Here is a 115,343-nt window from a genome sequence, read left to right as displayed (position 1 = left end):
TTCACGATCCCAAGAAGGGGTAGAATGGATGACAATGTCTTGAAGCCACAGCCATGCCTCCTCCTCTTCTTCTTTTTCATTCCATACATCTACAAGGTTGCGGACAGCTTCTTCCTTCATTTCATCTCCTTCTAAATGTCCTTCGATCTTCATTTTGAAAATCATAGGACCGTACACCTGGCGATTCTCATCCTTCCATTTATCTACCTCATCATGAAATTCACCTAATGTTTGAATATGGCTTACGTCAAATGTTGTTTGCTGAAAGAGAACAGAATGCGTTGGCAAAAACGTAAGAGTGGTATTTGTTTCTGCTAGATCAACGAGATAACACCCTTTAGCCCCCTCCTCTTTATGGTGTCGACCTTGAATGTTCCCTGGATAAACAATAGGTGGTTCTTCTTGTAAAACCTGGCGCTTGTGAATATGACCAAGTGCCCAATAGTCGTGTCCTACTTCGTTCAACTGTGACACTCGAAAAGGAGCATATACATCATGATCAGTATTCGTTGCTATACTCCCGTGGAGAAGCCCAATGTGATAAACATCCTCACTAGTCCGCTCATACTCGATTACTTTCTCTTCATAGACAGCACGCCTTGAGTAACTAAACCCTTGGATATTAGCCACATGTTGGCCATTTTTGTAGAAAGGAATGGTAGAGACCGCTTCTTCTTTAAAAATTGTAACGTTATCAGGGAAGTGCACAGGATAGAAGCTCCCACCAGTATGGTCGTGGTTTCCATGCGAAAGAAACACTCTAATACCTGCTTTATGTAATGTGTCAAATCCTTTCTTAAGGCGGATTTGCGCCTTTAAACTCCTACCATCTTGATCAAATAAATCTCCAACCATTACGACAAAATCAACTTTATTATCTAAAGCGTGTGAAATAATGCGTTCGAACGCTTGAAATGTACTCTCAATTACATCTTTCGAGAGACGAGATGAAAGCCCTGAACCAATCCCTTTAAAAGGGCTGTCTAAATGAAGATCGGCACAATGGATAAAACGCAGTGTTGGCAACATACCCCAAACTCCCTTCATATGCTAATGGTTGTATTTTATCAAAGGTGACCATCGAATGCACGTTCGCCTCATAATTCGACAGTTTTCTGGGGAAGATAACCGAGGAGGTGACTTAAATGGCTAAACGAAAAAAGAATCCATCAGAACGCGCGAAAAGCGCAGCTAGCGTAAAAGGATCTCCAAATAGCGGTCCAGTCGAGCGCTTCCGTGATGATCCTGACCACCAAACAACAAATATGCAATATAAAAAAGAAAACACAGCTGGGGAGTAATCCCAGCCGTGTTTTTCTACGATTCTTTCTTCGATAATTGGAAAGCACGTTTGAAACTTTTCATCATATTTCCTTTTCCATACATTAACACACCACCACGATAAATCCGGCCTCCAACAACAGCAAGAAGAAGAATCGTGCCAATGAGTAAACCGATTGATATCCCTACTTCCCACCACGGAATATCTAACATTCCTACGCGAAGAAACATTAACATAGGTGCAAAGAAAGGAATAAATGAGGTGACGGTGACTAACGTAGTCTCAGGAGCGTTTAACCCATACATTGCAATCATAAATGCAGCCACAATAAGTAAAATCATCGGAGTGACTACTTGTTGAGCATCTTCTGTACGACTCACCAGCGACCCTAGCATTGCAGCGAGGGTTGCGTATAGTAGATATCCTAGTAAGAAGAAGACACCTGCAAAGATTAGCGTTGAGGTATTGGCATCCCCAAGCCCAAAGTAGGTGAATATGCCACCTTGTAGGTTATCCATATTAGCTGTTACAGACTGAACCCCAACAAGTAAGATCAACCCAAATTGAGTGACCCCTAACAAAGCAATTCCAATAATCTTCCCAAACATTTGCGTAACAGGTGACACACTTGAAATTAATATTTCCATCACACGCGAAGACTTTTCTTGCGCTACTTCTTGAGCAATCATATTCCCATACATGATAACCCCCATATATAGTAGAAATAGCATTACGTATACAAGACCACGAGCTTCACTTAATTCTTCCTCCGTTTTTGCCTCTTTATCAAGGGCAACTTTCTCAAATGTTACAGGAGCAAATATTCCGTTCACCGTCTGTTGATCAATACCCGCCTTTTCAGTAGCCACAGTCACCTTTACTTGCTGTAACGCCTGCTGAAGACGACCACTAATGCTGTTCTCAGCAATTTGTTTCGTATAATAGGTACCGGATGGAATTCCATCTCCACTCGTTTGAAGCGTCAGAACCCCTCTATATTCCCCCTCTTGGACAGCTCTCTTCGCTTCTTCCTCACCATCGGAGTAGGACTCGAGTTCTAACTCAGCTTGCTGGGCACTTAGTTGTTCTTTTAAAGGAGTAATAAACTGTCCAGTGTCATCAACAACCGCAACTTTCGGAGCCCGAGCACCTTCCTCATCACCACTTCCAACCGAATCCATAATACTTTGGAAGTTTGTTAGCGCAACAATGAGCAATAAAATAATACCTGTTGTAATCAGAAACGTCTTAGACTTTAGACGACTGAAATAAGTGTGGCTCATAACAATCCAAAACTTATTCATAAGAAGCGCCCACTTTCTCTATAAAGATATCGTTTAAAGATGGCTCTTCAAGGTCGAATGTGCGAACAAAGCCTTTCCCTTGCAATGCTTCAAACACACGCTCTGCCACCTCTTCTGCTTCCACCTGCAGCTCACAACCTTCCCCAACAGCCCTGTACGATACAACCCCCGGGATATCACGTAAGTAGGATAAATTGAAGTCCGCATGCACAACGAGATTTTTCTTTCCGAATGAGCGTTTAATCTCTTTTAATCCTCCATGAACTACGGGTTTCCCTTTATGTAAAATACATAAGTGCTCACAAAGTTCCTCAACGTGTTCCATACGATGTGACGAGAACACGATCGATGTTCCATTTTCTTTCAAGTTCACTACAGCTTGCTTTAATTGTTCAACATTTACAGGATCTAGTCCTGAGAAAGGTTCATCTAATATTAGTAATTTCGGCTTATGAATGACTGCAGAGATAAATTGAATTTTTTGCTGATTTCCTTTTGATAACTCTTCAATTTTTTTATTCTTGTATTCCGGTACTCGAAAGCGTTCTAACCAATGATCTAACTCGCTTATAACCTCTTGCTTCGACATACCTCTTAGTTTTCCAAGGTAAATTAATTGATCTTTAACAGTTAATTTCGGATATAAGCCTCGTTCTTCGGGTAAATAGCCAATAAGATGGCTTTTACTGTAATCAATTGCCTCATTGTTCCATTGGATCGATCCTTCACTCGTATCCATTAACCCTAGAATCATTCGGAACGTAGTGGTTTTCCCAGCTCCATTTGCGCCTAAAAAGCCAAAGATCTGACTCTCTGGTATCGATAAAGACAAATGATCAACAGCTGTATGAGCCCCGAAATGCTTTGTTACTTGATTTAATGATAATGTCATATCTGTACTCCCCCTTCTCAATATTAATACGTGCAGATGAATGATAAGTTTCATTATTTAGGAAGAAGGAGAAAAAGAAACCACTTCCGAATATGTAAGGAAGATAGGAGGAATGAATTATGGAAGCTTACATTTTAACGGTCTTCGCTCCAGATGGGACTCAATTATTAGAAGAGTCCTTTGAAGCACAAGACGATCACGACGCTAAGAAAATTGGCCAGAATCTTCTTGAAGACAACGGATATAGTGAACATACTCACCGCTGTGTATCCCCAGATGGTCGTATGGTTTTATTCCATCGTTAAACCTAAAAGCGCCTGCTTGGACCTTTCCAGACAGGCGCTTCATTGTTACTCCCCTTTAAAAACAGGAGAACGATGCTCCATAAATGCGGCTACCGCTTCTTTATGATCGTCTGTATGACGTAATTCAAACTGATGAAGTCGTTCCTGATCCATCAATTGCTTCAAGCGTTGAACAGACTGACCATGGTACACACGCTTCGAGCGAATCATAGCTTGTAGTGGTCTACGACTCCAATAAGCAGCAAGGTTCTGAGCAGCATCTTCTACTTCACCTTCACACACCTCATCAACTAACCCTTGTGTAAGAGCTTCTTCTCCGGACAAAGCCTTTCCTTCCCATGCAAACAATTTGGCTCTCTGAGTACCTAACCGCTCTTGAAGCCAAAAATGTCCTCCTCCATCAGGCAAAAGACCAACACCTATAAAATTCATAGATAAACTCGCTTCTTTATGAGCCATTACATAATCACAAGCTAACGCTAAACTAAGACCCAATCCAACAGCAGGCCCATGGACAGCAGATATAACAAGTTTCTTCATTAGAAACAAGCGCATCATGACTTCTTCTATGTCATCCATTACTTCCTCATAAGCTTGTTTATCCCGTGTCCCTTGCATCATGGCCAAGTCCCCACCAGCACAGAACCCTTTTCCAGTTCCAGAAAGGATAACAATGGAGTCCTGGTTATCTTCAATACTTTGAAGTTGATGTTTCAGTTCCCTCAGGCTATCCTGATTCAGTGCATTCATCTTATCCGGCCGATTTAATTTCAAATGTGTAACCCCGTCTAAGCGGTCTACCGTAAAATAACTCATAAAACTCCCCCATTCGTTTAATAAAGTCATATACTGCTACAATCTATCAACAACATTCGAGGAACTTCCTGAAAAATCCTGCTTCCCTCACCAATGCAAACAAAAAAGAGTCTCTTTTTTTATACAAGGATCTGTTAAAGTGTCATGTTATTATGTTTGTTCCACAGGATTGCTGAAGCTTCGAAGCTGAGACTTTAAGGAAGGGATGGCCGTTACCCTTTGGGGCTAGGGATCCAAGTAAACAAAATCGTTATACTTAACCGATTTAAAATTCATTTAACTTTTCACGTCTAATTACCAACACGAACAAAACCTTACACAAAAAAACCGCAACCTAAAGGTTGCGGGTTTTTATTAGTCTTATTGTTGTTCGCCTTCTCCAGCGCCGTATAGGTCTTCAAGAGGCTTCGTGATGATGCGACTAACATCATTAATCACTTGGTTTAAGTGTTGCTCTTGTTCCATAAGTTTAGAAATTTGAGGGTGTTGTTGTACTGTCTCAACTACTTTACGAGCTTGCTCAACTTCTTCCTCAGAGATCTCTTGACCTTGCATTTGTTTCTGCTGAAGTTCAATTTGAGTGTTGCGGAAGTTATCGAACATTTGCTTCGCAGCTTCGTCAGCCATTACTGCGTTGTATGCTTCTTGTAATTGTGTGAATTCTTCACTGTTGCGTAGAGCTGTTTCTAGCTCATAAGCGTGATCATAGATATTAGCCATGAATAAGCCTCCTACAATTGTTTTTCTTCTCATTCCTTTCCACTATAACAAACGAGACTAGCTGTGTATAGCAATTCCCATTATTCATCCTAGTAAAAGAATAATTCCAGCCTGAATGATACCGATTAATCCTCCGAGCAACGCTCCAAGGTACGTAATCATCTTAAATTCACGCTTGGAAATTCCTAATACAATATCTTCTAGACGCTCTACTGGGAAAGCTTGCACTTCTTTACGAACAACTTCTGATAGATGTAAGGTTTCCATTATTGAAGGAAGACGGGATGAGAGGGATCCCCCTATCTTACCAACGAGTTGAGGCACTAGGGTCTCAACAATATAAGGCTGAAGGTTCTTTGTATGTTCTGCGATCGAACGCTCGAGCCATACATCTGTTGGAATGGATGATACGATTTGCTCGCTGATTTTATTAGGAATTCCTTCTAAACCAAGTTTCTCTTCATATACCGAGAAAGGTTTTTCCATCCACTTATCCCACTCTGTATGAAGCACTTCTTTCAACCAGTAATGCGCATCTTCTGAGTTTAAGAAATCAGAAACAGCAGGCTGCACTTTATCAGCTAGGCCTTGATTTCCCATGAAGGACGAGATCATATTGCCAAGAAACCCTTGTCCCTCTAAGTAATCTTCAATAATCGCACCGATCTTAGCTCTTCCCTCTTCACTGGAGATGAATTCATCAATCTGCTTTAAAATGTATTCACTCGCTTTACCCACTTGTGCTTTCCCTTTATAAAAAGCATTGTCACCAATTAATTCCCGAACTGATTTAGCTCTGGCATCTTTCATGTAGGCGTTGACTTGGTCTTCTGTAAAGTCTTTTAGTTTACTCTCAATCACCTGCTGATTTACAGGAATCTGAAAGTCATTCAATACATGCTGCAAGGACCGCTCACTAGATAAAAACGATGTGACCTCTTTCTGTGCGTACTCTACAACTTGCTGCTGAAATGTATCATCATCCAGTTTTCGTTGTATTCCTTCTGGTGTTAACAAATGGTCCGTTACCATTTTCCCCAATTGCTCCGCCAATTCATCATGGCGCTTTGGAATCAAACCAGGTGTAAAAGGAACTCGTTTGTTAAAGATATATTTCGCTTTAAACGGGCGAAATAACATACGAATCGCAAGGGAGTTTGTCATACCACCAATTAAGGCTCCAATTGCGACCATCATCAGGATTAATAAAAATGTATTCATGAGATCTACCTTTCTTCTTCCATCTTTTCACTAAAAGTATAGTATACCCAAATCAAAAAGGTAAGAAAAGCCTTCGCATGAAATGTTTTCTCTCCTCATAAAATGATAGGGAATCGGTGATCTAGGAGGCCAGAAAGCCATGGAATCATATTATTTTTATGCTAAAACGTATACAAGTCAAAAGATGAGAATCATTGTGCCTAAAGAAGTGTACCCTGCCTTTCATAAAGTCCAAACCATATGGTGCGGGGTTAGATCAAACGAGATAGAAGTTATGACACACCAAAAAGATGAAGACACCATTTATTTGTCGTCTCAATTAAAAGACGAGTTAAAGTTACCTGACCTTTCTACCCTCTCTTGTTCTGTAGAAGAGGCAAATGTATGGGTTCAGCCTCTACTTGGAATATTTACAGCAGGTTTCACAGAAAATCGAGATACCCCCATCGGTGACCGGACAGCTATCTTTGAAGCCATGTCAATAACCGGACAATCTTATGGGTTTGAAACGATTGTATTTGGCTATCAGCATGTGAACTTGGAAGATGAAACGATCAATGGCTATGTGTTTCATAATGGCATATGGGAACGAAAAACCTATCCTTTCCCGTATGTTATCTATGATCGAATCCCAAACCGTAAGATTGAACATCATCCCCTCGTCATCCGTATAAGAAAACAATTACAAAGCAGAACGATTTGGTTCAACTCAGGTTTCTTTAATAAGTGGAAAGTTTATGATCGATTGAAGCGCACATATCAGGTCTCTCACTTCCTCCCTCAAACAACATTACACCCATCACCAGAACGTGTGCTTGAAATGCTCCAACAAGAGAAAAAGCTTTATATTAAACCCATTCATGGAAGTAAGGGGACAGGAATTAAACGGTGTCGCTTAAGAGAGGAAACTGGGGAAATTGAATGTCAGTACTATGAAGGTGAAAAGCTCGTCCATCAACGCTACCAAGATGGTCAAAATATGATTAATCAGCAGTTCCCAAACGGTCTGTATGGATATATTGTACAACCAGAAATAGAACTCAAAACAAAACGCTCTACCCCTATGGACTACAGAGTTCATACAAATAAAAACGAAAAAAATGAATGGGTAGTTACGGCAATCTGTACGAAATTTGCTGGCAAAGGCAGTTTAACAACTCATGTACGACGAGGGGGCTCCCTCCATACGTTAGAGGAATTATTCGACGACCGCGAGAGTCAACAAGTCTATACGAAGCTTGAACGGTCGGCTTTAGAAATAAGTAAGGTGTTAGATCGAACCCTAAAAGGACCTCTTGGAGAAATTGGTTTTGACTTTGGAATCGATCAGGAAGGTCAAGTCTGGATGTTTGAGGCCAACTCGAAGCCTGGATATGTCCTTTACGATCACCCTACTTTCAAGCGCGAGCAAAATGTAATTCTCTCCTATCCTTACCGTTACGCCAAATACCTTTATCAACAACGCATCACACAAACATAAAAAAGGCCTCTAAAGAGCGACTCTTTAATAAGCTAAAGGGGTAAAGCGTGCCAGACACGCTTCACCCCTCTAGTGTACTATAGGTTCCTCCATTTAACGCAGACGCCCATATATGGTGGAGAAGCGCGTAGCGTGTTCCATTTCATCTGTCATGGCTATAAATAAAGGTTCATAAGCATATTGAACCGGCATGTGAAGAAGCATATTCCTATACAATTCATAAGTTTCCAATTCATCTTTAAGAGCTTCAACCACTCCATCTTCAAAAGACTCAAACTCCATACGCTTCATTGGATGTTCGTAATATCGACCCGTCAGCTGATAATACAATCTCTGAAAGCTATGGTAATGCTTCTCTTCATCCTGTTCACCATGCTGTATAAATTCTTTAAATAATGGATTCGGTGTTTCCTCTTTTAATCGTTTATAGAAGTCATTAGCTGTCCACTCCGCTTCAATGGCAGCTTCTAAATTTTTGATAAAATCGGATTGATTCAACGCAGGTCACCTCTCCTTCTACTTCTAAATGTATGACAGAACAAATAGGCTATGCATAGCCCTTCTCCTACGACGGAAAACTACATACAGAAAGGAGATGATGAAAGAATGGCACACCCAAAAAATGAAAAAGAACGAGACAGCCGTGAAAACTATGAGGTTGATGTCGATCGTATGATTAATGAAGGAATGGCTGGTGGAACTGTTAACTCCAGATATAACCACGCTCAAATTGAAGAAGCTCGTGAGTTACCAAAACAAAACGAAGCCTTCTCGAATAAAACCCAACACCAAAAACATTAAAACCAAAACGCAAGTTACGCTTAGCATTGTATAGACTGGGCTAAAACAAAAAGGCGATCCGATATCGGATCGCCTTTTTCCTATATTAACGACTCTTTACAATCATTTGCACGGCTTCTTGAATAAGTTCATCTGCTGGTTCTCCATTTTCCTGAGACTCCCGCAGGCACGTCTCTAAATTCTTTGCTACAATATAGCCAATAGAACGATCAATCGCGGAGCGGGCAGCAGATAATTGCGTAATAACGTCTTTACATTCTTTATCTTCTTCCATCATTTTCAATACACCGCGAACTTGTCCCTCTATACGCTTTAAGCGATTTTTCATATCTTGCGTATATTGGTTCATGTCTTGTACTTCTTGGTCTGCCATGGTCAAGTACCCCCTTTTCGAAAATCTATCTATAATAAGTCTGTAAGATTAGTACCCTTATAAGTATTATACAATACCATCGCTTGGAAAAAAAGCGATAGCCTGTCACCTTATTAATCCAATTGGTATAATAGGGTTATACATATTAAGCTCACCACCTACTTACTACAAGAAAGAGGGATTCAAATGTTTGAACAAATCCAAGCGATCTTCCCACAAGCTATTTTACTAAGCCAGTCAAACGACGACTGGGATCGGTACCATTGGTATAAAACCTCTGATGATGAAATTATTGGGATACCCAAAAATACAATAACTAATAAAGAACAAGAACTATTAAATACGTTTCTTACACCTTTTGTGGAACAGCACCCAACCCTTACAACCAGAGAAAAACTTTGGCAGGGATGGATTCTGGGTAGCGAAATCCCCAATGAAAACACTCTTTTTCCTTCCTCATTTCGATTTGTCTATTTCTCTTTAACAAATCTAGACATTGACCCAGACGTTTTCCACGAAGCCATCCAAGGGCTCTTCCCTCACCAAATGCCTATTATCTGGCACAATCAGCACGAGGGAATTATCATTGAAGAACAATTTCAGAAAGAAAAAGAATACATCGAATACGAGCAAATGATTGACGTATTAATGAGTGACTTCTATACAAAACTATCACTGTATATTACACCGTATTATGATTCAAAAAATGACATCCACCATGCGTATTCCTGGGGGGTGACCCTTTTCAAAAAGATGCTACGTTATCATCCTAAGCCTGTCATTACGTATCAAGATGCTATTACATATATGTATTTAGATGGGTTGAGCAAAGAGCATGCAGCCAACATCACTTACACATTGCTCCACCCGGTCATCGATGACTCTGATCTTTTACACACCATACAAGTGTTTCTTGAAGCGAACTCAAACACTACTCTTGCCGCTAAAAATTTATACATGCATCGAAACAGCCTACAGTATCGTGTAGATAAGTTTATTGAGAAGACAGGTATTGATGTAAAGCAGTTCCAAGGAGCACTCATCACCTACTTAGCCATTCTTAACCTCCAGCATAAGGACTAGCCTTTCGGTAAAGTGCACAAACGATTAGACGATCTTTGTGCACTTATTCCATTTACCATTTTCCCAAAATTATCTACACTAAAGTTAGTAAATAAAACGCTTTCATAAACAGGGGGAAGAAAAATGGCTGAATTAAAATTAGATAGTATTCAAAAGGTTTATGACAATAAAGTCACAGCAGTAGACAACTTCAATCTCGATATTAAAGATAAAGAGTTTATTGTATTCGTTGGTCCTTCTGGTTGCGGTAAGTCAACTACACTTCGTATGATTGCTGGACTTGAAGAAATTTCAGGTGGCGATTTTATGATTGACGATAAAAGAATGAACGATGTAGCACCCAAAGATCGTGATATCGCGATGGTATTCCAGAACTACGCTCTTTACCCTCATATGAACGTATACGATAACATGGCATTTGGCCTAAAGCTTCGTAAATTTAAAAAAGATGAAATCGACCGTCGTGTTCAAGATGCCGCGAAGATTCTAGGGTTAGAAGGATACTTAGACCGTAAACCAAAAGCGTTATCAGGTGGTCAGCGCCAGCGTGTTGCATTAGGACGTGCAATCGTTCGTGATGCAAAAGTATTCCTAATGGACGAACCTTTATCAAACCTTGATGCAAAACTTCGTGTTCAGATGCGTGCTGAGATTCAAAAACTTCACCAGCGCCTACAAACAACTACGATTTACGTTACACACGACCAAACAGAAGCTATGACGATGGCTACACGTCTTGTTGTTATGAAAGACGGATTCATCCAGCAAGTCGGCCGTCCAAAAGATGTATATGATGAGCCTGAAAATGTATTCGTAGGAGGATTCATCGGTTCTCCAGCAATGAACTTCTTCCACGGAACACTAAAAGACGGTGACTTCTATATTGAAGACTATCGTATTAAAGTACCTGAAGGCAAAATGAAAATCCTTCGCGAACGTGGATATGTGAATCAAGAAGTTATTCTTGGAATCCGTCCAGAAGACATCCACGATGAGCCTGTTTTCATCGAATCCAGCCAAGATACAAAAATCAATGCAACGATTGACGTAGCCGAACTTATGGGTTCTGAATCCTATCTATACTCTTCCGTTAAAGGTCAAGAATTCATTGCCCGCGTCGACTCTCGTTCTGACATTACTGGCGGACAAAAGATTGACCTAGCTCTAGATATGAACAAAGCACACTTCTTCGACAAAGACAATGAAAGCCGTATTCGATAATCATATTGAAGGCTGCCCCCTTTTGGGAGGCAGCCTTTTTGTTTTTGCTTGATAAGGGTGTTTAGACGCTTTGGGCGGGCGTCTCGTCACTTTGGGCGCGCGTTCCGTCACTTCGGGCGCGCTTCTCGACGCTTCGGGCGCGCTTCTCGTCACTTTGGGCGCGCTTCTCGACGCTTCGGGCGCGCTTCTCGTCACTTTGGGCGCGCGTCCTGTCACTTTGGGCAGGCTTCTCGTCACTTCGGGCGCGCGTCCTGTCACATCGGGCGGGCTTCTCGTCACTTCGGGCGCACGTCACGACGCTCCCTCACAAAAAAGGGAGCTATTATAAAGCCCACTCCTCTAATCTACCCTTATTGATTTTCTTCTTGTACGGTGTACTCATTTATTGTCTGGCACCCGGAGCAATAAAGTACATGAAGGCAGGTATGCTCATCTGTTGAATGCTTTAAACCATCTACTAATTTTAACCCTTCATCATCTAGATAGGGGCTGTATTCATCTAAGTAATCAACCAACCTCCCTCGATCTTTCATTTCTCCCTCACACTCAGGACAAGAAAAAGAAAGAATTTCAAATCCATTACAAGCTGGACAAATGAACATGTTTTCACCTTCTTTAATTCATAATAAGAAAGAAGTGCGAGCTTACCATAAAAAGAGGGATGGTTTCCCATCCCTCTTCAGCCATAGTATGAAGTTGTTATTGTTGTTGAGATCCACCATACTGCTGTTCAGCCATTTGAACTAAGCGTTTAGTGATCTCTCCTCCAACAGATCCATTCTGACGGGAAGTGGAGTCTGGACCAAGTTGAACGCCAAATTCTTGAGCAATTTCAGTTTTCATTTGGTCTAATGCTTGTTGTACACCTGGTACTACTAATTCATTTGAGTTGTTGTAAGCCATGATGTTTTCACCTCCTGTGATAACTATTGTGACCCTACTCGAGAGAAACTATGAACAAAATGATATGGTAATTTCCACTAAAAACTATGGAGATAATTACCTCTCATAAGAAGATTAGATTTTCACACAATAGGATTACACAGAAACACAAACCTCAACTTCCAAACAGGGGCCATCATGGTAAACATCCCAGAAGAGCCCACCAATACATGATGATAAGAGGTGAACAAACATGGCTTATAACAACTCTAACGAACTTGTAGTACCTGGTGTACAGCAAGCACTTGACCAAATGAAAACTGAGATTGCTCAGGAGTTCGGAGTTCAACTTGGTCCAGACTCTACAGCACGTCAAAACGGTTCAGTAGGCGGAGAGATCACTAAACGTCTTGTACAAATGGCTGAACAACAGTACGGCGGAAAATAATTGAATATGTATGGAAAAGAGCCCCCGAGTCATCTCGGAGGGCTCCTTCGTGTATTTATTGGGTAGGCTGTGTCATCGCTTTTGGATTAATATACTCTTCTACTTGTTCTGCTGTAAGAATGCCTGTATCTACTGCCGCTTCCTTCAACGTTTGATCATGTTTGAACGCATGCTTCGCAATGGTAGCCGCTTTCTCATAACCAATGTGTGGATTTAAAGCCGTAACGAGCATAAGAGAATCTTTTAGATACTGGTCAATCTTCTCTTGGTTAGGTTCTAATCCTTCAACACAACGCTCGTTAAACGACTCCATACTGTCTGCTAATAGCTGACATGATTGGAGGAAGTTATAAGCAATTACTGGTTTGAAGACATTTAGTTCAAAGTTCCCTTGGCTCGCAGCAATGCCGATTGTTGCATCATTCCCCATAACTTGAGTTGCCACCATTGTGACGGCTTCACTTTGAGTGGGGTTCACTTTCCCTGGCATAATGGAGCTTCCCGGTTCATTTGCTGGAATCGTGATTTCACCAATACCGCAACGAGGGCCACTAGCTAACCAACGTACATCATTGGCAATCTTCATCATATCCGCTGCTAACGCTTTCAAAGCTCCGTGGGTGTGGACGAGCTCATCATGGCTTGTTAGCGCATGAAACTTATTGGATGCTGAAACAAAGTTTTCTGAAGTAAATTCACTAATGGCTTTGCAAACTTTGTCTGAAAAGTCCACATGAGCGTTCAGCCCTGTACCGACTGCCGTTCCGCCAATCGCTAATTCACGTACATAGGTCAAACTATCTTCAATCATCTTCTCCGTTTTTTCAAGCATACGGTGCCAACCGGAAATTTCTTGGCCGAGTGTTAAAGGTGTGGCATCTTGTAGATGCGTGCGGCCAATCTTTACGATTTCGTTATACGCTTCCATTTTTTCTTTCAATGTTTTCTTTAATGTTGCCAACGCAGGTAATACCGCTTCTTTTACTTTAAGTACGGAAGCAACGTGCATAGCTGTTGGATATGTATCGTTTGAGCTTTGCGATTTATTCACGTCATCATTAGGATGGAGGCGTGCTTCATAGCCATGTTCTTGCAGCCATTCATTCCCTACATACGCCATTACTTCATTAACGTTCATGTTGGACTGAGTACCGCTACCGGTTTGCCATACAACAAGAGGAAAATGCTCTTCAAGCTCTTCATTTGTAATACGATCCGCTGCATGAGCGATTGCTTCTGCCTTTTCTTTTTCGAGAAGCCCTAGTTCGTAATTAGCCTTTGCCGTGCTCTTCTTCAGGATAGCAAACGCATGAACGACCTCTTTCGGCATTCTTTCGTTTCCAATCGGGAAGTTTTGTTTACTTCGCTGTGTTTGGGCTCCCCAATATTTATCAGATGGTACTTTAATTTCGCCTAACGTATCCTTCTCAATACGATAATCCATCAAGATCCTCCCTTTCTCACACTCCATGTTATTACCACAGATGTCCATGATTAAAACTTGTTTTTATAGAGAAATACTCTATCCCTTACCTATTCTCCATAAGGTGTGAAATTCCTTCCTTTGTTCAAACAATCAAGAGACAGGGTTAAAGGGATGGCTTATAATGGAAGTAACTAGTAAAGGGGGGATCTTCATGCCCAATATATGGACACACATCTTGTTCGCTGAAGATATTATGGATGGAATAAATGCTCCGGCAGAGTATCAAGCAACAGGAAACTACTTGAACCTTGGAGCTCAGGGTCCAGATCCATTCTTCTATCATAATTTTTGGCCTTGGAAAAAAGACGAATCCATTAATGAAATCGGGAACGTACTTCATCACGAAGCTTGTGGCCCTTTTCTTATAGACCTGATTGCTGGATCCAAAGATTTAAATAAATATGCCAAGGCTTATGTAATGGGGTTTGTAACTCACCATATATTAGATCGTAATACACACCCATTCGTTCATTACTTTTCAGGATACGAGAAAAATAAACATCAAGAATTTGAAGTCATTGTTGATACGATTATGATGGAACGTTATCGGAATTTAAAGACATGGAAAACACCTGTTTATCAAGAAATCGATGTTGGGCCTTTCCTCGACGTGGAAGTGTCATCATTATTAACGAAAAACATTATATCTTTCTTCCCTTCGATGGTCAGCAAGATTCCTCTGAATTTCGTCAATGCAGCTTATAAAGATATGAAAAGAGCTTTTCACGTCTTATATGATCCATACGGATGGAAAAACGCGCTTCTCGGTAGCCATGTTTCTCCTTTCTCTCATCAGCCTCTGAAGACCAACAAGGATTACTTAAACTTGGAACATAACATCTGGTATCACTCAGCTACGAACGAGCCTCACCAAGAAAGCTTCCTTGACCTATATGAGGAAGCAAGACGTGAGGGACTCGAAATCTGCTCTGAAATGCTCCTTTACTGGGAGAACCCAACGGATGAGGCGCTTAATAAAATTGCCTCACTCCTTGATAATATTTCGTACGATACCGGCAAACATTTAGACGAGCAAGCGGTCAACAAGTTTAGCAACCCTGTTGTCTAATCCAGATAGAAATGGAGCATTCAGCAAATAAAATCGCGGGACAACATTCAGTCCGTTGTCCCGCCTCTATTAGAGGTGCACATCTACTTTGTCATTTGATACAGTTTTCTTTTTCGCATCTTCCATCCCTTTTGTAATATCAACCTTTTGAAGTAAGATTAATCCAACCACGAAGAAGATCACCAGGCTGAAAATACCAAGCTTGCTAGACCCTGTCATACTGCCTACAAATCCAAATAAAGCAGGGCCAACGATCGCTGAGAATTTAGCCGAAATACCATAAAACCCAAAGAATTCTGCGTGCCGATCATCAGGAACCATTCGACCGAAAATAGAACGACTTAGTGACTGAGCTCCACCCTGCACGACCCCGACGCATATCGCTAATGCATAAAAGTGAGCAGCTGAATTCATGAAATACCCTAGAATGACAATCCCTATATATACGAACAGCGTGATGGTTAAAGCCCGCTTTGCAGTAATTTTAGTCGCCAGCCAGCCAAAGAAAAACGTACAAGGAATCCCCACAAATTGAGTGATTAAAAGAGCTGCGATTAAATGGCTTGAACCTATCCCTATTTCACTCCCATAAATCGTTGCCATTTTAATAATGGTAGAAATTCCATCGTTGTATAACCAAAAAGCAAGTAGAAAAACCAGGAGTTGTTTGTACTGATTAATCTCACGAAACGTATTGGCCACACGAGAAAAGCCTATCCGTGCATAAGATTTATTCTTTTTAACTTCCCCAGCCTTCTTCTCTTCCTTTACATTTTTAAAGAGTGGTATTGAAAAGACAAACCACCATATCCCAACCGAAACAAAGGCTAGTTTAGTCCCCATCTCTGCTGAGGAAAAACCGAACCACTCATATTTTTGAATCATAAGCAGGTTCAGAGCTAAGAGCAGTCCCCCTCCAATGTATCCAAAGGCAAACCCTCTAGAAGATACTTGGTCCATGTCCGTGCCCTTTGAGATTTCAGGTAGGAATGCGTCATAAAAGATGTTTGCCCCGGAAAAACCGATTGTACCTATGATTAAAAGGAACGAGGCGAATAAATACTCGCCACTATCCACAAAGGCTAGCATAACGCTTACGATCATACCCATATAAGCGAAGAAGCGTAAGAATTTCTTCTTAGAAGCAGAATAGTCACTGATGGCTCCTAGGATAGGAGCTAATATGGCCACGATTAAAACCGCAATGGACTGGGAATAACCCCAATAGCTTGTAGCTTGATTACCCGTTAAATTAGAAGCAGCTACCTGTTGATAAAAGATAGGCAAAACAGCAGCCATAATCGTTGTAGCAAATGCCGAATTCGCCCAATCATAGAGAGCCCAGCTTCGGATTAATTTACGATTCATCTTCGCCCCCACGCTTTCGTCATAGTTTTAAATTAGCTTAGCAGAAACAGCTTCAAGAAAACGCTTTATTTTCTAAATTTTAACACAACATTAACAAACATGAGGTGATTGTTTTGAAAATTGCAGTATTCGGAGGCACCGGACGTGTAGGGAGCTCATTTATTCGGATGGCTTTAGATCAGGGACACACGATTCAAGCACTCGTTCGTGACCAGGATAAGGCTCATAACCTAATCACTGAGGCAACCCATATAATCGGTGATGTTACACAGGAAGAGGATATTAGAGCTACAGTTAATGGATGCGATGTGGTCTTTTCTAGTTTAGGAACGGACAAGACAACCACGCTATCTAAAAGCATGCCACTCATTCGAAAAGTGATGGAAAAGCAAGGGATAAACCGGGTTGTGACGATTGGCACAGCAGGGATTCTTAACAGTCGCTATCAAGAAGGAAAATACCGTTTCCAATCCTCAGAATCAAAACGAACCAAGACATTTGCAGCTGAGGAACACCTCAAAGCTTATTTAGAGCTTCAGTCTTCATCTTTAGACTGGACCATCGTCTGCCCTACTTATTTACCAGATGAAGAAGAAATGGGTGGGGTTCGATACGAAGTTGACTTCCTTCCTAAAGAGGGGAAGAAGATATCCACAAAGGATACAGCTCGCTTTGCCTTTGAGATTCTTGATCCTCCCTCTTTCTCCAAGAAAAGAGTAGGGATCTGCTACTAGTTTGAAGGTATAAAAAAAGCCAGTCATTCTGTTTGAATGACTGGTTTTTCATTTTACGGAACCAAGTTATAAAATTCTTCAAGCGTAGCATCTTGATTATACACCTTCGTCGCTACGTCTTTACCAACATAGCGTAAATGCCATGGCTCATATTCATACCCTGTAATATCAGTCTTTCCTTCTGGATAACGTATAACAAAACCATAGTTGTGGGCATTCTCCGCCAGCCATTCCCCTTCTTTCATATCTCCGAGGTCTTGGCTCAACTTAAATGACAACTTAGCAACAGTTACGTCCATTGCAAGGCCTGTTTGGTGTTCACTGTGCCCTGGAACAGCTGAGAACTGTCTGGCATGTTCTTCCCCATGCTTCTCTACATTGCTTGCAAAAATGGCTTCTTGCCTTTCGTATGCCCTGTATCCAGAAGCAGCAACTAAATCAATACCTGCTTGTTCTGCACCTTCAAATAATTCTTCAAGAGCACTCGCTGCGACTTCACGCATTTGCTTTTTCTGATGGAAATCTTCGAAATAAAACGGCACTTGTGGAACAGTTAAATCAGGTGGTGTGTACCCATCAGGAAGCTTTCGTTGCTTGTTCACAACGACCTCTATACTTGTAGGGTTATCGACAACCTTGGCAGATGATTCACTGGATTCTTCTTGATTTGAATCTTCCTGGTTCGTCGATTGTTCTTCAGAGTCAGAATCTTCATTCTGTTCCGATTCATTGTTTTCACTTATTTCTTCATTCGATTCGTTTTCTTTTGAGGTTTGATCTTGGTCCTCATCTGGGTTTTCTTGATCTTGCTTTGAATCCTCTTCAGAACGGTTTTCCTTTTTCGTTACAGCCGTATTTTTTGATGCATTGTCTTTTGCTTGTTGGGTTTCATCTGTACTGGATTGACACGCGGCCAGAGCTAACATACTAACGAACCCGATCAGAAATATTCTCCTCATGATGTGTTTCCTTTCTGTATCAAGTTACTTTACAATATAACACGTTTTAGAAAAAGATGACAAAAGAATAAAGGCCTTCTATCCTCCCTCAACACCCGTTATATCTTCCATACAAACATAATGAAAACGTTAACAAAAGCGACACAAATACCTCGTTGCTTAAAATGAAACGGTGGTATAATAAAGGTGTAAAGAAAAACAATACAGCTAAACAATTTAAGCGACTCAACCATCGCGAGTTCGTTTCCAAGCGAACAAAAGATATGGCCTGAAAAGGGAACACGCCTCCTGTGAAAAGGGTAAAATGAATGCCCCAAATAGCCATGTTGAAGCAATTGAGTATTAGAGTGTGCGCCTCACTTTCTTAGACGATGACCCATAAGGAAACGTTACACCTACTCCTTATTCGGTAGCCTAACAATCGTTTCACTCTAAAACGATTAAACGTTCACTTTTGTAAAACAGCGACGCCAATTTTACAAATCGAACGAACATTTAGGTCGGAGGAAACGGATTCATGAAGAATAATCCTTCCAAGCACGGCGCTAATGACCGGAAGCAATAAGTAGGATCGAGGATGATTCTTACTATGGTTGAGTCCCCTAAGTTGTTTAGCACTTACGAACACCCAAAATTGGTGTTCGTTTTTTATTTTTCCCTGTTAAAAAAGCGTTCTCCTCTAAGGAGAACGCTTCCTTTTATGACTTTTTCTTTGCTTTGCCTTGAGCTTGAGGCAAGGAATATACGGCTTCCTCTAATTTATCAAGCTTTTTATCAAACTTTACTAGTAAAAACATTGTCACTGCAATGGGAAAACCAAAGTTCCCAAGAAGCTGAATAAAAACCAAATAATCCATCATCATCTTCCTTTCTATTACGGTTGTATCCTTGTAGATTTAGCAAGATTATAAAAACGTTGAACCCCTCAACTAAATTCTTCTTTAAAACTGCGCGTACAGCTGACCAATGTTTTTATTTTCTTAAGAAGACTCATTGTATTGATTCCTTCGCTCATTCAAATCCACTAATCCCGGGACTTCATCTAACGAATAGCTCCTAACGTAGTGGATGACGCAAAGCTTCAATTCTTGCTCAAGGTCCTCTCTGTTATCTGGCTTTGTTAGTCGTAGTGATTTTCTAATTTTTGGTGTGAATGTATCAATAACCTTCTCCACTGTCTCATATCCACTTTGAGCTTCTTTAACCCAATCGTATAAAACGACCATAAGCTCCCCCCTTTTATTCATTCGATAATAAACTCCGCAATTTCTTTAAAGCTTTTTTCCGGGATTTAGAAACAGCTTGTTGAGATGTATCCATTCTCTTAGCGATTTCTGTATCCTTAAGTTCATAGAGATACGCCATATCAAGAACTTCCCTTTGCTTGTCCGTTAGCGAAAAATAAGCTTCTAGTAACAGATCATCCTCTATACAATCTTTCAATGAAGTAGGAGCTTCCATATATAAAATCTCCCCTTCGCTCACAAGCTGATCCTTAAAAGTAATTCCGTCCTCATCCCCCACTGACTGATCTAGAGTTAGCGTGTTATGTTCAGCAAATCGCCTCATCCTCTTGTCATAATTCACGCTTTGAAAATATAATGATTTATTTAAATAAGAAGTGAAACGAAGTCCGAAGTAATACACCTTAAAAGCTTTGTCTAGATGATCTTTACGAGTTTGATTTGGTGAGTCAACGTATTCTTTTAACAATTCTTGGTGTTCCGGCTTTCGCAAAAATGCCTCTACAGCCCGATTTCCTTTTAAATTCGGAAACTCCTTATAAAACTTCTCTTCTACCTCTCTCATTTTCACCACCCCCAAAACAAGAACGTATGTTCGGTTTTCATTTAAAAAAAGAAGCAAAAGGAGAACAAACTCCACTTTTGCTTGATCTATTACTCTATAAAGAAAGAGTGACCTATAAAATTACAACCTAACCTTTTTAAATCGTTCATTTGTACTATATATTACACCATAGCTGCTACTGGAAAATAAAGAGGTTATAGACCTAATTTTTCTAGATTACACATAGCTAATCAGTTTTACAATTGGTGATTGTTTGTGTAACTAAAGGTATTATATAGGTACATTTCCGGATATCGCAGTGGCTAAGATTCTATTATAATACGTGTGAACAATGATTTGGTTTATTTTTCCTACATTACTTAAGAGAGGATTATCATCATGAAATGGATATCACGCGTTACATTTGTACTCCCCCTAATTCTTTCTATTCTTTTCACTCCTATTCTTTCGGAAGCAAAGGAAAAGAATGCCTATTTACAATCAACTTGTAAAGAATTTGGATGGCTCCTTTCAAATTGGACTCCCTTTTGTTATTTACTACATGCGTCTTCTGAAACGAAGAATCCCATCACCCTTACATTCGGAGGGGATGTATTAATGGAGTACTCCCTTGTGACCACTATGGAAAATTCAGGTCCGGATTACCCTTTTCAATATGTGGCCCCTTTATTTAAAAAGAGTGATTATACCGTAGTCAATTTAGAAACACCTATTACAAGTGCGACTACTCCATTCCCAAAGCAATACAACTTCAAAGCTTCCCCTCTTCTGTTAGAAGGGTTATCAAGTGCAGGGGTGGACCTAGTCAGTCTTGCGAACAATCATACATTGGATTATAACGTACAAGGACTTTTAGATACCTTCAGAGCGCTAGATCATAAAAGCATTGATTATATAGGGGCTGGTCGTAATCAACAGGAAGCCTATAAAGAAAAACGAATCTCTATAAAAAATCAAACAGTTGCTGTATTAGCCTTTTCTGAGGTATTACCTGATTTGAGCTGGTATGCGGGTGTGAATACACCCGGTGTTGCAAGCGGGTATCAACTTGATCGAGTGCTCTCGATTATAGATAAAGTGAAAGAAGAAGTCGATTATGTGGTTGTATATTACCATTGGGGTGATGAGAAGGTTAATTTACCGAACGAAGACCAAACCCGTATTGCTCACACATTGGTCGACCATGGAGTTGATGCGGTAATTGGGTCTCATCCTCACGTATTACAAGGTTTTGAAGTGTATAATGGAAAACCTATCGCCTACTCACTAGGTAATTTCTTGTTCCCAAACTATGTAACCGGGAAAACAGCAGAAACAGGGGTACTTGAAGTCACCCTTATAGAGGAACGTGTATCCATGACTTTTCATCCTTTTGAAATCAAGAACGATCAAATTATCCCACTTACAAAACAAGAAGAGAAAGCTCAATATAACTACTTGAACTCCATTTCTTTCAAAGCTGCTCTAGATCAAGATGGGAACCTCTATTCTCGGTAAAGGTATATATTCGAAAAAAAAGTGCTTAGAGTTTGAACTCTAAGCACTTTTTGCATGTATACATGATTATTCATATGTGTATGGTCTGTAAATTTCACTCAATTCAACTAGACGTTCATGATCCCCTCGATCAATTGCATCGTTAATCTGGGATTCCAGGTTTGATTTGTTCCACTTGTAGCAAAGCTCATCTAATGCTAAAGTGCTTGCTAATTTAATCTCGTAAGGCACATCACGTTTGGCACTAATCACATCTCGATCTTTCATCGGGAACCAAGTTAGGGCGTACGACACTTTTTCCTTTCTCATGGAACTCTCCCCCTTTTAAGTAGTATATGATAGATCTTTATAAATTGAAACAATTTTCTGATAAAATAACTATTAATTCTATTTTCCCCATGATTTTCTCTATTAAACCTTTGAAATACCTATGTTTTCACTCTAATTTGTTCCCTATTTCAGTAACGTGAATAAGATAATGTTAACCAGTTTTCAAGTCATTCTAATCTGGAGAACAGGGGGACAATAGATGAGTTTCTCTCCTTACAAGCTCTACACTCAATACCGCCCTGATATTGCCCACTTCACACCTTTTTCTGAACGAACCTACACACTCACTCACTCTGACCAAACAGGTGATTTATTTCTAACGGTTTCAAAAGAGTTTGCCGTTGACCAGACAAACGAGATGCGTGACGAGGTGTTTGGATGGTGGTCATTACTACCAGATACCTCTGTTCAATTTCAAGGAAGTGTATTAGTAGGGACCGAAGAAATGCCTGAAGCCCAACAAGAAATTCGTTACCAAATTTTTATGAGAGAAATGGGTACGGCTCTTAAAGGGATCTTTTACGGAGAACGCTGGTTAGTGGAGATGAATCCACTTCTCTCTGAATCTCCTGTATGGATCGGATTTAAAAGTAATCTGTCCAAATACAGAGGAAATATATACTTTGGAAGAGTAAAAGATTATATGTAAAAAGGCCATCCACGTGGGATGGCCTACCATTCTATTATTTACTATGAATACGGCTTGCAATATCAACCGTACGCTTCGCTTGGTGTTTTACTGCCGCTTCTACATCTTCTTGCATGTTTCCATCCTGATCAACTGTCACGGACGTCCCATAAGGGTTTCCGCCACCAGAGAAGACGGACTGATCTGAGTAACCTGGTGCAGCTACAATAGCTCCCCAGTGAAACATGGTTGTGTAAAGGTTTGTGATCGTTTGCTCCTGACCACCATGAGGATTTTGAGCGGAAGACATTGCACTTACTACTTTGTTCACAAGTTTCCCGTTAAACCATAGACCACCCGTTGCATCTAAAAATGATTTTATTTGAGCTGGAACGTTACCAAAACGAGTTGGTACACTAAAGATAAAACCATCAGCCCATTCAAGATCATCATTTGAAGCGACTGGTACATCCTTCGTTTCTTCTAAATGTTGCTTCCAGGCAGGGTTTTGAGCGATTGCTTCCTCAGGCGCTGTCTCTGCCACGCGAACAAGCTTCACCTCAGCACCAGCTTCCTTAGCTGCCTCTTCTGCCCACTTAGCTAATTTGTAATTCGTACCGGTTGAACTGTAGTAAATCACTGCAATGTTTGTCAAACTTATCTCTCCTTTTATCCAATCAGTATAGTCCACCCATCATTTCCACATCATGAAATAAATGGGATACCTATAGTATATACCCACCATGCACTTACTTCAAAACAAAGAGTTTCAATATCAAGATATTTTTTGGCTAGATATTCTAGTATGATTCGGCCGTTACCTTATGTGGAGGATAGGGCAGGATTGGGGACAACTCGCTTTCCTGCGGGTGAGCTGGAAAGCGAGTGGATTCCAGGCCCGCCTTACGCTCCATTTAAGCGAACGGAAACGTTCATCTAACTATTGCAATTGAAGGATCAAAAATTAGCGTGAGTAAAAAAGAAGCATAAGTAAAGGCAACCCTGAGAGGGTTGCCTTTACTGTATAATGTATTATATGACGAGTTCGTAATATTGCGGGAACGTCCAGTATGAATTTGTCCAACCGCGTTGCACGGCTAGTTCTTCGAAAGATTGGGCATGACTGTTAAAGAATTTAATAATAGCCTCTTCTATGTTCTCCTCAGAAGGGTTGTATTGCAACAACACAGGCTTTGAGAACTTCATTCCACGTACAGAGCCTTCAATGATTACGGTTTCCTTAACCAATAGCCTCACTCCTTTGTCATTGAAATTTCCAAAAGCCAACGGCCGTCTACCGATCTTGTTTCTGCTATCTAAAACATATAAATAATATCTTAATAAGCAGATACCCTTTCGGGAGTAGATTAATCCCCTATTCGACATTTTGATTACAAATATGACAAAATACAGGTCTTTATACCTATTGTTTACTTCAGGATATATTATTGGATTAAGGAAACATTATTTTATGGTGACAATAGAAGTGAAGATAGCAACGTTTTTTTCTCTAGACTCATATGAACCCCTTTTGGTAAGCTATATAAGGTTTATTGATAGGGAACGGAGGATCAATATATGAATGAATATGAGAACCTAAAAAAAGGTGAGCAAGGTGCATGGATTAGCATATGTGCTTATCTCATATTGTCTGCTACTAAATTAATTATTGCTTCTGTCGGTCAATCAGAAGCATTACGCGCAGATGGATTGAACAACGTTACAGATGTCATCGCATCTTTAGCCGTCTTGATCGGGTTACGGATCTCCAGAAAGCCACCTGACAGAGACCACCACTATGGACATTTCCGCGCCGAAACGATCGGCTCACTCATAGCCGCTTTCATAATGATGACAGTTGGCTTACAAGTTATATATGAAACCATTCAACAAATATTTGCCGGTCACGACGAACAACCCAGTTTACTTACCGCTTGGACTGCAGCTGGTGCAGCTGTGGTGATGTACGGTGTCTATCGCTATAATTTACGCTTATCTAAACGGATTAATAGTCATTCGCTTTACGCAGCCGCTCAAGACAACCGATCCGATGCCCTTGTAAGTATTGGTGCTTTCATCGGTATTATTGGTGCACAATTTGGAGCCTATTGGCTGGATCCAGTAGCTGGTTTCATCGTAGGACTCATTATTTGTAAAACCGCCTATGAAATATTCCGTGATGCTTCCCATACGTTAACAGACGGTGTTGACGAAGAACTTCTTGATCAAGTAAAAGATACGCTCAAGCAAGATACGGACGTGAAAGTCGTAGAGGATGTGAAAGCACGCTTACATGGAAATCAAGTCCTTGTTGACGCAACGATCTTAGTCGATCCACAGCTAAGTGTGCAAGAAGGCCATGATATAACAGATCGCCTTGAAAATTCACTAGCTGATGAACATGGTATTCATTATGCACATATACACATTGAGCCATATCACGAAGAAGAATAGACATTCGGTTTACAAAAACTTAAACCGCTTCAATGAATTTGAAATTCCCTTTGAACGCTTGTCATTATTCTTTTATAAATATAAAAAAGGAGCTTGGGATATCCCAAGCTCCTTTTTCGTGCACATGAATATAAACCACGTTTGCCACGCGCTTTGAACCTTTTACGATGAAGCTGGTAATGTCTCAAGCAGGTGGTCAAGGTGTTTCCATCCGTATGCTGTTTCTTCGTAAGTACCTTTCCCTATGGTTATATTTTCTGCTTCTACCGCAATAGCCCCGTACCGTTCATAAAAGCGTTTATTCGGATTACGTGTTAATACCCAAACTAATATAGAGCCATACCCTTTTTGAGCCATATCACTTGTGAAGGCTTTTAATAATCCTGTACCTAGACCTTTCATCCTTACTTCATCTAGTAAATATATAGCGTAGATCTCTCCGTCATATCCGTAAACCTTTGTGCGTTCTTTTCCACCAGATATAAACCCTACCACCCGGTCCGTTTCATCGGTGGCCACAAAGATGGTCTGGTTGTTAATAGGCGTTTTTAAGATTGTTTCCCATAACGTTATGCGATTTTCAAGTGTTAAACTCTGAATATCCTCTTCCTCAATAAGCGGTTTATAGGTCGTTCTCCAACTTTCCACATGAACATAAGCAATTGCTCTAGCGTCTTCCTGGGTCGCTCTTCGAATTGTATACAACTGCTTCCCCTCCCCCTGATCTAACTTTTGCAAGCGCTTACTTCAATTGTATTCGGTATTTGTGATTATGTATAGAAAAACGCCACCTTTCGATGACGTTTTTATTTTATGAGCAAGAAAACGAAGCAATACGATCCGTATCAATGACGAAATATACCCAGCGGTTTTGTCTTGAACGCCAGCGATAACCCCCAACAGACGTTCTACCGATGAACGTTGGGTAGTACCAGAACCTTCTCCCATTATTTAAACGAACACGTGTATAGCGGTACAAACATCCATAAAACGAACCTGGGTCTACTGCAAAAACGCTCGGCTGACCGCCGTAACCATTAAACTGCCCCTGACCTGGTGGTGGGCCGAATGGCGGCTGGCCGCCTCCTCCTTGCCCAGGAGGTGGGCCGAACGGTGGCTGACCTCCCCCACCTTGACCAGGAGGTGGACCAAATGGTGGCTGTTGTTGAGGATATCCCCCGCCAAAACCACCGCCGAAACCGCCTTGACCTGGAAATAATTGACCCACAAGCCAACTTAACCCATCATTCTGTCTATAATCCATGCTGTCTGGCTCCTTCCGTTATAAGCTCACTATACTATATGCAATGACCCATACAGCGTGACAGAAGCCTTTTATATAATAGTTAGGATATATACCGTTCCAATCGCAACCAACACGGTAACAATCGTGTGTGCTCTTAAGAATGCAAACAGAACAGCTACCCCACCTGCTAGGAGACCAATGTGTGGTTCTCCATCAATAACAGTTGTAATACCAGGGAAAATAAGAGCTCCTAGGGCAGCGTATGGGATCGCATTCAGCCAACGGGAAACCCAAAGAGGGAATGTCCATCGATCTACGACAAACGCAGGCAAGAAACGAGGGAACATGGTAACGATCGCCATACCAATGATAACCAAAATCATGCTTCTTCCTCCTTTAACAATCCAATACCACTAGCTCCACCGACAAGCGTAGCTACAACGATCGCCCATCCATCACTAATCCCTAGAGCTGATAATAGATAATTAACAACCATACTAATGATCGCAATGATACCAATCTTCCATTCTCTCCTGATCGACGGTACTAACAGAGCGATAAACATCGCATATAATGCCACTACCATACTTTGACTGAGAGCAGCTGGAATCACTTCTCCAAGAACCCCTCCTAGAAAAGAACCGCCAACCCATGAAGAATAGGATACTAGAATCATAGAGGCGTAAAACCAACCTCCATAAGGATCCTTAGATTCTTTCTTATGCAGGGAACCAACAGCAAAGGTCTCATCCGTTAATCCTAATGAGAGAGGGACTTTCCATTTAAGCGCAAACGAACGAATTTGATTCATAAACGAAAAGCTCATCACAAAATGACGGAAGTTGAGAACAAAGGTGGCTAGTATAATTTCCATTGCACTTACACTAGTTAAAATCATATTGGTTGCTACAAACTGGCTTGCCCCAGCAAAAACCATCACACTCATCATCGTGATCTCAAAAAGACTTAAACCTGCCTCACTTGCTAACACACCATATGTAATCGCAATAGGAAGATACCCAAACATAATCGGCAGACCAGCCATTGCCCCTCTTTTCAAAGAATCGCCAACCCCCGCACTAGACCTTTCTACAATTTCTGAATTTGCCTGCACCTTGCATCCCTCTCCACCATTCAAATTTAAACCATTATAATCCAGATTCATTTACATGAGAAGTGGCTCTAGAGAAAACACCTCAATTGAAAAAACAATCCCATTTGAATTTGTTCAGGGGTGCCTTAGAAAAATAAGCATAATAGAACCCGCCTAATAGGCAGGTTCTTTCATTACAGGTTATTTTTGATACTCTAAATTCTTTTTGAGGAGTTTGAAGGAATCTTAGCAGTATTCACACGATTCATTTCACATGATTTTCAATATAGCAACGTCTATAATCGTTCAATAATAGCCGCAGTCGCCATACCATGACCAATGCAAATCGTTAAGAGTCCGAAACGTCCGTTTCTTCGTTCTAACTCATGAAGAAGAGTGGTCATAAGCTTTGCACCGGTGGCACCAAGAGGATGCCCTAAAGCGATCGCTCCTCCGTTGACGTTTACCTTTTGTAAATCTGCTTGCAACTCTTTTTGCCATGCAAGAACAACTGGCGCAAAAGCCTCATTAATTTCCACCAGATCGATATCATCAATCGTTAAACCAGCTTGAAGGAGAACTTTCTTGGTAGCAGGAATGACCCCATCTAACATCATTGTCGGATCAGATCCTACTACAACCCGCTTCACAATCCGAGCTCTTGCTTTTAAACCTAGCTCATTGGCCTTGTCTTTATTCATCAATAGTACAGCTGCTGCTCCGTCACTCATCTGGCTCGCATTTCCTGCTGTAATCACTCCATCTTCCTTAAAAACTGGCTGAAGCTTCTGAAGCTTTGAAAGTGATGTACCTCTACGGGGGCCCTCATCCTGCTTGACTAGTATAGAGTCCCCTTCCTTTGATAACCCCTCCAAAGGAACGATCTCCCTTTCGAAAGTGCCAGAGTCGATCGCATGGATCGCGCGCCGATGGCTTTCATAAGCGTACTCATCTAACTGCTCTCTTGTAAAACCATACTTGAGAGCGATTCGTTCCGCTGAAAGACCTTGATGAATAAATTCATACTTATCATGTAGCGAGTCAGGAATCGTTCGCTCATCTCCATCACTTAAGATAGGAACTTTCGACATATTTTCAACGCCTGCTCCTATCGCAATCTGCATATCACCAGCCAAAATTTCTTGGGCTGCAAAATGGATCGCTTGCTGACCTGAGCCACACATTCGATTTAATTGCACAGCTGGTACTTCAACAGGGAAGCCTGCTTCTAGTCCAGCAAGCCGACCAATGTTGTATCCCTGCTCCCCAACAGGTGAAACACACCCCATCACAATATCCTCGACATGCTCCTTATTAATGCCTGCTCGTTGAACAAGTTCATGTAATACGGTACTTGCCATATGAACAGGATGGACATCTCGGAAAACACCTCTTCTTTTTCCTACTGCTGTCCTGACAGCTTCGACAATGACAACTTCTTGCCCCATTCTCCCACTCCCTCTCCCATGCCCTATTTAAAAAATATCTTCTAACGACTTACCAATAGCTTCAACAACGGATCTTCTTCATCCGGCGCTGGATACACTTCTGGATGAAGAAGATACGCTAATTTCTGCATTCCCCATAACAAACGAGGGGACGGGCGACAGTATAAGGATTCTTGTAGCACAAAGATTTGATTCGTTTTTACAGCTTGCACCTCTTCCCATCCTTGCCGCTTACGAATAGCTTCTGGCTTCATCTTATCCTCTTTTACTCCGACCCACGCCATACATATAACGTCAGGATTAAGTTCTCTCACATCTTCCCACGATCGCTTAACACTTGCTTCCCTTTCCTTTGAGAACACATTTTGCCCACCGGCTAATTCACTGATCTTTGTTAACCAATTTGGCCCCCCAGGTGAGAAAATTGGCTTCGGCCACCACTCCCAATATAATGATGGCTTCCCCTTAACGGTGTCTGCCAATTGTTGATACTGTGCAATGAATGAACGATAAGCATGAACCACCTCTTTAGCCTTTTGTTCCGTTTGCGTATAAGCCCCAATCTTAATTAAATCCTCTGCTATTTCTTCAAGAGAATTTGGATTAAGAGTGATATAAGGCACGTTCCGCCTTTCTAACTCTTCAATATTTCGCTCCATACCCGGCACACTTAAAGAAGCAAGAACCAAATCAGGCTCAAGGCGTTCTACATGATCCATATCAATCGATAAATCAGGACCAAGCTGCGGCAGATCCTTTACTTCCTCAGGCCAATCAGAATATTGATCCACACCGACTAATTGATCGGTCATGCCAAGGTAAGCAAGAAGTTCTGTATTACTTGGACAGATCGACACTAACCTCATATTTGTTCTCCTTTCTAGAAGAATTAAAAAATATAACTTGCACTAGATAGGGAATTTCATATAGTATTTTTCTTAATATTATAACATTTTAGATAGCTAACACGAACTAAGAAGAGGAGGAATGTAACATGAATATTATTGCAATGGGCGGTGGGGGATTTTCTGCAGAGGATAATAACCCTCTACTCGATCGTTATATTTTAAATCAATCTGAACAACTTCGTCCGAAAATTTGCTTTCTAGCAACAGCGAGCGGTGATGATGAAGCCTATATCCAAAAGTTTTATGATTTCTTTAATCAAGAAGCGTGCGAGCCGACTCATTTATCTTTACTTAAACCAGCAGTAACGGACATTGAAACGTTTCTTCTATCACAAGATATCATCTATGTAGGTGGTGGGAATACACGCAACTTGCTTGCCCTATGGAAGGAATGGGAGCTCGATCGAATCTTAAAGAAAGCTTGGAAAGAGGACATTATACTTGCAGGACTGAGCGCAGGGGCTATGTGTTGGTTTAACGAAGGGCTTTCAGGCTCCACACCAGGTGGAATGAGAACAATTAAAGGCCTCGATTTTTTACCCGGAAGTCTATGCCCTCATTATAACGGAGATCCTAAATGGAAAGAAAACTATCTTGATTTCATTCAAGAAAAGCAGATTTTAACAGGATTTGCGTTAGATGATGGGGCAGCCATCCATTTTGTTGGAAGAGATATCCATGTTGCCATTTCATCACGACCAGAAGCAGCTGCTTACCGAGTCACCCCCGGAGACCAAGAAGCAATAGTAGACACACTAGAAATAGTGGAGCTCTCTCTAGAACAATGATCTAACCTTTAAATAGTAGCCCGTCTCTTTATCTGCTATCATGTATAACGAAACGTTTTCTTCACTCATTCGTAAGAACGAATACTAGCTTATTAAAGGTGGGCCTTTATGATTGAAATAAATCATGTTACCAAAAAATACGATGAAAATAAAGCTGCTGTAAGTCAACTTGATCTTTCCATCCCAGACGGTAAAATCATTGGTTTTCTAGGACCTAATGGAGCAGGAAAATCAACAACAATCAAGATGATTACAGGCATCCTTCCGATTGATGAAGGATCCATTACAATTAATGGACACAACATTTCAGAAAATCCAATTGAAGCGAAGCGTTCCTTCGGCTACGTACCAGATTCTCCGGACCAATTCTTGCGGTTAAAAGGGGTTGAGTACCTTCATTTCATTGCCGATCTGTATGAAGTTCCAAAAGATATACGCCAAGAGAAAATTGATCGTATCACTAAAACCTTTGGCATCTATAACGTCTTAAATGATACCATTCAAACGTATTCACATGGCATGCGCCAAAAAATTGTTATCACCGGGGTGCTCCTTCATGATCCTGATGTATGGATTTTAGATGAACCTCTTACAGGACTCGATCCTAAATCGTCTTATGCTGTAAAGGAAATGATGCGTGAGCATGCTGCGAAAGGCAAAACGGTCTTCTTTTCTACTCATGTCCTTGAAGTTGTCGAACAGCTGTGTGATGAAGTTGCAATTATTCAGGAAGGTACGCTCCAGTTTTACGGAACAATGGATGCCATGCGTGAGAAATACCAATCAGACGAAACACTTGAACACATCTTCCTGGAGCTGACTGAACATGAATAAGACGATTCTACTTAGTAAAGTAATGATGAAAATGTATTTCTCGTGGTCTGCCAAAAGTGGAGGCCAAAAGGCGAATACTGCTATTGTAGGAGTCTTAATGATTCCACTGTTCGTTATATGGTTTTGGTTTTTAGATAGCATTATTGGCGGGCTTTACCAAGTTCTCGCACCAGTGGGCTTATCACCTATGATTTTAGCTTTAGCGTTATTACTTGTGAGCATTTTCCTCCTGTTCACGAGTCTTTCTTCAATATTAACATCGTTTTATTTCTCTGAAGATATTGAGACCTATATTCCACTCCCGTTGCACCCTTACCAAATTATATTCGGGAAATCAATTGGTCCTCTCATTACGGTATATGCCTTCACATTGTTTGGACTTGCCCCTGTTTTCCTTTTGTATGGGTTGTACTCGAGTGCTTCGATCGGTTTCTACTTAACCGCCATAATCATGTTGCTTTTATTTCCGATTATCCCATTTATCCTATCAGGCCTGCTCATGATGATTGTGATGCGATACGCTAATATCTTTAAGAATAAAGACCGCACTAAAGTATTAGCTGGAGTTTTTTCTTTCCTTATTATTATTGGCGTTAACGTCATCATTCGCCTTAATCAAGATACAGAAACGGTTTCCCAGGATGTCGGTCAGTGGCTAGCGGAACAAGAACATATATTGTGGAATACAACTAAATTCCTTCCTAACGTCTTCTTAGCTACTGAATCTCTAAATGCACAGCTGCCGATGTGGCAATCTCTGCTTTCTCTAATTGGCTTTATTGCGTTTACATTCGTTAGCGTGACAATCTTCTTACTAGCCGGACAGAAGTTATACTACCATGGTGTCAGAGGTCTATCTGGAGGAAGTAAAGGCAAGAAATCTATTGATATTGATTCTAAGAGCCGCACGCCATTTTGGAGCTATACCTGGAAAGAAATCAAGCTTGTTTTCCGTACACCTTCTTTCTTTATTAATTGCGTGGTGCAAAATTTATTCGCACCGATCTTTTTAGCCATTATCCTTTTTCTTGATAATGGCATTGGGGAACTCACAGCTGATATCGGTTCAGTTGATGGAAAATATATTTTAATAGGTATGCTTGGGTTCACTCTGTTCGTACTTGGAACAAATCCAACCGCTACCACCGCCATCTCTCGGGAAGGCCGCAGTTGGTTTACGAACTTATACATGCCAGTTCATCCGAAGACTATCCTTTTCAGCAAGGCATTTTCTGCTTTCCTTATTCAAGGGATCTCACTCACCATCCTATTTCCGGTATTCGCCTTTGTCATAAATATCCCTTGGATTTATATGACCCTTTGGCTACTTTTAGCTTTAGGAACGAGTTGGTTCTCTAACCTCTTCGGTGTATACCTAGACGCCAAACAACCTAAGCTTGACTGGAGCGATGAACAACAAGTATTCAAATCAAGATTCGTGCCCCTACAAAGTATGCTTATACAAGCATTCGGCTTTGGAATCTATTTGTTTATCTTATGGCAACTGCCTTTTAAAAACGTAGCCGTTACAATGGCATTGCTTTTATTAGGAATCTGCGCTGCAATTTACCTAACCCAAAGATTGTTACACTCTATCGCTAAAAATGATTTTCACCGTATACATTAAGCATCTGGCACTAGCCAGGTGCTATTTTCTTTTTAAAATCGATACAGTTCCCTCACCCCAAGCACTCAACAAACGTAACGGCCCTATCTACACAATTAGTATTTCGCCACTCGAATAAAAACAGTATAATAAGATCAACTGCTATTCATCAGGAGGTATGGTATGGACATTAAACGACTCGGTTCAATTGACGCCGAAAATTATTGGAATCTACGCCTTGAATCTCTACTCACAAACCCAGAAGCATTTATCACCACATACGATGAAGCTAAACAAAGGGCAAATCCTGTAGAACGTACTGCTGACCAGTTAAGTAACCAAAGTACACACACGTACGGAGCTTTTATAGATGGCCATCTTCGTGGAGTCGTCACCCTTCACCCAGAAACCCACACAAAATTCAAGCATAAAGGACACATCCTAGCCATGTATGTATCCCCTCAAACAAGAGGTCTTGGTGTCGGTACTGCCTTATTGGATTCCTGCACGACCCAAGCCCGGTCTCTACATATCGAACAACTTCATCTAAGCGTTGTCGCCACGAACCAACCAGCGATCGACCTATACCGTAAATACGGTTTTACCAAATACGGACACGAACCACGCGCCATAAAGCTTAAAGAAGGTCATTATCTAGATGAAGAGTTGATGTACAAAGATATTTAGGAGTAGCACGCAGTTCAGAACTGCGTGCTTTTTTGTATTAAGTGGATAATCTCCTGCTTGCATTTAGTAAGTTCATACTAGTTTTCGTAAATACTCCTCCCTCTTTAGGAACTCCCAACTTTCTTTTCGTAAATTCTCGGTGTTTTTTCGTAACTTCATGCTGATTTTAGGAACGTTAATAATGCTTTAGTAACTGTGTCCTGATTTTAAGCAATTCAGTTCGTTTTTAGTCAATTCTCTTTAGCTTTTGGTCACTTCTCCTCACTCTTACGACATTCCGATAGCCTTTTCGCCAATCTGATTAATCTATACCTACAAAAAAAGCCAGAACCCGCTATGGATTCTGGCTTTTTGATACCAACTTTCTTCCTTATATATTACTTCACAATCATAACCGGACATTTAGCTCCAAGTGTCACTTTGTGCGAAACACTACCTAAAACAACTTCCTGGAGAGCATTAAGACCGCGGCTTCCCATGATTACAACATCGTACTCCTCTTCATTAGCTACGTGAGTGAGTTCAATTCCAGGGTCACCTTTAAGCAGTTTAAAATCATAACTTACTTCTTTGCGATCAAATAAACCTTCTATGGGTTTAACGCGTTCATGCCTTTTTTGTTCTAGGAGACTCATACTGCTTCCTTCTGTAAGGACATCGTGCTTCGAGGCGGCTGGATCGACCACATAGGCAATGGTTACCCTTGCGCATGCTTCAATCTTAGCAAGATGTGCAGCTTTATGAGCAGCCCTCATAGCAGATTCAGATCCATCTGTGGCTAGAAGAATTCGTTGATACATAACAAAACTCCCCCCTAATATATGGCTATACTTCTTATCATACCACGGTTTGGACTCTTAAAGGACACTTAAATATTCAGACAAAAAAATGTCATTTTTATGGTTCAGGGGTCTCTGAATAAGGATAAGAGAGATATTTAAAGAAAAAACCTTAATTAAGCGTTTACATGGGGTTATTTGTTTTACGGTCTTCGTGTTATAATCACTCTCGTTGCAATCGGATTTGCTTTCGGCGCGGTCGAAAGCCAACATTAAAAACTGAAGAAAGAGGTGTCGATTTGAACGTACAATCTCTAAAACAACAATGGTTTGGTAACGTTAAAGGTGACGTTATGGCTGGTATTGTCGTTGCTCTTGCTCTGATTCCTGAAGCAATTGCCTTCTCTATCATTGCAGGCGTAGACCCGAAAGTCGGCTTATATGCATCGTTCTGTATTGCGGTTGTCATTGCTTTTACCGGCGGTCGATCTGGTATGATTTCAGCGGCCACAGGTGCTATGGCGCTCTTGATGGTGACACTGGTTAAAGATCATGGCTTAGAATATCTATTAGCGGCTACGGTTTTAACCGGGATTTTACAGTATTTATTTGGTGTCTTGAAAGTCGCCAAATTTATGAAGTTCATCCCCCGCTCTGTTATGATCGGGTTCGTGAACGCCTTAGGGATTCTGATTTTTACAGCTCAGCTTCCCCACTTTGAAGGTGAAGGAATGGCGATGTACCTAATGGTTGCAGGTTCTCTTGCAATTATTTATATCCTACCTCGCTTTACAACTGCGATTCCTGCTCCTCTTGTTGCGATTATTGTAATGACAGTAATTGCATTAACAACAAGTGTAGGCGTACGCACAGTTGGAGATATGGGTACATTACCAAGTGAACTACCAATGTTCCTAATTCCTGATATTCCACTGAATTTCGAAACGCTTCAAATCATTTTCCCATATGCATTCGCATTATCCATTGTGGGACTACTTGAATCGTTACTAACAGCTCAAATTGTAGACGACATGACGGACACGCCGAGTGACAAGAACAAAGAAGCTCGTGGTCAAGGTATTTCTAACGTCGTTACTGGATTTTTTGGCGGCATGGCCGGCTGTGCGATGATTGGCCAATCTGTCATTAATGTAAAATCCGGTGGACGTGGAAGACTTTCCACTTTAATAGCAGGTCTGTTCTTATTATTCCTTATCCTTGTCTTACAAGATGTTCTAGTTCAAATTCCAATGGCAGCCCTTGTGGGTGTTATGATTATGGTATCGATTGGCACATTTGATTGGTCTTCTTTAACGAAGCTCCATCGTATGCCAGTTACTGATGCAGCTGTTATGATTGTAACCGTAGGAACAGTTGTTTACACACACAACCTATCCCTTGGAGTATTTGCAGGTATTATTTTAAGTGCGATCTTCTTCGTTGCGAAGATCTCTAATATTCATGTTGAGAAAACATTAGATGCTGAGCATAGTAAGCGTATGTACCGTGTAACAGGTCAAATGTTCTTCGCATCGATTTCCGAATTCGCGGATTACTTTGATTATAAAGAAGAAGTGGACACAGTCGTGATTGACTTTAGTGCCACACACGTATGGGACGATTCAGCGGTTGGAGCGATTGATAAAGTCGTGATGAAATTCCAAGAACAAGGTACCAACGTAGAAATTATGGGACTTAATGACGCAAGCTCTACTCTAGTAAACAAACTTGCTGTCCATGATAAACCAAATGCGAAAGCATCTGGTCATTAAAAAAGTAAGATCCCCTGACGCTTAGCGTCAGGGGATCTTTTTTATGCTATCATTTTAGGGGGTAACGATTACTGTGTAGATTTACATGAAATAATGTTGTACAAGAAGTGCGAGTGATGTAAGGACAAGTGTTCCATAGTTAAACAAGAAGTTATTCTCTTTCGAAAACTGTTGCTCTCTTCCCGTGAGTGATACCATGGCTTGTTTACGCAATTTGGTCTCTTCCATCAGATCTGATCACCACTTTTGTAAACGTTTTCATATTGTGAACCAATCATAACACACCCCGAAGTTATCTGACAAGTCAGATAATTTAGTTTCTTGTTTAATATGTTTTTTTAAAACATCCCACCTCACGCTTTACTATAGCTGGTGGAAACGCTACTCCATCTATGGAAAACACACAAAAAAAAAGATATGGCTCCCCATATCTTTTCCGCTTTAACCTTATTTATACGATTACAGATACCGCTACATAGGCTAGAACTGTAAGAATTACAACAAGCCACGCTGGGCGCTTCCAGAAATACAATAGCGCAAATGAACCTAAGCTCACAGCTACGTCTTTAGGTGCTTGGATCGCACTTGTCCAAATCGGATCGTAAAATGCTGCAATTAACAGACCAACCACAGCTGCATTTACACCAAGTAAGGCCGCACGGACTCGTTTTACCTTGCGGAGTGAGTTCCAAAACGGCAGAACGCCAATTAACAGCAAGAATGATGGTAGAAACATCGCTAGCGATGCCACAATACCGCCGGGAATCCCTTTTACTACAGTCCCAATATAACTTGAGAACGTGAACATTGGACCAGGTACAGCTTGTGTTGCCCCGTACCCTGCTAAGAATAGATCTTTAGAAATAAGTGCCGGCACAACTTCAGCTTCTAACATAGGCAGAACGACATGACCTCCACCAAATACGATCGAGCCAACTCGATAGAAGATATCAAAAATCGTCACGTAAATGGAAGAGCTAGCATTCGCCACAATAGGGATAAATGCAAGCAAAGCCGCAAAGATCGTTAGGGAGATGATTCCTGTTCGTTTTTTAAACCGGAGCCCTACATCCTGTCCTTCAGGTAATTCAGCATTACGATAAAGAATCATACCAATCATTGCACCAGCTAGAATCACAACAATCTGGAATAAAGCAGTTTGATAGAACAGCAATGCGATCGCTGCTAGAATAGCAATCGTAATACGAGGACGATCCGGTGTTAACTTCTTGCCCATATTCATGATCGCATGAGCCACTACCGCTACAGCGACAACTTTTAATCCTTTCACCCAAGAAGCATCTTGGATTCCTAAAGAATGAACTGTGAGCGCGAATAGGATCAGGGCTACAATAGACGGAAGGGTAAACCCAATCCACGCACAAATCCCCCCTAAGATTCCACCACGAACCATACCAATAGAGATTCCTACCTGACTACTAGCAGGACCAGGTAAAAATTGGCACAATGCAATAAGGTCTGCATAACTTTTATCATCAAGCCATTTTCGTCTTTTCACATACTCATCTTGGAAGTACGCCAAGTGAGCAACAGGGCCTCCGAACGAAGTCAAGCCCAATCGAAAAGCGACAAGCAAGATTTCTATATATGTCTTCACAAATTTGCCTCCTTAACTAAACATCTCCCTCATTTTATAGGGAACCCTCGGAGGAGGCAATAGCATGAATGACAAATTTACATTTCATCAATAGAGAACATTAAATAGTCTTTTCTCTTTCAAGTGTTGAAGTCTCATCAAGTAAACGCTTCTCGAGAGTCGACTCAATACCTGCATGTTTATACTTCCGAGAAACAGCCATTTCGACGTATTCAAAACAATCATAAACATCATTTTCTACCTTATATTCTTCTCCAATACGATCTATATCAGACCGATTTACTTCTTTCTTAACACAATGATAACCATAAGCATAGCCGACGACCTCACCCTTACACAAAGCAATCCAACCTTTATGTCCTTCTTCATCAGCATCATTTATAATCTGCGCGCGAATAGCATCGCTTGTTCGTCCTTCTCTGCACAATTCATGGGAAAGGGATACTACATTTTCTATATAACTGCTCGTTCCATCAAACGGTACGTAAGATATCAACATTTCAGTTCACTCCTTATTCTTACCAGACCATTCCCCTTTTCGGTCCAAATCTAACCTTTTTTTGTTCTATATTTATAAGCTTTGTTAAATGTTGTTAATCTTATAACAAGTTCATTGAGGAACAGGGCAGGTCTTTGGGACCACTTGCTTCCCTGCGGAATCTCGCAGTCCTCAAGCCGCCCTGACGTTAATTAGGTGAACGGACCCGATTAAAACAATTCTATCTCAGTTCAATTCTTATGAAGCAAATAAAAAGGCACTGTTCTTAAAGAACAGTGCCTTTTTATCATTCTATGTTAACCATTCTTTAACTTCTTCTAATGCAACGGAACAGTCTTTCCCCTCGCATCGAATCAATAGAATATCTCCATTTTTTAGCCTTAAGTTTATTAAACCAAGGAAGCTCTTTAAATTTACTTCTACCAAGCTTCCTTCTACATTTTTCTCCAGATAGATTTCTGAGTCAAAACGCTGAATTTTATTACTCAATTCAATGATCGTCTGCGTTTCATCTATGCTTACTCGAATCGATTCGGATACCTGATTCATCATAAGTCCCCCTTTTATTTTCTAAGAGATAAACGTTAACAATGTTGAAATTGTTACGATACTAGCTAATGTTGTCACCAGAGTTATACTCGAGACTAGTTCTGGCCTGGCATTAAATTCGACTGCATACATCGTCGTGGTTGCCGCTGAAGGCATAGCTGCAGAAACAATTAGAACTTTTGCAAGCAGAGGATCTACCGGCATAACCCATACTAGGAGTAGGGCAATAAGAGGTGAAACCAGAAGCCTTAGGCTTGATGCATAGCTTACTTTCCCCCACTCCATCGATTTCACTGAGATATCAGCCAACTGCATCCCTAAGACAATCATAACTCCAGGAATCGCAGCGTCTGCAATAAGATGAATAGCTGAGAATAGATTCTCTGGCATCGGGATTTTTAATACATTCATCAACAAAGCAATGATAACAGCATATGTAGCAGGCATTTTCATAACCGATTGGGCAGCCAACCTCATACCAGACTGCCCTCTTGCCGCGTAATACACGCCAAAGAAATTCATGATAATGGCTTGTAAGACAAGAAAGGATACAGAATAGGCAAAGCCTTCCTCACCAAAAGCAAACAAGACAATCGGAGCCCCGTAATTCCCTGAATTCATAAATGCGGTAGATAAAATCATACCGCTCTCAACAGATTGATCATATCCCTTGATGACTTTTGTGATCTTATTAATGATTATAATAGCCGTAAGTAAACAAGCTGAAAAGGCTACAATAATGACATATTCACCGTTTAGCTTCGCATCATAAAATGTCTCAAACACTAAGCACGGCGTTAAGATATAAATCGCAACTGTTGATACTGATTTAATATCTAGCTGCTTCCACTTCTGAATACCAAACCCGCACAAAAACACAAGAAGCACAGGGAAAACGACCTGGATAAAGACACTCACTTGCAATCCCTTCTTTCATTCACAATTGCTTTTCCTTCAAATAACGTTTTGCTTCTTATTCTCCAAGCGATTGAACTCTCCATAAACATAACGAGGATTCTTTACATATTGTAAAGAATCCTGTTAAGTGCTTATCCTCCCAAATTAGCTAACCACAAGGATAGTTGTGGAATAAAGATAATCAGGCCAAGCGAGATTAACATAGCTATAAAGAACGGTAGAATCGCTTTTGAAAGTTCTTCAATTGAGAGCCCAGATATTCCCGAACCTACGAATAGATTAACCCCTAGAGGAGGTGTAATAAATCCAATCGCTAAGTTTACAACCATTAAGATACCAAAGTGGATCGGGTCGTAACCTAAGTTCGTAGCAATTGGCAGTAAAATCGGTGTAAGAATAATAATGGCAGCTAATGTATCCATGAAGCAACCTACAATTAGAAGAAGGATGGTAATCATTAAGATAATAACAATATTACTATCACTTACAGATAACATAAAGCTGGCCACTTGTTCCGGAATTCGTTCAATTGTAAGCAATCGCCCGAATGCTGTTGCGGTACCTACAATAATTAAGATTGTTGCAGTAGTTAGTGAAGAATCAATTAATAATTTCGGAATATGCTTCACTTTCAATTCCCCGTACAAGAATAAACCTGCAATCAGGCTGTATACTACGGCAATTACAGCTGCCTCAGTAGGTGTGAAGAAACCGCCGTAAATACCACCTAGTATAATGACAGGGATAATAAGGGCCCATTTGGCTTCCCAGAAAGAAGTAAACACGTTTTTAAGTGTCATTTTCTCTCCTGTTCCACCATAATTGTGTTTCTTGGAATAAATATAAGCCCAGATCATTAGTGCAACTCCAACTAAGATGCCAGGAATAATTCCTGCCATAAACATTTTACCAACTGAAGCACCACCAACTACACCGTAAATAACCATTGGAATACTTGGCGGGATAATGACTCCAATTGAACCCGCTGCAGCAACTACAGCTGTAGCGAACTGCTTATCGTATCCTTTACGAACCATGGCTGGAATCATGATTCCCCCAATGGCGGCAACTGTTGCAGGTCCAGAACCCGAGATAGCCGCAAAGAACATACAAGTAACAATGGTAGCCATAGCAAAGCCACCTGTTTTGTTACCAACCAAGGCGTTTGCAAAATCAAAGAGGCGTTCTGATATGCCACCTTTCCCCATGATCTCACCTGCTAGAATAAAGAAAGGTACTGCCATGATTGGGAAGGAGTCTACCGCTGTCACGAGTTCCTTCATAAGAAAATCTAGTGGAAGAGCTCCTGTATAAAGGATAGTCGCAAGCGATGATAACCCTAGCGCTATTCCAATAGGAACACTTAATAAGAGAAACAGAGTGAAACTTCCAAATAAAACACCCGCTGTCATGCTTCGACTCCTCCCTTCTCTTCTTGCAATCTTTCGCGGTCACCAGATACATTCATTTCTTCTTTTCCAATCAGCATCTTAAATTGCTTGTAGATATTTTGAAGCAGTCGGATTGCTGCTAAGCCCATCCCAATTGGCGCTGATAAATAAACAAGACCCATCGGTATATGTAACGCTGGAGATTGTTGACCAAACGATAAAAGCTTCATCGCAATAGCTGATCCGTACTTCATCACAATAATAGCAAAAACCAAAAACAGCAGATTAGACAAGATAGATAGAATTAGCTTTCCTTTATCTTTTAACACCAAAAGCATTACGTCGACTTTTAAATGGCGTTGTTTCTTAACACCATAGCTGATCCCGATGTAGACAAGCCATATGAAGCAATATCGACCCAACTCTTCAGACCAGGAAAGTGAATTCCCCGCTAACCTCATCACTACTTGCAGAAAGATTACGGATACCATGACTGAAGAAAATACAACTAACAAAGCTTCTTCTAATCGTTGATCAATTAATTTTAGTAATCTCATCGTTTTCACCTCAGATCATGCTTGTCAATTACATTAGCAGAAAAAAGGGCACCTGGATAAGGTGTGGTCTAGAGCCAGGAAACCCTTGTATTCGTCTTTATTTTGAAGCTTCTTCAACGGCTTTATAGACTTCGTCTACAATGTCTTCGCCAATTTTACTCTTATACTCGTCTACAACTGGCTGTACTTTCTTCTTCATTTCTTCACGTGCTTCGTCTGTAATCTCTGTGAATTCCATACCCTCTTCTTGTAACTTCTTAAGGTATTTTTCGTTCGCTTCACGGTTAAGTTTACGCTCATACTCCCCTGCTTCTTCTGCTGCTTCTTTGACAATCTTCTGATTCTCTTCAGATAAGTTATCAAAGAATGTTTTACTCATTAAGAATACAAATGGGCTATAGATATGGTGCGTATTTGAAACGTGGTCTTGAACTTCATAGAATTTCTGTAAATAGATCGTTGCGTATGGATTCTCTTGTCCATCTACAGTTCCTTGTTGCATTGCTGTAAATAGTTCAGTGAATGCCATTGGTGTAGGGTTCGCGCCTAATGCTTTAAACGCATCTAAATGCAAGTCGTTTTCCATTGTACGAATCTTAAGACCATCGAAATCTTCTACAGAAGAAACGGCACGCTTCGAGTTAGTCAGGTCACGGAAACCATTTTCCCAATAAGCTAAGCCTTTTAAATCTTGTCCTTCTAGTTTATCTAGAATTTTCTTTCCTGTTTCTCCATCTAATACCTGATCAGCTACATCTTCACTTGGGAATAGGAATGGAATATCAAATACGCTAAATTCAGGAACAAAGTTCGCCATTGGTGCTGTAGATGGAATAACCACCTGCTGGCTATTAATTTGTAAGTTCTCAATCATCGTACGATCATCGCCAAGCTGGCCGCTGTGGAACGTTTCAACTTTAATAGAACCATCCGTCTTTTCTTCAACGATTTCTTTAAACTTTAACAAGCCTTTATACTGAGGGTGTTTGTCGTTTAGCCCGATACCTGCACGAATCACTTTCTCTTCTCCAGAATCACTTCCATCACCATTGGAGCTACTATTGCCTTCAGACTCTTTTCCTCCACAAGCCGCTAATACTAGAATAAGCATTGCAGTTAGAGCTACAGTTAATAAACGTTTCATGCTCAGTCTCCCCTTTGTCTTATGATTAGTTATTTAGTTCTTCACGACCGCGTGTCCGCCGAATTCGTTACGTAAGGCAGCAACTACTTTTCCTGTGAAAGTATCGTCTTCTTGGGAACGATAGCGCATCATTAAGGATAACGCGATTACCGGTGCAGCAGTTTGTAAGTCTAGTGCCGATTCAACCGTCCATTTTCCTTCACCGGAAGAATTCATTACCCCACGAATGTCATCTAATTTTGCATCTTTACTAAATGCACTCTCAGTTAATTCCATTAACCATGAACGAATAACTGATCCGTGGTTCCAAACATTCGCCACTTGCTCATAGTCGTAATCGAACGGGCTTTTTTCCAAAATGTCAAAGCCTTCACCAATGGCTTGCATCATGCCGTATTCTATTCCGTTATGTACCATCTTCAAGAAGTGACCACTGCCTGTACGTCCCGCAAAATGGTAACCGCTTTCAATTGCTGTATCTTGAAAAATGGCTTCAATCTTTCTAAATTCTGTTTCATTTCCGCCAATCATGTAGCAAGCCCCGTTACGAGCACCTTCTGTTCCGCCACTTGTTCCAACATCAAAGTAATGAATTCCGTATGCGTCCATTTCTTCAGAGCGGCGCAGTGTATCTTTATAGTTCGAATTTCCACCGTCAATCACGCGATCGCCTTCGGATAAAAGCGGTTTCAATTCGGATAATACTTGTTCTGTAATCTCTCCCGCCGGAACCATCATCCAAATCGTTCTCGGTGCTTCTAATTTGTTAACAAGTTCTACAATGGATTGCGCCGGAGTCGCGCCATCTTTTGCAATATTTTCTACCTGGCTGCTGTTTACATCTGTTGCTACAACCTCATGTTGATTGTCTAAAAGATTTAAGGCTAAGTTATACCCCATCTTTCCTAGTCCAATTAATCCTAGTTTCATAGAATGACCCCTCTCTGTATGCAAACAACTATATTCATAGTGTTTTCGCGAAATATTTTTTCGTTAATTCCAATTATACATAAAATTTTTTTCGTAGCAAGCGTTTTCATGAAATTTTTTTTCGTAATTAATCTTCATTTCTTTTTTGATATCGTTTACACTTAATGTATTAAATTCTTAGAAAAATGAGGGATTCGTATGCAAGAGACAGCATCGATGCACGTGATTCAGCGAACTCGCGCTATATATAATCAATTAAGTGAAAAAGAAAAACTTATCGCAGATTATATGATGAAAGATCCTCAAAGGATTCTTCATTCTACTATTAATCAAATTGCGGATGACCTAACAATTGCAGATGCAACGGTGTTTCGTTTTTGTAAGCGCTTAGGCTTCAAGGGATATCAAGCTATGAAAATCGCTTTAGCATCTGAATTGGTTAACCCCATCCAAGACATTCATGAAACGATTACTGAAGAAGATTCTGAATATGACATCACTCAAAAAGTATTTAAAGCGAATATGAATGCACTAGAACAATCCAAAGAGTTACAGGATAAACAAATCATGAAATCTGTTGTTGATGTTATTTCGAATGCCCGCTCGATAAGCTTTTTCGGGTCAGGAGGATCAGGGATTGTAGCGATGGATGGCCAGCACAAGTTTATACGCACAGGAATACCATCACACGCTTACAGTGAATCACACCTACAAGTCATGGCTGCTTCACAGATGAGTTCAGAAGACGTGGCTATTCTAATCTCTCATTCAGGGTCTAATAAAGACATAATGGATGTTGTTGATGTGGTACAGCAACGAGGAGTTACTACCATCGCCATCACAAACTTAGCTAAATCTGCTTTGGCGAAACGGGTTGACTATTGCTTGTACACCACTGCTCAAGAGACAGAATATCGATCAGAAGCTCTTGCTTCAAGAATTGCTGAGTTAACCATTATTGATGCCCTTTATGTTAACTACTGTATGAAGAATCAAGACCAATCCAAAGAAGCCATCAAGAAAATGAGAGAAGCCATTTCGTTAAAAAGAATGTAGAAAGGATTTTTCAACCATGAGATACATTATTGGACTTGATATCGGTACCACGAGCACGAAGACTGTTATTTTTAATAAAAAGGGGCATGTCCTATCAGAACACGAGGAAGGATATGACCTTCTTCACTCAGCACCCGAATACGCCGAACAAGATGGAGACGCTATTACCAGAGCGGCTATGGACTCTGTTCGATCAGCAATGGATAAAGGTTCAATCAAAAAAGAGGATGTTATAGGAGTGGGCTTGTCCTCAGCTATGCACTCGCTTCTCTGTGTGGACGAACAAGGGCAAGCGATCTCTCCTTCTATTACATGGGCAGACCGAAGAAGTGTAAATGAATCAGAATACCTCAAAGATAACCATTCAATGATCTATTTGCGCACAGGTACCCCGCTACACCCAATGTCCCCTCTATCAAAACTCATCTGGATGAAGAACCACCATTACGAGCCTTATCAAAAGGCCTATAAGTATGTATCAATAAAAGAATATTTACTTTACAAATGGTTCGGGGAGTTTGTCGTGGATTATTCTGTTGCAGCCTCTTCTGGTATGTATGATATCCATAAGCAGGATTGGGACGAAACCTCCCTTACACTTGCTGGCATCTCAAGAGATCAACTTTCAAAAATAGTTCCTGCTACGCATGAAATGAAAGGGCTTTCTAAAGAGTCTTCAGAACATATGGGACTTTCCTCTAGTACTCCTTTCATTATCGGGGGAAGTGATGGTCCTTTGGCCAATTTAGGCATCGGAGCTATTGAACCAGGAGAAACAGCCGTTACCATTGGGACAAGCGGAGCGATTCGCCAATTTGCTTCGGCTCCAGCTGTTGACGAAAAGCAGGACGTCTTCTGTTACAGTTTCACAGAGGATTTGTGGATTACAGGAGGTCCTACAAATAATGGCGGGATCGTGCTTAATTGGTTGAAAGATCTATTCTCAAATGAAGGATACGCCCTTTCATTTGACCAACTCAACCATATGGCTGAAAGAGTGAACCCAGGTAGTGATGGATTACTTTTCCTTCCTTATTTAAATGGAGAACGCGCTCCATTCTGGGATGCAAGTGCAAAAGCCAACTTCATAGGTTTACGTTCTACTCATGGAAAAGAACATATGGTAAGGGCTGGAATGGAAGGTGTAATCTTTAGCATCTACCATATCGCTCACGAACTAGAACGATTAGGACACTCGCACGACTCCTTGTACGCAAGTGGAGGATTTGCAAGAAGTCCTTTATGGACCCAAATGCTATCCGATGTATTCGGGAAACCAGTACAGATCCCCAAAAGTCATCAAAGTTCAGCATGGGGAGCTGCCTGGACTGCACTTTATAGCTTAGGGGAAGTTCCATCCCTTCATAGTATTAAAACGTCTATCCCTATGAATGAAACGATTGAACCAAACCAGAAACACCATCAAACCTACCAACAAATGTTTCAAGTTTACAAAGAACTTTACCCTGCTATAATGAACCAATTGAAACAACTTCAGAGCATATAAAAACCCGATTCCTCTCTACTCGAGAGAATCGGGTTTTCCTTTTGACCACACCAGCAAACCTTTGTCGAATTTTTGAACATTCGGACTAGCATATTTTCTAACTTTACAACTATGATAAAGTTAGAAACACGAAGATTGATGATATGGAGGAAATGTTTATGAATTCTATAAGTCTATTGTTACTACGATTCGCGGGCCTATTCGGTTTAATCGGAGCCTTCATCGGTTCACATATGGCCGGTTCACAAGGAGGAGCCTATGCCCTTCGCCCTATTCACGCTCACATCTTAGTCGTAGGGTGGTTATCTCTATTTGCCTGGTCCGCCTTTTATCAACTTTTCGAAACCCGATTTATAAAACTAGCAAAAACACACGCCTGGACCGCCATCATCGGCACCACTGGCCTAACACTTGGTATGTGGCTGTACATGGTAAACCCGTTAGAACTTGCTAAAGGCTTCACAACCGTCTTCTACATCGTAGGAGGAACGCTTGTACTAGTAAGCTTTGCTTTGTTTTTTGTACTAACGTTTTTAGTACAACCATCACGAAAGAAGTAACACTCCAAAAATAGTTCAAGCCTTTACCACTTCGCTTCAAGAACGACCTTTGCTTAAACTGTTTTTTGTGCAATTTATCAGGGGAAAGGCTGTAATCTTGAGTAATCGAAGTTGAGAGAATGTTGCCGTTAGCGTTATTGAAGAGAAAGGTGGTCCTGGAAATCACTCGCTTTCCTGTGGACGAACTCCCGAGCTTCCTCGTTCGCTTCGCTCTCTGCGGGATCTCGGAATCCCCTTTTCCACGGGAGTCTCGCAATTTCCAGGACCACCTTTGACGTAGAAAAGAGAACGGAAACATGCCTGAAGGGGAGTGTAGGGATCCATGATTCTCTCCGAAGGTCCGTTCACCTACTTTCAAGCAGGGCTGGATGGAGGACTGCGAGACTCCCGCGGGGTAAGGAGCCTATCCAGTTCCGGAGTGGAGGACCTAGCGAGATAAGCCATCTTTTTTACAAAGGCTAATCGCCTTTTCCAAAAAGCTGACTTATCCGTACGGTCCTAGGCACCACTCCTGCACTTTAAATCTAGGGGAGACCCCACAGAGAGCGATAGCGAACGATGAGGCTTCCCAGCTCCCCGCAGGAAAGCGAGTTGTCCTCCATCCAGCCCACGCACTTTTGTCGTAACGGACAGGTAAGATCTACATAAAAGAGCATCACATTGCTGCTTGCAATGTGATGCTCTTTTCTCTATAGCAGAGGTGCGAAGAGTCGGGCGAAGGCTTCTTTCCACTTCTCTGAAGTCTTTCGCTTTGCAAATTCATTGTAAATTACTTCACTAGACTCTTCTAAGTCTTTATAGTAATTATCAATCAACTTATCGACAGGCTCTCCTCCATATAAGATCATATTTACCTCAAAGTTTAGATAAAAACTTCGTAAGTCCATATTAGCCGTACCGATTGATGCTGTTTCATCATCGATAATCATAATTTTATGGTGCATAAAGTCTTTCTCATATAAATAGATCTGAATTCCGTCTTCAAGAAGCTCAGGGAAATACGAATGGCCAGCATAATAGGTTAGCCAGTTATCAGAGGGTTTTGGAATGAGTAATTTAACATCTAAACCTTGCTGTGCTGCTATTCGAAGGGCAGTGTGAATTTCCCTTGAGGGTACAAAGTATGGTGTGGCAATCTTAACAGACTTCTTGGCACTGTGAATTAGTGTCGTATACACATCTCTCATAATTTGATGTTCATTATGAGGACCACTTGGAACCACTTGAGTATTTGTATTAGATTGTTCTGGTTCTGGTATGGCTTCTGTACTATATTGTTCGACCAAGTTCTCATCCGTGATATACCACCAATCAACAAGAAAGATCAGGTGTAGGTCCTTGATGGCAGCACCACGTAAGACCATGTGTGTGTCACGCCAGTCTGGAAATTCTTCGCTAATTCCGTGGTATTCATCCCCTACGTTCATTCCTCCGACAAATCCAATTTCATTATCAATGACAATAATCTTTCGATGGTTTCGGAAGTTAAATGTTTGTGTTGCAAGTCCACTAGCAATTGGCAAGAATACATGCACTTCAACACCTGCTTGCTGCATATCTTTCACGTCTTTTTTCTTCAGCTTCAAACTACCTGCAGAATCATAGAGAAGACGAACAGTAACTCCTTCTTGAGCCTTCTGTTTCAAAATTTCTTTCATTTCACGGCCTGTTTCATCACTGTTAAATAAGTAATATTCCATATGAATAAATGATTTCGCTTGTTTTAGCTTTTCCATTATTTCAGGGAAAGCTTCTTGACCGTTTGTTAAAATCTTGACGTGATTATCATTACGGAGAGGCGTTTGTGCATAGGATTCTACTATTTTACGAATGCGCTCTTGCGGGCCATTTAATGGCTGAATATCCTTTTTTTCTGTTTCCGGCTCTTCTTCATCAAACACTTCTTGAGCTTTCTTTCTCTTATCCTGGAATAGAATCCCTTGTCGTGAAAGCTGCCCTGAATAAATGTAAAAGAAATAACCTACTATTGGAAGAAGGAGAATCAAAAGGATCCACACTAGCGTATTTGTCGATGACCTACGCTCCAAAATAATATAAAAAGATATGACTAAAATAGCTCCTATGTAAAAAAGAGCGAAGATTAGTTGAAACATAAAGCTAAGCGGAAGTAAAAATACACCCAAAAAAGCGATGCCTAGTAAAACGAGTAAAGTAAGTTGTATTTGAGGTTTCATAATGATCTCCTTTTCAAGAGATTTTCTTCTGACTAAGAACGTTTTCCCTGAGGATCATCTCCTCAAACGAATCTCTCTTAGGAAGATTAAAAAGCCGCATGCTTAGCGGCCTTTTATTTTTGTTCCATTTTAAGCTTATGTTTAGAATCGTCTATAACGTATTTCGTATAGGTTAGCAATCCTTCAATATCGTGGGGTGGTAAGGAAATAAAGCCGATTTCCTCTAAACTCCTCTTAAGATGTGACGGCATCGTTTTGAAGTAATCTTCAAATTCCTTATCCTGAGACGTTTCAAGTAAGAGGGCGAATGCTTTGTTGTAGGCATGCCATAATACATTTGCTTCGTCTCCTTCTTCCGCTTTTCTTTTAGCCTTTCTTGACCAGAGATCATCTTCAAGTTCTGATAAACCACCTACATGATTAAATCCAGATTTACGAAGATATGCGCGAAGCTTGGTCATCACTTGAGCTACTTCCTCAAAGGTAACTCTTGAAGCAGGGGAAAATGGCAATACATCCATAATTTCAGACGATCGATCAAGCTTTCGTAAGTGCGTGACAATATGACCTAAACTTACATTATTCTCGTATATAAATTGATGTAATAGCATGGCCTCTGTGAATGCTGCAAGAGCGGCATGCGTCGCCCCAAATGCTCGTCCTGCCCCGACTTGGTCTTCTGCGTATTTTATACGCCCTTCAATTAACCTTTCAACATCCTGGATGGATCCTTTTTCCCCTTTGATGGAGGAAAAATAAGACTTGGCCCAGTTCTGTAATTTACTTAATTCTGCATTTGTATCCTTTAAAATAATAGACTCACTTAGGAAGCGATAGTGCCATGGGTTGTACGCCAACAACTCTTTATTTGGAAATTCCAAAATCGATTTCGTGTGAAGTTGAATATACTCTCCTCTATAAAAAATGACGCGATCTCCCAAATATTGCTCCCTGCCTGTATAGCAAATAATGTTGATGTCACTGTACTTATCAGCTTCTCCTCTAGCTACAGAGCCAACTAAAATGGCGTAAGTGCTATATACAAGCTCCTGTTGAACAAATTCCTTAGCCAGTTCTAAAAACCGATAATTTCGAGGATACATCCCTTTTTCCCCCTCATTCAAAATAGTTTCGTGCAACTGACAATCTCCGCATACCGTATGATCGTTATCTTTATATGTGAGTACAAAATCAATTCAAAGACCCTATAATGAAAAATCATTCTCTCTATCTAAACAAAAGGCTCATTGGGTATAATAGGGATAATCTATACATTTGAGTTCATTTTTTACTGATTTTGCTTTATCCTTAGTACAGTAAGCATCATCAATTGCTCATACTGATACGTATACCCTTTCCACAGACGTTTCAAAAGGCGAATCTGAAAAAAGGAGATTCAACATGTCTAAACTTTCCGAAATGTATCACAATTACCTAGGTTCGAAACAAAAATGGTTACAATTTTCCCTTTATTTATTCGGTATTGTAATCTCTAGCCTAGGATTAGCACTTCTTGTTATCTCAACTGTAGGCGTAGCTCCAGGGGATAGTGTAGCGCTTGGATTATCTAAGCGATTTGATATCAAAATTGGTTACTTACTTATAATTGGATTCATAGTCCTTGTCCTTGTAAATGCCAAGATTGAAGGGAAACGACCTCGTTTTGAATCATTATTACCCATCCTTTTAAGAGGATGGACATTAAACCTGTGGTTGTATAACGTGTTAAACAATACACGTATTGACGTGCTTTGGGCTCAATGGGGTGTATTTGTTATTGGCGTCGTGTTTATGGGGCTTGGAATCGGAATGTATTTACGTGCTCCATTCCCTCATATTCCTGTTGATCACTTCATGATGATCGTAAATGAGAAGACAAACCAATCTAAACGAGTAGTAAGAATCCTCTTTGAATTTGCCCTTGCTGGCCTAGGTCTTTATCTTGGCGGTTGGGATGTGGTTGGATTAGGAACAGTCATTACCGCCTTGTTCCTCGGACCTATTATTCAATACTTCTATGAGATCACAGGCTTTGTAGAGCGACTCAGTCACTCTAAAGCTTCAAAAAAACAAGATTCGGTATTAGAGTGAACGCTTTCTATTAGCGTTCACTTTTTTTATAATCAAATAGATAATAGCCAAACCGATTAAGATTCCGTTTACTAAAGAAAAGATATCTCCATAGTAACTCCTGTCCCAGTATGATACGGGTCCCCTTATAATTACGTCACTAACTGGATAAAAAATGGGTATCGCATCATTAACATGTGTAAGTAAATCAATAACAACGTGACCAAGCCAACCATACATAAAGCCTGTCCATTTATTCATCTTCCATCCTTTGTAATAAACAACCAAAGCAAAAGCAATTCCCCAAATAAAGATTGAATGCCCTGCCTGCCTTAACACCTCAACTACAGGATGAGCGAATAAAGCATGTGCTAAATCGTGAACCACACCACCCCAACCTAACTCTTGTATCGCAGTAGCGGTGAAAATATCTCCAAAAATTAAGATATAAAAGAACATAATATAGTATATAAAATCAGGAAAAACACTTCCCACAATCGCATAAGGAACGGCTTCTTTCTCCTTGCGCAGTGCGATATACGTCCAAAGTCCATGATGTAATGTATTCAATTTGGAACAGACTCCTTTCTCGAGGCTGAGAGAATGTTTCCGTTTGCTTTCATTGAGTGTAAGGTGGGCCTGGAAACCACTCGCTTTCCTGTGGGGAGCTGGTGAGCCTCCTCACCCGGCAAAGCCGGGCTCCGGGGTCTCACCTAGGCTCTTCTGCCCACGGGAGTCTCGCAGTTTCCAGGCCCACCTTTTCGATATTTGGATGAACGGAAACAAGCAATATGAGAGAAATAGGGTCACCTAATGCAATCGAGGGACCGTTAACCTGTTTAAGCCGGGGCTTGCTCGGGGACTGCGAGACTCCAGCGGGGTAAGGAGCCTAGGGAAGACCCCACAGAGAGCGACAGCGAACGAGGAGGCTTCCGAGCTCCCCGCAGGAAAGCGAGTTGTCCCCGAGCAAGCCCCACCACTCATCAAACGTAACGGCCCTTTCCTGCTAAAATATCTCACCTTCAAGCCTTCCACATAAGATATGTAAAAAAATAACTAAACATCAACAGAGCCTAATAAAAAAGGTGCTCTGCAACGTTCGCTAGAGCACCTCTCACTAGATTAGCACCAACCTAAGTCGCAATCATGAACGAATTGAGTGACTGGCTCGCCTGCTTCTTCCACTTTATATATGCGGTGTCCTTCCGCCACAAACCCGGACTGAAGCACGTACTCTTTCTTGTTATTTCGAAACGTTATTTCACCAATACGGTCCTTGTTAAGGAACAGTTCGAAACCATCTCCATTCACTTTCCCTACCACACGCTCAGTGATCTCGACTTTTCTCATCCTTTTCCTCCCTCATTGGTTACTCATAACTCAGGGCAAAAGACAAAGGCCTGTAACCTAAACTAGAAAAGATGTAATATAGCCTCTATTCCCCTCCTTTATATTCTCTTACTCTATAAATATAAAGAAGAAGCGACAAAAAGAACGAATATTCAGACTTTTATTGACGGAAATGTAAACCTTTATTACGTCTCATCTTTAGAGGTTATAACTCCCAATAAAGCATCTACGTTCTCCCTCCTCTTACCTATATAACTTCTCTATTACTACCAGGGAATCCTACCCACAAAACAAAAGAGGGCAGCCGAAGTACTACTCCAGCTCCCCCTTATCCATCTTATTTTTCAAATTGATTCAAGAACTCACCGTAACCCCTTTCCTTCATCTCCTCTTTTGGAATGAATTCAAGTGCTGCGGAGTTCATACAATAGCGAAGACCAGTTGGTTCAGGACCATCTTCAAATACGTGCCCTAAGTGAGAGTCCGCCTTTTTGCTTCGAACTTCAGTCCGTGTTCCAAATAATCCTGGATCAGGTTTCGTTACAACGTTCTCTTCCACTAGCGGCTTTGTGAAACTCGGCCAACCTGTGCCTGATTTATATTTATCTTTAGAGCTGAACAAGGGCTCTCCAGAAACAATATCTACATAAATGCCTTCTTCTTTATTGTCCCAATAGGCATTATCAAACGCAGGCTCTGTGCCGTCTTCCTGAGTCACTTTATACTGCATATCTGTAAGCATCTTTTTTAACTCTTCATCTGAATAATTACCTGGGAGATCAACCTTTAAGTCGTCTCCCCAAGTATCTTCTAAATATTGATCCCGTCCTGAATTACTGCGGTAAATCTTATAGCGAACTGAATTTTCCTTATAATAATCCTGGTGATAATCTTCTGCTTTATAAAACGTTTTCGCTTCACGGATTGGAGTCACGATTTCTTTATCAAATCGATCTGACTCCGCTAACTCTTCTTTAGAAGCTTCGGCAGCTTTCTTTTGTTCTTCACTGTGATAGAAGATCGCCGTCGTGTATTGATACCCGCGATCTACGAACTGACCTCCATCATCGGTTGGGTCGATTTGTCTCCAAAAGACTTGAAGAAGAGTTTCGTAACTGATGACATCCGGGTCATAATGCACTTGCACCGACTCAATATGCTCGGTAGAACCTGATGATACATCGTTGTAGGATGGATTCTCCATATCTCCACCTGTATAACCGGATAGGACCTCGCTTACTCCATTTAACTTCTCAAAAGGAGGCTCCATACACCAGAAACAACCACCTGCGAATGTGGCTACCGCTTCATATTCATCAGCATTTACAGCTTCACTTCCTGTTGATCGTTCAAACACATATTTATAACCCATCGGAATGAAAATTATCCCCAATATGATGACAACAACGGCAGAAAGAATCCACTTTAGTTTCATTTTGTTGTTTCCTCCTTCATGTTGAATGGTAGTGTAAACCAAAATACGGTCCCTTCATTGAGCTGACTTTTCACACCAATTTCCCCTCCGTGGCGCTCAACGATTTCTTTACAAATCGCCAGTCCTAAACCTGAACCACCGTAACTTTTGTTTCTCGATTTCTCTACCCGATAAAACCTTTCAAATATATGTTGCTGATCGGCTTCTTCAATTCCAGGACCTGTATCCTCTAGTGTAAAACGTGTTTCAAACATGTCTTGCGAGATATGCAACGTGATTTTATCTCCATCTTGCGTATAACGAATGGAATTTTCAACCAAATTGCTCAGTACACGCTTTAGCTGATTAGGCATGGCTTGAACAGGTTTCAATCCATCATCTAACTTCACATCAAGTTGCAAAGATTTATCTCGTAAAAGAATGTCAAACTCCTGCAAGGTTTCAATAACTACTTGGTCGAGATGAATGAACTCCGTCTTTAAAGCTCCTTCATTCCTCTCTAACTGAGAGAGTTCTAATAACTCTTGTATGAGTTGAGAAACACGCTTTGTTTCAGTATGAATCGTAGCTAAATAAGCACTTCTTGTTTCTTTATCTTCTATAACATCATCCTGGAGAGCTTCTACATACGAATTAATAGAAGCAATAGGTGTTTTGAGATCGTGGGACATATTAGCGATTAAGTCTTGCTTAAATGCTTCTGACTCTTTTACTTTTTGAAACATTTGATTCAAGTCATCTGCCATACGATTATAACTTGCAGCTAGTTCCTTAAACTCTTTAGGCCCTGACTCTTCAATATGAGTATTAAACTCACCCTCTGCTAGCTTCTTGGATGTCTCAGACAGTTCTCTCACCCCTTTTAATAAGGGATGCGTAACAATCAAGTGTGAAACAATCGAGACTAGGCCGGCTCCAATTGTAATCAGTGACAATAGTAAGATGACATCTGTTGAAAGGAACATATGCACATAGCTAATGAGCAAGAAAATGATAATGATTGAGATTGATAACAAGTTTGAAAAGATTAATATGGTTCTAAGTTTCATGAAGTTTGCCTCTCAAACTTATAGCCAATACCCCAAACCGTTTTAATGTAGACAGGTTTAGCTGGATCCTCTTCTACTTTTTCTCTGAGTTTTCGAATGTGCACGTTAATGGTGTTGGGATCTCCTTCATAATCAAACCCCCATAACCTCTCTAAAAGATGCGACCTCGAGAAGACTTGGGCTTCGTGTTGAACAAGAAACCAGAGCAAATCAAATTCCTTAGCCGTTGTTTCAATCAGTTGATCAGATTTCCAAACCGCTCTTTTTGTAGCATCAATTGTTACGGAACCAAATTGCTGGATCTGATCCTTCCCGTGAAAATCATAACGTCGCATGACATTTTTAAGCCTCAAAACGAGTTCACGAGGACTAAATGGTTTTGTTATATAATCATCAACACCAATGGACAAACCAGCAAGGCGATCTTTCTCTTGGCCTAGGGCTGTTAATAGAATAACCGGGGTTTCTTCCTCGAATCGGATTTCTTCTGCTAAATCAAGCCCACTTTTGATTGGCATCATAATGTCTAAAATGATAGCATCCGGTTTCGATTCCTTCCATTTGTTTGTCGCTTCTTGACCGTCTCTAGCGACAATGACGGAATACGTTTCCTTTTCTAAATACCGTCTACATACATCAATAATATTCTCATCGTCCTCTGCTAAAAGAATTGTATAACTCATCACATCACCCGTCTCTATTCAACATCTTTATACCACTTACATACGTTATCTTTCTACGCGCTTCATCAGTATCTTAACGAAAACTTATTTACAATATATAACTAAAAGATTAAATTTCTATAAACTTCTGACCTTTCTTTCAACCTTATTCTTCACTTATTGCTCCTCTTTTTCTACTTGTTTCATATTGAGTATTATCATACCAACAATTAGAGATAAAAACACAAAGCCACTATAATGCACAAATAACAAAGCGATTAACGTGCATCACGTTAATCGCTTTGTTTCATTTCTAAACGCTTCTTAGATTATTCATAGTTGGAACTTAATAAATACCCTACTAATGCAATACAACCAACAACGATGGACAGAATAAACAATACCCCATATCCCCCACTATAAAGATTTGGATTGTAGTTATGATAGGGGGTTAATAGTAATGCACTAAAGATACTAAGTACGATCACAGTAAAATAACTTTTATTGTAAATCGCCTTCGTGCGAGAATCCTTCCCTTTAATCAGGCTGTACATAACGGAAATACTAAGAGCACTCCCGAATGCAATAATAATAAACAAATTCAAAGAAAGCCTCCTAGCTGCTTAATATCCTTAAACCCTTCATTATTGATCATTCGACAAATATGGCTAGTTTCCTCTTATCATAAGGCTCGAAAATGAGAGACTCTGGTTTGAATCAGACCTATACGCGCGCAAGAAGTAGTCCTTCTGTTATTTTTTTCTGTCTGCGTAATGTGCCATGGCTTCTTTCATAAAAGCAGCTAAGCCTTCTCCGTATTGATCAATGTTCTGAGTGAATCGCTCATCGTCTATATACAATTGCCCTAGCCCTCTGAAAGCTTCCGGAGAATACTCGCCAATACGGTTTAGAAAATGATACCACTCTCCGATTGTACCTTGCGCTTCATCAGAATCAGGAGCGTCATACCGTAACTTGGCAAGTTTCGTAAAAATAATACCCGTTTCTTCTTTAATCTTCTCTGGATTCATTTTGACGATGTTTTGTTTAGATTCCTCTACCGCTTGATCCCCATACTTTTCCCGTGCTTCTTGTTCATAAGGATTTTGACTAAAATCAAACCCTTCAAACTTTTCTTTATTCGTCATTGTCATCTCCCCTTTTGCGTGCTGAATGGTTTTATCCACCGTTTTAACCATTTGATCCAACCGATTTCTCTTTTCAATCAAAAGATTGCGATGCAGCTCTAGCGCTTCGATACGGTCAAAGTCAGAAGAATGGATAACTTCTTTAATTTTCTTTAAAGAGAACCCCATTTCTTTAAAGAAAAGGATTTGCTGAAGCATTTCAAGGTCAGTATTCGAGTAGATTCGATAACTCGCATCTGTCGTCTCACTAGGGCACAGTAGACCAATCTCATCGTAATAATGGAGCGTCCGCACACTAATCCCTGTTAAATCAGCAACCTCTTTTACTTTCAACATGGTGTGAGCCTCCTTCCTAATAAAAACTATAAGCTATCACGTAACGTGAGAGTCAATAACAATTACAATAGCTTCTTTTTTCAATATTAGAAAGACTCCCTTGTTTTACGTTATACATTCTTTTGATCTAGCATTATCATTTAATTCTCCACTATAGAATGTAAGTTTGTTACTATAGACAAGTATGTGCAAAAATAAATAAAGGTAGTGTGAAAGTAGCCATCATGAGTCAAACTATAAAAAAGTCAAAGAGAGACCCTTACATTGACAACGCTCGTTTTATATTGGTTCTTTTAGTCGTTTTAGGCCACATCATTAGTCCGTTTAAGAATGACAGCAACATCATTTATTTTATGAATAATTTCTTAACCTCTTTTAGGATGCCTGCCCTCATTTTATTAACAGGTTTCTTCTCTAAAAAGTTTTTAGAAACGGGATATATAGAGAAAATCACGATTCGTCTTTTTGTACCATTTTTGATCTTTCAAGTCTTGTACAATTTGGACCATTGGCATAGTATCAACTGGTTATTACCAAGTTTCGGGCTGTGGTTCCTACTAAGCTTATACTGGTGGAATTTGCTTTTGTTTATATTCACCAAACTGCATAATCCTGTCATCACTGCCATTGTAGCCGGTATCGGGATTGGATTAGTTGAAGGAGCCGGACATGAATTTAGCCTATCGCGAACATTTGTATTCTTTCCCTTCTTCCTACTCGGTTATTACTTAGACAAAAGGGCCTTTGAAAAATTCAAAGGAATCCAAGCAAAAAAATGGTCGATCCTTTCTGTCGCGTCATCCTTCATCATGTTAAGCCTTCTTCCTCTTGATTTATCCAGGGATTTTCTTTTAGGAAGAAGCTCTTTTCACACAATGGATGTTGGGGCAATCAATGGTATTGGGTTAAGAGTGATCTTTTACATTATTATGGGCCTCGGGGTCGTTGCTTTTCTTCCTTGGATCCCGAAAACAAACAAACCATTTACAATAGGGGGAAGAAGAACAGCATTCATTTATATTTTACATTTACCTCTTGTGGAATGGATGAGGGATAGCGGTTGGGGGGATGAGTTCTCGTACTGGCTTATACTTTTATCCTTACCATTAGCATACATGATAGCTAAACTGCTCTCTCAACGATTTATTATTTCTATAGCCAAATATGTTGTGGTAGGAGAAGGCATCATCGCTTTTAAAAAGCTATTGAAGAGCCTCCCTATATACTTGAAGAATCTCAAAGAGAAAAGAAAAACGATCCAGACGAATTACAGCTAATTCCGGAACCTTTCTCATACAAGAACCCCCCTAGTATTTAAACTAGGGGGTTCCTATTCTTAATATTCACCAGCAGAGTACGTTAACTCGTAGCTGTGCGTATAGATTTCAAAGACGTTGCCGAATGGGTCTTCAACATATACCATTTTATACGGCTTGTCATCTGGGTAGTATTCACGAATGGGCATGCGCTGCTTACCGCCATAAGATTTAATCGTTTCAACGATCTCTTCAATATTCGGGTCTTGGATACAGAAGTGGAAAATTCCTGTTTTCCAATATTCGAAATTGTCTTCTGGTGTTTCATTGTTCCCGAATTCGAATAGCTCAATCCCAATGCGGTCTCCTGTAGATAAATGGGCAATACGGAATTCCTCCCAGTCATTGCCGAAAACATCACGGCACATTTGACCTACTGGTGTATCATCATTGTAAACCGGAGACGGTTCCATAATGACGTACCACCCAAATACCTCTGTATAAAACTTAACCGCTTCTTCAAGGTCAGGTACTGATAGACCAATGTGTGAGAAGTTTCTTGGATATGGTTGCATGTCTTTTCCCTCCTGTTTTTCTTTTGACAATTGTTATTGTATATACGTATAGTTCAGTATGTAAGTATGCACTTTTATGTTAGAGACTAACCTAAAAGTAAGAAAAGGAGGGCACAGAAGGTGGACGAGACTCTCTTAACAGATGAGCACGGAAAGTTAAAATGTTCCATTCAATATACACTTAAAAAAATGGGCGGAAAATGGAAGCCTGTTATCCTTTGGCACCTGGGGACAGAAGGCACCTACCGATACAATGCACTCAGACGTTTATTACCAGGTGTGTCGCATAAAGTATTAACCCAGCAGCTGAAAGAATTAGAAACAGACGGCTTTATTCACCGTAAACAATATGATGAAATTCCTCCTAAGGTAGAATATACATTAACAGATAAAGGGACAACCCTTATGCCGATCCTTCAAGCGATGCATGATTGGGGAACGGCGAATGGTGAAGATTTTTGCGGGTAACATCCCGATAAAATAACGAAAACACTCAGACCTTAAGGTCTGAGTGTTTTTTAGAGTAAGGACCTACTGTTTTTCTGCGTACACCATATGCAAAATATCGTTAAATGGATGAATGTGAATCTCGTACCCAAGCTGTTCAAACCAAGCTACCAAATTCGATCGATCCGCATAGTATTCATCCTCAATAGCAAGGATCGCTTCCTGGTTGCCTGCTTCTTTGAAATCACTTATAACACGCTCACGATCATGTTGATTAGCAAACATAAGGTCCACGATCGCAATCCGCCCATTCGGCTTTAAAATACGATCCATCTCCCTGAGTGCTAATTCTTTTTCTCCCTCTGTCACATGGTGAAGGGCATAGCTTGTTGTAATAAAATCAACCTCACCATCCATGACAGGGAGCGCCAGGAAATGCCCATGACGAACGTCGATCTGCGGGTGCTTTCCCTTACATACACTCAGCATTTCATCAGACTGATCCACGCCTATGACATGGGTACCAAGGGGAATACATTGAGAGCCAAGATTCCCTGTGCCAATACCGATATCAACACCTGTTTCACCTTCTCTTGGATGTACGAATTCAATAGCTTTTGCTAGAGCTTGGTCATAATTTTCATGCACATTAAAACGATAGCCATTCATTTTCAGACTCTCATCATAATCCCGTGCCTGACTGTTGAAATCCCACTCGTCTTGCCACCCTTTGCGCTTTTGTTTGATGCTTTTTAACTGATTAGCTAGCGCGAAGATATCTTCTTTAACAAAAACCTTCATCCGCACTCTTATGTAACATTTGATCGATTGTGCCTATCATATCTTTAATTTCTAACCATTCTTCGTATAGCGCCGAGCGTTGGACATTTAAATAACGCTCAACCTTTTCTTCATTTTGAAGCGTGTGTTTAATTTGCTCTGTGGACATACCCACTTCTCTTAGCGACAATATCGTCTGGAGTCTCCATAGATGATGTTCATTGTAGGAGCGATAATCATTTTCTCCTTTGTCAGGCTGTATCAATCCCTTTTCCTCATAAAAACGAATCGTTCTCGGTGTGGTGTTTAACCGGTTAGCGGCTTCTTTTATTTTCAAAACATCTTCCCCCTTTTGTTTATAAATCTATCGTAAACGTTAACGTTACGTTAAGGTAAAGAGGTTTTTTGGAATTTTTTATTTATGTATAATGAACCTATCTATAAAAGATCGGGGTCATGTCATGAAGAAGTTCTTCTTATTCTTTTTATTTCAGATGTTTATCTTTAGCGTTGGTTTTGTACTAAATGTCATATTCAACCATTACATTAGCCCACCGTTTAATAAGGTAGACCTCCTAGCTATAATGTTTGCTACCTTAATCTTATTTCCTTTTATAAGTCAAATAGAAAGGATTTACAAACCTTTTATAGAGATCAATAAACGAAGTAAAATCATTTTGTCCATATTTGCTTTCCTTGCAGCCGTGATACTGGTTGGATTTGTAGAGAATTTGTGGTTTACAATTACGGGAAAAATGTTATTTGATTTATAAAAAGCTACTTGATAGCCATCCTAAATGATTGTTCAAACAAAAAGGCTTGAGTTATAGTTCATAAACTAACTCAAGCTTTTAAAGAAAAACTTATGTCTCAGTACACGTTAAATAATCAAATTATAACGCCTTTTCTTGTGCAACCTAACCTTACTCCGATTCTTCACCTTGTTTAACTGTACTTCTAAAAAGATCACTTAACTCCTCTTTAATATTTACACTTTCTCCTTCAGCATCCCGCAAATAGAATTCTATTTCTTCCATTTGCTCTTTAATAAAGGCATCTACAAGAGAAAGGCGATCTATCTTAGTTTGACTTGGCCTGCATGTTTTGGTTTCTAATAGAGAACTCAACTCTTCCTTTAAATGCTTATTAAGAATTAGTGCATTCACAACATATTGAATGTTAGTACCAGGAAAGTGACCGCATTTCATAATCATGGAGCACATCAACACTGGGCGCACTACATTAAGGTATTTCTTAACCGCTACCTCATTCCCTTGCCCCATTTCTTTCAAATTCCGCTTCGCCATTTTGTGATAATGATGCAGTACCGCTATCGGGTTGAATGCCTTCTGGGTGATGTTTCTTAATGCATTCATAAAATCTTCATCTTCATCGTAAACAACATCAGAATGAAGCCACTCAAGAATCGATGGATTCGACTTCCTAAGAAGATGCAATGCCTTTCGTAGCTCCCAACCGCTCATATCCAATTGATCAGAGATCGGCATTTCAATGACATCCCGCTTCTCATCAATGGATAAATACCAATCAAGAGGGTGTACATAAATAAACCGTACATCATAGTCACTCGCTTCATTCGCAAGCCCATACGCCCGGCTACCAGCCTCACACGCGTACAACACCTTCACGCCATATTCCCTCTCGATCTCCCTTAACTTTTCATCCACCATATAAACATCCCCCCTCATCACTGCACAACACTAAAGGGTGAAAGGGTGCCAGACACCCTTCATCGCTCTAAAGCAACAGCGCGTGCCAGACACCCTTTATCCTGCTAAAGGGTGTCTGGCACGGTTTTGTTTGTTTTGGTTTAGTGTACCACGTTAGAGGTCATCGAATCCGTTGTCCTGGTAGTGGACTTTTGTGTATTGGCGTGATTTCTGTTCGAAGAAGTCTGATTTTCCGCTGTTGACGTCCTGATAGGCCTTTATCCATTTAAGAGGGTTTTTGGAGTAGCCTTCAAACGGTTTCTCTGCGCCAAGTTCTTTGCAACGTTTATTGGCCATGAATTTGATATAGTCCTCCACCTCTTGCATCGATAGCCCTTCAAAATCATCTCCTATAATGTAGCGCCCCCATTTAATCTCTAGGTCCGCTGCTTCCTTAAATGTATCCGTTATAAACTGCATCAATTCACCGGTCTTGTATTCAGGGTTCTCCGCGAGCACTTCCTTAAATATATGCTCGAACAAATTAACGTGAATTTGTTCATCACGGTTAATATAATTAATCATCGTGCTCGTTGAAACCATCTTTTGATTACGCGCTAAATTATAAAAGAAGGCGAATCCTGCATAGAAGAACAGGCCTTCTAATACAACGTCATATACAATCGACTTTAAGAATGACTCGACAGATTCCTCTTCGACAAAGTCTCTGTAGCCTTCCGCAATGAACGCATTTCGTTCTAGCAGGACTTCATCATGCTTCCAATATTCGAATATGGCATCTTGTTCTTGCTTATCAACAAGTGAAGATAATACATAGGAATAGGACTGATTATGAACAACTTCCTGAAATGACAGCACCTGCATCAGAGCTGTTAAACTTGAATCTGTTAAGTAATCGGCTACTTTCCCGCTGTAATCTGTCTGTATCGAATCTAAAAAGGCCAAGAGTCCAATAATCTTTTTGAACGTATCCTGCTCTTGATCACTCAGTTCACCCCACTGCCTCAGATCGTTCGCCATATTGATTTCATTTGGAATCCAGAAGTTTGCTAGCATATTCTTATACATCGGATAGGCCCAGCTGAAACGTACATCATCCCAGTTCAATACGTTTGAACTTTCTCCATTTATAATGGCCGTTGATCGATTTGGAGAATCGATATCATATAGGTTTCTCTTTTGTATTTGAGTCGTCACGCTTCTCTCCCCCTTAAGATGAACAGCTTTCACAGTCTTCAAGATCCTCTGTACTTGTCGAGCGCATATAATACGTCGTTTTGCATTTTTCACGCCAAGCTGTCAGATGCAAGTCTAATAGTTCTTTCGCTTGAACGGTGTTCTTCACGTACATATTAAACGAGATTGATTGGTCAATATGACGCTGGCGGGCAGCGTTTTGACGTATGCTCCATTTCTGATCGATATCGTAAGCTGACTTATAAAACCAATACGTAGTCGGCGTTAAACCAGGTGCCGTAACGGGAATCTTGTAGTCTTTCTTTTCTTCCGAGTAAAACTTCTGGAAGATCGGATCAATACTCGCTGTACTGCCAGCGATTAGAGAAGTCGAGGAATTTGGCGCAACTGCCATTAGGTACCCATTTCGTACGCCATCCTGTTGAATCTCATCCTTTAACGCAGTCCACTCTTCACTGTCATACCCTCGATCCGTAATGTAGTTGCCCGTTTGCCACTTCGAGCCTTCAAAATAAAGATAAGCGCCTTTCTCTCGCGCTAACTCATTACTTGCTTGAATGGTGAGATACGCAATCTTTTCATATAACGAATCGGCGTACTGAACAGCCTCGTCTGACTCCCAGCGAATCCCCTTTACAGCCAAAAGGTGATGCCACCCGAATGTCCCAAGTCCAATGCCACGGTAGCGCTGATTCGTAAGCTGAGCTTGTAAGACTGGGATATGATTTAGATCAATCACATTATCGAGCATGCGAACCTGAATCGGAATCAAACGTTCAAGCACCCCATCCGGAACAGATTTACCAAGATTAATACTCGATAGATTACAAACGACAAAGTCCCCTGCATCTTTCACCGTGATAATTTGACCATCTTCCGTGTAGTGTTCTTTCACAGTTGTTGTGCTCTGGTTTTGAGTAATCTCCGTACACAGGTTAGTGCAGTAAACCATTCCTTTATGACTATTGGCATTTTTACGGTTCACTTCATCTCGGTAAAACATAAACGGTGTACCTGTTTCCAGCTGAGAGACCATAATCCGCTTCATGATTTCAATGGCTGGAACCTTCTTCTTTTCTAAACGAGGTTCGTTCACACATTCCCGATACTTTTCTCGAAAGCTACCAGCACCTTCTTTTTCGTCATAAAAATCTTCTAGACTATAGCCCATAACCGACCGTACTTCATGAGGATCAAACAAATACCAGTCTTCCCGGTTCTCCACCGCTTCCATAAACAAATCGGGTAGCGTAACGCCAGTAAATAAATCGTGGGTACGCTGACGATCGTCCCCGTTATTTAACTTCGCATCGAGGAAGGAGAAGATATCACGGTGCCAGATATCCAAGTACACGGCAATTGCACCCTGACGTTGGCCGAGCTGATCGACACTAACAGCGGTATTATTCAGCTGTTTCATCCAAGGAATCACACCCGAACTTACGCCTTTAAAACCTTTGATGTCACTGCCGCGGGAGCGAATTTTTCCAAGGTAGACACCGAGCCCACCTCCGCTTTTCGATAGATTGGCAATGTCGGTGTTGCTGTCAAAGATGCCTTGCAAACTATCATCGACTGTATCTATAAAACAACTCGATAACTGTCCGTAGCTTTTCCCTGCGTTGGCAAGTGTCGGTGTCGCCACGGTCATATATAAATGACTCAGCGCCCAATACGCTTCTTTTACAAGATCAAGACGATGATCCGTATCTTCTTCCGCCATCAGCGTCATCGCAATGATCATAAATCGTTCCTGAGGGAGCTCGTATAAGCGCCCATCGTGGTCTGTTGCCAGGTACCGGTCAGCCAATGTTTTTAGCCCAATATACGTGAAAAACGCGTCACGCTCTGGAACAATTTCACTCCCAAGCTTTTCAACCTCTTCTTTCGTATAGTTTGTTAACAGGCGCTCGCTGTAAATTCCTTTTGTATGTAGCGATTGAATAAGGGAATAAAAGTCGGGATAGGTTTCTTCCTTTGTATAATGGCGATGAAGGGCCGCTTGTTCATACAAATACTGAGCGTAAACACGTGAACACACAAACGTCCAATCCGGCTCTTCTTCATCCATTTGATCCAACCCTTTTAAAATCACTTCATTGTAAAGTTGATGATAGGATTCAAGCCCTTTTGTTTGAATGAAATGATCCGCTATTTCTCTCAATTGCTCTACATCTAGATGTGGATATTCATTCTTTGCTTGTTTTAACACAGCGTAAATCCCCGTACTTTCTTGAACCTCGTTCATTTAATAACCTCCTCCTAAAATAAAAAATCCGTTCCTCTTCCACCAGGGAAAGAGAAACGGATCAAACGACAGGACAACAGGACAAATCAATGAAGGACTCGCCCCGCTGAGGCTATCGTTTCATCTTCTCAATCCCCGAAGAAAAAGAAACTTTAGCGAGGGCAGGCAGGTCTCCTGACTCGTGCATCGTCCTACTCTGAGGCCTTCCCATGCTTTTTTTCGCACAGTGGAATCTCTCATTTCGTCCACACTTACAGTTGCGGGGACAGTTCTGGGCTTTCACCAGATTCCCTTTCAAGCCTTGAATAGGCACCTTACAACTCGCTTATATATCAATATGTAGTGTTTTTTTATTTTTCAATCATATATCTTGTGTACATCGTAATAGATTTCTTTTATAAAATCAAGTCTTGAAGCTTATGTAGATTAGTAGTAATCGTTTATTTTCAAAATCTTTTACAAATAAACTCTCCTTCACATATAATAAGAAAAAGCAATTGGATTAAGGGAGGTCGTTACATTTGCTTTACAGACCTAGAAAACCTGTGATTCAGAAAGATCTTTCGCCAGAAGAACAAGAATACTTAGATGGACTCCCTAAGCAAAATCACCTGGGGGTTCTAGCCATGTTTTTTGGCGGTCTTGGTTTTGCATTCGGTTCATTTTATATCTCAATTCCTATTGCCGCCTTGCTATATAGCATCGCAACGGTCCGTACGTTTGATCGAAAAAAACACGATAACCCGTGGCCTTTCTTTATAGGGGTTGCCTTAAGTACGGTCGGCATTGTCCTTCACATTGTTCAGTACACACAACCTTTTATATAGATCCTGAATACCATATATAAAAACCTGCTCTGTAAAAAGGGCAGGTTTCGTGTATTATTTAGCTTTCGTTTTAAACCAACTCACAAAAAGAACAATCAACAACAGAGCCGCGAATCCTCCAGTAATAAATTTAATAAGAGCACTGTCTTGATAGAGATAAATCGCCACGTATCCCCACACAAAGACAAGAGGAAACAAGTAGTCTTTTTGCAAAAAATGAAAAGCCAGAGCTATGAGCCCTCCTGCAGTGAGCATAATGACCGCCCAGCCAAGCTCCCCAATGGAAAGAATCTCCTCAATTCCATTTCCTTTAATAGCTACAAAGGCCGCCACAATAGTCGCAATAGACGTCCAGCCTATATAGATTGAAAAAGGAATGCGATACTTGGACGATGATAAGCCTAGCCCTTGAATAATCGTATACACCACACAAAGCGTCAGTAGCGACAAGGCGATAAACAAAATCGACGGAGTGGTACCAACTACGACCGATGTCCCCGATAAAATCATACTAATCGGAAACCAAAGACCAATCCCTTTCACAACTCGATCTAATTCCTCGTCTGCAAAAAATGATTTTATAATGAACCATAACAGCAACAGGTAAATAAGCCCCCAAATCGAAAAGGCGTACGGCGCGGGCATCACATAGACCTGCTCCATAGATCCTCTCATAAAATCCGCAACGAAAACAGAGGTCACAATTAAATAAACAAAACTAGCCAGGTTAAACAATTTAAGTACTAGTGCATTCATGATGCGTATTCTCCCCTCTCGTGTGTGTATATGTACTTCCACTCAAGAAGTACAAAATGGACAACTAGTACAGTGTATGTAAGGACTAAGAGCAACATCCATAAATTTTCACTAGTATTTAAACTCTGACTAAAGCGCAATGCATATTAGGCAGTCATTTAGTTTCCTATTTGTATAAAAAAAGCAAGGTTCTAATAATTATTAGAACCTTGCTTTTCATCTATCCAGACACAGGGCGTTCTTGAACCTTGGAAGGGAAAATTGAATCTGATTGCGGAATTTTAGCGTCTTTTTCATAGGCTTGTTGGAGTTGCTGTGTCACAGGTCCCGGGTTGCCGGTACCAACTTGAATATGATCTACCTTAACGACAGGCATTATCTCTGCGGTACTGCTTGTAATAAACAATTCATCAGCCTCCGCAATGTCCTCTAAACTAAACGCTGCTTGAATAAACGGGAAGCCAAGCTGAGTTGTCAACGCTTCAACGCGCATACGCACACACCCATGTAGAATATTTTCTGTTGCAGGATGCGTGTAGACAATTCCATCTTTAACAAGATAAACATTTGATGAGCTACCTTCTGTTACCTTTTTATTACGATGGAGTATGGCTTCAAATGCACCCTTTTCAGTTGCTTCTTGCTTAGCCATAACGTTTGGTAACAGATTTAAACTTTTAATATAGCAATAATCCCAACGAACGTCTGGCTGCGTGATGGTTGTAACACCTTTTTGCAAAGGTTCCACTTTACGAGGAAGGTCTTGCACATACGCATACAAATTCGCCTGAACATCTTTAGGGAAAGCATGATCACGAGGAGCTGACCCCCGCGTTAATTGTAAATATACTTTGGCATCAGTTTCTACACTGTTTTTTGAAAGCAGTTCATCTAATTTCTCATACATTTCTTCTTTCGAGTAAGGCACATTAATCTTGATTGCCTTTGCCGAACGGAACAAACGCTCTACGTGTTCTTTAATTAAGTAATAGTTTCCGCGATAGATTCGAATAACTTCATAGACTCCATCACCAAACTGAAGCCCCCGTTCTTCAAACGGATAATAAAGCTCATCGCGATTTACAAACCCCTGATCCGTTAACAAATATGGCTTTATACTCATTTTGAACCACCTCATCTCGTTAGGTTACTCTTCTAAGAGGGACAACGACTAGTTCATTCTGTCCCCATTATAAATTCCGGTTCGATATAGTGTATCAAATTGTCGCAACATTGTGTACAGTTATGCTCTAATTGTTAGCCTTCTGTAATGTAATCTTTTTTAGATACTTTTTAAACATGAGGGATGAGATGGTTTAGGAGAGAGAGGGGGAGCTCCGATTGGGATAGGAGGTCTTTCAGCTTGAGCCGTTATTTCTCTAACTCGAGCCGTTCCTCCCTCTCCTTGAGCCATCTTATCCCCACTTGAGCCGTTACGACTGGACTTGAGCTGTTATTTCGCTCTCTTGAGTCGTTAATTTGAAAACTTAAGCCGTTTCCCTCCACTCTTAAGCCGTAGAACCATAACTTGAGCCGGTCGCCCACGCTCTTGAGCCATAAAACCTCAACTTGCGCCGATCTCCAATCATGTGCCGCGCATGCTTGAGCCGTTATGCATTCAATACGAGCCATATCTCCCTCGTAGGGGCAAGCGTTCCGCCAAAATGTTCATATTGGAAATCAACGGGTTGAGCTCCAACTTCTTTTAAGCTAAAAACCCAAGTATATACATTATAATTCCATACAAAAAAAGAGCACTTTTTTAAAAGTGCTCTTAAATCATTCAACTTAATTACTACTTTGCCAAAAATGAAACACTTCCTTGTTCCCATTTTGAATCGTTACCGCCTGAGACCCCATTTGTTTCCAACCCTTTATAAAGGATGACCGGAGCAAACGACGATTTTGTTGTCCTGTCAGAGGATCATTTACGTAAATATACTTCGCATCATAACCAGTAATGACAACAGAATGCTCCCGGTACGTCACACGAATCGGTCCATTTGATGTATGCCATGTCACCCACTGATGGGGTGGTAGAGTGTTAAAGTGAGAATTTTGGATAACCCAAACCGGGTTTCCCTTCGCAACTTCACGTAGAATCTCCTCGAACGGTTGACCTGTTAAATCAACGGCAAGATCTCCCACGTAAGACGTCGCCAGTTCATGAATGGGCTTGTGGTACACCCCTAGTCCGGGGTTTTTGTACGTATACATGTCGCCTACAAATCCCTCGTTTGGATCACCAAAGTAGACTTTCCCACCTTTAACTTGGTAGATCGCTGGGTTCTTCTTCACTTTTCTTGCTAAGTCCATTTTATCTACTTCAATCCCCTTTGAATGAAGCACCATGGCAAGACTGGTTACTTCACAACCACGTGGAAGTTCAGGCATTTGCCTAATTACAGGAATGGTCATCCGATAAGAATTCGGGATAGGCTGATTTATGCTAGAAGCAGTTGTTACCTTACTCTTTCCCATAGCGGGCATAGAAAATATAGACAATACGATTAACGTTATTATAAACAATTTCTTCATTCTTTCACCTTCTTCAAGAATCAAAGATTATTGTGGCCCTTTTTGAACCAAAATATGAAGAAGGATCTCACCCAAAAGGAGATTAAACAATAAGAAACCCTCAACATCAAAAGATTAATATGGGTTCCTATCATATATTGCTACGACTAACCTCGTATCTTTTGTTACACTAAAGGAGAGTTCGATTGGAGGATATTGGCATGCGGTATGTGTTGTACTACGGGCCATCGGTGATGATCTTTATTGGGTTGCACGTTTTCTCAAGCGTCCCTCTCACCTTTTGGCTCTTCTATAGTTGGCTGTTCCTTGTTCCATTGATCGATGGGATGCTGATCAAGCGCAAGACGTGGCGCGAAACATTGAATTGGATATGCTTTCATAAGCCGCATCACTCCATTAAGATCGGACTAATCAGTGGAATGATTGCCTTTATATCTATCTTTGGCGGAGTGGCTGTTCTTCATGATTGGATTATAAATAAAGAAAAAGCCATATCGCTTTTAGAAAAGTGGGGAATCACAGAAAAAGGCATTATTGTGATGGTCCTCGTTTTGGTCATCATTAACCCTATTCTTGAAGAAACGTATTGGCGCGGATATATGCATACTAAAATCGTGGAACGAAAAGGACTTAGACGAGCCATTTTCATCACGGCTTTTTTCTATTCTTTGTACCACCTCCTTTCCCTTGTTCCAATTTTTGAATGGCCTGTTAATTTTTTGTTTGTAATTCCCGTATTCATAGCAGGATTATTCTGGGGGTGGATGAGGCACAAGTACAATACCATGATTGGAACAATGGTCAGCCACTCCCTGGCTGATATAGGGATTGTGTGCGTCTATTTCTTCTTCATTCGATAACATTCTAAAAAGGAGTGAACGTATGATCCAACTAAAGTCCGTAGAGCTCCCGAAAAAAGCAAAGAAGAATGAGTATCCTTTCTCACTTCCGTTCATTCAAACATTTGATCATCTTACATTCAAAAAACCTATCACGATTCTTGTTGGAGAAAATGGGACAGGTAAATCGACATTTCTAGAAGGGCTGGCCACAAATGTTGGAAGCATCTTAATCGGGGGGGAATCCATTGATCTAGACCCTACGCTTGATCCTGTGAGACCTTTAGGAGATGCAATGAAAGTAACCTGGAGAGTCCGAACGAATAAGGGACTCTTCTTTCGGGCAGAGGATTTCATTTCGTTCACCAAACGAATAGCAAAAGTGCGCGAAGAATCGAAAGAAAAATTACGTGAAATTAAAGAGAAAGACCCTTATTCCTTAGAGGTGCTCCCCTATGCCAGTACTATTCATGAGCTCAAGCAATTATACGGAGACGGCTTAGAGATCCGTTCACATGGTGAGAGCTTTTTGGATCTCTTTCAAGCCAGGTTTAAATCAGGAGGCGTATACATACTAGATGAGCCAGAAGCCCCCTTGTCTCCTTTAAAACAACTATCCCTCATCTCTATAATTAAAGATATGGTAAAAGAAGACGCTCAGTTTATCATCGCCACCCACTCTCCGATTTTAATGGCGTTGCCTGATGCTGACATTTATCAAATTGAAGAAGGAAACCTGACGAACGTTTCATTTGAGGACATAGAGCACGTCAAGTTAACGAAGGATTTCCTTGATCAACCAGAGCGTTTCATCCGTCATTTATGACCATATAAAAAGCTGCGCTTCTTCATTCAAGCGCAGCTTTACCTATCTGGGTTCTCCATCCCCATACATCAATACTATTACTGAGTGTCTCTCGTTAAACCATGGCGGAGTTTTGATTGGAGAGGCTCTCGCTCTTTCATTTTTGGTACGACAGCAGGATAACCTATATGAAGAAGCCCCACTAATTCTTCATGCTCAGACACTTCAAGGAGTTGTTTCATTTCTTCATCCTGCATGAAGCCAGGCGTTTTCCAAACAACTCCAATTCCTTTCTCCCAAGCAAGTAACGAAAAGTTCTGAATTAAGCTTGATACAGCTCCGTAATCGTCACGGTAGACTTTCTCTTTTTCATTCACATTCATAACCACAGCCAGCATATGGGACGGGGCATCATCTGAGAGAGGCTCTTGTTCTGGAGCTGGCTTGCCTTTCTTAAGAGCCTTTTTACTCTTAATTAGATGCTGTAGAGGCGCTTGATCTTGACGATCTAATAATACAAAACGCCACGGCTGCGTCATTTTATGGTTTGGTGCATAGCGTGCGATCTCCAATAGTTCTTCTATAGTAGCAACGTCTACTTCTTCTTTCTTAAAAGAACGAATGGATCTTCTATTCATAATGGCTTCTCTTAGTTCCATATACAACTCTCCCTATAATTGAAACTCATTCTCATCTACTTACAATTATAAGGATAAAAAGATAAACGTCAATGATAACCGTTCTCATTGTTTGTTGCATTGTACGAATCAGCTGTTGGTACGGGATTGGAATATAGTATAAAATCCACGCAAAAGCTAATGCTCTTGCGTTGACCAATTTACTTCTTTTCTTCCCAGTCCTCTAAGAATTTATCTACTTTTTCGATCTCCTTCGTTCGCAACACAACTTCCCCTTTATCATCGAGAAGCACAACTTCCCCATGTTCACTAAGATTATAAGTCAAGAAAACCTGTAGCATCACATTATAGATGGAAGGATGTTGATGATTGGATGGTTCTATTACGTGTATAGAATTAGAAAGCGCAAGGCCTCGATGTTCTTTGATCACATCTTGCATTCCTTCTTTTTCATCATCCCCTTCAACAAATATGGCACTAACCGTACCCTTTTCCTCCATAGGTAAGAAAGCTTGCATAAACCGAATTTCTTCTTCCTTAATTGATCTTTACACTTATTTATCGTAATTCTGTATAGCCACGTACGTATGCTAGAATCGTTTCGAAACGTATCAATCTTGTGGTAGCACGTTAGGAAAACATCCTGCGTAATTTCCTCAGCCAGCGCATGATCTCCTTTACATAGGTAAATGCAAGCCAGAGGATCTGCTTGCTGGTTATATTGGTCAATCATTCGCTCAATAAATTGTTCTCTCATCTCTTCATCCTGAAGCATTTCCTGTACCTTTCCATCCATAAGTTCCAAGAAGGTACTCCCTCCTCCCTTTTCACTACCTTTGACGCAAAGATTGGAAAAAGGTTCCCGTATGTACTAAACAAATTTTAACAAATAAATAACAAATAAAAAGAGACCGCGCGTGTCGGTCCCTTTACTACTTAAGATATAAACTTCCTGCCAACCTTCTTCCCTTCGTACGTAAACAACACGCTGCGACCTTCCACCATCGTTTGCATATGAACGGTGCGCCCCCATAGCTGATACAGATACGGAAGAACACGCTCTAGATACGTCAGGTCTAACTCAACGTCTTCAAAATGATGCATTAAATACAATTCTCCATTCCGTAAGTAATCCCCGTCCTGCACGGTGATGTACGGGAAACCTCCATTCACTCGCATGGTGACGAGCTGATCACGAACGGCCTGGTAATCTTTTTCCGTAATTTTATAGTCCCTGCCTTGCTTTTGGAACAAATACAAATCTTCCTTAAAGCAAAGATCTTTCGTTAGATAGTTTCGAATAAAAGAAATGTCTGACTCGATCTCGCGCACCTCAAACATTTTCTCCCGACCAGCCCCAGGCTTTGCGCCATTTAACTTCATTTCTTCTGTCGGATTATTATACCGCTCTTCAATATCTTCAAATATCTTAAGACCTAGATAATACGGATTGATCTGCGTACGTGACGGTTGTACAACCCCTGCATTGAGCTTTGCAAATTCAATCGACTCGTCACTCGTTAAGTCCATTTCGCGTAAAATACGTGCGTGCCAATAAGAAGCCCAGCCTTCGTTCATAATCTTTGTCTCAAGCTGAGGCCAGAAATAAAGCATTTCCTCGCGCATCATGGTTAACACATCACGCTGCCAATCTTCGAGTTCTCGACTATACTGCTCGATGAATAGAAGAATATCTTTCTCCGGTCTAGGCGGGAATTTCTTACGCTTTTTCTTTGGTGTCTCTTCTTTTTCCTTCTTGTCATCAAGAGTCCACAGATCATCATATGGTGTAGCGCGTGGTGTCTCCTCCTCTTCTTCTTCAAGGTCTTCAAGCGACCACGCGAGCTTCGGGCGGAGGAGTGATGGATCGATATGCTCCTGAATGGCTAGCACCGCATCAATGAACTCTTCGACATTTTTACGGCCATGAACCTTCTCATAATGAGCAACACGCTCAGCCGTTGCCGACATCTTCTCGACCATGTCGCGGTTAGTATTCTGGAAGCGAACATTGTTTTTAAAGAAATCACAGTGGGCCAATACGTGAGCAACGATAAGCTTATTTTGCACTAAGCTATTTGTATTCAATAAAAATGCATAACATGGATCAGAGTTGATAACGAGTTCATAAATTTTACTTAATCCCAGGTCATAATGAAGTTTCATTTTGTGATACTGTTTTCCAAAGCTCCAGTGAGAGAAGCGCGTCGGCATCCCATATGCGCCAAATGTATAAATAATATCCGCCGGACAAATTTCATAACGCATCGGGTAGAAATCAAGCCCAAATCCTTCAGCAATCTCCGTTATCTCGTCGATCGCATATTCAAGCTTCTTATTATATTCACTACTCACATCGATCTCCCCTTCATACAAGTCTTATAACAATTGTATGAAGGAGGTTGTTTAGGAATGAACGTTTTTCGGAAGTGTTATGGTCGATAAAACGAGATTTCACTCACATTTTCAAGCCATTTCTCTGCATTTGTGCCGTCCTTGTCAGCAATCCATACTTCTTGGTGTTCATCAGTAAGACTCTCTCCTCGTAACCAAGCAAGCTTTTCTTCTTCCTTTAGATAGACTGGATGATAGTCTCCCTGCCCCTCTTTCGGTGTAGTAATTTGAGTTTGATTCTGATTGTTAATATTAATGGTATATAACGATGGCTTCGGACGCATGGCAGGATCATTTGACCATTCCGCTTCTTTCACCCGGGAGGTAACAAGCTGATCATCTGACATCCATGTAAAATCAAGCTCCGCATACTTATTTGGGGTAAGCGAATTTGAAGCTGGAAACTCCTTAACTTTCATGTCCTTATCTTTAAATCCGAAGACAAGCCGACCGCTCCCTCCAATATAAGCGAGTATGTCTTTAGTAGGTGCCCACTCAGGTGTTCCAACTCCCGTAATGACCTCATCGACTACTGAAAAATCAGACCCGTCTGTCCGAATCGCACTAAGCATATTGCTGTCCATAGACCAGGAAGCTGTAGGGTACACAATAAAAGAAACCCATGTTCCGCTTGGGGAAAAGCGAAAAACCTCGGCCCCAATTGCAGGAATTTCCGCTTCACCACTTTGCAATTGCTTTGGAATCGTAAAAAACGTTTCCGCTTCTTTATCGATTGTGTCAACAAGCTTGTCTGGAAGTGTTTTTTTATAAAGAATAGCATGGGTCCACCCATTTGGGGTAAGCGTTGCATTTGAGGACAATAAAAATCCATCTCCCTCCGGAAGCCACGTATAACCCCCAACTCCAACTGAAACATTATAGAACTTGTTTAAGTCCGAAACACTTAATGCTCCTCCATGTTGAAACGCAATTCGATTGTCCGTAGGCGACCATTGTGGATTAAATGCATTCGTATATACTTTCTGTTTCTTTTGATCATCAATATGATAGGTCCAAAGTTCATTTGAAAGTTCTCCTTGCTCATTCAATACACCTTTTTGCAAAAAAGCAACATATTGACCATCATGGGACCAAACCGGCTTACCTGTAACCGTTTTGGTGTGCGTTACTTTCTTCTCATCACCATTCTGAACGACCCATAAATCACCGTTCCTCACAAAGGCAGCTGTACGATCTGCATCTTGAGCAAACCCAGCAGTTGGAACCATTATAAGAAGAGCCATAATACTTGCCATTATATATTTCATAACCGAATCTCCTTTAGAGTAGGATAGTCTTACCTTTTCACCAGGTGATATGAATCATACAAATTAAAAAAGCATAATTCTTTGTTTTTTTATGTTTAACATGTATATAATGGGGTAAATAAACGTTGATACATTAGCGAGGTAACGTATGTACAACTCTGTTCTTCTTCAAGATCTACATAATTCGCTTTACAGCCCGTTCAGGCGGCTGCTTTTTTTTGGTCTCATTCTAGTCCTTTAGGCTTATGATTGAGGAAAACACTACATTATTAGGAGGAATTTAGATGGATTTAAAGAGTTTATCCCTGTTCAAAGAATGTTTCGGTGAAGTAGAAGGTGCCACAGACAAATTAAACGATGCTTCCCTTTCACAGTTAAATGCTCGTTCCCTTAAGTACGAAACGAAAGTACCCCAGCTCGAGTATATGTGTTTAATGATGGAGAATATGGTTTTGACAAAGAAACTAGAAGGAAACGTCTATGCTGGTTTTCAAAAGTTCTCCCGTGCCAAGAACGTAATTGATCGCTTTCAGGCGATGACAGAGTATAGTAACGTTTATATCTTTGGAGAAAACGATGCTGCCATGGACCCAAACGATGGTATTAACTATATTGAAATCCCACCAGAAAGTGAACTTATGCGCGAATGGTTCCTTGTTATCGACTCACCAAAGTTTAAATCAATGATGGTCGCTTATGATATGGAAGGTTTCGGTACACATGAAGTAGAAGAAGACCGTAAATTCCAAGGGATGAAATCGTCTAGTCCACGTGTGATCGACAAGGCAACTGATCTTCTAGCTCCACACACTAAACCAACACCTATCGCATAAGGTCCTGAACAAGATGGGCAATCCTACATACGATTGCCCTTTTCTTTTTTCTATTTAATCAATAAAGGAGATTCCTATGACTAAATTACAAAAAATGACCGCAATCGGAATTCTAGCGGCCATCAGTATGATTTTATATTTCTTTAAAGTACCTCTCCCATTTTTCCCGATATTCCTCACCCTCGATGTTAGTGATGTTCCAGCTCTTATTGCAGCTATAACGATGGGCCCAATCGCAGGGGTTTTGGTTCAATTGCTAAAGAATGTACTAGAGTACTTGTCCCATGGCAGTTATGTTGGACTGCCCATTAATCAAATCGCCAACTTCCTTTCCGGCGCTTTAATCGTTGGTTTAATCGGTGGCTTGTATCATTACCAAAAGAAGCTCAACTGGAAAAGCTATGCATTATCGATTACAGTCTTCCTAACAGCCATGTTCTTTATAAATTATTATTTTATCCTACCTACCATCATGAACCTTCTAGGGCTAAACATGAATCAATATATAACCTCTTTTACAGAGGCAAACCCATTTGTAACCGACTTCCGCACAGCGGTCTTATTTGTGATCATCCCTTTTAACTTGATTAAGATCTTGTTTGTGTACGCTGTTGGACTGCCATTTTCCTTTAAACTTCAACGAATCTTACAGAAAAGGAGACTGATTGCATGAAGATGACGTTTTCTAAACAAACGATTATTCCTATTTGTTTACTACTCATCTATGGTTTAGCATTGTCCTTTTATAATTTCTATAGCACAAACATTTTCTTCGCCATTGGTGGATCTGTTTTCGCTTCAGTGATCTTAGCATTCATTTACCTGACCATCTATAAACCTTCCAACAAAGGCGAAACAACAGAATCAATATCTAATAAAGAAGATCCCACAACAAACACAGATGCAATCCAAACGTCTTTAGAAGAGCTCCGTCATTTAGAAACGCATATTGGTCATATGAATTCCATGAACAGCCAAGTAAGCACTTCTTCAGAACAAGTCAATGATCAGCTCATGGACATGGTTCAAGACATCTACCAACAACAAGACCATATCAACCACTTTGGAGATCAGCTTGGTAAAATTAACGGCATGATCCAAAATTTAGATGCCATTATTGAAGTCACAAATGCCACGACAGAAAAAGTAACTGAACTTTCGAATTCAGGTAAGCAAAAAGCAGACGACTTTAACCTTGTCTTCTCTAAAATTATTGAAATTACCAAGCAATTCGGCGACTATAACCAACAGCTCCTTGTCAAAATGAAGGAAGTGACACAAGCCCTTAGTAGCATCGAGTACATTTCAAACCAAACAAATCTGCTTGCTCTTAATGCTTCAATTGAAGCCGCTCGTGCCGGTAGTCACGGAGCAGGATTCGGTGTTGTAGCAGAAGAAATCCGGAAGCTCTCCACCCAAGTAAAAGGAAGTGCCGAAACCATTGAGAAAATCGTTAAGGACGTAAATACGAGTATTTCTGATCAAGAAAAATCATATGATCGCGATATACATGTATTAGAAGAGGGCAAACAAAAAGGCACGCAGATGATTCATATTTTTGACGACGTTATTACAAGCATTCGAACTCTTTCTACTCAATCCCATGAGATCAAAAGAGATTCAGCTGAAGTCGAATCTGAGAATCAACGCCTAATCGACATGATGCAAGAAGTGATGACAATTACAGAGGGGCTAACTTCTAAAACGGAAGGATCCCAAGAACTCACAATGGAGCAACAGTCCCACTTAATGGAGCTTGAAATGACAGTCTCAACAATGGTCGATCATATTCAAACAATCCAGAGTAACCTAGAGGAACACTTAGGTCATTCAGGTAAAATAGCTTGGATTCGCCCAGCTGAGATGGAAGAAAGAGAAAGCATGAAAGTAGCCAAATAAGTTGCATACATTTCACTTCCTAACATAGACTAACGTTTAATGTTGTTGGGAAGGCGGGATCGTATGTTTAACTTTCTTCCACCGTTACTACTGATTTTTGTCTTATATATTCTCGTGGTCCGCTTATTGGGAAAGTCAGCCCTTGCCCAATTGACCCCACACGATTTTGCAGCCTTGTTTTTCCTGGCTTATGTAGCTTTTCAACCGATACAGATTGATACATATTTCCAATCACTAATTGGGATTATTGGAATCGGCTTGACCCATTACGCCCTCTCTCGAATGAGCCTTATGGATGGCATTAAGCATTTCATTATTGGCCAGCCAACTGTACTAATCCGACACGGCGTAATCTTACCGGAAAACTTAAAAAAATCACGATTCTCTTTAGTGGAATTGTTGTCTGTGCTAAGGACATCAGGTCATCCACGCGTAAAAGAAATTGAATACGCCTTTTTAGAACCAAACGGAGACATAAGTGTCATCCCGAAACGAGAAAGCGCCCCTCTCACCCCAGCGGATATGGGGATGGAATTGCCTTATCAAGGCATTCCTTTATCTGTAATCGTAGAAGGGAAAGTTCAGCACCGTAATTTATCTCTTATTGAGAAAGATGAAACCTGGTTGCTAGAACAACTCAATAAACAAAATTACACATCAACTCTTCCGATCTTTTTTGCCTATGTCTTAGATGGGGACACCTCCATCCACATCAGCGAATATCCGCCACCGAATTAAACGCTCAAGGCATCTTGAGTGTTTTTTTATTGTTGAATGAGTTCTTCTATGTTGGAGGGTCTGATGTAGGTTAAAGCATTAGTAGAGCCTATATAAGAAAGAGGCATACGACTTAACAGCTTCGAAATAGCATGTCTTGAATTGAGTCCGAGGAAATGTTGACACGTTTGGTTTGTCAACGTAGAACCATATATTAAAAAATAATCCGCCACGGCGAGTCTATGTGCCATGCGAGAGCGAGTCGTACAAGTAGGACATTCCCAGGATAGCTTCTTACGAGTCATACTATATTCTTTACATGTAGGACAACGGATTCCTGTCTGGATGTGAGAGGAAGGAATAGAAAACGTCTGTAGGATATCAGAATAATAAGGGCGATGTTTTTGAAGTAATGACTGTTCAAGGGGAGTTAAGGAGAAAGCCTTTTTGTTTTCGTAAGAGGCGTGTAGTTTTTTTATACGCTCAACTGTCACATCAAGGTGTGTAATAGGAACGGAGAGTGTATCTTTAAAGTTTAACTCAGCGTTAGGATTGCTAATTGAAACTAGAGGAAGTAAGGGATAAGTGTAGACATCATGGATATGGAGCCACTGTTTGAGTTGAGCAAGTTGCCGGTTTACTTGAGCCAAAGGATTTTGGTACCTCTTAGTAATTCCATTTTTCACAACCGTGAATTGACCTGATTCATCATCTACTGTAATGACACCAGCCAGATTTTTCACTTCGATCAAAAAACCAACTTGAGGTGTCAGGATAAGGGTGTCTACTTGAAACGATTTCCCGTATACGCTCAATCGGAGGTCATGAAAAATTCGATACGTAGAAAACGGCAAAAAACCTAAAAAATAATCTAAAGCCTGTTCCCCTCGATAACCAGCCCACCTTTTATTTATATCCTTTTCAATCGTGTCACGTTTTGGATGATTTTTAGGCAATCGTCTAAGCAAAGCCTCCGTTTGCCTAATAACAGGAGGCACCGTTCTTTTTTTGATATTAACCAATAGACCACTTCCTTTCACCTCTTAATATAGCAACAATTACCGTTTAGTGGAAAAGATTAGTCTTATTTGGGGTTAAATTGTCTCTGGGCTTGAGCGTGTGTGATAAGAATTGGGCCGCTTTCCCATGAACTTGAGTCGCTCCAGTCAAACTCCCCATTCACTTGAGCCGTTTTTCTCAAATCTTGAGCCGCTTCTCCTCTTCTTGAGCCGGGCACTATACAACTCGAGCCATTTCTCGCTGACTTGAGCCGAATTTTCTCCTACTTGAGTCAATCTCCGCTCAGCTTGAGCCACTAAAGACAATCTTGAGTCTCTTTTACCAGGACTTGAGCTGGTTTCCATGGACTTGAGCCACTTCCCAAATCAGCACTGACCACTTGAGTCACTTTTTCTAAATCTTGAGCCACTTCTCCGTTTCTTGAGCCACCCGCTATACAACTCGAGCCATTTCTCGCTTACTCGAGCCGAATTTTCTCCTACTTGAGTCAATCTCCGCTCAGCTTGAGCCACTATAAACCATCTTGAGTCTCTTTTACCAAACTTGAGCCGTCCCCCATGGACTTGAGCCACTTCCCAAATCAGCACTGACCACTTGAGTCACTTTTTCTAAATCTTGAGCCACTTCGCCGTATCTTGAGCCACCCGCTATACAACTCGAGCCGCTTCTCGCTGACTCGAGCCGAATTTTCTCCTACTTGAGTCAATTTCCGCTCAGCTTGAGCCACTAAAGACAATCTTGAGTCTCTTTTACCAAACTCGAGCCACTTCCTACAAACTTGAGCCACTCCCCCAGCCAGAAGCATTCAAACTTAAGTCACCCTCCCAAACCAAAACAAAAACCCCCGCTCCAAAGCAGGGGCTACCAAAAATTTAGTTAGCTTCTGGGAAGATACGGTCGACCATCTGACCGAATTCTTTAAAGAATCCTCTTACAGGATCACCATTTTGAACATCTTGCACGTAGTCACCTGTCATATCAAAGAAATCTGGATTCGAAGAAACAAATACGTTGTTAATGTCTTTGTCTGCTTCTTTTGCTGCTTTTGAAATTTCTTTTTTCAAGTCGTCATTTAGTTCTTTCGTGCTTTCGCCTTTTTTCACAACGGCTACGTATGCATTACGGTCTGTTTTCAGCACGTATGCACGCTTCACTTCATCAATATCTGCTGTAATTTTGTCAGCAACTTTGTCCGCTACGCTGTATCGACGGTTGTTATCTCTGTCACCTTTATATGTGTCTTCATTGCCAACGTTTTCTTCGCCGTAGTCCTGGCCGTTATTCATTTGGCCGTTGTAAGGACCGTTGTCATAGTCGACTTGGTTAAAGCCATCTCTTTGAGCATCGTAATTCTGCTGATTATGAGCACTTTCATCATAGTTATTGCCTTGAGTACCCATACGGGATTCTTTATCTCCTTCAGCTGTACAACCAAATAAAACTGCAGCAGAAAGAATCGTTACGCCTACTAATTTAATCTTCATGTTGGTACCTCCTAGTTGTATTTGTGCCCTTAGTATGGAATCGTTCATATGGGTTTATACAAAAACAAGCACGCCCAATTTTTGGACGCGCTTGTATAATCCACCTTAGTGATTTCCCGGGTTCTTAAGCTGTGATTTACTTCCCTTTTTTGAACGGTATTCTGTGTTTTTATTGTTATCGCCAGAAGCGATTTCTTTCCCAAACTCTTCGTTCATTTTGCCACCTTTTAGTTTTCCTGTTCGTTTTGGTGAGTTCTGATTTTGGCTTCCTTTACTTCCATTTCGGCTTGTCATGGTTCATCACTCCTTTTAGCTGTCATACATTTATTATCCTAAATGAATGTCTCAACTATTCAGGCATTGTTTGACAAGATCGCCAACAACGTTAAAGAGTGAGGAACTTCATTCTGGTCAAACTAGAAGTAACCCTTTTTGAAAGGGGCAATGCCTCAATGACAGTTTATATAGCTGATTATGATAAAGCTTTGTATTTCACACTTTGGGGGCAATGGGACGACTTACTGATCTTAATGGTGCGAACGAAAGATGATTTTCTCTCGAAGAAAATTGAGTCGTTCCTTCATTCGTATCATTATTCCCAGAACGATCAGGAAGTTATGACATCGCATGGAGATTTAATGCACTACATCGATCACGCGATGATCCATATGCCAGCCTTTTCTATTACAGAATATACAGAAGAAGTTTAGCATCCAAGGTGCTCCTTAAAAAGGGAGCACCTTTTTGAATGAATCGAAAAAACCCCCGCAGCCTAAACTGCGAGGGTCGCCCTCTCCCTTGTTACTTTACAAAACGATCTAAATAGCTTTTAAATTCATCTAACACAAATTGAACCTTTTCTGCCGCCTCTTCTGTTAGACAATCATCTTCTCTAAAAAAACAATGCGGATCTAGAACAAGTTGATTAGGAATAACATTCGCATAAAGTCCACGACCAATGATCCTCATTTGGTTAAGAGAGTTAATTCCGCCCTTGCCACCACCTGCAACGGAAAAAAGTAAAGTCGGCTTATGACGGAAGTAATCACCGCCAAGGAAGTCCAAACAGTTCTTTAAAGCTCCGCTCATGCCACTATGATATTCCGGAGAAAGCCAAACGAATGCATCGGCTTCCATTGCGGTTTCTTGTAACAATTGAACTTCAGCAAGGTCTCCTTGCTCTTTTTCCCCATTAAACATAGGTAAATTCATCGTGCTTAAATCCACTAAATGGGCATTTAACCGTTCAGCTACATGTTTTGCCGCAATACGTGTGCGGCCGTATTTTCTTGGTGTACCATTTATTACAACAATGTTCATGGTCTTCCTCCTTTGCACTCTGGCGATCTGGTATGTATACGTTACCAAAGAAGGGGCTTCTTCAAATCATAACACTCTTTAAAACGTTTTACAGTCCTAACGATTACAAGCGGTCAGCTAAGGAATAGCTGACCGCTTGTATAATTTATGTTCTTGGGTATTCTTGAACAAGTGGGTGAAGATGCATTTCATCGATTTGCATATGCTTGGGGGCGCTCGCCATATAGACCGTTGCTTCTGCAATGTCCCCAACTTTTAGCCATTCATGTTTCTCGGGGGCGCCTTGTTTCGAATCAGCAAAATAGGAATCAACCATCCCTGGATTGATCGTCCCTACACGAACACTGTATTCTCTCATCTCTTGAGCCACTGACCCCATAAATCCTTGAACGGCATATTTCGTTGAAGTGTATAACGAACCATTTGGAATCGTATAGCGACCCACATCAGAAGAAATTGTTATAACTGTACCTGCTCTTTGTTTCTTAAAAGTAGGGATCAGAGCCTTGGTGCACAAAAACACACCTTGTACATTTATTTCAAACGCCTTTCTCCACTCTTCTACTGTGACGTCTTCAACAGGTTTGAACATGCCAATCCCTGCGTTATTGATTAAGATATCTACTCGTCCAAACGCATTTTTCGTAGCTTCTACCACATGATCCACTTCATCTTCATTACTTACATCGGCTTGAAAGGACAGAATGTCTCCGTAGCCCTCTTCTTCTAATTCTTGTTTCGTCGTATGAATATGATCTGAACTTCCGAGTATGGCAAGTTTTGCCCCCTTTGCAGCGAACTGACGAGCAATTTCTTTCCCTATCCCTCTAGAAGCTCCTGTAATTATGGCAGTTTGTCCTTCGAGCATTCTCGACCACCCCTGATCTTTTATTCGTTTTCTACTACTTCTGTCGTTAAGTTCTTATAATTCGTTTCAAACAAATCTTTGCGGCGGTCACGAAGTTGTCTGACCGTTCCAGATTTCCGTTGACGTCTTAAAACCTCAAGGTCTACATCTCCTACAACGACTGTTTCCGTGTTTGGTTGACTTTCTCCTACAATTCCATCTCTTGCAAATTCAAAATCAGACGGTGTGAAAATACCTGATTGCGCGTATTGAACGTCCATGTTCTCTACTTGCGTTAAGTTCCCAACTGTACCTGCAATGACCGTGTATACTTGGTTTTCTACAGCACGGGCTTGAGCGCAATAACGCACGCGAAGGTAACCTTGTCTGTCATCTGTACAGAATGGGCAGAAAATAATGTTAGCCCCTTGGTCTACAGCATAGCGTGATAATTCAGGGAACTGAACGTCATAACAGACTTGAATGGCAATCTTACCGCAATCTGTGTCAAACACCTTCACCGTATCGCCTGCCTGAATGCCCCACCACTTCTTTTCATTAGGGGTTACATGAATCTTATACTGCTTCTCAATCGTTCCATCTCTACGGAACAGATAAGCAATGTTATAAATTTGGTCCTGTTCTTCTACAAAATGAGAACCACCGATAATGTTGACGTTATATTTCACCGCTAAATGCGTGAACAGTTCAATATAGTCCTCTGTGTACTCCGTTACTTTTCTAACAGCTTTAGATGGAATCTTCTCATTGAATAAAGACATCAACTGGGTTGTGAAAATCTCTGGGAACAAGGCAAAATCTGATCCGAAATCGCTTGCAACATCAACGTAATATTCTACCTGGCGTGCAAATTCATCAAACGTGTTGATATTCTTCATCATATACTGTACCGCTGTAATGCGTACAGGGTAGGAGGTCTTAAAATAGCGTTTTGTCGTCGGGCGATAGTCTACATTATTCCACTCCATCAGCGTTGCATACTTGCTAGATGCCTGATCATCAGGCAGGTAGTTCGGATTTACTCGCATGACTGTAAATCCGTTCATAATCTGGAATGTTAATACCGGGTCATAGATGTTTTTATTCATGACCTCTTTTACATACGAACGAGGCGACATTTGATCTTCGTACTGATGGTAGTTCGGAATCCGTCCTCCGATGATGATACTTTTCAGATTCATTTGCTGGGCTAACTCTTTTCTCGCTTCATATAAACGGCGACCGATCTTTAATCCTCGATACTCCGGATGCACCATAACTTCAATCCCATAAAGATTGTACCCTTCAGGATCATGATTGGTGATGTAGCCTTCATCTGTAATGTCGTCCCACGTGTGCTGGTCGTCATACTCATCAAAGTTTACAAGGAGGCTTGAACAACTCCCCACAATCTCTCCATCGGCTTCCACACAGAACTGCCCTTCAGGGAAGTGTTGTAAATGACTTTCTAAATGAGCTTCTTCCCAAGGCTCCATATCTGGAAAACAAATCGACTGCAAATTCATGATTGGCTTAATATCTTCATGCCTTATATTTCGAACGATAACTTTCTTCTCAAATTGGGATAAATCTAACTTTGACATGACTCACTTGTCCCTTCTGTCAAAAATTTCTCTCTTAACTATCGTAATGCTAAATCTCCTCATATGTCTAGTTGGATGATGTATAGCGTCCCCATATTTGCCCAAAAATAGATGTAAATACATAGATGAGGTGACCGTATGTTAGAAAACTGGGATTCATGGACGTTAGGAAAAGTACTAACCCTCCTCCTAACGCTAGGTATATTAATGATTTGGATCCAAATCACCGTTTATCACCACAGAGGTAAATTTCATAAATGGCAAATGTGGATCCCCGTTTTTGCCTTGCCTTTCTTTGCATTAACAAGTTTCCTTGTGGTTGTCTTCCCTTATTCATGGGCAGGATGGTTACAAACCATTATGTGTAGCCTGATTATAGTAGCAGGTCTGTATGGGGGTATTTTACATATTGGAGCCATTGCAGGTCGAACGGGAGGACTCAGATATGAGAATTTGCAGGTAGGCCCCCCTTTTGTTCTCCCGTTTACAGTAGCAGCATTTGCTGTCATTCAACTATTTAATCTATGGTATTAAAGGAGTAATTTATTATGGATAAGCACCCAAAACGAACGCATTACCCAACTTATGACGTGATGAGCGAAAAGAACGAGTGGGATCCTGTGACTCAGCAGGTTTTATTCACACGTATCCATCCGTCTGAAAGTTCCATTTTAACCCCTGATATGAAGCGCACCTTACAGGCTTTAGCTAAAACGTTATTTCCCTCCCATCTTGGTGAACAAACCTTAAGCCTGACGATGGTTCTCGATCAGAGATTAACCGCTAAGAAGCTTAAAGCCTTCCCAAAAGGGGCCAATTTCTCCAAAGAGTTGATTATTTTAAAGGGGTTAACCTTTATGGAACAAGAAGCCATAACAGAACACGGGAAAACCTTTTATTTACTGGATGAAAAGACAAGAAATGAGCTTGTGAGAAAATGGAGAAGCAGTGATGGTGATCCATCTATTTGGGCTGAGGTGCATAGCGATTTATTCTTCTCTACTGTGTCAGCTGAAATTGTAAAAATTATTTATTCAGATCCTGCTATTTGGTCTGATATCGGTTACGGAGGTCCTGCCTTCCCAAGAGGATACTACGCTTTTGGTCCTCACCAGTTTGATGAGTGGGAGGCTAAGCCTCATGGCGAGAACCTCATTTGATGTTTGCATCATAGGGGCCGGAGCAGCAGGCTCTGTCATCGCAGCTCATTTAGCTAAGACGAGCCTAAAAGTTGTTATGCTCGATGCAGGCCCTCACCGCGATCCTGAAAAAGATTTTGCAAGTGATGAATTAGAAATGGAGAAACTGTTCTGGGATGAGCCAAGAGTAAGTGTCGGGCAAGACCCGCTCGACTTACACAGAAGCACATCTGGGAAAGGTGTTGGAGGGAGCGCGGTTCATTATACAGCTCAACTTTTACGTTTTGATGAAAGTGATTTTAGAACGAAAACCACAGAAGACATTGGAGAAGACTGGCCGATTTCATACGAAGACGTCCTTCCTTATTATGAATACATGACGAAACGACTTTCCCTTTCAGGCCCAAACCGATTTCCTTGGAAGACTTTTGGCGATCATTTCCCATACCCAGCTCATCACGACCTTTCAAATAATACTTTGAAGTTCCGTGAAGGCTTAGAAAAAATCGGGATGAATCACTCTGTTTCTCCTCTTGCCATTCTGTCAGCACCTCTTGAGGATAGACATCCTTGCATTAATCGAGGCTTTTGCGAAGAGGGCTGTATGCCAGACGCGAAGACAACACCTTTGAACACCTTTATACCAGAAGCTTTAAATGGTGGTGTTACCCTTTTGCCAGAAGCGACTGTTACATCTCTTGACACCGACAAATCAAAGCGTGTGAAGACCGTCCACTATAAGTTAGACGGACAGAAGCATGAAATCGAAGCCAAAATTGTCGTCCTGGCCGCTTATGCGATTGAGACTCCGCGTCTTTTACTCCATTCAAAAAATGCTGACTTTCCTGAGGGGCTGGCGAATTCTTCAGGTCTAGTCGGAAAATATTTGATGACGAACACAAATGATCATATCATCGCTAAGTTTCCTGAGGAGATCCGAATGTATCGGGGCAATCCCGTTCAAGCGTTAACCATGGATTCCTATTTAAGTGGTCAAGAGAATGGCTTTAAACGAGGGTTCATCTTAAATTCTTATGGAATGAGACCTGTACGTTTAGCCTCCCTGTTCCTAGAAAACGACGAAACATGCATTGGTGAGAATATGAGAATGAGGATGCTTGACTATAATCATTTCACAAGCTTTGCAATGCTTGGAGAAGTGATTGCTCAAGCGAGTAATCAAGTTGCATTAACGGATCAGCTTGATGAGAATGGGGTTCCCATTCCAAAAGTGACCTTTTCTTATCATGAAAATGATCTGCTTATACGAGAACATGCCAAAGAAACATTGAAGTCCATAGCCGTCGCAGCAGGCGGTGAACCTATGTATCATCTACGAGCGCACGCGCATCTTATGGGCGGATGCCGTATGGGTGATACCCCACAATCCTCTGTGGTGAATAGTTACGGACAAAGTCATGATATTGAGAACTTGTTTATCGTCGGAGCTCCTACATTTGTGACCGCTCCTTCTGCCAATCCCACCCTCACCATTTACAGCTTAGCTAAGCGCTCTGCCGAATACATTGAAACATTCTCAAAAGAAATCGGGTGAGATGGGGTGAGATGATTTGAACTAAATGAATTGATTTGCTTCAAAACCCACGGTATGATGGGGATGAAGAGGTGGAGCCAATGAATGGTTTTGAACGAAGAACAGAAATAAAGAAGAAGAAAATTTTAAATACAGCTTTTGAGCTGTTCTCTAAATATGGCGTTCAGAAAGTGAGTATACAGGAGATAGCTAAGTCTGCCCAAGTGTCACAAGTAACCATCTACAATTATTTCGGAAGCAAAGACCAACTTTTGCTTGAAGCCGTTAAATCGTATGGTTTTGAACGCCTTAAGACATTTCAGGAATTAATAGACGACTCCTCTCTTTCTTTTGAAGAAAAAATTCGTCATATTATAACATCGAAAACAACAGACATGCTGAACTTTGACCTCGATTTCATCCAAACCCTGATGTCAAACCAACCAGAAATTAAAAAGTTCGCTAATGAATTTGCTCAAAGCCACTCTATTCCTTTGTTCATGAAACTGATTGAACAGGGCAAAGAAGAAGGCGTAGTGAATCCTTCTTTATCTGGGGATATGATTATGTTTTATATTAATATGTACAACCAAACCATGCGCAATCGCGAATTTTTCCAAGATAAACAAAGCACCCAGCAATTCACTGAAGATATGCTCCAATTATTTTTCTACGGCATTAGTGGGGCAAGAGCATAGTGTGTAAATACACCATACGTATAACAGACCTAAGAGAACATCCAAAACGAACGAAAAAATTTCCACTCATGAAGTAGGCGCCACGTGCTCATATTAATAGTACGCTTCGCATCACAAACGGAGCCATTCCATGAAGGCATTCACTAAACATAATCCTTCATTTAAAATTCTGATTGCCACTCTTTTATGCTGTAAGGGTTCTAGATGATAAGCAATTGCTCATTACACGGAATTGAAGTACTGAAGGAGCGGCTCAAAAAAGGGTCTCTTGCTTAAGCAAGAGACCCTTTCTGTATTTATACATACTGGAGAATACGCGTGAGTTCATGATCTTCTTTATAGGAATTCATTAGGCTGGCTTTTTCTTCTAATAATCGCCTCTCGCTGCCTTGGAAAACCGGCTTACCTGAAGCAAACACCATATATTCATCACTTAATTGCCTTAACTCATACCAGTCGTGGCTAATATAGAGAAGGGTTCTACCTTCCTGATGAAGTTTCCGAAGCCAACCAATGATGTCTTCTTTCGCAGCTAAGTCCACACCAGCTGTTGGTTCATCCAACAAACAAATGGAAGGGTTCTTTAACATTCCGACACAAATGTTCACCTTACGCTTCCACCCTCCTGAAAGACGGTCGATTCGCTCATCCCACACTTCGTCTAGACGCAGCGTTTGAATCATTTCATATAAGAATGCCTCGTCCACTTCTGCAGGCTCGAGTTTTTTCCAAAACGACACCTGCTCCTTAACGGTCAGTTCTTCATAAAGGGCGATCTCCTGGGGAACGTACCCAATTTCAGCTCGAACACGCCGGATTGCCTTTTCGTACGTTTCGCCCAAGAAAGACACCGTTCCTTTTGAAGGTCTTTCTAAGGAAGCAACTAATTTCAAAAACGTAGATTTCCCCGCCCCATTTGGTCCAATAACCCCCACCGAACTCCCTTCCTTCACTGTAAGGGAAAATGAGTTGAGGACATTTTTTCTCTTGTATCGTTTAGACACGTCTTGAAATTGAATCACATACTTCTCCTCCTATCGTTTACGGCTTATGAACAAGCCAGCTATGAGGCCAAGCTACAGTCCAACCAATGTCCGCAGTAGTCAGTGTAAAAGATCCTACTGCTAGTGCTATGAATGTTATAATAGTCCACCTTTTTCTCCCTAATCCCATGAACAAGAACCACGTAATGACTAGAGTCGTTACCATCACACCCAGAGCCCATCCGCTCCATTCTGCAATGAAAAGAAGTGGCGCAGAGGAGAGGGAGAATAACGCTATCGTTGCGGGAAGAAAAGTTCCAAGCCCCATTACAATCATCACCAGAAAATGACCTACAAAATAAGAGAAGGTGGTATGTTGAGTAATCATAATGCGCTGTAGTCGTCCTGTTCGTTGGTCTGCAACTAAGGTTTTCAAAAACAAAATGGCTACAAGCCAAGCATAAAGAAAATACAACCCTATCGTGACCATTTGCCACGAAGCAAAAGTAAATGTTTCTTGATCCTGAGCCTCAGAGGATCTCTTCTTGAAATCCATCTGAAACAAAGGTTCAGGCTCCCAAAACTGATCAGCATATTGAAACCCTTCTTCAAACGAAACAGAAGAGCTTTGTTCAAGTGTGTTCCCTGCTTTGGCATTTAACGAGATTCTCATTAATTCTGCCCCTATGGCTTCTTTCGCAAAGACATCAAGCGTTGAATCTTTAGAACGAATCCATGTAATCGTTTCTTCGACTCCTCCATTTTGAAGCGTTTCTTGAAACCCTTTCTTTATAATAAACGCAGCCTCAATCTCCCCTTTTTGCACACCTTTCTCTGCCTCAGAGGAACTCATAGATAATACGCGTAATCGCTCGGCTTCCTTTACACGCCTCAATACGGTTGTTGAATATGAGCTCTCATCCTCATCAACAATCGCCACCGGAACGGCCGTTTCTTCAGCCGCTTTTTGAAAGAAAGGATAAGATATAATCGTCACAAGTATGGGGAATAAGAGTACGAAGAGCGCGAGGCCAGGACGCTTCTTCCATTTATTTAGATGTAAAGACAGATACGTAAGCATCGCGCTTCTCCTTCCTGAAACCGGCTAATATTGCTAGAGAACTGAGTGATATTCCCCACAGTGCCAATCCCCAATATGGCATACTCTCGCTTCGCTCCCCAAATGCCATAAGGAAGACGTCATAAGTTAACGCAAATGGCGTTTCCTTTCGATAAAGCCAGTCAGGCAAATAAATTTCAGGAACAATAGCTCCTGCACTGATTATCCCAATAACAGAAATGCTCACTAAAATGAGTGACCTGACGCTTGTTTGAACATTCAATCCATACAAGCAAACAGCAAATGCAGATAACCATAAGGCCACTAACAACAGCCCTAAATGAAGTCCTGCTGAATAGTAGACGGGCAATTTCATAATTGCAATGATCCCTACACTGACCTCTAACACAATGAGGAGCACGAGCCACCATTTAAGTTGTTTAATAATGACCTGATGCATGAAAGTGAGGTTCACCATCCTCCATCTCCTACTCATAGAGGTAGAATCGGTGCCACCATCTAGAGCTTGATATAAGATCGTGAAGAATACTACAAAGGTTAAGACTATAGCGATAATGGCATGAACCTTCCACCCCACACTCGCTCCGCTGACCACTCTCTCTTCTTCAAAAGCCTCATTACGATCTAAAGCAAAAAGCGTAAATGTCACGATCGCTTCTTGTAGTTTCTGGTTTCGTTCGTTTCCTGGTAATTGTTTAATATGTAAATCATATACCGCGTTCACAGCACTTTGAGATGCAGAGATGTACTTTGCACCACTCTCCAGAAGAACCGTCAACATCGTTGAATCAAGAGGCTTGTCTTGATTTGTCATAACGGTAATCGGTTCATTTTCTCCGACACGCAGACTCTTCGTGAACCCCTCTGGAATGGTCATAATCCCGGCAATGTCCCCACGCTCAAACGCTTCAAGTGCCTCTTTACTTGTCATAGGATCTAATTGGAGAGCACGCTTCATCCGCTCCTCTTCTGATAATTGATTGACGAGGGATTTCGTTTCAAACGTACGGTCATGATCCACAATCGCAGCTTGAATCTGTTTCTCTTCATCTTGAAAGAAACTTTGGATGCTTAAGAATGCTATAAGTATTATGGCAAGAGGTATAAAAAAAGATAAAAAAAGAGGGGCAGGCCGAAGAACGGTTGCCCTCATTTCATATCTCCATAACGAGAACCCATTCATACGGTCTGCCTCCTTTAATACGATTAGATTTCACAATTTAGAAACCACCTAATCCACCGAAACCACCTAATAGTGAGCTAATGTGCTTTTGGAAGTTAGTCTGGACTTCTTGCCCAATCTGCTGTAATTCCTGATCAGATTGATCCATTACACGTACTGTATTTCCTTCTTTTAACTCAGGGAATGTGAGGTCATCAGAGAACGTGATATTCTGTTCAACATTCAGCTCGATCTCAGCCGCCATATCTCCCATCATTGGATCGTTCATACTAAGGTTTAGACCATAATCGATATTGCGATTGAAACTGTCTTCCCCTTCTTCAGTCGTCTTCATATTCACAAATCCAGAAATGCTTGGAACAGGTTGTTGCTCAAACAGATCACCAGTTAGTTCAACGTTGAAATCCGTTTTAGAACCCTCTTTTGTAAGATCAGAATTTAGAACGAGGGTCATATCGAATGACTCAGAAGGCATGTCTGAGTTCACACCAATTGTGTGGTCTATATGCATTCCATCTTTACTCGATTTTCCGTCTTCTTTATAGCTAAGGGTAAACGCACCTTCTTCGCTCTCCGGCATAAGCTTCATGTCTACACTGCTCGTATAGCGATCCTCATTCTCTTTAACATAATCACTTGTGATCTCCATCGACACTTTCTCTTCATTTTCTGGTTGAAGAGCCATGTTCCATGTTTGGTGAGCGACTAAATCGTCTTTTAGGTACGCTTCAATCGTAATACCACCAGGAATCTTGATGGAGTCAACATTTTCGATCGCTTGATTTATATCAGCTTTCATGTCTTCTCCAGATACAGAGTTGACTCCTTGCTGAAGAGCTGCTTGCTGGTCAAGGATGTCCCAAATGCGCTCATCTTCTTTTAATTGCTCAAGAACAGCAACAAGCATATCATGCGCTTCTTCTTCACTAATTTCTACGGTTACTTTATCGTATTTCTCTCCTTCAAAAGTAGCACCTTCATTAAGAGAGAACTGTTCTTCGTTTAACTGTTTCCCTAAAGTCAGTACATAATCTCGGACGATTTCTTCTGTTTCCTCAACAGTCAGTTGCGTTTGAGAATATTCCGCTATGTTCGGAAGCTCACTAAGACCTTCACTTGATTCGCCCATACGTTCTACAAATGCACCTAGTTCATCATTACCAAGCGCAAAGTACTGGTCGTATACAAACGGTGCTTGTACAGCCGCAGTTTCTTTGTTTTGGTAAAAGCTACCGTTTGCAATGCTGTTGCCTTGCATGGTTAAATCAGCACTTGCAAACGTTTCTTTTGATTCTGGGTTAATCTTTGAATTATACTCTAATTTCAGCGTGGAAAGAATTCCTTGAATCATCCCCATTTGAGGAAAAGCTTGTTGAATTTGTTGTCCATCTACTTTAAGATCCATCGTTACATTTCCATCTGTCTCATAAGCTTCTTCTAGCTGACGGTCATAAATTTCTTTATTACTTCCTGTGTACTCTTCCATACGCTCCATCTGGTCTTCCATCGTGTTCTTCTGCGCTTTCATGTACATTGTCATCGGATTTGAATCTTGTAACATTCCATACGCCGTAGCACCAAAAGCTCCAATTACGACAATCGTTAAGAGCGTAACAAGCCACTTGTTAACGCCCTTTTTCGCTTGCTGTTGATTGCTCATGTATCTCTCCCTTTCTGTCCTCCTGATAAAATGGTTAATAGTAGTTTCTACGAATATATGAGGAAAAGGTTTCACAGATTCGTAGATAATGTAAAAGCCTTACTCATTATACTATTATGTAAATTACCAGGAAAACACCGTTACAGAAAAAAGAGATAAAATAGGAAAAAAGCCTCTAAAATAGAGACTTTTCTGTTATTGATTATATAATTCTCGAATTTCTTCCATACGTGAACGATTTTTGCCAAGATCTGAATATCCTACTCGTGAAGCCGAGCGAAAATGGACTACTTTCGCTGATTCATCAAGATAAAATTCAACATCATCCGTAAAACGCATAATCTTTGTTTTAAACGTCGCATGAATGTAATCTTCTCTTTCTTCTTCTATCGAAACACGATCATACTCTTCTAGAATGGTTTTTAATTTAGCCTTTGTCTCCTCACGTGTCCCTTTGTAAGGAAGAGGCTCCATTTTTTTCGAAGCATCTTCCGCCTGAGTTGACACACAGTTTGGCGAGGAAGGGCACGCAGCTAATTTTCCATCTTGAACTCCAAGTTTAGAATTAGACAAGATCCAACACTCCTTTTTTACTAGCATACCCAAATTCACAAGCATTGCCTACTTTCTGATGGGCTATCCTTCTAAATCTATACATACTAAAAAAAAGACTTCTTCCAAGGCGTTCCCACTCCCCGCCTTAAAAGAAGTCCTTCTCATCTGTTCTTTTTCGTTCTATGTCCATCTACTTCTACTTATCTTTTCCATTACCATTACCATTACCATTACCATTACCATTATTATTGCTATTGCCTTTGTTTTTACCATTCCCGTTGTTACTGCTATTACCTTTGCCGTTATTACTGTGCTTTTTTTCACTCTTACCTTTAGCTTTATACTTATCTTCTGTTTCCTGGCTATTCAATGAGTGATAGATATTCAAGACCTGTTTCTTAATACCAGGAGGCAGTGTGTTCCAGTCATTATAAGACTGAACTTTTTTCTGTAAACCTGGTGGTAGCTCTTGAATGATTTCTTTTTTTTTCGATACAAGATCTGAAGGAAGACCCACGCTTTTCCCAGGTGGATCTTCCTTTTGCTTCTCTTGTTTCGCCCACCCTTTTTCTTTACCAGCAGGATTCACTGGATCTGTAGAAGGGGTAGATGGTTCAAGTTCTTTCTTCGTTTGAGGTTCAGATTGCTGCTTTGATTGTGGTTCAGGTTGTTGGTTTGGTTGTTCTTGTTCTTTTTCTTCTTGTTTTTCATCATTCGATGACGGTTTCGTTTCATTTTCATGAGTCGACTCTTCTTCAGATGATGAATCAGGCGCTTCTACTTGATTATAATTATAATGGCTTTTAAAGGGCTTGATTTCATTCTCGGACATCTGCAAGGTTGGATCGCTCAACATATTTTGGGAACGGGATAATTGAAGCGATTGAGCAAGCATCTTGTTCATGGATTTTCCATTACTTTCCGCTTGCTCACGGATAGATTTCGGAACGGCGAACGTCGCAATATTCATACCTGTTACCGAATGATTTTGTAAGTAGTGATCAATGGTTTTAAGAACGTCTTTCTCTTGTCTAACCGTTCCTTCATGACTGACGCCAATCATGACACTCTTTTTCTCGTTTATAAGACCAATCTCTTTGCCTGTTTCTATGACGGTATACGTCACCTTTTCAACAGCTTTATTTTCCCAGTCCGTAACCTTCTCAACAATTAAGTTAGCTTTATCATTGAGCGGCATCATCTCGATTACTTTCATCTTGTTGTTAACCTTCATCTCAATGCTTGGATTCATTTCAATGTTGACATAAGCATACGCTCGATTTGAATCGATCCAAGAATACAGGGGAAGAATCGCAATTAAGAGAGCTGCAACCATAGCGATAAAACGAACATTTGGTTTTAATACACTAGGGAATAACTGACCAAGTTCCTTACGCTCTGGTAACGGCTCAAATGAAACTTCATCTCCAGGTTGGGAAGAATGAACGGCTTTAGCTTTGTAAAAGGTACCTTCACTCGTCATTACGATGGTATATCGTCGGTGTTGTTCCATGACAACCCCTTTTTTCACAGGCCCACCCCCTTGATATAATCTTTCAAATATACGTAATCCTCATTCAAAATGATGAAAATAGCTAAAACAAACTTTCGGTTCCGTTCAAGTGTCTTCTTACTAACTTCCACTTCATTAATCAGTTGTTTCATTGGGAGTTTTCGTTTTTCAAGCACGAATTCTCTCATTTCTTCATGGTGATAAACCGTACGTGCCACGTGGATGGCTGATTCTCGCGCATCACGGTGCTTTGGTGCCACCTCTGTAAGCTCTTGAAATGAAAGTTTATACTCTTTCAACTTTTCACTGAAATCCTGTATTTCAATTCGACGGTACCAGCTTTCGGATTCAGATTGGTAACGTTCCTTAGCAGCTTTAACCTCTTGAGGGTTTTCCATTTGCTCATCATCTTCATACTCTTGATCTAAAGAAGCTACTACAGGATTATTGCGATCATAACGAATATAGTCGATGACTTTACGCTTAACTACAAGTTTAGCAAAGGAAAGGAATGAACTTCCTTTATCAGCTGAATAGGAATGCATAGCTTCATTAAAGGCCATTAAACCAATACTGAACTCATCATCTTTTGTAGGATCTATATATCTTTTACATACTTCTGATACACTTTTGGCGATAAAAGGTTGATATTTTTTAATAAGATGGTTTTGTAGCTCTTCATCACCTTCTTGAACAAGTGCTACTTGTTCTTCTAGTGACCCATCCTTTTCCTTTTTCCACAGACGTCTGATCAACCCTCGTCACCTCCAGCTATTATAAATTTCGCTTTGGCTGATCTTTTTTTGGGTGTTTTTGAGATCTTTTTTGCAGTTTTGTTACAAAAACATTTCACTTGTTGTCATAATAAAACCATGAATTTCCTATCATGGCGCAGGTTTAGCCTTAATCAATATGGGTATCATACAACATATTTCTACCTATATCTACAGTAGATTCTAACCATATTCTTACACCCCTACAGCGAGAGGCTACCTAAACGATTAGGATAAAAGTAGACTATTTTCCTTATTTACATAAAACAAGCAATGAAATGATGGGGGAGGGGGAGACTCCCGCAGGAAAGCGAGTTGTCCCTGAGCAAGCCCATGCACTCATAAACGTAACGGCCCCTTTCAGCTTAAATTTTTCATCTTCGAGCCTTCCGCATAAAGGGCTTATGTAGACAAATAATAAGAACCCTCTAAGTCTTATAAAGACTTAGAGGGTTCTTACTTATTGCCAGTATTTCGGTTTTTGGAACGCTTGATAGATCTTCTCTTCATCATCACGTGTTACAGGTTGTTCTGGGTCGTATTCTGGTGCATCTTGAATTCGCTTATAATCCAAATCAACAGGGATGCTTTTCTTTCCCCAGTCTATAGTTTCCATCCAATCTGGTGAAAGCAGAATTCGTTTCCCGCCTAGCTTCTCAACGGTTTTGACTACAACATAGCGAATTCCCCACGACTGGTTTTCAATGATGAAGTCTTCGATAAAGCCAGCTCTTCCATCAACAGCTTCTATCTGATATCCTGCTTCATCACCCTTTATTTCATTCATACTTCTGAGGTGATGATTGGGTTCTTCATTAAATTCATTTTCAGTTACAGTCGGTGTTTCTTGGGACATGTCAGACCCAACTATTTCAGGGGCTCCTGTTGTTCCCCACAAGGAGTCACCTTTCCAGTACGGAAACCAACCGTAATAATTCGCCATTTCTTGTTCTTTTTGCAGGGATACTGGAGCTTCTTCTTCTATTGTTGGAGAGTTACGTATTGATTCTTTATCGTTATCCATATGAACAAGCTGATCACTTACGTTGATTTCCTTAATGCTTGTAGGAGATAAGACAACTTTTCTCCCTGGAAGCCATTTGCGTGTATCGACGACCACATAGCGAAGTGCCCATTTCTTATCGTCGAAGTACAGATCCTTGATTTTACCAAGTTCTCCGTCTTTTGCATCTAAATGAAATTTCTCTAGTAAATTTCCTTTTAATAACAACGTTCGTCACCTCTCTAGTAGTATCGACTTTCTACTATTTATGTACCACTAGAGAACAAAACTCAAACGATTCAGTCTTCTTTGGAAGGAAGAGAAATTGGTTCATCTATATTCTGTATCTTTTCGTGGAAATACGTAATCGGCACAGCCAAGCCAACTTTCCCATGCGATTCATCCTTAATGGTTGCAAAGACTACAGCAATGACACGTCCATCCTCTGTTATAACAGGACTACCACTGTTGCCGTGATAGATAGGGGCATCAAGCATGAGAACTTGTCTTTCCCAATCACTCAAGTCTCGATAGCCAATAACCTCACCTTCATTCGCAATACCATTAAAACGAAGTGGATTTCCGATAAAGAACACATGCTCACGTTCTTCAAATGTGGTTTCTGCAGCAAGAGGAAGATAAGGCAATGACTCCCCTTCATTCGGCTCTACTTTTAATAAGGCAAGGTCTACATCCTCAAAGGTCTGAATGACTTCTCCGCCATACAGGCCCTCACCTTCAAATGCTACTGTAATAGGCATTTCATTATCGATTACATGTTCATTCGTAATGACATATCCATCCTTCGAGATTGAAAAACCTGTCCCCTTTGACTGACCTGACTCAATAACAACAACGGATTCCTGATAACGATCAATATCAGGATTTCTCATAAGTTCAGCGGACTTCACTAGGAAATCAACAGCAGGAAGAGAGAATGTTTTCGGTAAAATACCAACAATATTAATTGTCATCATAGCTGCAATCAGCCAGAACGCCCACTTAGGAAATGGTCGTTTTGGTTTTTCTTCTTCACCTTCTTCACGCTTCTCCCGTCGCTTCGCTCGTTCTTCATCTAATATCGCTTTCATTTCTTCATCATCAATATCTTCATATAAATCAGCATCAATTATATCAGCCGCGTCATCTCTATTTTTGTAATCCTCGTTCATGCTCGCCCCCCTTTAACGTACTAAAGGGTGCCAGACACCATGCGTTACTCTACTGTGTTAAAGTGTGTGTCTGTTCCCTCAAAAAAAGAAGTAGACGCTTCGGCGCCTACTTCTTATTATGCTACGAAATGATCGCTTGTTCCAGTCTGCCTTGTTGCATTTGATACATTTGTTGATAAATTCCGTTTTGTTGAAGTAAAGTTTCGTGATTCCCTTGCTCCACAATCCGGCCGTGATCAAGCACAAGAATCTGGTCTGCTTGTTGAATCGTAGACAACCGGTGAGCGATTACAAGTGTTGTTCGTCCTTTCTTTAACACTTGCAAGGCATTTTGGATCATGCTTTCCGTTTCCGTATCAATATTTGCCGTAGCTTCATCCAAAATGAGAATTGCTGGATCATAAGCTAAAGCTCTTGCAAAGGAAATAAGCTGACGCTCCCCGGCAGAGAGTGTGCTCCCCTTCTCTTTCACAGGCTCATCGTATTGGTGAGGTAACTTTTCGATAAACGTGTCAGCCCCTACCGCCTTTAGAGCTTCAATCGCTTTTTCCCTTGATATAGAGGGATCACCCATTGTCACATTCGACAAAAGGGTTCCTGTAAACAGAAATGGATCTTGTAACACAATGCCCATATGACTGCGTACTTGCTGCCTAGATAACTGTCTTGTTTCCATTCCATCAATCGTGATTGAACCTTTCTGCGGATCATAAAAACGGAATAAAAGATTCATAATAGAACTCTTTCCAGATCCCGTATGACCGACAAACGCCACCGTTTCTCCTGAATTTGCACGAAAGGTAATATTCTTCAAGACATAATCATCCGCTTCATAAGCAAAGCTTACGTCCTTAAAAGCAATATTTCCTTTATAACGTTCAATAGGATTAGATTGAACCACTTCTCCATCGTGGTCCATTAATTCAAACACTCTTGTCGCAGCCACTCGTGCTTGTTCTAACTGCGCCAGTTGATTGACCACGTCAATGACAGGCTGAAATAAACGGTTGAGATAATCTACAAACGCATATAACACACCTGCTGTTACAATTGAACCAACCCCAAGCGAAGCTCCACCAAAATACCAGATAAACGCTACAAAAGCGAGGTTTCGCAGTACATTAACTAGGTTAAAAGACGTTAACGAATTTAACTTTAACAACTTCTTTTGATACGTGTAGTGTTTCTCATTCATTAGCTCAAACTCTTCTGTCACTTGTTTCTGACGACGGAATGCTTGAATGATCGGCATTCCTTGAATAGCTTCATTAATATTCCCGTTCAGATCACTGATTGTTGAACGAATAACTTGATTGTACTTTCCCGCATACGTCTTATACAGCTTCATCCAAATAAACATAATCGGGATCAACAGTAAACAAAAAGAAGCGAGTTTCGGATCTAATAGAAATAGTGCAATGTAAATTCCCGTCATATAAATAGCGCTAGTTACAAACGTAGCCAGAACCTTTACATAAAGTTCTCGAATAGCCTCTGTATCATTCGTCACACGAGCCACGATTTTCCCTGCAGGCCGATTTATAAAGTAATCAATCGGAACGCGCTGGATATGCGCAAAGATATCATTTCGCATCCGCTTAATAATTTGATTGGAAGAGATTTGAAGCAAGTACGTCTGCCCGTATTGAAATACAGCTGCAATCATCAATAGTCCAACATACAACACAAGAAGCCAGGTAATCGCTTGTGTCTCAGGCTTGAAGAAACCGTACAATTCTCCACGACTCATTTTAGTAGCCTCAGCCGTTACGGTATCATCACTTGTCGAAACCGTGATGGTACCTTGTTCAACAGACTTTTTCCCCGAAGTTGGAACGTCAGATGGTATGAAATAATATGACTTTCCTACTTGAAGGATCGTAGCCACCTCTCCTGTCTCATCGCCTGATTTCAGACGATCTTCCCTCTTATAGAGTTCACCCTGATAGGGAACAACGTGGCGGTCGTTATTCTCTTCAACTTGAACCCAGTTTGCCTCGATTCCTAATATGTGTTCATCTATTAAGCGCTTGGCAATAAATGGACCCGTCAATTCAAGCGCAACCGCTATGGCCAGGCACAAAAGGCCAATTAAAATCGTCTTTTTACTCGTTAGCGCGTATTGAAACAACCGCTTCTCTGTCGAAGGCTTCACTGATCATCCACCTCCTCTTGATTCATTTGCTGTTTCGTAAACTGATCTTTATACCAGCCACCTAGCTTCATGAGCTCTTCATGAGTACCACGCTCTGAAATACACCCATCTTCAAGAACAATAATTTCATCAGCATGTTGTACGCCCGACAAACGATGAGCAGCTATAAATGTTGTCTTATCCTTCCGCTCTTCTTTTAGATGTTGAATAATGTTCGCTTCTGTTTTACCATCCACAGCCGACATTGAGTCATCTAAAAGGAGGATTTCAGGATCCATAATAAGGGCTCTCGCCAAGGATACACGTTGCTTTTGCCCTCCGGATAAGGTAACCCCACTCTCACCGACCTTTGTATCAAGTCCATTTGGAAGGTTATCGATATCTTTTTTCAAATAAGCCAGTTCCAGAATTCGTTCAATTTCCTCATCCGTTGCGTTATCTTGACCGAACTGAATATTCTCACGTACCGTCTTAGAGAATAGGATCTGATCCTGAGGAACATACCCAATCCAACCTCTTGAAGCTTCAAGGGATATTTCTTCAAGTGGTGTGCCAGCTACAGTTAAACGTCCTTTCATTCCAGAATAATCACGCAACAACTGACGGAAAAGTGTCGTTTTCCCAGAACCTGTTTTCCCAACAACTCCAATGGTAGAACCACGCTTCACCGTTAAATTTATATCTTGTAATTGATCCCGATCAGTATCCGGATACCGAAACGTAACATGATCGAAATGGACAATACTTGGCATTGGGACATGCTTAGGATGTTCCGGGTCTTTGACATCAGCTTCATAGCCAAGAGTATCGTTTACTCTGTCCAGGGAGGCATTCCCCCGTTGCATGACATTAATCAGTTCTCCAACAGCAAACATTGGCCAAATCAACATTCCAAGGTAAACGTTAAACGAAACAAGCTGGCCAAGCGTAATCACATTGCCAAATACAAGGTTAGCACCATATCCGAGTCCAATTGTATAAGAAAGGCCTACAAGAATTTTGATCGTAGGTTCAAACATTGCATCAATCTTAGCAACTTCCACGTTCTTCTCATACACATCGTGCGTCATATTACGAAACCGTTCTTCATCCTCTCTTTCCTGAACGAATGCACGGATTACCCGCACACCTCTTACGGACTCTAATACGTTGTCATTCATATCACCAAACGCATCTTGTGCTTTTGTGAATCGGTCGTGAATGGTCTTGCCATATCGATTCATCATTAATGCCATAATGGGTAACGGTATGAGAGCTGCGAGTGTAAGCTTCCAACTAATCGTAAAGACCATAACGCCCACGATCATAATCATGAAAAAAGTTGAATCTACAAGTGTTAATATCCCAAATCCAGCTGTCATTGAGATCGCTTTCAAATCATTTGTAGACCTCGCCATTAAGTCTCCCGTTCGATATTTGCCGAAAAAAGTTGGCGTCATAGCCAGGAAGTGTTGCATTAAATTAGAACGTTTCTTCCGCTCTAGAATCATCGCTCCACCAAATAATAAAAAACCCCAATAATACGAAACAACATAACTCACCACGAGAATCATTAAATACCAAACAATCAACTCTGTTAACTTCTCTCTTGTTAACGTTTCAAACTGAATGCCATCAATAGCTGCTCCGATTAATTTCGGGGGTAGAATATCAATAGCACTCACAAAGACTAATAAAATAATAGCAATTGAATACCTGATCCAATACTCTTTAAAAAACCAATTTAATTTCCCTAAAACCGAAAACATATTGTCACCAACTTTCAATTATTCGTTTGTTAGCCGCCTTCCATCTCCTGCTTTGATCCATACACACGAATGCTTCTTTCCATAATGAACGCCTCCTAAAATTTTTTATAGATGAAGCAGACAAGCTGCTTAACCTCATTAAACACAAAAAAGCACATACGTTAGTCTCTTAACGTATGTGCTAAAGGCACAAAAAAAGAGGCTACGATCTTGTCGTAACCTCTAAAATGTCTCAAAATGAACAGAAAAGATACCTTAAGACCGGAATCTTTTACGAGAAGGATGAGGTCACGTAATTATTCATATTCATGGCAATCATAATTACAATTTTACGGTTGTTCATTTTGATGTGACCTCCCTTTCATAAATAGTGTTTAAAGTATATAATTTTCAAAATCTTAAGTCAATAACTTTCCACGATTTTCTTTTTTACTATATGAGTTTCTCACAAGTTTATGACAGCTCAAATTAAAATTACTGTAAAGGAACGCCCTCGCCAAGGAAGATGACCCCTACTAAAGAGGCGACAATAATGAGTACGAATACAATAGACAAAGACCTGGACACGTTAGCTCTCTGAACTTCTTTCCAACGCACAGGGCGAATACCTGCTAAAGAGAAAACGATAACTGCTGATAGTAATATACACATAATATTGACCGTTACAAGCAGAAAGGAACCATACGCCTCTCCCCATAACCCTTTGCCGATTGACATTCCCAGTGCAACATTAGGTGGTAATAGAGCAACTGCGACCATCACCCCAACTAAGTTTCCCGCTTTTCGGTTCAACGTAGCAATGGCACCTGCTCCTCCAGCTGCGAGGGCTAAGAAGAAATCAGATCCTGTAACTCCCGTCCTAGAAGTATATTGGGAAGACTCGCCGCTCATATGAAAGATAAAGTTGAAAAGAATAGCCATCACGACCACAATAGCTACCCCCACAAAAGAAGTTAAAGCCGCCTTCCCAAGCAATTTGTAATCTCCTAGAATGGCAGCGAAAGCAGTTGCAATAACCGGTCCGATCAGAGGTGCTATTACCATCGACCCAATCACGACTGCATCACTGTCTTTAATAAACCCCATAGACCCCACTATGGCAGAGAAAAAAATCATAAGAGAATAATTTAAGGTCGTGACACTATTACGTTCTACAAATGATATAAGTTCTTGTCGGCTTGCTCGAAGAAGAATTTGCTTCTCTTCCTCATCCGCATCTTCTTTTGTTGTCTCTTCTTCACTTTCACTATTTAACGTCTGGCGTGATAAATACGTTCGAACCGGAATCAGCATCGTTTCAAATCCGTCTACAACATTTGAAACACTCTCTAAATAATTTAAAATCTCTTCCACTTCATCTGAGTCTACTAAGATGCGAATAAGCATTCTCTCTTCTGACTCACTCGACACCCAATAAGAAGTGTGAGGCTGTTCTTGTAATTTCTCATTGACCTTTTCGAAATGTTTATCAGGGATATACGCTTCAATTAATTGCAGGCTCATCGCGACCTCGCCCTTTTCATCTAGATTCGCTTTCGTTCAGTTAGTATCGGAGAAAACGAATATTCCTATGTATTTTTAGGACAAAATCCTACTACGAACCTCTTCGGAATCACATAAAGAATCTTTTTTCTTTGCACCTTATAAATTATGGAATTCTCCTTATACTAACAAAAAATGCTGGATAAAAAGGAGGATCGAAATGCGCCGTTCTGTTCAGAAAAAGAAAAAAGCAAGTGATACATTTCCTTGTACGATTGAAGAGTTAAAGAAAAAGCTATCCTCCATGTTGCAGGATAGTCCAGACTTGAATTTTTCCACTTATACGTTAGGCCAAAAACGAGTTATAGTCTTCTACTTTACGTACCAGATTAACAAAGAACATCTACACAGAAGCATATTAGATACACTTTTGGCCTCTCAAGATAAAACATGGGATGCTAAGATGATTCAAAACGAAGTTCCTCTAGCTTCTAGCACTTTACACGACACGCTTATATCAGTAGCAAAAGAACTCATACAAGGCGGTGTTGGAATTTATGTAGACGAAGACGACCAACCGCTTACGTATTATATCCCAGAACAAGCAAGACGTGCAGTATCACGTGCAGAAAATGAATCACTTGTACTCGGTCCTCAAATTGCTTTTACTGAGTCTATGGTGACGAACTTAAATATTATTAGATGGCGGTTAGATACTCCGGAATTCAAAACAGAGAAGTTAATCATAGGAACCGAAATACCTACCGAAGTTCGTATCGTTTACTTAAAGAACATAGCCAATGACGATTTAATCAATACAGTTCGCCAGCGTCTAGAAGATTTAGATGTGAACGACGTAATGGATAGCAATGTGCTAGCGCAATATATTGAAGATCGGTCCACGAGCATTTTTCCGCAGCTCTTAACGACAGAACTTCCGGACAGATTCTGTAATTCCATTATTAACGGTAAAGTTGGAATTATGGTAGATAAAAGCCCAACGGTTCTCATTACGCCTGCAACTTTATTTAGTTTTTTAGAATCTACTGAAGATATTTATTTCAGATGGAATATAGGGACATTTCTTCGTATAATGCGTTTAGCCGCAATGTTTCTGTCAATTTTACTAACCCCTGCATATGTAGCAGCTCTATCGTTTCACGTGGAAGTCATTCCTTCCTCCCTTCTTGTCTCATTGGGACAATCGAGGGCTAACGTTCCTTTCCCGCCTGTCTTTGAAGCATTGCTTCTAGAATTATTAATTGAGCTACTTCGTGAGGCAGGGGCACGGTTACCGACAAAAGTTGGTCAGACAATGGGTATTGTGGGAGGTATTGTATTAGGTCAGGCTGCCGTTAAAGCAGGGTTTACGAGTAATATCTTAATCATCATAGTAGCATTAAGCGCATTAGCTTCCTTTACAGCGCCAAGTTATATGATGGGGGGAGCGATACGAGTCATTCGATTTCCGATGATTATATTATCTGGATTGTGGGGTCTCTTAGGGATCTTTCTTGGATTATCGTTTCTCGTTATTCATTTACTTAAAGTATCGTCAATCGGTACACCATACTTATCTCCTTTGTATCCGTTCCATTTCGCAGACCTCGATAATTCGATCGTCCGTCTTCCATGGTCACGAGCGAACAAACGACCAACAGTAAATGAAACAAAAAAGCCTGTGAAATTCTCTCAGAAAGAAGCCAAGAAGAAAAGAGATATTGATGAGTAGGGATGCATTATGAAAATACAACTTCAAGTACCAGTAGGTATACAAATCCAAGCTTTCTACCTCTTCTTCCTGATTCACACTATTCAAGTTGGCTCAGGCATTATGGGGGTATCAACGCATATATACGGTCAAGCAAAACAAGATGCTTGGATCTCAGTTATAGTAGCAGGTGTTGGGATGAGCATAAGCGTATTTTGTATGAGCAAGATCTTACAGCAATATGAAAGCGCCGATCTACCCGGGATTCAAGTAGATGTCTTTGGAAAGATTGTAGGGAAAATATTAGGGACTTTTGTTGCACTGTATTTCTTCTGCTTCCTAATTACGCTTCTGCTTAACTATATTGAAGTCGTTCAGGTTTTTTTATTTCCAACCATTCCAACATGGCTTGTATGTTTGTTCTTATTATCACTCGTTGTATATGCCGTACTCGGTGGAGTACGTGTAATTGTTGGGGTTTCATTTCTGTTTTTTGTTGGAACGGCTTGGCTGATAATTGTTTTATATGAGCCACTTACCCTCATGGAATGGAATCACTTCCTCCCAACCTTAGGGAATTCCTATACTGATATCTTAAAAGGGGCATATAAGACGACATACTCCTTGATTGGATTTGAAGCATTATTGTTTATCTATCCATACGTACAAAATAAACAAAAAGCTCATTTAGCTGCTCAACAAGCTGTATGGGGAACAACAATCCTAACCTTATTTGTCGTTGTGATAACGGTTGGTTATTTTAGTGGTCCTCAATTAGAACGCTTGATTTGGCCCACTCTTTCCATGTTTAAGATCATTCAGTTCTCTTTTGTAGAACGATTTGACATTATTGCTGTAGGGCTATGGATGATGATTATATTACCGAACATGGTCACTGCCATGTGGCTATGTACACATACGTTTAAGAGGGTATATGGTTTAAGGCAAAAACAAGTTTTGTACGTAGCTGCAGGTTTACTCTTCTTTGGAACAGTTCTATTTCAGGATCGCCTGCAGATTAATTATTTCACTGATATATTAGCAACAACGGGTTTTTATTTTGCGTTTGTATACCCAGTTGTCCTGTTACCTATTGTTCTGATTAAGAACTACATCCGCAGAAAGCGAGGAACTTCACAATGAAAAAGCTTATTTGTATCCTTTGTGTCCTCGTCCTTCTTACGGGGTGCGTAGAAAGAAAGTATATTGAACGACTGGGTATCATAACGGTAATTGGATATGATTTATTAGAGGAAGGATTCTTGGAGGGAACGCTGATCTTCTTTCAATTTGATCCAAACGCTAATAGTGTCTCACAAATTATTACAAGTCGTGCAAACTCTGCAAAAGGAATTCGCCAGGATGCAAATCTAAAGTCAAGTAAGCAACTCGTATCAGGTCAGCTACGCCTTGCTGTATTCGGATCCAAGCTAGCTGAAAAAGGAATTATGAGAGTAACCGATACCCTTGCACGTGATGCGGCTGTTTCTGACTTGTTATACATGACCATTGCAGAGGAAGATGCTAAAGCAATCCTTTCGTCCAATAAAATGGAGGATGCAGCTGATATTGGGAACTACTTAAACAGCATGATTCGCAAAAACATCCGAAACGAAGTACTTCCTTACAGTACGCTTCACCAATTTCAACACGATTACTATGACTTGGGACGAGACCCTATCCTGCCTATGCTCAACCTAGAGGATGGTAAGCCAGTATTACGTCACTTGGCTCTAATGCAAGATGATCGTCTTGTTGGAAAGCTTCCGGTTAAAAAAGGGTTCTACTTAAAACTTATTGAATCACGTTTTGAGGCAGGACATTTAGAAGTTGGTTTACCTCGTGAGAAATTCAAACAGTACTTCAAATCCAATCGAAATCACGAAGAAATTGACCAGATGTTTGTAACATTTGATGAAATTAATAGTAAAAGTAAAATAAAGCTTACCTCACCTGATTCTTTACATTTTAATCTTGATATTACGCTTGAAGGACGAATTCTAGAAATTTCAGACGACTTAAAAATTCAAGATCCTAAGCTGGTTAAACTGCTAGAGAAGGAATTCGCTTCTTTAATCGAGGATGAAATCGAAAGTGTATTAGAAGTGTTTAAAGAAAATCAGGTAGATCCTATTGGCCTTGGCCAAATCTACAATACGCACAGGCCTTTAAAGGAAAAAGGAGAATGGCGAAAGATGTTACCAGACATAACCTTTGATGCAAATGTAAAGACCAGAATCGTACGCCACGGGATTATCAAATAATTGAGAAAGCCACTTTCGTATACAAAAGTGGCTCTAATTATATTAGGTGTTATAATCGAATTCATCCGGATGAGGTCCGTTACGCTCTCCCGTATTCAGTTCATCAATTTGTTTCATTTCTTCAGATGTTAACTCAAAATCAAAGATATCTGCATTTTCTTTTTGACGATGAGATTTCGTGGACTTCGGTATCGTGATAATTCCATGTTGCACGTCCCAACGCAAGATAATCTGAGCTGGTGTCTTACCATACTTTTCAGCTAAATTCTGTAATACTTCATCATCAAAATACTTACCACGAGCAAGAGGAGACCAAGCTTCCACCTTAATATCACGCTGCGTGCAGAAATCTCTAAGTGCAGGCTCAGCTAAACGCGGATGAAGTTCTACCTGATCAACGACTGGTTTAATTACAGCATCTTCAAGCAGGTCTTCCAAATGATGCTCCAGAAAGTTACTCACGCCTATCGCTTTTACCTTGCCATCCTTATATAGCTTCTCTAATGCTTTCCACGTATCTTTGTATTTCCCTGGTACGGGCCAATGGATTAAATAAAGATCTAGATATTCAAGACCAAGCTTCTCCATACTTCGGTCAAAAGCTGCTAATGTCTCTTCATACCCTTGCTCATCATTCCAAACTTTCGTAGTAACAAACAACTCTTCACGGGGAACAGATGTCTCCTTAATTGCTTGACCTACCCCTTCTTCATTCTTATAGAAAGAAGCTGTATCGATACTACGATAACCAATATCGATTGCTGAAAGAACCGCCTCTTTCACATCGCTTCCTTCTTCCATCTTATACACACCAAGACCCACTCTTGGCATCTTTACGCCATTGTTTAACGTTGTTGTAGATTGTAAATTCATAGGATTAAGTCCCCTTTCTATCATGCTTGTTACCCGTTGATCATACCCCTCACACGTAATAAATACAATTCATCCACATCTGATTCAACACACTAATGGAATAAAACGTGCCAGACACCCTTTAGCTAACTAAAGGGTGTCTGGCACTTGGTAGTAATCTGGGCGAACTCGGTGAAGCAGAAAATTCTTTGGATCCTTACTCCATAATTGTAGTCTGTGAAGCGGTCTTGTCATCGCAACGTACAATAACTTTCGATCTAATTCAGTTGACTCATAACCTTCTTGCAAATTCACTAAGAAGACGCAATCAAACTCTAGTCCTTTCGCTAAATATACAGGGAGAATAATGACGCGATCTTTCTCCATCTCTTCTTGTCCCTGAACGAGCTGAATCTCTTCTTCAGGAAAATAAAGAGACATGTGTTCATAAATGGCTTTGCACTCTTTAATGGTCTTCCCAATGATCGTAAAGCTTTTAAACCCTTTCTCACTAAGCTTCATAAACTCTTCGTATAACGCCTTTTCCCAATCTTCTTTCAAAGTCGAATAGAAGATTGGTTTCTCCCCATGCCTCACCACAGGCTCAGCCTGTGGCAGTGGTTCGTCCATCAAATTCAAAATATCATTAGCGGTTTGCATAATCTCAATTGTGGTTCGGTACGTCTTCTGTAACGTTAAGTAATTAGGCTCCCTAAACACATGTTCTAAAATAGGTTGCCACTTTTTTAACCCACGATATTGATAAATACCTTGAGCTAGATCCCCAACAATCGTAAATAAATCTGTATTCAATGCTCTCTTCAAGCTAACAAACTCCATATACGAATAATCTTGTGCTTCATCCATTACGACTTTTTTTGCTCTATAATCAGGATCAAGCCCATATAAGTTTGCATGCAGATACAGCAACATTGCTAAATCCTCAGCGTCTATCTTATTTTTATTGAGCTGTTGAAGCGTGTGCGACCTCATAAACTGGCGGTCTGCTTTCGACAGGTGCTTCTCAAGTAATGTGTCAAAGAGCTCTTCTTCATAAAAGCGTGTAAAGTATTCACTCAAAGAAGCATTAGGGTACTGTTTCATATAATCACGAACAGCCTTTTTAGATTCCGTTTCAATTTGTTTTAGTTTCGCATCTTTCTGATCCAAAAGAAAGCTTACGCGTCGCTTTCGTTTGTCAGCATCTTTTATGCCATACAGGGCGCGATCAAGCTCATCATCATATTTCTTCGTCATTTTCTCGAGCATGACTTTCTTTTTTCGTCTTACATCACTTATAAGGATCTGACGAATCTTTTCTTTTCGCTTATAAAATGGTAAGTAGGAATAGTCTTCTAAAAAGAGCTTCTTCATCTTCTTCCCATTTACTACGCGGAATCCAGCAATTTTCAGATCATCTTCCACTAAAAATTCTTTCTTCACATGTTGCAGAAAATGATCGAGTACATTCTGTAACGGCATAGACCCTTTCCATTCTGCCATCTTCAATATGGCCTCTTCCTCACCGGAATGTTCTAATACATTCATTAGCGTCTCATGTTGTGTTTGTACAGAGAACGTATGTCCCGTAATAAGCTGGACATAGTCTACAAACGTTGTCGACCTTGCTTTTTCTACTCCTAATTCAGGAAGAACCTCTTTCATATAATCAATGAATAAACGGTTTGGAGCTAGTATTAGCATTTCCTCAGGTCGAAAAATATCTTGTAGTGTATATAAGAAATAGGAAACTCGGTGCAGAGCAATCGTTGTCTTCCCACTCCCAGCAGCCCCCTGCACAACAATTGGCTTGCGGAGGTCAGCACGGATGACACGATTTTGTTCTTCTTGAATGGTCGAAACGATTTCAGTTAAACGATGGTCGGCGTTCTGGGATAAAGAGTCCTGAAGTAAGTCATCTTTTGTAGTGATATCAATATCCCTAAAGTCAAGGAGTTCTCCTTCTTCAATGGAATACTGACGCTTTAAGGAAACATTCCCCTCATACCATTCACCATGCGCCTCATAGCTCACATCCCCCACACGACCCTCGTAGTAGACGTTTGCAAGCGGCGAGCGCCAATCAAGAATAATCGGTTGTTGGGTTTCACGGTCGAACAAGGACACTTTCCCAATATAAAATATTTCACGTTCTGGTTTCTCTTTTCGATGATAGTCAATGCGGGCGAAATACGGTTTCTTTCGGAGTTTCTTGAGGTTTTCTAGCTGATCTTTGGACATCTTCATGAAGTTCGCATGGGTAAGCATGTCCTGGTACTTTAAACTACTGTCCTTAAAATCAAGAGAGGCTACTGTACTCTCCTGACGTTTCTTCAACGTTTCCTGATCCGATTGCTGGGCAGCTATAACGGAATCCATATACACTTTAGTAAACGTTAAACGATCTAGTTCTTCTTGATAATCAGGATGTTCTTTCATCTGCCATTCTCCTTTCACAAGTGTGATGTGAATGACGAGTCGGACGTGGTAGAGCACATACAATTCCGAAGCAACGTACCTACTCTAGCACATCCATATTCCAAAATAAAGAAATACTCACTTCGTTTCATAGACAACATAGGAAATGATACGAATGATCATTGGGTATAATGCTAATACTCCAATAAAGTTACCTAGGTTGCCTAGCCAATCCGTTACTCCCAACATAATCGCAAGAATAAGTAGTGCAATTGAGGTAATTGTCCACCCTACTTGGTTTATAGGTTTCCACATTTCATCAATTGATATGGTTTCTTCCTCTTTTAGTTCAAAACACTCTTTATGAAAAGGATAAATCTTCAAACGGCGAATCGCTGTCCGCAGTTGTTTCTTCTCGATCTTCTTCCCACAATAACGACACACTAGATCTTTCATACCCTTCCCCTTCCTCATAATCCTGATTCTATTATAAAGAATACAACCCTTTATAGATAGATGTTTCTCTTCCACATAAGCGCCCTTATATGGAAGATTCGAAGTGGAGAGGATGTTTCCGTTTGCTTTAATTGAGTGTAAGGTGGGCCTGGAAACCACTCGCTTTCCTGTGGGGAGCTGGTGAGACCCCGGTACACTTGAATAAGGATATTATAAGAAGTAACAACGAAAACAAACCGCCCAAGAATTTTCTTGGGCGGGTAAGGGGCTCTTATTCAACAATTATTTCGATTTTGCGTGTGATTTAATAATATCTATCACTTGTTCTTTCGCGCGCCTGCTTTGATACTGACTCATTGCTTCTAACATCTTTTCTTTCTCTTCACTTAACTGGCGGACTTCTTCTAAGAAGCGTTTCTCATCCAACTCTTCTTCCTCAACGGACCGGGCATAGCCTTGCTTTTGGAAGGATTGTGCGTTTAGAATTTGGTCCCCTCTACTAGCGTGTCGAGAGAGTGGAATTAGAAGCATAGGCTTTTTAAGGGCAAGGAATTCAAAGATCGCATTTGAGCCAGCTCTCGAGACTACAAAATCAGTCATGGCAAATAGGTCATTTAATTCCTGATTAACGTATTCAAATTGTACATAACCAGGTCGATGAATACTGTCATCTTGATTCCCTTTTCCGCAGAGATGGACGAGTTGGAATTCTTTTAATAGTTCATCTAAATTATCCCGAATGGCATCGTTAATTTTCTTCGATCCCATACTTCCGCCCATCACGAGTAAAACAGGCTTGTTTCGGGTAAAGTCGCATAAGGCACGCCCTCTTGCAGCGTCCCCTTCGAACAGCTCTTCTCTGACAACAGCTCCAACCCACTCTGCTTTCTTATCAGATATATGGTTCATCGTTTCTGGGAATGTTGCTAGTACTTTCTTAGCAAAAGGCATGGCTAATTTGTTCGCAAGTCCCGGTGTATAATCCGATTCATGAATAACAGACGGTACCCCAGCCATCCGTGCAGCTAGTAGTACAGGCACGGATACAAATCCACCTTTAGAGAAAATGACTTGGGGCTTTCGCTTCCGCATAATTGAATAGGCTTGCCCAGTACCCTTTAACACTTTGAAAGGATCCTTAAAGTTTTCCTTAGAGAAATAGCGGCGTAGTTTACCGGTTGATATCGGGTAGTAGGTAACTCCCCCAAGAGACTCGATCAATTGACGCTCGATTCCTTCATGAGAACCAATATAATCAACTTCCCATCCTTCCTTTTGAAATTCAGGTATAAGGGCAAGGTTGACGATCACATGTCCTGCCGTTCCCCCACCGGTAAAGAGAATTCTCTTTGTATTCATAGCTTTGACGTCCTTTCTATATAGAAACATTTTCAAAATTTCACAGTATCAGTAGAATGTATGCTATAATCCCCCTTATCGTAAAAGAAATTTCGGATAAAAGGAAGAGTTTCATGTACAAAACAAATACATGGCAACAAAAAATTAAATTATTTCTTATCATTTTAGGCCCGATTCTTGTCACCCAGCTTGGTATGTATGCAATGAACTTCTTTGACACCGTTATGTCTGGTAATGCGGGTGCTGAGGATCTAGCAGGTGTTGCAATAGGATCAAGCCTATGGGTCCCCGTTTTCACAGGAATAAACGGGATTATGTTAGCCCTTTCTCCTATCGTAGCACAACTGACCGGAGCCGATCAGAAACAGGATGTGCCTAGCGCCGTTCGACAGGGCGTCTACCTTTCCACATTGCTTGCCCTATTCGTTCTGGTCATTGGATTCTTTGTTCTCGATCCTATCCTAAACTTAATGAAGCTAGAGTCAGATGTTCGTTTGATTGCAAAAGACTATTTAATCGCTTTAAGTACTGGCATAATCCCGTTATTTATTTATAATGGCCTTCGATCATTTATAGATGCACTTGGGGCGACAAGGGTTACGATGGTCATTACCCTTTTATCCCTTCCATTCAACATCGTTTTTAATTTCGTCTTCATTTTCGGTAAGTTCGGATTCCCTGCTTACGGAGGTGTTGGTACTGGAATCGCAACGTCTTTGACATACTGGGTAACGTTGTTATTTACAGTCATTATTATTATACGAGTTCGTCCATTTTCTACTTATGCCATCTTCAAAGTATTCGAGAAACCTTCTATCCAAGCATGGTGGAACCAATTAAAAATTGGGGTACCGATTGGATTTGCAATATTTTTTGAAGTTAGTATTTTTTCGGCTGTTACGATCCTCATGAGCACCTATAGTACTAATACTATTGCCGCTCACCAAGCAGCGATTAACTTTGCATCGTTCCTATACATGATCCCTCTTAGCATCGCAATGGCTTTAACAATTGCTGTTGGATTTGAAGCAGGCGGGAATCGTCGTGACCACGCAAAGCAATACAGCTATCTCGGTATAAGCATAGCCGTTATACTCTCAATACTGTGCGGAATAGCGATTTACGTATTCGATGGACCTGTCGCAAGACTTTACAATGATCAAACAGAAGTAATTGAAATGACAAAACACTTCTTATTCTACGCCATATTCTTCCAGCTCTCTGACGCATTTGGCGCTCCTATTCAAGGTGCACTAAGAGGATATAAAGACGTAAATATCACTCTACTTATGGCGTTTGTATCTTATTGGGTAATCGGGTTACCAAGCGGATATTTAATGGCGACTCACACATTCTTTGGGCCAGCGGGGTACTGGATGGGGCTAATCACGGGGCTTGCTGCAGGAGCCATCACACTGTTTATTCGTCTCTTATATGTTCAAAAAGGGGCTCCTTCAACAACAAACGCAACGAAAAGCCAATGACACTTATGGGTCATTGGCTTTTATATCATGAATAGCTGGATTAATCCAGATCCTCGCCTGATCGTTATCGCTTCTCCATGTATCAATCCATCTATTAATCCGAGCCAACACGTGAAATAACTCCAGAAACTTAGGATTACTATATGGGGGCGCATCGTTTTTATCAATATCTTTATCAAGTTTCATGTAAAGGTTTTGCCATTCTTTCACGACTGAATCATAAGCCCATTCATGGACATCCTCAATCGGTGTGATTCTCATCAAACACTCGATCTTCTCTTCCCAAATTTCAAACCACTTACAAATTGCAGAAAGCATCTTTATATAATCACAGTCTAGTTCGGGATGTAGTTCGTTTGCAGATCCCTGCCTATACCTCTTCACCACATAGATTAGCTCCAAACAGCTACTCGCTGATGTAAAGAAACTATGTAATAATCGCCTCCTTTGCTGTGAAGATCCTTTGTTCATGCCCTACACTCCTCTATAATCAATCAACAATCATTTCCATCATCATGACAGGTGCAGTAGTGAGGATGGTGAGAATCCTGTAATGGTAAACATTCACATACTTCCTCTAGCTTTTTCAACAGTAGCCATTCTTTCATAATAATACTATCTACAAATTTCCTAGCCCCTTTATTAAAAGAAATAATTTCATGAGGGTGTGGCTTAGAAGGAAAGTCAAGGCACTCCCCTACAAAAGCATGAATTTTTTCTGCTTCTGCATTTAAAAGATTAGCCAGGGCCATTTCTTCTAACGCAATAGATTCTAATAAATCAATCGTTACTTCTTTTTTGTTAGGACGATTCGGCTGATGGGGCATTTTGGACATACTC

General features: G+C 40.7%; 122 protein-coding genes and 1 riboswitch (2 of these 123 cut by a window edge). Of the genes, 39 read left to right on the top strand and 83 right to left on the bottom strand.

What is annotated here, in order from left to right; genetic code table 11:
* Positions 1-1,029, bottom strand: partial view of a metallophosphoesterase family protein gene (locus tag IMZ31_RS03810; RefSeq protein WP_207529286.1) — the 5' portion only. It extends 210 nt beyond the left edge of the window; the window shows 1,029 of its 1,239 coding nt (coding positions 1-1,029); the start codon lies at positions 1,027-1,029; its stop codon lies beyond the left edge, outside the window.
* A gap of 116 nt (positions 1,030-1,145) precedes the next feature.
* On the opposite strand from IMZ31_RS03810, the gene IMZ31_RS03805 reads away from it, so the two are divergent.
* Positions 1,146-1,301 carry a YuzL family protein gene (locus IMZ31_RS03805; protein ID WP_156969222.1) on the top strand — a complete coding sequence of 52 codons (156 nt, stop codon included), beginning with the start codon at positions 1,146-1,148 and terminating at the stop codon, positions 1,299-1,301.
* Between the two features lie 16 nt (positions 1,302-1,317).
* Here IMZ31_RS03805 and IMZ31_RS03800 read toward each other — a convergent pair whose 3' ends face one another.
* The gene (locus IMZ31_RS03800) at positions 1,318-2,586 is read right to left on the bottom strand and encodes an ABC transporter permease (protein ID WP_207529285.1); all 1,269 of its coding nucleotides are present in this window, start codon (positions 2,584-2,586) and stop codon (positions 1,318-1,320) included.
* On the bottom strand, positions 2,579-3,478 hold the full coding sequence (locus tag IMZ31_RS03795; protein WP_207529284.1) for an ABC transporter ATP-binding protein: 900 nt from the start codon (positions 3,476-3,478) through the stop codon (positions 2,579-2,581). The genes IMZ31_RS03800 and IMZ31_RS03795 overlap by 8 nt, the downstream gene beginning before the upstream one ends.
* A gap of 119 nt (positions 3,479-3,597) precedes the next feature.
* Here IMZ31_RS03795 and IMZ31_RS03790 point away from each other — a divergent pair, with 119 nt between their 5' ends.
* A complete protein-coding gene (locus IMZ31_RS03790) occupies positions 3,598-3,783 on the top strand; it encodes a YhzD family protein (protein WP_207529283.1) in 186 nt (61 codons plus the stop codon).
* A gap of 45 nt (positions 3,784-3,828) precedes the next feature.
* Here IMZ31_RS03790 and IMZ31_RS03785 read toward each other — a convergent pair whose 3' ends face one another.
* The 3 genes from IMZ31_RS03785 to IMZ31_RS03775 form a co-directional block, all read right to left on the bottom strand.
* Positions 3,829-4,599: an enoyl-CoA hydratase gene (locus IMZ31_RS03785; RefSeq protein ID WP_207529282.1), complete on the bottom strand. Its 771-nt coding sequence runs from the start codon at positions 4,597-4,599 to the stop codon at positions 3,829-3,831.
* 360 nt (positions 4,600-4,959) lie between these two features.
* Positions 4,960-5,319, bottom strand: a complete 360-nt coding sequence (locus tag IMZ31_RS03780; RefSeq protein WP_188655610.1) for a YlbF/YmcA family competence regulator — start codon at positions 5,317-5,319, stop codon at positions 4,960-4,962.
* 84 nt (positions 5,320-5,403) lie between these two features.
* Positions 5,404-6,540 (bottom strand): DUF445 domain-containing protein, encoded by a 1,137-nt coding sequence (locus tag IMZ31_RS03775; RefSeq protein WP_207529281.1) that lies wholly within the window; start codon positions 6,538-6,540, stop codon positions 5,404-5,406.
* 139 nt (positions 6,541-6,679) lie between these two features.
* Here IMZ31_RS03775 and IMZ31_RS03770 point away from each other — a divergent pair, with 139 nt between their 5' ends.
* Positions 6,680-8,020, top strand: a complete 1,341-nt coding sequence (locus IMZ31_RS03770; RefSeq protein WP_207529280.1) for a YheC/YheD family endospore coat-associated protein — start codon at positions 6,680-6,682, stop codon at positions 8,018-8,020.
* 93 nt (positions 8,021-8,113) lie between these two features.
* Here the strand turns inward: IMZ31_RS03770 and IMZ31_RS03765 are convergent, their stop codons facing one another.
* Positions 8,114-8,518 carry a ferritin-like domain-containing protein gene (locus IMZ31_RS03765; RefSeq protein WP_207529279.1) on the bottom strand — a complete coding sequence of 135 codons (405 nt, stop codon included), beginning with the start codon at positions 8,516-8,518 and terminating at the stop codon, positions 8,114-8,116.
* A gap of 108 nt (positions 8,519-8,626) precedes the next feature.
* On the opposite strand from IMZ31_RS03765, the gene IMZ31_RS03760 reads away from it, so the two are divergent.
* A complete protein-coding gene (locus IMZ31_RS03760; protein ID WP_207529278.1) occupies positions 8,627-8,821 on the top strand; it encodes a hypothetical protein in 195 nt (64 codons plus the stop codon).
* Positions 8,822-8,906: 85 nt separating this feature from the next.
* Here IMZ31_RS03760 and IMZ31_RS03755 read toward each other — a convergent pair whose 3' ends face one another.
* Complete coding sequence (locus IMZ31_RS03755; RefSeq protein ID WP_229721282.1) at positions 8,907-9,194, bottom strand: metal-sensitive transcriptional regulator; 288 nt, start codon at positions 9,192-9,194, stop codon at positions 8,907-8,909.
* Positions 9,195-9,380: 186 nt separating this feature from the next.
* Between IMZ31_RS03755 and IMZ31_RS03750 the strand changes: the two genes are divergently transcribed.
* Both IMZ31_RS03750 and IMZ31_RS03745 read left to right on the top strand, forming a co-directional pair.
* Entirely contained in the window at positions 9,381-10,277 is an 897-nt protein-coding gene (locus IMZ31_RS03750; RefSeq protein WP_207529277.1) for a PucR family transcriptional regulator, read from the top strand.
* 123 nt (positions 10,278-10,400) lie between these two features.
* On the top strand, positions 10,401-11,498 hold the full coding sequence (locus tag IMZ31_RS03745; RefSeq protein ID WP_207529276.1) for an ABC transporter ATP-binding protein: 1,098 nt from the start codon (positions 10,401-10,403) through the stop codon (positions 11,496-11,498).
* 350 nt (positions 11,499-11,848) lie between these two features.
* On the opposite strand, the gene IMZ31_RS03740 is transcribed toward IMZ31_RS03745, so the two are convergent.
* Together IMZ31_RS03740 and IMZ31_RS03735 are read right to left on the bottom strand one after the other, a co-directional pair.
* Positions 11,849-12,100, bottom strand: coding sequence for a hypothetical protein (locus tag IMZ31_RS03740; protein ID WP_207529275.1), 252 nt, complete (start codon positions 12,098-12,100; stop codon positions 11,849-11,851).
* Positions 12,101-12,197: 97 nt separating this feature from the next.
* Positions 12,198-12,401: an alpha/beta-type small acid-soluble spore protein gene (locus tag IMZ31_RS03735; protein WP_036786801.1), complete on the bottom strand. Its 204-nt coding sequence runs from the start codon at positions 12,399-12,401 to the stop codon at positions 12,198-12,200.
* 232 nt (positions 12,402-12,633) lie between these two features.
* Here IMZ31_RS03735 and IMZ31_RS03730 point away from each other — a divergent pair, with 232 nt between their 5' ends.
* Positions 12,634-12,828 carry an alpha/beta-type small acid-soluble spore protein gene (locus tag IMZ31_RS03730; RefSeq protein ID WP_207529274.1) on the top strand — a complete coding sequence of 65 codons (195 nt, stop codon included), beginning with the start codon at positions 12,634-12,636 and terminating at the stop codon, positions 12,826-12,828.
* 55 nt (positions 12,829-12,883) lie between these two features.
* Here IMZ31_RS03730 and fumC read toward each other — a convergent pair whose 3' ends face one another.
* Positions 12,884-14,272, bottom strand: a complete 1,389-nt coding sequence (gene fumC / locus IMZ31_RS03725) for a class II fumarate hydratase (protein WP_207529273.1) — start codon at positions 14,270-14,272, stop codon at positions 12,884-12,886.
* A 193-nt stretch (positions 14,273-14,465) separates the two neighbouring features.
* Between fumC and IMZ31_RS03720 the strand changes: the two genes are divergently transcribed.
* A complete protein-coding gene (locus tag IMZ31_RS03720; RefSeq protein WP_207529272.1) occupies positions 14,466-15,383 on the top strand; it encodes a zinc dependent phospholipase C family protein in 918 nt (305 codons plus the stop codon).
* 69 nt (positions 15,384-15,452) lie between these two features.
* On the opposite strand, the gene IMZ31_RS03715 is transcribed toward IMZ31_RS03720, so the two are convergent.
* The gene (locus IMZ31_RS03715; protein ID WP_207529271.1) at positions 15,453-16,751 is read right to left on the bottom strand and encodes an MFS transporter; all 1,299 of its coding nucleotides are present in this window, start codon (positions 16,749-16,751) and stop codon (positions 15,453-15,455) included.
* Between the two features lie 113 nt (positions 16,752-16,864).
* Between IMZ31_RS03715 and IMZ31_RS03710 the strand changes: the two genes are divergently transcribed.
* Positions 16,865-17,485 (top strand): NAD(P)-dependent oxidoreductase, encoded by a 621-nt coding sequence (locus IMZ31_RS03710; protein ID WP_207529270.1) that lies wholly within the window; start codon positions 16,865-16,867, stop codon positions 17,483-17,485.
* Between the two features lie 53 nt (positions 17,486-17,538).
* Here the strand turns inward: IMZ31_RS03710 and IMZ31_RS03705 are convergent, their stop codons facing one another.
* From IMZ31_RS03705 to IMZ31_RS03690, 4 genes are all read right to left on the bottom strand, one after another.
* Positions 17,539-18,444 (bottom strand): M15 family metallopeptidase, encoded by a 906-nt coding sequence (locus IMZ31_RS03705; RefSeq protein WP_242705632.1) that lies wholly within the window; start codon positions 18,442-18,444, stop codon positions 17,539-17,541.
* 698 nt (positions 18,445-19,142) lie between these two features.
* Positions 19,143-19,301, bottom strand: coding sequence for a YvrJ family protein (locus IMZ31_RS03700; protein WP_242705631.1), 159 nt, complete (start codon positions 19,299-19,301; stop codon positions 19,143-19,145).
* 123 nt (positions 19,302-19,424) lie between these two features.
* Entirely contained in the window at positions 19,425-19,670 is a 246-nt protein-coding gene (locus tag IMZ31_RS03695) for a hypothetical protein (protein WP_207529269.1), read from the bottom strand.
* A gap of 13 nt (positions 19,671-19,683) precedes the next feature.
* Positions 19,684-20,253 carry an RNA polymerase sigma factor gene (locus IMZ31_RS03690; protein ID WP_207529268.1) on the bottom strand — a complete coding sequence of 190 codons (570 nt, stop codon included), beginning with the start codon at positions 20,251-20,253 and terminating at the stop codon, positions 19,684-19,686.
* Positions 20,254-20,631: 378 nt separating this feature from the next.
* Between IMZ31_RS03690 and IMZ31_RS03685 the strand changes: the two genes are divergently transcribed.
* Positions 20,632-21,750 (top strand): CapA family protein, encoded by a 1,119-nt coding sequence (locus IMZ31_RS03685; RefSeq protein ID WP_207529267.1) that lies wholly within the window; start codon positions 20,632-20,634, stop codon positions 21,748-21,750.
* A gap of 66 nt (positions 21,751-21,816) precedes the next feature.
* On the opposite strand, the gene IMZ31_RS03680 is transcribed toward IMZ31_RS03685, so the two are convergent.
* Positions 21,817-22,059, bottom strand: coding sequence for a hypothetical protein (locus IMZ31_RS03680; RefSeq protein ID WP_207529266.1), 243 nt, complete (start codon positions 22,057-22,059; stop codon positions 21,817-21,819).
* A gap of 220 nt (positions 22,060-22,279) precedes the next feature.
* Here IMZ31_RS03680 and IMZ31_RS03675 point away from each other — a divergent pair, with 220 nt between their 5' ends.
* Positions 22,280-22,729, top strand: a complete 450-nt coding sequence (locus IMZ31_RS03675; protein WP_207529265.1) for a staygreen family protein — start codon at positions 22,280-22,282, stop codon at positions 22,727-22,729.
* Positions 22,730-22,763: 34 nt separating this feature from the next.
* Here IMZ31_RS03675 and wrbA read toward each other — a convergent pair whose 3' ends face one another.
* A complete protein-coding gene (gene wrbA, locus IMZ31_RS03670; protein ID WP_371825480.1) occupies positions 22,764-23,363 on the bottom strand; it encodes an NAD(P)H:quinone oxidoreductase in 600 nt (199 codons plus the stop codon).
* 377 nt (positions 23,364-23,740) lie between these two features.
* Positions 23,741-23,956, bottom strand: a complete 216-nt coding sequence (locus IMZ31_RS03665; RefSeq protein ID WP_207529264.1) for a hypothetical protein — start codon at positions 23,954-23,956, stop codon at positions 23,741-23,743.
* 330 nt (positions 23,957-24,286) lie between these two features.
* Between IMZ31_RS03665 and IMZ31_RS03660 the strand changes: the two genes are divergently transcribed.
* Positions 24,287-25,162 carry a cation diffusion facilitator family transporter gene (locus IMZ31_RS03660; RefSeq protein ID WP_207529263.1) on the top strand — a complete coding sequence of 292 codons (876 nt, stop codon included), beginning with the start codon at positions 24,287-24,289 and terminating at the stop codon, positions 25,160-25,162.
* Positions 25,163-25,324: 162 nt separating this feature from the next.
* On the opposite strand, the gene IMZ31_RS03655 is transcribed toward IMZ31_RS03660, so the two are convergent.
* From IMZ31_RS03655 to IMZ31_RS03630, 6 genes are all read right to left on the bottom strand, one after another.
* Positions 25,325-25,867 carry a GNAT family N-acetyltransferase gene (locus IMZ31_RS03655; protein WP_207529262.1) on the bottom strand — a complete coding sequence of 181 codons (543 nt, stop codon included), beginning with the start codon at positions 25,865-25,867 and terminating at the stop codon, positions 25,325-25,327.
* Between the two features lie 106 nt (positions 25,868-25,973).
* Complete coding sequence (locus IMZ31_RS03650; RefSeq protein WP_207529261.1) at positions 25,974-26,426, bottom strand: hypothetical protein; 453 nt, start codon at positions 26,424-26,426, stop codon at positions 25,974-25,976.
* Positions 26,427-26,497: 71 nt separating this feature from the next.
* Positions 26,498-26,791 (bottom strand): AzlD domain-containing protein, encoded by a 294-nt coding sequence (locus tag IMZ31_RS03645; RefSeq protein ID WP_207529260.1) that lies wholly within the window; start codon positions 26,789-26,791, stop codon positions 26,498-26,500.
* Positions 26,788-27,522, bottom strand: a complete 735-nt coding sequence (locus IMZ31_RS03640) for an AzlC family ABC transporter permease (protein ID WP_371825479.1) — start codon at positions 27,520-27,522, stop codon at positions 26,788-26,790. Before IMZ31_RS03640 ends, IMZ31_RS03645 begins: the two co-directional genes overlap by 4 nt.
* Positions 27,523-27,797: 275 nt before the next feature.
* Positions 27,798-28,949, bottom strand: coding sequence for a thiolase family protein (locus IMZ31_RS03635; protein WP_207529258.1), 1,152 nt, complete (start codon positions 28,947-28,949; stop codon positions 27,798-27,800).
* Positions 28,950-28,990: 41 nt separating this feature from the next.
* Positions 28,991-29,815 carry a cobalamin-binding protein gene (locus tag IMZ31_RS03630; protein ID WP_207529257.1) on the bottom strand — a complete coding sequence of 275 codons (825 nt, stop codon included), beginning with the start codon at positions 29,813-29,815 and terminating at the stop codon, positions 28,991-28,993.
* Between the two features lie 128 nt (positions 29,816-29,943).
* Between IMZ31_RS03630 and IMZ31_RS03625 the strand changes: the two genes are divergently transcribed.
* The 4 genes from IMZ31_RS03625 (at position 29,944) to IMZ31_RS03610 (ending at position 33,772) form a co-directional block, all read left to right on the top strand.
* Positions 29,944-30,645 (top strand): Type 1 glutamine amidotransferase-like domain-containing protein, encoded by a 702-nt coding sequence (locus tag IMZ31_RS03625; protein ID WP_207529256.1) that lies wholly within the window; start codon positions 29,944-29,946, stop codon positions 30,643-30,645.
* Between the two features lie 108 nt (positions 30,646-30,753).
* Positions 30,754-31,479, top strand: a complete 726-nt coding sequence (locus IMZ31_RS03620; protein WP_207529255.1) for an ABC transporter ATP-binding protein — start codon at positions 30,754-30,756, stop codon at positions 31,477-31,479.
* Entirely contained in the window at positions 31,472-33,106 is a 1,635-nt protein-coding gene (locus IMZ31_RS03615; RefSeq protein WP_207529254.1) for a putative ABC transporter permease subunit, read from the top strand. Before IMZ31_RS03620 ends, IMZ31_RS03615 begins: the two co-directional genes overlap by 8 nt.
* A 162-nt stretch (positions 33,107-33,268) precedes the next feature.
* The gene (locus IMZ31_RS03610; protein ID WP_207529253.1) at positions 33,269-33,772 is read left to right on the top strand and encodes a GNAT family N-acetyltransferase; all 504 of its coding nucleotides are present in this window, start codon (positions 33,269-33,271) and stop codon (positions 33,770-33,772) included.
* A gap of 377 nt (positions 33,773-34,149) precedes the next feature.
* Here IMZ31_RS03610 and IMZ31_RS03605 read toward each other — a convergent pair whose 3' ends face one another.
* On the bottom strand, positions 34,150-34,572 hold the full coding sequence (locus IMZ31_RS03605; RefSeq protein WP_207529252.1) for a universal stress protein: 423 nt from the start codon (positions 34,570-34,572) through the stop codon (positions 34,150-34,152).
* A gap of 278 nt (positions 34,573-34,850) precedes the next feature.
* Here IMZ31_RS03605 and IMZ31_RS03600 point away from each other — a divergent pair, with 278 nt between their 5' ends.
* Positions 34,851-36,323, top strand: coding sequence for a SulP family inorganic anion transporter (locus tag IMZ31_RS03600; RefSeq protein ID WP_207529251.1), 1,473 nt, complete (start codon positions 34,851-34,853; stop codon positions 36,321-36,323).
* 81 nt (positions 36,324-36,404) lie between these two features.
* On the opposite strand, the gene IMZ31_RS03595 is transcribed toward IMZ31_RS03600, so the two are convergent.
* From IMZ31_RS03595 to gnd, 9 genes are all read right to left on the bottom strand, one after another.
* Positions 36,405-36,551 (bottom strand): hypothetical protein, encoded by a 147-nt coding sequence (locus IMZ31_RS03595; RefSeq protein ID WP_188654075.1) that lies wholly within the window; start codon positions 36,549-36,551, stop codon positions 36,405-36,407.
* Positions 36,552-36,774: 223 nt separating this feature from the next.
* Positions 36,775-37,941 (bottom strand): chromate efflux transporter, encoded by a 1,167-nt coding sequence (chrA, locus tag IMZ31_RS03590; protein ID WP_207529250.1) that lies wholly within the window; start codon positions 37,939-37,941, stop codon positions 36,775-36,777.
* 100 nt (positions 37,942-38,041) lie between these two features.
* Positions 38,042-38,440, bottom strand: coding sequence for a hypothetical protein (locus IMZ31_RS03585; protein ID WP_207529249.1), 399 nt, complete (start codon positions 38,438-38,440; stop codon positions 38,042-38,044).
* Positions 38,441-38,731: 291 nt separating this feature from the next.
* The gene (locus IMZ31_RS03580) at positions 38,732-38,989 is read right to left on the bottom strand and encodes an HPr family phosphocarrier protein (RefSeq protein WP_242705630.1); all 258 of its coding nucleotides are present in this window, start codon (positions 38,987-38,989) and stop codon (positions 38,732-38,734) included.
* Positions 38,990-39,010: 21 nt separating this feature from the next.
* Positions 39,011-39,907: an AEC family transporter gene (locus IMZ31_RS03575; RefSeq protein WP_207529247.1), complete on the bottom strand. Its 897-nt coding sequence runs from the start codon at positions 39,905-39,907 to the stop codon at positions 39,011-39,013.
* Between the two features lie 131 nt (positions 39,908-40,038).
* On the bottom strand, positions 40,039-41,319 hold the full coding sequence (locus IMZ31_RS03570) for a TRAP transporter large permease (RefSeq protein WP_188654086.1): 1,281 nt from the start codon (positions 41,317-41,319) through the stop codon (positions 40,039-40,041).
* Positions 41,316-41,855: a TRAP transporter small permease gene (locus tag IMZ31_RS03565; RefSeq protein WP_036787913.1), complete on the bottom strand. Its 540-nt coding sequence runs from the start codon at positions 41,853-41,855 to the stop codon at positions 41,316-41,318. The genes IMZ31_RS03570 and IMZ31_RS03565 overlap by 4 nt, the downstream gene beginning before the upstream one ends.
* Before the next feature lie 97 nt (positions 41,856-41,952).
* Positions 41,953-42,999: a TRAP transporter substrate-binding protein gene (locus IMZ31_RS03560; RefSeq protein ID WP_207529246.1), complete on the bottom strand. Its 1,047-nt coding sequence runs from the start codon at positions 42,997-42,999 to the stop codon at positions 41,953-41,955.
* A 33-nt stretch (positions 43,000-43,032) separates the two neighbouring features.
* Positions 43,033-43,929, bottom strand: coding sequence for a phosphogluconate dehydrogenase (NAD(+)-dependent, decarboxylating) (gene gnd, locus IMZ31_RS03555; RefSeq protein ID WP_207529245.1), 897 nt, complete (start codon positions 43,927-43,929; stop codon positions 43,033-43,035).
* Positions 43,930-44,127: 198 nt separating this feature from the next.
* Here gnd and IMZ31_RS03550 point away from each other — a divergent pair, with 198 nt between their 5' ends.
* The 3 genes from IMZ31_RS03550 (at position 44,128) to IMZ31_RS03540 (ending at position 47,052) form a co-directional block, all read left to right on the top strand.
* Positions 44,128-44,985, top strand: a complete 858-nt coding sequence (locus IMZ31_RS03550) for a MurR/RpiR family transcriptional regulator (protein WP_207529244.1) — start codon at positions 44,128-44,130, stop codon at positions 44,983-44,985.
* Between the two features lie 16 nt (positions 44,986-45,001).
* Positions 45,002-46,492: a gluconokinase gene (locus IMZ31_RS03545; protein WP_207529243.1), complete on the top strand. Its 1,491-nt coding sequence runs from the start codon at positions 45,002-45,004 to the stop codon at positions 46,490-46,492.
* Positions 46,493-46,650: 158 nt separating this feature from the next.
* Positions 46,651-47,052: a hypothetical protein gene (locus IMZ31_RS03540; protein WP_207529242.1), complete on the top strand. Its 402-nt coding sequence runs from the start codon at positions 46,651-46,653 to the stop codon at positions 47,050-47,052.
* A 689-nt stretch (positions 47,053-47,741) separates the two neighbouring features.
* Here IMZ31_RS03540 and cls read toward each other — a convergent pair.
* Together cls and IMZ31_RS03530 are read right to left on the bottom strand one after the other, a co-directional pair.
* Positions 47,742-49,247, bottom strand: coding sequence for a cardiolipin synthase (cls, locus tag IMZ31_RS03535; protein WP_207529241.1), 1,506 nt, complete (start codon positions 49,245-49,247; stop codon positions 47,742-47,744).
* 113 nt (positions 49,248-49,360) lie between these two features.
* Complete coding sequence (locus tag IMZ31_RS03530) at positions 49,361-50,350, bottom strand: nucleotidyltransferase domain-containing protein (RefSeq protein WP_207529240.1); 990 nt, start codon at positions 50,348-50,350, stop codon at positions 49,361-49,363.
* 298 nt (positions 50,351-50,648) lie between these two features.
* On the opposite strand from IMZ31_RS03530, the gene IMZ31_RS03525 reads away from it, so the two are divergent.
* Positions 50,649-51,338, top strand: coding sequence for a YczE/YyaS/YitT family protein (locus IMZ31_RS03525; protein WP_207529239.1), 690 nt, complete (start codon positions 50,649-50,651; stop codon positions 51,336-51,338).
* On the opposite strand, the gene IMZ31_RS03520 is transcribed toward IMZ31_RS03525, so the two are convergent.
* The 7 genes from IMZ31_RS03520 to IMZ31_RS03490 all read right to left on the bottom strand — a co-directional run bounded on the left by IMZ31_RS03520 (position 51,330) and on the right by IMZ31_RS03490 (position 57,297).
* Positions 51,330-51,887, bottom strand: coding sequence for a metal-dependent hydrolase (locus IMZ31_RS03520; RefSeq protein ID WP_207529238.1), 558 nt, complete (start codon positions 51,885-51,887; stop codon positions 51,330-51,332). The two genes, IMZ31_RS03525 and IMZ31_RS03520, sit on opposite strands and share 9 nt — an antisense overlap.
* A 552-nt stretch (positions 51,888-52,439) precedes the next feature.
* On the bottom strand, positions 52,440-52,667 hold the full coding sequence (locus IMZ31_RS03515) for a DUF2553 family protein (protein ID WP_207529237.1): 228 nt from the start codon (positions 52,665-52,667) through the stop codon (positions 52,440-52,442).
* A gap of 337 nt (positions 52,668-53,004) precedes the next feature.
* On the bottom strand, positions 53,005-54,102 hold the full coding sequence (gene msrB / locus IMZ31_RS03510; RefSeq protein ID WP_207529236.1) for a peptide-methionine (R)-S-oxide reductase MsrB: 1,098 nt from the start codon (positions 54,100-54,102) through the stop codon (positions 53,005-53,007).
* Positions 54,099-55,151: a sensor histidine kinase gene (locus IMZ31_RS03505; protein ID WP_207529235.1), complete on the bottom strand. Its 1,053-nt coding sequence runs from the start codon at positions 55,149-55,151 to the stop codon at positions 54,099-54,101. Before IMZ31_RS03505 ends, msrB begins: the two co-directional genes overlap by 4 nt.
* Positions 55,148-55,834, bottom strand: coding sequence for a response regulator transcription factor (locus IMZ31_RS03500; protein WP_207529234.1), 687 nt, complete (start codon positions 55,832-55,834; stop codon positions 55,148-55,150). Before IMZ31_RS03500 ends, IMZ31_RS03505 begins: the two co-directional genes overlap by 4 nt.
* Positions 55,835-56,142: 308 nt before the next feature.
* Complete coding sequence (locus IMZ31_RS03495) at positions 56,143-56,418, bottom strand: hypothetical protein (RefSeq protein WP_207529233.1); 276 nt, start codon at positions 56,416-56,418, stop codon at positions 56,143-56,145.
* A 147-nt stretch (positions 56,419-56,565) separates the two neighbouring features.
* Positions 56,566-57,297, bottom strand: coding sequence for a MerR family transcriptional regulator (locus IMZ31_RS03490; RefSeq protein ID WP_207529232.1), 732 nt, complete (start codon positions 57,295-57,297; stop codon positions 56,566-56,568).
* 224 nt (positions 57,298-57,521) lie between these two features.
* Here IMZ31_RS03490 and IMZ31_RS03485 point away from each other — a divergent pair, with 224 nt between their 5' ends.
* Positions 57,522-58,574: an acyltransferase family protein gene (locus tag IMZ31_RS03485; RefSeq protein ID WP_207529231.1), complete on the top strand. Its 1,053-nt coding sequence runs from the start codon at positions 57,522-57,524 to the stop codon at positions 58,572-58,574.
* A 59-nt stretch (positions 58,575-58,633) separates the two neighbouring features.
* Here IMZ31_RS03485 and IMZ31_RS03480 read toward each other — a convergent pair whose 3' ends face one another.
* A complete protein-coding gene (locus tag IMZ31_RS03480; RefSeq protein ID WP_207529230.1) occupies positions 58,634-59,128 on the bottom strand; it encodes a lactoylglutathione lyase family protein in 495 nt (164 codons plus the stop codon).
* A 120-nt stretch (positions 59,129-59,248) separates the two neighbouring features.
* Here IMZ31_RS03480 and IMZ31_RS03475 point away from each other — a divergent pair, with 120 nt between their 5' ends.
* Positions 59,249-59,596, top strand: a complete 348-nt coding sequence (locus IMZ31_RS03475; protein ID WP_305849400.1) for a winged helix-turn-helix transcriptional regulator — start codon at positions 59,249-59,251, stop codon at positions 59,594-59,596.
* Positions 59,597-59,659: 63 nt separating this feature from the next.
* Here IMZ31_RS03475 and IMZ31_RS03470 read toward each other — a convergent pair whose 3' ends face one another.
* The 5 genes from IMZ31_RS03470 to IMZ31_RS03450 form a co-directional block, all read right to left on the bottom strand.
* On the bottom strand, positions 59,660-60,376 hold the full coding sequence (locus IMZ31_RS03470) for a class I SAM-dependent methyltransferase (protein WP_207529229.1): 717 nt from the start codon (positions 60,374-60,376) through the stop codon (positions 59,660-59,662).
* The gene (locus IMZ31_RS03465) at positions 60,360-60,692 is read right to left on the bottom strand and encodes a MerR family transcriptional regulator (RefSeq protein ID WP_207529228.1); all 333 of its coding nucleotides are present in this window, start codon (positions 60,690-60,692) and stop codon (positions 60,360-60,362) included. The genes IMZ31_RS03470 and IMZ31_RS03465 overlap by 17 nt, the downstream gene beginning before the upstream one ends.
* Positions 60,693-61,278: 586 nt before the next feature.
* On the bottom strand, positions 61,279-62,046 hold the full coding sequence (locus IMZ31_RS03460; RefSeq protein WP_207529227.1) for a nucleotidyltransferase domain-containing protein: 768 nt from the start codon (positions 62,044-62,046) through the stop codon (positions 61,279-61,281).
* A 153-nt stretch (positions 62,047-62,199) separates the two neighbouring features.
* Positions 62,200-63,243, bottom strand: a complete 1,044-nt coding sequence (locus IMZ31_RS03455) for a ribonucleotide-diphosphate reductase subunit beta (protein ID WP_207529226.1) — start codon at positions 63,241-63,243, stop codon at positions 62,200-62,202.
* Positions 63,244-63,256: 13 nt separating this feature from the next.
* Entirely contained in the window at positions 63,257-65,491 is a 2,235-nt protein-coding gene (locus tag IMZ31_RS03450) for a ribonucleoside-diphosphate reductase subunit alpha (protein WP_207529225.1), read from the bottom strand.
* Positions 65,492-65,637: 146 nt separating this feature from the next.
* Positions 65,638-65,823: riboswitch (cobalamin riboswitch) on the bottom strand.
* Between the two features lie 189 nt (positions 65,824-66,012).
* Here IMZ31_RS03450 and IMZ31_RS03445 point away from each other — a divergent pair.
* Entirely contained in the window at positions 66,013-66,318 is a 306-nt protein-coding gene (locus tag IMZ31_RS03445) for a cell division protein FtsK (protein WP_207529224.1), read from the top strand.
* Between the two features lie 54 nt (positions 66,319-66,372).
* Here IMZ31_RS03445 and IMZ31_RS03440 read toward each other — a convergent pair whose 3' ends face one another.
* The 3 genes from IMZ31_RS03440 to IMZ31_RS03430 all read right to left on the bottom strand — a co-directional run bounded on the left by IMZ31_RS03440 (position 66,373) and on the right by IMZ31_RS03430 (position 69,612).
* On the bottom strand, positions 66,373-67,074 hold the full coding sequence (locus IMZ31_RS03440; RefSeq protein WP_207529223.1) for a tryptophan-rich sensory protein: 702 nt from the start codon (positions 67,072-67,074) through the stop codon (positions 66,373-66,375).
* Between the two features lie 220 nt (positions 67,075-67,294).
* Positions 67,295-68,197 (bottom strand): D-amino-acid transaminase, encoded by a 903-nt coding sequence (gene dat / locus IMZ31_RS03435; RefSeq protein ID WP_207529222.1) that lies wholly within the window; start codon positions 68,195-68,197, stop codon positions 67,295-67,297.
* A 665-nt stretch (positions 68,198-68,862) separates the two neighbouring features.
* Positions 68,863-69,612 carry a C39 family peptidase gene (locus IMZ31_RS03430; RefSeq protein ID WP_207529221.1) on the bottom strand — a complete coding sequence of 250 codons (750 nt, stop codon included), beginning with the start codon at positions 69,610-69,612 and terminating at the stop codon, positions 68,863-68,865.
* Positions 69,613-69,812: 200 nt separating this feature from the next.
* On the opposite strand from IMZ31_RS03430, the gene IMZ31_RS03425 reads away from it, so the two are divergent.
* Together IMZ31_RS03425 and IMZ31_RS03420 are read left to right on the top strand one after the other, a co-directional pair.
* The gene (locus IMZ31_RS03425; RefSeq protein WP_207529220.1) at positions 69,813-70,472 is read left to right on the top strand and encodes a CPBP family intramembrane glutamic endopeptidase; all 660 of its coding nucleotides are present in this window, start codon (positions 69,813-69,815) and stop codon (positions 70,470-70,472) included.
* Positions 70,473-70,494: 22 nt separating this feature from the next.
* Positions 70,495-71,277 carry an AAA family ATPase gene (locus IMZ31_RS03420; protein ID WP_207529219.1) on the top strand — a complete coding sequence of 261 codons (783 nt, stop codon included), beginning with the start codon at positions 70,495-70,497 and terminating at the stop codon, positions 71,275-71,277.
* A 77-nt stretch (positions 71,278-71,354) separates the two neighbouring features.
* Here IMZ31_RS03420 and IMZ31_RS03415 read toward each other — a convergent pair whose 3' ends face one another.
* The 5 genes from IMZ31_RS03415 to IMZ31_RS03395 form a co-directional block, all read right to left on the bottom strand.
* A complete protein-coding gene (locus IMZ31_RS03415; RefSeq protein WP_207529218.1) occupies positions 71,355-71,915 on the bottom strand; it encodes a nitroreductase family protein in 561 nt (186 codons plus the stop codon).
* A gap of 179 nt (positions 71,916-72,094) precedes the next feature.
* Positions 72,095-72,325, bottom strand: coding sequence for a hypothetical protein (locus IMZ31_RS03410; protein WP_207529217.1), 231 nt, complete (start codon positions 72,323-72,325; stop codon positions 72,095-72,097).
* Positions 72,322-72,690 carry a sigma factor gene (locus tag IMZ31_RS03405; RefSeq protein WP_207530286.1) on the bottom strand — a complete coding sequence of 123 codons (369 nt, stop codon included), beginning with the start codon at positions 72,688-72,690 and terminating at the stop codon, positions 72,322-72,324. Before IMZ31_RS03405 ends, IMZ31_RS03410 begins: the two co-directional genes overlap by 4 nt.
* A gap of 140 nt (positions 72,691-72,830) precedes the next feature.
* Positions 72,831-74,249, bottom strand: a complete 1,419-nt coding sequence (locus IMZ31_RS03400) for a SpoVR family protein (RefSeq protein ID WP_207529216.1) — start codon at positions 74,247-74,249, stop codon at positions 72,831-72,833.
* A gap of 77 nt (positions 74,250-74,326) precedes the next feature.
* Positions 74,327-75,556, bottom strand: a complete 1,230-nt coding sequence (locus IMZ31_RS03395; protein WP_207529215.1) for a TolB family protein — start codon at positions 75,554-75,556, stop codon at positions 74,327-74,329.
* Positions 75,557-75,840: 284 nt separating this feature from the next.
* On the opposite strand from IMZ31_RS03395, the gene IMZ31_RS03390 reads away from it, so the two are divergent.
* The 4 genes from IMZ31_RS03390 (at position 75,841) to IMZ31_RS03375 (ending at position 79,026) form a co-directional block, all read left to right on the top strand.
* On the top strand, positions 75,841-76,389 hold the full coding sequence (locus IMZ31_RS03390) for a DICT sensory domain-containing protein (protein ID WP_207529214.1): 549 nt from the start codon (positions 75,841-75,843) through the stop codon (positions 76,387-76,389).
* A 76-nt stretch (positions 76,390-76,465) separates the two neighbouring features.
* Positions 76,466-77,062 (top strand): ECF transporter S component, encoded by a 597-nt coding sequence (locus tag IMZ31_RS03385; protein ID WP_242705629.1) that lies wholly within the window; start codon positions 76,466-76,468, stop codon positions 77,060-77,062.
* The gene (locus tag IMZ31_RS03380; RefSeq protein ID WP_207529213.1) at positions 77,059-78,288 is read left to right on the top strand and encodes a methyl-accepting chemotaxis protein; all 1,230 of its coding nucleotides are present in this window, start codon (positions 77,059-77,061) and stop codon (positions 78,286-78,288) included. Before IMZ31_RS03385 ends, IMZ31_RS03380 begins: the two co-directional genes overlap by 4 nt.
* Before the next feature lie 63 nt (positions 78,289-78,351).
* Positions 78,352-79,026 carry a DUF421 domain-containing protein gene (locus IMZ31_RS03375; RefSeq protein ID WP_207529212.1) on the top strand — a complete coding sequence of 225 codons (675 nt, stop codon included), beginning with the start codon at positions 78,352-78,354 and terminating at the stop codon, positions 79,024-79,026.
* 26 nt (positions 79,027-79,052) lie between these two features.
* On the opposite strand, the gene IMZ31_RS03370 is transcribed toward IMZ31_RS03375, so the two are convergent.
* The 4 genes from IMZ31_RS03370 to IMZ31_RS03355 all read right to left on the bottom strand — a co-directional run bounded on the left by IMZ31_RS03370 (position 79,053) and on the right by IMZ31_RS03355 (position 81,803).
* Positions 79,053-80,027 carry a nuclease-related domain-containing protein gene (locus IMZ31_RS03370; RefSeq protein WP_207529211.1) on the bottom strand — a complete coding sequence of 325 codons (975 nt, stop codon included), beginning with the start codon at positions 80,025-80,027 and terminating at the stop codon, positions 79,053-79,055.
* Between the two features lie 144 nt (positions 80,028-80,171).
* Positions 80,172-80,369, bottom strand: coding sequence for a hypothetical protein (locus tag IMZ31_RS03365; protein WP_207529210.1), 198 nt, complete (start codon positions 80,367-80,369; stop codon positions 80,172-80,174).
* Between the two features lie 528 nt (positions 80,370-80,897).
* On the bottom strand, positions 80,898-81,509 hold the full coding sequence (locus IMZ31_RS03360) for a YhcN/YlaJ family sporulation lipoprotein (RefSeq protein ID WP_207529209.1): 612 nt from the start codon (positions 81,507-81,509) through the stop codon (positions 80,898-80,900).
* A 105-nt stretch (positions 81,510-81,614) separates the two neighbouring features.
* Positions 81,615-81,803: an imidazoleglycerol-phosphate dehydratase gene (locus IMZ31_RS03355; protein ID WP_188654171.1), complete on the bottom strand. Its 189-nt coding sequence runs from the start codon at positions 81,801-81,803 to the stop codon at positions 81,615-81,617.
* A gap of 158 nt (positions 81,804-81,961) precedes the next feature.
* On the opposite strand from IMZ31_RS03355, the gene IMZ31_RS03350 reads away from it, so the two are divergent.
* Positions 81,962-82,219, top strand: a complete 258-nt coding sequence (locus tag IMZ31_RS03350) for a YhdB family protein (protein ID WP_207529208.1) — start codon at positions 81,962-81,964, stop codon at positions 82,217-82,219.
* Positions 82,220-82,310: 91 nt separating this feature from the next.
* On the opposite strand, the gene IMZ31_RS03345 is transcribed toward IMZ31_RS03350, so the two are convergent.
* From IMZ31_RS03345 to IMZ31_RS03335, 3 genes are all read right to left on the bottom strand, one after another.
* Positions 82,311-82,829 carry an NADPH-dependent FMN reductase gene (locus tag IMZ31_RS03345; RefSeq protein ID WP_207529207.1) on the bottom strand — a complete coding sequence of 173 codons (519 nt, stop codon included), beginning with the start codon at positions 82,827-82,829 and terminating at the stop codon, positions 82,311-82,313.
* Positions 82,830-82,974: 145 nt separating this feature from the next.
* The gene (locus IMZ31_RS03340) at positions 82,975-83,697 is read right to left on the bottom strand and encodes an SDR family oxidoreductase (RefSeq protein WP_207529206.1); all 723 of its coding nucleotides are present in this window, start codon (positions 83,695-83,697) and stop codon (positions 82,975-82,977) included.
* 20 nt (positions 83,698-83,717) lie between these two features.
* On the bottom strand, positions 83,718-85,280 hold the full coding sequence (locus IMZ31_RS03335; RefSeq protein WP_207529205.1) for a GNAT family N-acetyltransferase: 1,563 nt from the start codon (positions 85,278-85,280) through the stop codon (positions 83,718-83,720).
* A gap of 138 nt (positions 85,281-85,418) precedes the next feature.
* On the opposite strand from IMZ31_RS03335, the gene IMZ31_RS03330 reads away from it, so the two are divergent.
* The 4 genes from IMZ31_RS03330 (at position 85,419) to IMZ31_RS03315 (ending at position 88,651) form a co-directional block, all read left to right on the top strand.
* Entirely contained in the window at positions 85,419-85,814 is a 396-nt protein-coding gene (locus IMZ31_RS03330) for a hypothetical protein (protein ID WP_207529204.1), read from the top strand.
* 14 nt (positions 85,815-85,828) lie between these two features.
* A complete protein-coding gene (locus IMZ31_RS03325) occupies positions 85,829-86,440 on the top strand; it encodes a gluconate 2-dehydrogenase subunit 3 family protein (protein ID WP_207529203.1) in 612 nt (203 codons plus the stop codon).
* Positions 86,421-87,974: a GMC family oxidoreductase gene (locus IMZ31_RS03320; protein ID WP_207529202.1), complete on the top strand. Its 1,554-nt coding sequence runs from the start codon at positions 86,421-86,423 to the stop codon at positions 87,972-87,974. Before IMZ31_RS03325 ends, IMZ31_RS03320 begins: the two co-directional genes overlap by 20 nt.
* An 80-nt stretch (positions 87,975-88,054) precedes the next feature.
* Positions 88,055-88,651, top strand: coding sequence for a TetR/AcrR family transcriptional regulator (locus IMZ31_RS03315; RefSeq protein WP_207529201.1), 597 nt, complete (start codon positions 88,055-88,057; stop codon positions 88,649-88,651).
* Positions 88,652-88,947: 296 nt separating this feature from the next.
* Here IMZ31_RS03315 and IMZ31_RS03310 read toward each other — a convergent pair whose 3' ends face one another.
* The 12 genes from IMZ31_RS03310 to IMZ31_RS03255 all read right to left on the bottom strand — a co-directional run bounded on the left by IMZ31_RS03310 (position 88,948) and on the right by IMZ31_RS03255 (position 103,980).
* Positions 88,948-89,673 (bottom strand): ABC transporter ATP-binding protein, encoded by a 726-nt coding sequence (locus tag IMZ31_RS03310; RefSeq protein WP_207529200.1) that lies wholly within the window; start codon positions 89,671-89,673, stop codon positions 88,948-88,950.
* A gap of 19 nt (positions 89,674-89,692) precedes the next feature.
* A complete protein-coding gene (locus IMZ31_RS03305; protein ID WP_207529199.1) occupies positions 89,693-90,715 on the bottom strand; it encodes an ABC transporter permease in 1,023 nt (340 codons plus the stop codon).
* Positions 90,684-91,898: an ABC transporter permease gene (locus IMZ31_RS03300; protein WP_207529198.1), complete on the bottom strand. Its 1,215-nt coding sequence runs from the start codon at positions 91,896-91,898 to the stop codon at positions 90,684-90,686. The genes IMZ31_RS03305 and IMZ31_RS03300 overlap by 32 nt, the downstream gene beginning before the upstream one ends.
* Positions 91,899-91,935: 37 nt before the next feature.
* Entirely contained in the window at positions 91,936-93,558 is a 1,623-nt protein-coding gene (locus tag IMZ31_RS03295) for a DUF6583 family protein (protein WP_207529197.1), read from the bottom strand.
* Positions 93,559-93,753: 195 nt separating this feature from the next.
* Entirely contained in the window at positions 93,754-94,131 is a 378-nt protein-coding gene (locus IMZ31_RS03290; RefSeq protein WP_242705628.1) for a DUF1499 domain-containing protein, read from the bottom strand.
* A 178-nt stretch (positions 94,132-94,309) separates the two neighbouring features.
* Complete coding sequence (locus tag IMZ31_RS03285; protein WP_207529196.1) at positions 94,310-95,644, bottom strand: anti-sigma factor domain-containing protein; 1,335 nt, start codon at positions 95,642-95,644, stop codon at positions 94,310-94,312.
* Positions 95,641-96,381 carry an RNA polymerase sigma factor SigI gene (sigI, locus tag IMZ31_RS03280; RefSeq protein ID WP_207529195.1) on the bottom strand — a complete coding sequence of 247 codons (741 nt, stop codon included), beginning with the start codon at positions 96,379-96,381 and terminating at the stop codon, positions 95,641-95,643. Before sigI ends, IMZ31_RS03285 begins: the two co-directional genes overlap by 4 nt.
* Positions 96,382-96,859: 478 nt before the next feature.
* Positions 96,860-97,630, bottom strand: a complete 771-nt coding sequence (locus tag IMZ31_RS03275; protein WP_207529194.1) for a PRC-barrel domain-containing protein — start codon at positions 97,628-97,630, stop codon at positions 96,860-96,862.
* Between the two features lie 71 nt (positions 97,631-97,701).
* On the bottom strand, positions 97,702-98,574 hold the full coding sequence (locus tag IMZ31_RS03270; RefSeq protein ID WP_207529193.1) for a S1 family peptidase: 873 nt from the start codon (positions 98,572-98,574) through the stop codon (positions 97,702-97,704).
* A 121-nt stretch (positions 98,575-98,695) separates the two neighbouring features.
* Complete coding sequence (locus IMZ31_RS03265) at positions 98,696-100,729, bottom strand: ABC transporter ATP-binding protein (RefSeq protein ID WP_207529192.1); 2,034 nt, start codon at positions 100,727-100,729, stop codon at positions 98,696-98,698.
* Positions 100,726-102,477, bottom strand: a complete 1,752-nt coding sequence (locus IMZ31_RS03260) for an ABC transporter ATP-binding protein (protein ID WP_207529191.1) — start codon at positions 102,475-102,477, stop codon at positions 100,726-100,728. The genes IMZ31_RS03265 and IMZ31_RS03260 overlap by 4 nt, the downstream gene beginning before the upstream one ends.
* Before the next feature lie 474 nt (positions 102,478-102,951).
* Entirely contained in the window at positions 102,952-103,980 is a 1,029-nt protein-coding gene (locus IMZ31_RS03255; protein WP_207529190.1) for a TIGR00341 family protein, read from the bottom strand.
* A 199-nt stretch (positions 103,981-104,179) separates the two neighbouring features.
* Between IMZ31_RS03255 and IMZ31_RS03250 the strand changes: the two genes are divergently transcribed.
* From IMZ31_RS03250 to IMZ31_RS03240, 3 genes are read left to right on the top strand one after another with little or no spacing between them, the layout of a single operon-like run.
* On the top strand, positions 104,180-105,691 hold the full coding sequence (locus tag IMZ31_RS03250) for a spore germination protein (protein ID WP_207529189.1): 1,512 nt from the start codon (positions 104,180-104,182) through the stop codon (positions 105,689-105,691).
* A 9-nt stretch (positions 105,692-105,700) separates the two neighbouring features.
* Positions 105,701-106,813: a GerAB/ArcD/ProY family transporter gene (locus IMZ31_RS03245; protein WP_207529188.1), complete on the top strand. Its 1,113-nt coding sequence runs from the start codon at positions 105,701-105,703 to the stop codon at positions 106,811-106,813.
* Positions 106,810-107,934, top strand: coding sequence for a Ger(x)C family spore germination protein (locus tag IMZ31_RS03240; RefSeq protein WP_207529187.1), 1,125 nt, complete (start codon positions 106,810-106,812; stop codon positions 107,932-107,934). Before IMZ31_RS03245 ends, IMZ31_RS03240 begins: the two co-directional genes overlap by 4 nt.
* 42 nt (positions 107,935-107,976) lie before the next feature.
* On the opposite strand, the gene IMZ31_RS03235 is transcribed toward IMZ31_RS03240, so the two are convergent.
* From IMZ31_RS03235 to IMZ31_RS03220, 4 genes are all read right to left on the bottom strand, one after another.
* The gene (locus tag IMZ31_RS03235) at positions 107,977-108,807 is read right to left on the bottom strand and encodes an aldo/keto reductase (protein ID WP_207529186.1); all 831 of its coding nucleotides are present in this window, start codon (positions 108,805-108,807) and stop codon (positions 107,977-107,979) included.
* Positions 108,808-108,936: 129 nt separating this feature from the next.
* A complete protein-coding gene (gene helD / locus IMZ31_RS03230; RefSeq protein ID WP_207529185.1) occupies positions 108,937-111,225 on the bottom strand; it encodes an RNA polymerase recycling motor HelD in 2,289 nt (762 codons plus the stop codon).
* A 117-nt stretch (positions 111,226-111,342) separates the two neighbouring features.
* Positions 111,343-111,660: a hypothetical protein gene (locus IMZ31_RS03225; RefSeq protein WP_207529184.1), complete on the bottom strand. Its 318-nt coding sequence runs from the start codon at positions 111,658-111,660 to the stop codon at positions 111,343-111,345.
* 282 nt (positions 111,661-111,942) lie between these two features.
* A complete protein-coding gene (locus IMZ31_RS03220; protein ID WP_207529183.1) occupies positions 111,943-113,019 on the bottom strand; it encodes an undecaprenyldiphospho-muramoylpentapeptide beta-N-acetylglucosaminyltransferase in 1,077 nt (358 codons plus the stop codon).
* A 113-nt stretch (positions 113,020-113,132) separates the two neighbouring features.
* On the opposite strand from IMZ31_RS03220, the gene IMZ31_RS03215 reads away from it, so the two are divergent.
* The gene (locus IMZ31_RS03215; protein WP_207529182.1) at positions 113,133-114,503 is read left to right on the top strand and encodes an MATE family efflux transporter; all 1,371 of its coding nucleotides are present in this window, start codon (positions 113,133-113,135) and stop codon (positions 114,501-114,503) included.
* Between the two features lie 3 nt (positions 114,504-114,506).
* On the opposite strand, the gene IMZ31_RS03210 is transcribed toward IMZ31_RS03215, so the two are convergent.
* Both IMZ31_RS03210 and IMZ31_RS03205 read right to left on the bottom strand, forming a co-directional pair.
* Positions 114,507-114,974 (bottom strand): hypothetical protein, encoded by a 468-nt coding sequence (locus IMZ31_RS03210; protein WP_207529181.1) that lies wholly within the window; start codon positions 114,972-114,974, stop codon positions 114,507-114,509.
* A gap of 23 nt (positions 114,975-114,997) precedes the next feature.
* Positions 114,998-115,343: the 3' portion of an alpha-helical endospore appendage domain-containing protein gene (locus tag IMZ31_RS03205; protein WP_207529180.1), read on the bottom strand. 2 nt of this gene lie beyond the right edge of the window; only the last 346 of its 348 coding nucleotides appear in the window; its start codon straddles the right edge of the window (only 1 of its three bases is visible, at position 115,343); the stop codon is at positions 114,998-115,000.

It is taken from the genome of Pontibacillus sp. ALD_SL1, from assembly GCF_017355605.1.
The sequence above is the reverse complement of the archived record's forward strand: the minus strand, read 5'-3'. Positions and strand labels throughout refer to the sequence as shown.

Bases quoted from the DNA above. Each gene is read 5' to 3' on its own strand.
- IMZ31_RS03805 (WP_156969222.1), top strand. From the start codon at position 1,146: ATGGCTAAACGAAAAAAGAATCCATCAGAACGCGCGAAAAGCGCAGCT.
- IMZ31_RS03800 (WP_207529285.1), bottom strand. From the start codon at position 2,586: ATGAATAAGTTTTGGATTGTTATGAGCCACACTTATTTCAGTCGTCTA.
- IMZ31_RS03795 (WP_207529284.1), bottom strand. From the start codon at position 3,478: ATGACATTATCATTAAATCAAGTAACAAAGCATTTCGGGGCTCATACA.
- IMZ31_RS03790 (WP_207529283.1), top strand. From the start codon at position 3,598: ATGGAAGCTTACATTTTAACGGTCTTCGCTCCAGATGGGACTCAATTA.
- IMZ31_RS03785 (WP_207529282.1), bottom strand. From the start codon at position 4,599: ATGAGTTATTTTACGGTAGACCGCTTAGACGGGGTTACACATTTGAAA.
- IMZ31_RS03780 (WP_188655610.1), bottom strand. From the start codon at position 5,319: ATGGCTAATATCTATGATCACGCTTATGAGCTAGAAACAGCTCTACGC.
- IMZ31_RS03775 (WP_207529281.1), bottom strand. From the start codon at position 6,540: ATGAATACATTTTTATTAATCCTGATGATGGTCGCAATTGGAGCCTTA.
- IMZ31_RS03770 (WP_207529280.1), top strand. From the start codon at position 6,680: ATGGAATCATATTATTTTTATGCTAAAACGTATACAAGTCAAAAGATG.
- IMZ31_RS03760 (WP_207529278.1), top strand. From the start codon at position 8,627: ATGGCACACCCAAAAAATGAAAAAGAACGAGACAGCCGTGAAAACTAT.
- IMZ31_RS03755 (WP_229721282.1), bottom strand. From the start codon at position 9,194: ATGGCAGACCAAGAAGTACAAGACATGAACCAATATACGCAAGATATG.
- IMZ31_RS03750 (WP_207529277.1), top strand. From the start codon at position 9,381: ATGTTTGAACAAATCCAAGCGATCTTCCCACAAGCTATTTTACTAAGC.
- IMZ31_RS03745 (WP_207529276.1), top strand. From the start codon at position 10,401: ATGGCTGAATTAAAATTAGATAGTATTCAAAAGGTTTATGACAATAAA.
- IMZ31_RS03740 (WP_207529275.1), bottom strand. From the start codon at position 12,100: ATGTTCATTTGTCCAGCTTGTAATGGATTTGAAATTCTTTCTTTTTCT.
- IMZ31_RS03735 (WP_036786801.1), bottom strand. From the start codon at position 12,401: ATGGCTTACAACAACTCAAATGAATTAGTAGTACCAGGTGTACAACAA.
- IMZ31_RS03730 (WP_207529274.1), top strand. From the start codon at position 12,634: ATGGCTTATAACAACTCTAACGAACTTGTAGTACCTGGTGTACAGCAA.
- fumC (WP_207529273.1), bottom strand. From the start codon at position 14,272: ATGGATTATCGTATTGAGAAGGATACGTTAGGCGAAATTAAAGTACCA.
- IMZ31_RS03720 (WP_207529272.1), top strand. From the start codon at position 14,466: ATGCCCAATATATGGACACACATCTTGTTCGCTGAAGATATTATGGAT.
- IMZ31_RS03715 (WP_207529271.1), bottom strand. From the start codon at position 16,751: ATGAATCGTAAATTAATCCGAAGCTGGGCTCTCTATGATTGGGCGAAT.
- IMZ31_RS03705 (WP_242705632.1), bottom strand. From the start codon at position 18,444: ATGAGGAGAATATTTCTGATCGGGTTCGTTAGTATGTTAGCTCTGGCC.
- IMZ31_RS03700 (WP_242705631.1), bottom strand. From the start codon at position 19,301: ATGGATTATTTGGTTTTTATTCAGCTTCTTGGGAACTTTGGTTTTCCC.
- IMZ31_RS03695 (WP_207529269.1), bottom strand. From the start codon at position 19,670: ATGGTCGTTTTATACGATTGGGTTAAAGAAGCTCAAAGTGGATATGAG.
- IMZ31_RS03690 (WP_207529268.1), bottom strand. From the start codon at position 20,253: ATGAGAGAGGTAGAAGAGAAGTTTTATAAGGAGTTTCCGAATTTAAAA.
- IMZ31_RS03685 (WP_207529267.1), top strand. From the start codon at position 20,632: ATGAAATGGATATCACGCGTTACATTTGTACTCCCCCTAATTCTTTCT.
- IMZ31_RS03680 (WP_207529266.1), bottom strand. From the start codon at position 22,059: ATGAGAAAGGAAAAAGTGTCGTACGCCCTAACTTGGTTCCCGATGAAA.
- IMZ31_RS03675 (WP_207529265.1), top strand. From the start codon at position 22,280: ATGAGTTTCTCTCCTTACAAGCTCTACACTCAATACCGCCCTGATATT.
- IMZ31_RS03660 (WP_207529263.1), top strand. From the start codon at position 24,287: ATGAATGAATATGAGAACCTAAAAAAAGGTGAGCAAGGTGCATGGATT.
- IMZ31_RS03650 (WP_207529261.1), bottom strand. From the start codon at position 26,426: ATGGATTATAGACAGAATGATGGGTTAAGTTGGCTTGTGGGTCAATTA.
- IMZ31_RS03645 (WP_207529260.1), bottom strand. From the start codon at position 26,791: ATGATTTTGGTTATCATTGGTATGGCGATCGTTACCATGTTCCCTCGT.
- IMZ31_RS03635 (WP_207529258.1), bottom strand. From the start codon at position 28,949: ATGGGGCAAGAAGTTGTCATTGTCGAAGCTGTCAGGACAGCAGTAGGA.
- IMZ31_RS03630 (WP_207529257.1), bottom strand. From the start codon at position 29,815: ATGAGGTTAGTGTCGATCTGTCCAAGTAATACAGAACTTCTTGCTTAC.
- IMZ31_RS03625 (WP_207529256.1), top strand. From the start codon at position 29,944: ATGAATATTATTGCAATGGGCGGTGGGGGATTTTCTGCAGAGGATAAT.
- IMZ31_RS03620 (WP_207529255.1), top strand. From the start codon at position 30,754: ATGATTGAAATAAATCATGTTACCAAAAAATACGATGAAAATAAAGCT.
- IMZ31_RS03615 (WP_207529254.1), top strand. From the start codon at position 31,472: ATGAATAAGACGATTCTACTTAGTAAAGTAATGATGAAAATGTATTTC.
- IMZ31_RS03610 (WP_207529253.1), top strand. From the start codon at position 33,269: ATGGACATTAAACGACTCGGTTCAATTGACGCCGAAAATTATTGGAAT.
- IMZ31_RS03605 (WP_207529252.1), bottom strand. From the start codon at position 34,572: ATGTATCAACGAATTCTTCTAGCCACAGATGGATCTGAATCTGCTATG.
- IMZ31_RS03595 (WP_188654075.1), bottom strand. From the start codon at position 36,551: ATGGAAGAGACCAAATTGCGTAAACAAGCCATGGTATCACTCACGGGA.
- IMZ31_RS03585 (WP_207529249.1), bottom strand. From the start codon at position 38,440: ATGTTGATATCTTACGTACCGTTTGATGGAACGAGCAGTTATATAGAA.
- IMZ31_RS03580 (WP_242705630.1), bottom strand. From the start codon at position 38,989: ATGAATCAGGTATCCGAATCGATTCGAGTAAGCATAGATGAAACGCAG.
- IMZ31_RS03570 (WP_188654086.1), bottom strand. From the start codon at position 41,319: ATGACAGCGGGTGTTTTATTTGGAAGTTTCACTCTGTTTCTCTTATTA.
- IMZ31_RS03565 (WP_036787913.1), bottom strand. From the start codon at position 41,855: ATGAGATTACTAAAATTAATTGATCAACGATTAGAAGAAGCTTTGTTA.
- IMZ31_RS03560 (WP_207529246.1), bottom strand. From the start codon at position 42,999: ATGAAACGTTTATTAACTGTAGCTCTAACTGCAATGCTTATTCTAGTA.
- gnd (WP_207529245.1), bottom strand. From the start codon at position 43,929: ATGAAACTAGGATTAATTGGACTAGGAAAGATGGGGTATAACTTAGCC.
- IMZ31_RS03550 (WP_207529244.1), top strand. From the start codon at position 44,128: ATGCAAGAGACAGCATCGATGCACGTGATTCAGCGAACTCGCGCTATA.
- IMZ31_RS03545 (WP_207529243.1), top strand. From the start codon at position 45,002: ATGAGATACATTATTGGACTTGATATCGGTACCACGAGCACGAAGACT.
- IMZ31_RS03540 (WP_207529242.1), top strand. From the start codon at position 46,651: ATGAATTCTATAAGTCTATTGTTACTACGATTCGCGGGCCTATTCGGT.
- cls (WP_207529241.1), bottom strand. From the start codon at position 49,247: ATGAAACCTCAAATACAACTTACTTTACTCGTTTTACTAGGCATCGCT.
- IMZ31_RS03530 (WP_207529240.1), bottom strand. From the start codon at position 50,350: ATGTATCCTCGAAATTATCGGTTTTTAGAACTGGCTAAGGAATTTGTT.
- IMZ31_RS03525 (WP_207529239.1), top strand. From the start codon at position 50,649: ATGTCTAAACTTTCCGAAATGTATCACAATTACCTAGGTTCGAAACAA.
- IMZ31_RS03515 (WP_207529237.1), bottom strand. From the start codon at position 52,667: ATGAGAAAAGTCGAGATCACTGAGCGTGTGGTAGGGAAAGTGAATGGA.
- msrB (WP_207529236.1), bottom strand. From the start codon at position 54,102: ATGAAACTAAAGTGGATTCTTTCTGCCGTTGTTGTCATCATATTGGGG.
- IMZ31_RS03505 (WP_207529235.1), bottom strand. From the start codon at position 55,151: ATGAAACTTAGAACCATATTAATCTTTTCAAACTTGTTATCAATCTCA.
- IMZ31_RS03500 (WP_207529234.1), bottom strand. From the start codon at position 55,834: ATGAGTTATACAATTCTTTTAGCAGAGGACGATGAGAATATTATTGAT.
- IMZ31_RS03490 (WP_207529232.1), bottom strand. From the start codon at position 57,297: ATGTTGAAAGTAAAAGAGGTTGCTGATTTAACAGGGATTAGTGTGCGG.
- IMZ31_RS03485 (WP_207529231.1), top strand. From the start codon at position 57,522: ATGAGTCAAACTATAAAAAAGTCAAAGAGAGACCCTTACATTGACAAC.
- IMZ31_RS03480 (WP_207529230.1), bottom strand. From the start codon at position 59,128: ATGCAACCATATCCAAGAAACTTCTCACACATTGGTCTATCAGTACCT.
- IMZ31_RS03470 (WP_207529229.1), bottom strand. From the start codon at position 60,376: ATGAAGGTTTTTGTTAAAGAAGATATCTTCGCGCTAGCTAATCAGTTA.
- IMZ31_RS03460 (WP_207529227.1), bottom strand. From the start codon at position 62,046: ATGGTGGATGAAAAGTTAAGGGAGATCGAGAGGGAATATGGCGTGAAG.
- IMZ31_RS03450 (WP_207529225.1), bottom strand. From the start codon at position 65,491: ATGAACGAGGTTCAAGAAAGTACGGGGATTTACGCTGTGTTAAAACAA.
- IMZ31_RS03440 (WP_207529223.1), bottom strand. From the start codon at position 67,074: ATGAATGCACTAGTACTTAAATTGTTTAACCTGGCTAGTTTTGTTTAT.
- dat (WP_207529222.1), bottom strand. From the start codon at position 68,197: ATGAGTATAAAGCCATATTTGTTAACGGATCAGGGGTTTGTAAATCGC.
- IMZ31_RS03430 (WP_207529221.1), bottom strand. From the start codon at position 69,612: ATGAAGAAATTGTTTATAATAACGTTAATCGTATTGTCTATATTTTCT.
- IMZ31_RS03425 (WP_207529220.1), top strand. From the start codon at position 69,813: ATGCGGTATGTGTTGTACTACGGGCCATCGGTGATGATCTTTATTGGG.
- IMZ31_RS03420 (WP_207529219.1), top strand. From the start codon at position 70,495: ATGATCCAACTAAAGTCCGTAGAGCTCCCGAAAAAAGCAAAGAAGAAT.
- IMZ31_RS03415 (WP_207529218.1), bottom strand. From the start codon at position 71,915: ATGGAACTAAGAGAAGCCATTATGAATAGAAGATCCATTCGTTCTTTT.
- IMZ31_RS03405 (WP_207530286.1), bottom strand. From the start codon at position 72,690: ATGGATGGAAAGGTACAGGAAATGCTTCAGGATGAAGAGATGAGAGAA.
- IMZ31_RS03395 (WP_207529215.1), bottom strand. From the start codon at position 75,556: ATGAAATATATAATGGCAAGTATTATGGCTCTTCTTATAATGGTTCCA.
- IMZ31_RS03390 (WP_207529214.1), top strand. From the start codon at position 75,841: ATGGATTTAAAGAGTTTATCCCTGTTCAAAGAATGTTTCGGTGAAGTA.
- IMZ31_RS03385 (WP_242705629.1), top strand. From the start codon at position 76,466: ATGACTAAATTACAAAAAATGACCGCAATCGGAATTCTAGCGGCCATC.
- IMZ31_RS03380 (WP_207529213.1), top strand. From the start codon at position 77,059: ATGAAGATGACGTTTTCTAAACAAACGATTATTCCTATTTGTTTACTA.
- IMZ31_RS03375 (WP_207529212.1), top strand. From the start codon at position 78,352: ATGTTTAACTTTCTTCCACCGTTACTACTGATTTTTGTCTTATATATT.
- IMZ31_RS03365 (WP_207529210.1), bottom strand. From the start codon at position 80,369: ATGGAAACCAGCTCAAGTCCTGGTAAAAGAGACTCAAGATTGTCTTTA.
- IMZ31_RS03360 (WP_207529209.1), bottom strand. From the start codon at position 81,509: ATGAAGATTAAATTAGTAGGCGTAACGATTCTTTCTGCTGCAGTTTTA.
- IMZ31_RS03355 (WP_188654171.1), bottom strand. From the start codon at position 81,803: ATGACAAGCCGAAATGGAAGTAAAGGAAGCCAAAATCAGAACTCACCA.
- IMZ31_RS03350 (WP_207529208.1), top strand. From the start codon at position 81,962: ATGACAGTTTATATAGCTGATTATGATAAAGCTTTGTATTTCACACTT.
- IMZ31_RS03345 (WP_207529207.1), bottom strand. From the start codon at position 82,829: ATGAACATTGTTGTAATAAATGGTACACCAAGAAAATACGGCCGCACA.
- IMZ31_RS03340 (WP_207529206.1), bottom strand. From the start codon at position 83,697: ATGCTCGAAGGACAAACTGCCATAATTACAGGAGCTTCTAGAGGGATA.
- IMZ31_RS03335 (WP_207529205.1), bottom strand. From the start codon at position 85,280: ATGTCAAAGTTAGATTTATCCCAATTTGAGAAGAAAGTTATCGTTCGA.
- IMZ31_RS03330 (WP_207529204.1), top strand. From the start codon at position 85,419: ATGTTAGAAAACTGGGATTCATGGACGTTAGGAAAAGTACTAACCCTC.
- IMZ31_RS03325 (WP_207529203.1), top strand. From the start codon at position 85,829: ATGGATAAGCACCCAAAACGAACGCATTACCCAACTTATGACGTGATG.
- IMZ31_RS03320 (WP_207529202.1), top strand. From the start codon at position 86,421: ATGGCGAGAACCTCATTTGATGTTTGCATCATAGGGGCCGGAGCAGCA.
- IMZ31_RS03315 (WP_207529201.1), top strand. From the start codon at position 88,055: ATGAATGGTTTTGAACGAAGAACAGAAATAAAGAAGAAGAAAATTTTA.
- IMZ31_RS03305 (WP_207529199.1), bottom strand. From the start codon at position 90,715: ATGCTTACGTATCTGTCTTTACATCTAAATAAATGGAAGAAGCGTCCT.
- IMZ31_RS03300 (WP_207529198.1), bottom strand. From the start codon at position 91,898: ATGAATGGGTTCTCGTTATGGAGATATGAAATGAGGGCAACCGTTCTT.
- IMZ31_RS03295 (WP_207529197.1), bottom strand. From the start codon at position 93,558: ATGAGCAATCAACAGCAAGCGAAAAAGGGCGTTAACAAGTGGCTTGTT.
- IMZ31_RS03270 (WP_207529193.1), bottom strand. From the start codon at position 98,574: ATGAACGAGGATTACAAAAATAGAGATGACGCGGCTGATATAATTGAT.
- IMZ31_RS03260 (WP_207529191.1), bottom strand. From the start codon at position 102,477: ATGTTTTCGGTTTTAGGGAAATTAAATTGGTTTTTTAAAGAGTATTGG.
- IMZ31_RS03255 (WP_207529190.1), bottom strand. From the start codon at position 103,980: ATGAGCCTGCAATTAATTGAAGCGTATATCCCTGATAAACATTTCGAA.
- IMZ31_RS03250 (WP_207529189.1), top strand. From the start codon at position 104,180: ATGCGCCGTTCTGTTCAGAAAAAGAAAAAAGCAAGTGATACATTTCCT.
- IMZ31_RS03245 (WP_207529188.1), top strand. From the start codon at position 105,701: ATGAAAATACAACTTCAAGTACCAGTAGGTATACAAATCCAAGCTTTC.
- IMZ31_RS03240 (WP_207529187.1), top strand. From the start codon at position 106,810: ATGAAAAAGCTTATTTGTATCCTTTGTGTCCTCGTCCTTCTTACGGGG.
- IMZ31_RS03235 (WP_207529186.1), bottom strand. From the start codon at position 108,807: ATGAATTTACAATCTACAACAACGTTAAACAATGGCGTAAAGATGCCA.
- helD (WP_207529185.1), bottom strand. From the start codon at position 111,225: ATGAAAGAACATCCTGATTATCAAGAAGAACTAGATCGTTTAACGTTT.
- IMZ31_RS03225 (WP_207529184.1), bottom strand. From the start codon at position 111,660: ATGAAAGATCTAGTGTGTCGTTATTGTGGGAAGAAGATCGAGAAGAAA.
- IMZ31_RS03220 (WP_207529183.1), bottom strand. From the start codon at position 113,019: ATGAATACAAAGAGAATTCTCTTTACCGGTGGGGGAACGGCAGGACAT.
- IMZ31_RS03215 (WP_207529182.1), top strand. From the start codon at position 113,133: ATGTACAAAACAAATACATGGCAACAAAAAATTAAATTATTTCTTATC.
- IMZ31_RS03210 (WP_207529181.1), bottom strand. From the start codon at position 114,974: ATGAACAAAGGATCTTCACAGCAAAGGAGGCGATTATTACATAGTTTC.